Source organism: Mycobacterium fragae (assembly GCF_002102185.1).
GTDB lineage: Bacteria > Actinomycetota > Actinomycetes > Mycobacteriales > Mycobacteriaceae > Mycobacterium > Mycobacterium fragae.
In genome coordinates, this window is the sequence record NZ_LQOW01000028.1 from 170,118 (window position 1) to 285,081 (window position 114,964).

At 65.6% G+C, this 114,964-nt stretch carries 106 protein-coding genes, 2 pseudogenes and 1 riboswitch (2 of these 109 only partly in view); of the genes and pseudogenes, 61 read left to right on the plus strand and 47 right to left on the minus strand.

Translation table 11 applies throughout. From position 1 onward, the window contains the following. The 5 genes from AWC06_RS17595 to AWC06_RS17615 form a co-directional block, all read right to left on the minus strand. Window positions 1-73: the start of a class I SAM-dependent methyltransferase gene (locus AWC06_RS17595; protein WP_085199438.1), read on the minus strand. It extends 725 nt beyond the left edge of the window; the window shows 73 of its 798 coding nt (coding positions 1-73); its start codon is at window positions 71-73; its stop codon lies beyond the left edge, outside the window. A gap of 100 nt (window positions 74-173) precedes the next feature. Further along, the gene (locus AWC06_RS17600; protein ID WP_085199287.1) at window positions 174-953 is read right to left on the minus strand and encodes an alpha/beta hydrolase family protein; all 780 of its coding nucleotides are present in this window, start codon (window positions 951-953) and stop codon (window positions 174-176) included. A gap of 151 nt (window positions 954-1,104) precedes the next feature. After that, window positions 1,105-13,788, minus strand: a complete 12,684-nt coding sequence (locus AWC06_RS17605) for a non-ribosomal peptide synthetase (protein ID WP_085199288.1) — start codon at window positions 13,786-13,788, stop codon at window positions 1,105-1,107. Between the two features lie 563 nt (window positions 13,789-14,351). Continuing rightward, the gene (locus AWC06_RS17610) at window positions 14,352-15,752 is read right to left on the minus strand and encodes an FAD-dependent oxidoreductase (RefSeq protein ID WP_085199439.1); all 1,401 of its coding nucleotides are present in this window, start codon (window positions 15,750-15,752) and stop codon (window positions 14,352-14,354) included. 160 nt (window positions 15,753-15,912) lie between these two features. Further along, the gene (locus tag AWC06_RS17615; protein ID WP_085199289.1) at window positions 15,913-16,743 is read right to left on the minus strand and encodes a helix-turn-helix domain-containing protein; all 831 of its coding nucleotides are present in this window, start codon (window positions 16,741-16,743) and stop codon (window positions 15,913-15,915) included. A gap of 134 nt (window positions 16,744-16,877) precedes the next feature. On the opposite strand from AWC06_RS17615, the gene AWC06_RS17620 reads away from it, so the two are divergent. Genes AWC06_RS17620 through AWC06_RS17630 form a run of 3 tightly spaced genes read left to right on the plus strand, consistent with a single transcriptional unit; the run spans window position 16,878 to window position 19,149 of the window. Continuing rightward, window positions 16,878-17,921, plus strand: coding sequence for a zinc-binding dehydrogenase (locus AWC06_RS17620; protein ID WP_085199440.1), 1,044 nt, complete (start codon window positions 16,878-16,880; stop codon window positions 17,919-17,921). Continuing rightward, complete coding sequence (locus tag AWC06_RS17625; protein WP_085199290.1) at window positions 17,918-18,334, plus strand: nuclear transport factor 2 family protein; 417 nt, start codon at window positions 17,918-17,920, stop codon at window positions 18,332-18,334. Before AWC06_RS17620 ends, AWC06_RS17625 begins: the two co-directional genes overlap by 4 nt. Further along, a complete protein-coding gene (locus AWC06_RS17630; protein ID WP_085199291.1) occupies window positions 18,331-19,149 on the plus strand; it encodes an SDR family NAD(P)-dependent oxidoreductase in 819 nt (272 codons plus the stop codon). The genes AWC06_RS17625 and AWC06_RS17630 overlap by 4 nt, the downstream gene beginning before the upstream one ends. 31 nt (window positions 19,150-19,180) lie before the next feature. Here AWC06_RS17630 and AWC06_RS17635 read toward each other — a convergent pair whose 3' ends face one another. From AWC06_RS17635 to AWC06_RS17645, 3 genes are all read right to left on the minus strand, one after another. Then, window positions 19,181-19,756, minus strand: coding sequence for a carboxymuconolactone decarboxylase family protein (locus tag AWC06_RS17635; RefSeq protein WP_085199292.1), 576 nt, complete (start codon window positions 19,754-19,756; stop codon window positions 19,181-19,183). Further along, window positions 19,753-20,070 carry a hypothetical protein gene (locus AWC06_RS17640; protein ID WP_085199293.1) on the minus strand — a complete coding sequence of 106 codons (318 nt, stop codon included), beginning with the start codon at window positions 20,068-20,070 and terminating at the stop codon, window positions 19,753-19,755. Before AWC06_RS17640 ends, AWC06_RS17635 begins: the two co-directional genes overlap by 4 nt. Window positions 20,071-20,217: 147 nt before the next feature. Continuing rightward, complete coding sequence (locus tag AWC06_RS17645; protein ID WP_085199294.1) at window positions 20,218-20,586, minus strand: nuclear transport factor 2 family protein; 369 nt, start codon at window positions 20,584-20,586, stop codon at window positions 20,218-20,220. Between the two features lie 53 nt (window positions 20,587-20,639). On the opposite strand from AWC06_RS17645, the gene AWC06_RS17650 reads away from it, so the two are divergent. Next, window positions 20,640-21,425, plus strand: a complete 786-nt coding sequence (locus AWC06_RS17650) for an SDR family NAD(P)-dependent oxidoreductase (protein WP_085199441.1) — start codon at window positions 20,640-20,642, stop codon at window positions 21,423-21,425. 9 nt (window positions 21,426-21,434) lie between these two features. Here the strand turns inward: AWC06_RS17650 and AWC06_RS17655 are convergent, their stop codons facing one another. Both AWC06_RS17655 and AWC06_RS17660 read right to left on the minus strand, forming a co-directional pair. Beyond that, window positions 21,435-22,730, minus strand: a complete 1,296-nt coding sequence (locus tag AWC06_RS17655) for an acyl-CoA dehydrogenase family protein (RefSeq protein WP_085199442.1) — start codon at window positions 22,728-22,730, stop codon at window positions 21,435-21,437. Further along, window positions 22,727-23,503 carry an enoyl-CoA hydratase/isomerase family protein gene (locus AWC06_RS17660; protein WP_085199295.1) on the minus strand — a complete coding sequence of 259 codons (777 nt, stop codon included), beginning with the start codon at window positions 23,501-23,503 and terminating at the stop codon, window positions 22,727-22,729. The genes AWC06_RS17655 and AWC06_RS17660 overlap by 4 nt, the downstream gene beginning before the upstream one ends. Window positions 23,504-23,549: 46 nt before the next feature. Here AWC06_RS17660 and AWC06_RS17665 point away from each other — a divergent pair, with 46 nt between their 5' ends. Genes AWC06_RS17665 through AWC06_RS17680 form a run of 4 tightly spaced genes read left to right on the plus strand, consistent with a single transcriptional unit; the run spans window position 23,550 to window position 28,072 of the window. Further along, window positions 23,550-25,250 (plus strand): AMP-binding protein, encoded by a 1,701-nt coding sequence (locus tag AWC06_RS17665; RefSeq protein ID WP_085199443.1) that lies wholly within the window; start codon window positions 23,550-23,552, stop codon window positions 25,248-25,250. Then, window positions 25,247-26,869, plus strand: coding sequence for an AMP-binding protein (locus AWC06_RS17670; protein WP_085199296.1), 1,623 nt, complete (start codon window positions 25,247-25,249; stop codon window positions 26,867-26,869). The genes AWC06_RS17665 and AWC06_RS17670 overlap by 4 nt, the downstream gene beginning before the upstream one ends. 13 nt (window positions 26,870-26,882) lie before the next feature. Continuing rightward, window positions 26,883-27,602, plus strand: coding sequence for an enoyl-CoA hydratase/isomerase family protein (locus tag AWC06_RS17675; RefSeq protein WP_085199297.1), 720 nt, complete (start codon window positions 26,883-26,885; stop codon window positions 27,600-27,602). After that, window positions 27,599-28,072 carry an SRPBCC family protein gene (locus AWC06_RS17680; protein ID WP_085199298.1) on the plus strand — a complete coding sequence of 158 codons (474 nt, stop codon included), beginning with the start codon at window positions 27,599-27,601 and terminating at the stop codon, window positions 28,070-28,072. Before AWC06_RS17675 ends, AWC06_RS17680 begins: the two co-directional genes overlap by 4 nt. 11 nt (window positions 28,073-28,083) lie before the next feature. Here the strand turns inward: AWC06_RS17680 and AWC06_RS17685 are convergent, their stop codons facing one another. The 6 genes from AWC06_RS17685 to AWC06_RS17710 are packed head-to-tail and all read right to left on the minus strand — an operon-like array spanning window position 28,084 to window position 35,705. Continuing rightward, a complete protein-coding gene (locus tag AWC06_RS17685) occupies window positions 28,084-29,451 on the minus strand; it encodes an HNH endonuclease signature motif containing protein (RefSeq protein ID WP_085199299.1) in 1,368 nt (455 codons plus the stop codon). A gap of 54 nt (window positions 29,452-29,505) precedes the next feature. Continuing rightward, window positions 29,506-31,050 (minus strand): AMP-binding protein, encoded by a 1,545-nt coding sequence (locus tag AWC06_RS17690; protein ID WP_085199300.1) that lies wholly within the window; start codon window positions 31,048-31,050, stop codon window positions 29,506-29,508. Next, window positions 31,035-31,808, minus strand: coding sequence for an SDR family NAD(P)-dependent oxidoreductase (locus AWC06_RS17695; RefSeq protein WP_085199301.1), 774 nt, complete (start codon window positions 31,806-31,808; stop codon window positions 31,035-31,037). Before AWC06_RS17695 ends, AWC06_RS17690 begins: the two co-directional genes overlap by 16 nt. 1 nt (window position 31,809) lies before the next feature. Then, window positions 31,810-33,363: an AMP-binding protein gene (locus AWC06_RS17700; RefSeq protein WP_227371011.1), complete on the minus strand. Its 1,554-nt coding sequence runs from the start codon at window positions 33,361-33,363 to the stop codon at window positions 31,810-31,812. 10 nt (window positions 33,364-33,373) lie between these two features. Beyond that, a complete protein-coding gene (locus tag AWC06_RS17705) occupies window positions 33,374-34,114 on the minus strand; it encodes a GntR family transcriptional regulator (RefSeq protein ID WP_085199445.1) in 741 nt (246 codons plus the stop codon). Then, window positions 34,107-35,705 (minus strand): SMP-30/gluconolactonase/LRE family protein, encoded by a 1,599-nt coding sequence (locus AWC06_RS17710; RefSeq protein WP_085199302.1) that lies wholly within the window; start codon window positions 35,703-35,705, stop codon window positions 34,107-34,109. Before AWC06_RS17710 ends, AWC06_RS17705 begins: the two co-directional genes overlap by 8 nt. A gap of 154 nt (window positions 35,706-35,859) precedes the next feature. Here AWC06_RS17710 and AWC06_RS17715 point away from each other — a divergent pair, with 154 nt between their 5' ends. The 8 genes from AWC06_RS17715 to AWC06_RS17750 all read left to right on the plus strand — a co-directional run bounded on the left by AWC06_RS17715 (window position 35,860) and on the right by AWC06_RS17750 (window position 47,392). After that, window positions 35,860-36,714 carry an SDR family NAD(P)-dependent oxidoreductase gene (locus AWC06_RS17715; protein WP_085199303.1) on the plus strand — a complete coding sequence of 285 codons (855 nt, stop codon included), beginning with the start codon at window positions 35,860-35,862 and terminating at the stop codon, window positions 36,712-36,714. Beyond that, window positions 36,711-38,081, plus strand: a complete 1,371-nt coding sequence (locus tag AWC06_RS17720; protein ID WP_085199304.1) for an aromatic ring-hydroxylating oxygenase subunit alpha — start codon at window positions 36,711-36,713, stop codon at window positions 38,079-38,081. The genes AWC06_RS17715 and AWC06_RS17720 overlap by 4 nt, the downstream gene beginning before the upstream one ends. Then, a complete protein-coding gene (locus AWC06_RS17725; RefSeq protein ID WP_085199305.1) occupies window positions 38,078-39,919 on the plus strand; it encodes a flavin-containing monooxygenase in 1,842 nt (613 codons plus the stop codon). Before AWC06_RS17720 ends, AWC06_RS17725 begins: the two co-directional genes overlap by 4 nt. Next, window positions 39,920-40,849: an SDR family NAD(P)-dependent oxidoreductase gene (locus AWC06_RS17730; RefSeq protein WP_085199306.1), complete on the plus strand. Its 930-nt coding sequence runs from the start codon at window positions 39,920-39,922 to the stop codon at window positions 40,847-40,849. It abuts the gene before it with no gap. Further along, window positions 40,842-42,020, plus strand: a complete 1,179-nt coding sequence (locus tag AWC06_RS17735) for a CaiB/BaiF CoA transferase family protein (protein ID WP_085199307.1) — start codon at window positions 40,842-40,844, stop codon at window positions 42,018-42,020. The genes AWC06_RS17730 and AWC06_RS17735 overlap by 8 nt, the downstream gene beginning before the upstream one ends. Window positions 42,021-42,022: 2 nt before the next feature. Further along, window positions 42,023-43,729, plus strand: a complete 1,707-nt coding sequence (locus tag AWC06_RS17740) for a thiamine pyrophosphate-binding protein (RefSeq protein ID WP_085199308.1) — start codon at window positions 42,023-42,025, stop codon at window positions 43,727-43,729. 14 nt (window positions 43,730-43,743) lie between these two features. Next, window positions 43,744-45,183, plus strand: coding sequence for an aldehyde dehydrogenase family protein (locus AWC06_RS17745; RefSeq protein WP_085199309.1), 1,440 nt, complete (start codon window positions 43,744-43,746; stop codon window positions 45,181-45,183). Window positions 45,184-45,325: 142 nt separating this feature from the next. Continuing rightward, window positions 45,326-47,392: an acyltransferase family protein gene (locus tag AWC06_RS17750; RefSeq protein WP_085199310.1), complete on the plus strand. Its 2,067-nt coding sequence runs from the start codon at window positions 45,326-45,328 to the stop codon at window positions 47,390-47,392. Window positions 47,393-47,398: 6 nt separating this feature from the next. Here the strand turns inward: AWC06_RS17750 and AWC06_RS17755 are convergent, their stop codons facing one another. Continuing rightward, complete coding sequence (locus tag AWC06_RS17755) at window positions 47,399-48,064, minus strand: O-methyltransferase (protein ID WP_085199311.1); 666 nt, start codon at window positions 48,062-48,064, stop codon at window positions 47,399-47,401. Between the two features lie 141 nt (window positions 48,065-48,205). Further along, window positions 48,206-48,379, plus strand: a riboswitch (M-box (ykoK) riboswitch). 344 nt (window positions 48,380-48,723) lie between these two features. Between AWC06_RS17755 and AWC06_RS17765 the strand changes: the two genes are divergently transcribed. The 3 genes from AWC06_RS17765 (at window position 48,724) to AWC06_RS17775 (ending at window position 52,663) form a co-directional block, all read left to right on the plus strand. Continuing rightward, on the plus strand, window positions 48,724-49,023 hold the full coding sequence (locus tag AWC06_RS17765) for a hypothetical protein (RefSeq protein ID WP_139820106.1): 300 nt from the start codon (window positions 48,724-48,726) through the stop codon (window positions 49,021-49,023). A 97-nt stretch (window positions 49,024-49,120) separates the two neighbouring features. Continuing rightward, window positions 49,121-50,890 carry an NRAMP family divalent metal transporter gene (locus AWC06_RS17770; RefSeq protein ID WP_085199313.1) on the plus strand — a complete coding sequence of 590 codons (1,770 nt, stop codon included), beginning with the start codon at window positions 49,121-49,123 and terminating at the stop codon, window positions 50,888-50,890. 36 nt (window positions 50,891-50,926) lie between these two features. Continuing rightward, window positions 50,927-52,663, plus strand: a complete 1,737-nt coding sequence (locus AWC06_RS17775; RefSeq protein ID WP_085199314.1) for an NRAMP family divalent metal transporter — start codon at window positions 50,927-50,929, stop codon at window positions 52,661-52,663. On the opposite strand, the gene AWC06_RS17780 is transcribed toward AWC06_RS17775, so the two are convergent. Further along, window positions 52,656-53,600 carry an NADP-dependent oxidoreductase gene (locus AWC06_RS17780; protein ID WP_085199315.1) on the minus strand — a complete coding sequence of 315 codons (945 nt, stop codon included), beginning with the start codon at window positions 53,598-53,600 and terminating at the stop codon, window positions 52,656-52,658. The genes AWC06_RS17775 and AWC06_RS17780 overlap by 8 nt on opposite strands. Before the next feature lie 149 nt (window positions 53,601-53,749). Between AWC06_RS17780 and AWC06_RS17785 the strand changes: the two genes are divergently transcribed. Beyond that, window positions 53,750-54,997 carry a lipase family protein gene (locus AWC06_RS17785; RefSeq protein ID WP_227371015.1) on the plus strand — a complete coding sequence of 416 codons (1,248 nt, stop codon included), beginning with the start codon at window positions 53,750-53,752 and terminating at the stop codon, window positions 54,995-54,997. A 30-nt stretch (window positions 54,998-55,027) separates the two neighbouring features. Here AWC06_RS17785 and AWC06_RS17790 read toward each other — a convergent pair whose 3' ends face one another. Beyond that, window positions 55,028-55,783, minus strand: a complete 756-nt coding sequence (locus tag AWC06_RS17790) for a L,D-transpeptidase (protein WP_085199447.1) — start codon at window positions 55,781-55,783, stop codon at window positions 55,028-55,030. 234 nt (window positions 55,784-56,017) lie between these two features. On the opposite strand from AWC06_RS17790, the gene AWC06_RS17795 reads away from it, so the two are divergent. From AWC06_RS17795 to AWC06_RS17805, 3 genes are read left to right on the plus strand one after another with little or no spacing between them, the layout of a single operon-like run. Continuing rightward, entirely contained in the window at window positions 56,018-56,668 is a 651-nt protein-coding gene (locus AWC06_RS17795) for a cysteine hydrolase family protein (protein WP_085199316.1), read from the plus strand. Beyond that, the gene (locus AWC06_RS17800) at window positions 56,665-57,438 is read left to right on the plus strand and encodes a CoA transferase subunit A (RefSeq protein WP_085199448.1); all 774 of its coding nucleotides are present in this window, start codon (window positions 56,665-56,667) and stop codon (window positions 57,436-57,438) included. The genes AWC06_RS17795 and AWC06_RS17800 overlap by 4 nt, the downstream gene beginning before the upstream one ends. After that, on the plus strand, window positions 57,435-58,061 hold the full coding sequence (locus AWC06_RS17805; RefSeq protein ID WP_085199317.1) for a 3-oxoacid CoA-transferase subunit B: 627 nt from the start codon (window positions 57,435-57,437) through the stop codon (window positions 58,059-58,061). Before AWC06_RS17800 ends, AWC06_RS17805 begins: the two co-directional genes overlap by 4 nt. Before the next feature lie 110 nt (window positions 58,062-58,171). On the opposite strand, the gene AWC06_RS17810 is transcribed toward AWC06_RS17805, so the two are convergent. Next, window positions 58,172-60,319 carry an elongation factor G-like protein EF-G2 gene (locus tag AWC06_RS17810; protein ID WP_085199318.1) on the minus strand — a complete coding sequence of 716 codons (2,148 nt, stop codon included), beginning with the start codon at window positions 60,317-60,319 and terminating at the stop codon, window positions 58,172-58,174. Window positions 60,320-60,509: 190 nt separating this feature from the next. On the opposite strand from AWC06_RS17810, the gene AWC06_RS17815 reads away from it, so the two are divergent. After that, complete coding sequence (locus tag AWC06_RS17815; RefSeq protein WP_085199319.1) at window positions 60,510-61,379, plus strand: slipin family protein; 870 nt, start codon at window positions 60,510-60,512, stop codon at window positions 61,377-61,379. Window positions 61,380-61,401: 22 nt separating this feature from the next. Here AWC06_RS17815 and AWC06_RS17820 read toward each other — a convergent pair whose 3' ends face one another. Next, entirely contained in the window at window positions 61,402-61,809 is a 408-nt protein-coding gene (locus AWC06_RS17820) for a TIGR03668 family PPOX class F420-dependent oxidoreductase (RefSeq protein ID WP_085199320.1), read from the minus strand. 29 nt (window positions 61,810-61,838) lie between these two features. Beyond that, window positions 61,839-62,600 (minus strand): SDR family NAD(P)-dependent oxidoreductase, encoded by a 762-nt coding sequence (locus AWC06_RS17825; RefSeq protein ID WP_085199321.1) that lies wholly within the window; start codon window positions 62,598-62,600, stop codon window positions 61,839-61,841. Window positions 62,601-62,640: 40 nt separating this feature from the next. Between AWC06_RS17825 and AWC06_RS17830 the strand changes: the two genes are divergently transcribed. The 5 genes from AWC06_RS17830 (at window position 62,641) to AWC06_RS17850 (ending at window position 68,228) form a co-directional block, all read left to right on the plus strand. Then, window positions 62,641-63,102, plus strand: a complete 462-nt coding sequence (locus AWC06_RS17830) for a nuclear transport factor 2 family protein (protein ID WP_085199322.1) — start codon at window positions 62,641-62,643, stop codon at window positions 63,100-63,102. A gap of 137 nt (window positions 63,103-63,239) precedes the next feature. Beyond that, window positions 63,240-64,298, plus strand: a complete 1,059-nt coding sequence (locus AWC06_RS17835; RefSeq protein ID WP_085199323.1) for a S1C family serine protease — start codon at window positions 63,240-63,242, stop codon at window positions 64,296-64,298. A gap of 93 nt (window positions 64,299-64,391) precedes the next feature. Next, window positions 64,392-66,161, plus strand: coding sequence for a maltose alpha-D-glucosyltransferase (gene treS / locus AWC06_RS17840; protein WP_264479957.1), 1,770 nt, complete (start codon window positions 64,392-64,394; stop codon window positions 66,159-66,161). Beyond that, the gene (locus tag AWC06_RS17845; RefSeq protein WP_085199325.1) at window positions 66,158-67,468 is read left to right on the plus strand and encodes a maltokinase N-terminal cap-like domain-containing protein; all 1,311 of its coding nucleotides are present in this window, start codon (window positions 66,158-66,160) and stop codon (window positions 67,466-67,468) included. The genes treS and AWC06_RS17845 overlap by 4 nt, the downstream gene beginning before the upstream one ends. A 61-nt stretch (window positions 67,469-67,529) precedes the next feature. After that, window positions 67,530-68,228, plus strand: a complete 699-nt coding sequence (locus AWC06_RS17850; protein ID WP_085199326.1) for a YoaK family protein — start codon at window positions 67,530-67,532, stop codon at window positions 68,226-68,228. A gap of 50 nt (window positions 68,229-68,278) precedes the next feature. Here AWC06_RS17850 and ag85C read toward each other — a convergent pair whose 3' ends face one another. From ag85C to AWC06_RS23320, 3 genes are all read right to left on the minus strand, one after another. Further along, the gene (gene ag85C / locus AWC06_RS17855; RefSeq protein WP_085199327.1) at window positions 68,279-69,271 is read right to left on the minus strand and encodes a diacylglycerol acyltransferase/mycolyltransferase Ag85C; all 993 of its coding nucleotides are present in this window, start codon (window positions 69,269-69,271) and stop codon (window positions 68,279-68,281) included. Between the two features lie 187 nt (window positions 69,272-69,458). Continuing rightward, window positions 69,459-69,953 carry a metallophosphoesterase family protein gene (locus AWC06_RS17860; protein WP_085199328.1) on the minus strand — a complete coding sequence of 165 codons (495 nt, stop codon included), beginning with the start codon at window positions 69,951-69,953 and terminating at the stop codon, window positions 69,459-69,461. A gap of 4 nt (window positions 69,954-69,957) precedes the next feature. After that, window positions 69,958-70,131: a hypothetical protein gene (locus tag AWC06_RS23320; RefSeq protein ID WP_169715372.1), complete on the minus strand. Its 174-nt coding sequence runs from the start codon at window positions 70,129-70,131 to the stop codon at window positions 69,958-69,960. Window positions 70,132-70,219: 88 nt separating this feature from the next. Here AWC06_RS23320 and AWC06_RS17865 point away from each other — a divergent pair, with 88 nt between their 5' ends. Next, window positions 70,220-70,675: a MaoC family dehydratase gene (locus tag AWC06_RS17865; protein WP_085199449.1), complete on the plus strand. Its 456-nt coding sequence runs from the start codon at window positions 70,220-70,222 to the stop codon at window positions 70,673-70,675. Between the two features lie 4 nt (window positions 70,676-70,679). Further along, a complete protein-coding gene (locus AWC06_RS17870; protein ID WP_085199329.1) occupies window positions 70,680-71,582 on the plus strand; it encodes an alpha/beta fold hydrolase in 903 nt (300 codons plus the stop codon). A gap of 8 nt (window positions 71,583-71,590) precedes the next feature. Here AWC06_RS17870 and AWC06_RS17875 read toward each other — a convergent pair whose 3' ends face one another. Then, complete coding sequence (locus AWC06_RS17875) at window positions 71,591-72,058, minus strand: SRPBCC family protein (RefSeq protein WP_085199330.1); 468 nt, start codon at window positions 72,056-72,058, stop codon at window positions 71,591-71,593. A gap of 74 nt (window positions 72,059-72,132) precedes the next feature. On the opposite strand from AWC06_RS17875, the gene AWC06_RS17880 reads away from it, so the two are divergent. From AWC06_RS17880 to AWC06_RS17890, 3 genes are all read left to right on the plus strand, one after another. Further along, window positions 72,133-72,738, plus strand: a complete 606-nt coding sequence (locus AWC06_RS17880) for a GNAT family N-acetyltransferase (RefSeq protein WP_085199450.1) — start codon at window positions 72,133-72,135, stop codon at window positions 72,736-72,738. A 47-nt stretch (window positions 72,739-72,785) separates the two neighbouring features. Further along, window positions 72,786-73,538: an SDR family NAD(P)-dependent oxidoreductase gene (locus tag AWC06_RS17885; RefSeq protein ID WP_085199331.1), complete on the plus strand. Its 753-nt coding sequence runs from the start codon at window positions 72,786-72,788 to the stop codon at window positions 73,536-73,538. Window positions 73,539-73,674: 136 nt separating this feature from the next. Further along, on the plus strand, window positions 73,675-73,998 hold the full coding sequence (locus AWC06_RS17890; RefSeq protein ID WP_211281988.1) for a hypothetical protein: 324 nt from the start codon (window positions 73,675-73,677) through the stop codon (window positions 73,996-73,998). Window positions 73,999-74,002: 4 nt separating this feature from the next. Here AWC06_RS17890 and AWC06_RS17895 read toward each other — a convergent pair whose 3' ends face one another. The 3 genes from AWC06_RS17895 to AWC06_RS17905 are packed head-to-tail and all read right to left on the minus strand — an operon-like array spanning window position 74,003 to window position 76,435. Beyond that, window positions 74,003-75,070 carry a glycoside hydrolase family 183 protein gene (locus AWC06_RS17895; RefSeq protein ID WP_085199333.1) on the minus strand — a complete coding sequence of 356 codons (1,068 nt, stop codon included), beginning with the start codon at window positions 75,068-75,070 and terminating at the stop codon, window positions 74,003-74,005. Next, window positions 75,058-75,738 (minus strand): DUF427 domain-containing protein, encoded by a 681-nt coding sequence (locus tag AWC06_RS17900; RefSeq protein ID WP_085199334.1) that lies wholly within the window; start codon window positions 75,736-75,738, stop codon window positions 75,058-75,060. The genes AWC06_RS17895 and AWC06_RS17900 overlap by 13 nt, the downstream gene beginning before the upstream one ends. Before the next feature lie 22 nt (window positions 75,739-75,760). Next, window positions 75,761-76,435 (minus strand): TetR family transcriptional regulator, encoded by a 675-nt coding sequence (locus AWC06_RS17905; protein ID WP_085199335.1) that lies wholly within the window; start codon window positions 76,433-76,435, stop codon window positions 75,761-75,763. A gap of 69 nt (window positions 76,436-76,504) precedes the next feature. Here AWC06_RS17905 and AWC06_RS17910 point away from each other — a divergent pair, with 69 nt between their 5' ends. The 3 genes from AWC06_RS17910 to AWC06_RS17920 all read left to right on the plus strand — a co-directional run bounded on the left by AWC06_RS17910 (window position 76,505) and on the right by AWC06_RS17920 (window position 79,670). Continuing rightward, on the plus strand, window positions 76,505-77,572 hold the full coding sequence (locus AWC06_RS17910) for a ferredoxin reductase (RefSeq protein ID WP_085199336.1): 1,068 nt from the start codon (window positions 76,505-76,507) through the stop codon (window positions 77,570-77,572). Window positions 77,573-77,584: 12 nt separating this feature from the next. Further along, on the plus strand, window positions 77,585-78,685 hold the full coding sequence (locus AWC06_RS17915; RefSeq protein WP_085199337.1) for a fatty acid desaturase family protein: 1,101 nt from the start codon (window positions 77,585-77,587) through the stop codon (window positions 78,683-78,685). Between the two features lie 100 nt (window positions 78,686-78,785). Further along, window positions 78,786-79,670, plus strand: a complete 885-nt coding sequence (locus AWC06_RS17920) for an alpha/beta fold hydrolase (protein ID WP_085199338.1) — start codon at window positions 78,786-78,788, stop codon at window positions 79,668-79,670. A gap of 13 nt (window positions 79,671-79,683) precedes the next feature. On the opposite strand, the gene AWC06_RS17925 is transcribed toward AWC06_RS17920, so the two are convergent. Together AWC06_RS17925 and AWC06_RS17930 are read right to left on the minus strand one after the other, a co-directional pair. Further along, window positions 79,684-79,896: a TOBE domain-containing protein gene (locus AWC06_RS17925; RefSeq protein WP_085199339.1), complete on the minus strand. Its 213-nt coding sequence runs from the start codon at window positions 79,894-79,896 to the stop codon at window positions 79,684-79,686. A gap of 68 nt (window positions 79,897-79,964) precedes the next feature. After that, a complete protein-coding gene (locus AWC06_RS17930) occupies window positions 79,965-80,579 on the minus strand; it encodes a TetR/AcrR family transcriptional regulator (RefSeq protein ID WP_139820107.1) in 615 nt (204 codons plus the stop codon). A 126-nt stretch (window positions 80,580-80,705) separates the two neighbouring features. Here AWC06_RS17930 and AWC06_RS17935 point away from each other — a divergent pair, with 126 nt between their 5' ends. Both AWC06_RS17935 and AWC06_RS17940 read left to right on the plus strand, forming a co-directional pair. Beyond that, on the plus strand, window positions 80,706-82,025 hold the full coding sequence (locus AWC06_RS17935) for a cytochrome P450 (protein ID WP_372458036.1): 1,320 nt from the start codon (window positions 80,706-80,708) through the stop codon (window positions 82,023-82,025). Between the two features lie 11 nt (window positions 82,026-82,036). Beyond that, entirely contained in the window at window positions 82,037-82,501 is a 465-nt protein-coding gene (locus tag AWC06_RS17940; RefSeq protein WP_227371010.1) for a PaaI family thioesterase, read from the plus strand. On the opposite strand, the gene AWC06_RS17945 is transcribed toward AWC06_RS17940, so the two are convergent. From AWC06_RS17945 to AWC06_RS17960, 4 genes are all read right to left on the minus strand, one after another. After that, window positions 82,498-83,328: a class I SAM-dependent methyltransferase gene (locus tag AWC06_RS17945; protein ID WP_085199453.1), complete on the minus strand. Its 831-nt coding sequence runs from the start codon at window positions 83,326-83,328 to the stop codon at window positions 82,498-82,500. The genes AWC06_RS17940 and AWC06_RS17945 overlap by 4 nt on opposite strands. A 96-nt stretch (window positions 83,329-83,424) precedes the next feature. Further along, entirely contained in the window at window positions 83,425-83,838 is a 414-nt protein-coding gene (locus AWC06_RS17950) for a DUF6632 domain-containing protein (protein ID WP_085199341.1), read from the minus strand. Next, the gene (locus tag AWC06_RS17955) at window positions 83,835-84,737 is read right to left on the minus strand and encodes an alpha/beta fold hydrolase (RefSeq protein WP_085199342.1); all 903 of its coding nucleotides are present in this window, start codon (window positions 84,735-84,737) and stop codon (window positions 83,835-83,837) included. Before AWC06_RS17955 ends, AWC06_RS17950 begins: the two co-directional genes overlap by 4 nt. 9 nt (window positions 84,738-84,746) lie before the next feature. Continuing rightward, entirely contained in the window at window positions 84,747-86,303 is a 1,557-nt protein-coding gene (locus tag AWC06_RS17960; RefSeq protein ID WP_085199343.1) for an MFS transporter, read from the minus strand. Window positions 86,304-86,382: 79 nt separating this feature from the next. Between AWC06_RS17960 and AWC06_RS17965 the strand changes: the two genes are divergently transcribed. Beyond that, window positions 86,383-87,054: a winged helix-turn-helix transcriptional regulator gene (locus AWC06_RS17965; protein ID WP_085199344.1), complete on the plus strand. Its 672-nt coding sequence runs from the start codon at window positions 86,383-86,385 to the stop codon at window positions 87,052-87,054. Between the two features lie 3 nt (window positions 87,055-87,057). On the opposite strand, the gene msrA is transcribed toward AWC06_RS17965, so the two are convergent. Beyond that, window positions 87,058-87,573 (minus strand): peptide-methionine (S)-S-oxide reductase MsrA, encoded by a 516-nt coding sequence (gene msrA / locus AWC06_RS17970; RefSeq protein WP_085199345.1) that lies wholly within the window; start codon window positions 87,571-87,573, stop codon window positions 87,058-87,060. A 63-nt stretch (window positions 87,574-87,636) separates the two neighbouring features. On the opposite strand from msrA, the gene AWC06_RS17975 reads away from it, so the two are divergent. From AWC06_RS17975 to AWC06_RS17990, 4 genes are read left to right on the plus strand one after another with little or no spacing between them, the layout of a single operon-like run. Continuing rightward, complete coding sequence (locus tag AWC06_RS17975; RefSeq protein ID WP_139820108.1) at window positions 87,637-88,143, plus strand: nuclear transport factor 2 family protein; 507 nt, start codon at window positions 87,637-87,639, stop codon at window positions 88,141-88,143. Then, window positions 88,140-89,162, plus strand: coding sequence for an NAD-dependent epimerase/dehydratase family protein (locus AWC06_RS17980; RefSeq protein ID WP_085199347.1), 1,023 nt, complete (start codon window positions 88,140-88,142; stop codon window positions 89,160-89,162). The genes AWC06_RS17975 and AWC06_RS17980 overlap by 4 nt, the downstream gene beginning before the upstream one ends. 11 nt (window positions 89,163-89,173) lie before the next feature. Then, window positions 89,174-89,989, plus strand: coding sequence for a class I SAM-dependent methyltransferase (locus AWC06_RS17985; protein ID WP_085199454.1), 816 nt, complete (start codon window positions 89,174-89,176; stop codon window positions 89,987-89,989). Window positions 89,990-90,012: 23 nt separating this feature from the next. Continuing rightward, window positions 90,013-90,390 (plus strand): DUF427 domain-containing protein, encoded by a 378-nt coding sequence (locus tag AWC06_RS17990; protein WP_085199348.1) that lies wholly within the window; start codon window positions 90,013-90,015, stop codon window positions 90,388-90,390. On the opposite strand, the gene AWC06_RS17995 is transcribed toward AWC06_RS17990, so the two are convergent. Then, the gene (locus AWC06_RS17995; RefSeq protein WP_085199455.1) at window positions 90,387-90,737 is read right to left on the minus strand and encodes a nuclear transport factor 2 family protein; all 351 of its coding nucleotides are present in this window, start codon (window positions 90,735-90,737) and stop codon (window positions 90,387-90,389) included. The two genes, AWC06_RS17990 and AWC06_RS17995, sit on opposite strands and share 4 nt — an antisense overlap. A 161-nt stretch (window positions 90,738-90,898) precedes the next feature. On the opposite strand from AWC06_RS17995, the pseudogene AWC06_RS18000 reads away from it, so the two are divergent. The 12 genes and pseudogenes from AWC06_RS18000 to AWC06_RS18055 all read left to right on the plus strand — a co-directional run bounded on the left by AWC06_RS18000 (window position 90,899) and on the right by AWC06_RS18055 (window position 102,044). Then, window positions 90,899-91,200, plus strand: a pseudogene (locus AWC06_RS18000) (hypothetical protein). 1 nt (window position 91,201) lies between these two features. Next, window positions 91,202-92,581 carry an IS607 family element RNA-guided endonuclease TnpB gene (tnpB, locus tag AWC06_RS18005; protein ID WP_085199349.1) on the plus strand — a complete coding sequence of 460 codons (1,380 nt, stop codon included), beginning with the start codon at window positions 91,202-91,204 and terminating at the stop codon, window positions 92,579-92,581. A 38-nt stretch (window positions 92,582-92,619) separates the two neighbouring features. Beyond that, entirely contained in the window at window positions 92,620-93,534 is a 915-nt protein-coding gene (locus AWC06_RS18010; protein WP_085199350.1) for a DNA-3-methyladenine glycosylase family protein, read from the plus strand. 46 nt (window positions 93,535-93,580) lie between these two features. Next, entirely contained in the window at window positions 93,581-94,129 is a 549-nt protein-coding gene (locus AWC06_RS18015) for a Dps family protein (protein WP_085199351.1), read from the plus strand. A gap of 45 nt (window positions 94,130-94,174) precedes the next feature. Then, window positions 94,175-95,161, plus strand: a complete 987-nt coding sequence (locus AWC06_RS18020) for a pirin family protein (RefSeq protein ID WP_085199352.1) — start codon at window positions 94,175-94,177, stop codon at window positions 95,159-95,161. Between the two features lie 19 nt (window positions 95,162-95,180). Next, complete coding sequence (locus AWC06_RS18025) at window positions 95,181-95,804, plus strand: TetR/AcrR family transcriptional regulator (RefSeq protein WP_085199353.1); 624 nt, start codon at window positions 95,181-95,183, stop codon at window positions 95,802-95,804. A 55-nt stretch (window positions 95,805-95,859) separates the two neighbouring features. Continuing rightward, window positions 95,860-96,807, plus strand: coding sequence for a class I SAM-dependent methyltransferase (locus tag AWC06_RS18030; RefSeq protein WP_085199456.1), 948 nt, complete (start codon window positions 95,860-95,862; stop codon window positions 96,805-96,807). 21 nt (window positions 96,808-96,828) lie between these two features. Continuing rightward, a complete protein-coding gene (locus AWC06_RS18035; RefSeq protein WP_085199354.1) occupies window positions 96,829-97,767 on the plus strand; it encodes a class I SAM-dependent methyltransferase in 939 nt (312 codons plus the stop codon). Further along, entirely contained in the window at window positions 97,764-98,690 is a 927-nt protein-coding gene (locus tag AWC06_RS18040; protein WP_085199355.1) for an SAM-dependent methyltransferase, read from the plus strand. The genes AWC06_RS18035 and AWC06_RS18040 overlap by 4 nt, the downstream gene beginning before the upstream one ends. Before the next feature lie 77 nt (window positions 98,691-98,767). Further along, entirely contained in the window at window positions 98,768-100,183 is a 1,416-nt protein-coding gene (locus AWC06_RS18045) for an aldehyde dehydrogenase family protein (protein WP_085199356.1), read from the plus strand. Between the two features lie 18 nt (window positions 100,184-100,201). Further along, the gene (locus tag AWC06_RS18050) at window positions 100,202-101,065 is read left to right on the plus strand and encodes an SDR family oxidoreductase (protein WP_085199357.1); all 864 of its coding nucleotides are present in this window, start codon (window positions 100,202-100,204) and stop codon (window positions 101,063-101,065) included. Between the two features lie 10 nt (window positions 101,066-101,075). Continuing rightward, window positions 101,076-102,044, plus strand: a complete 969-nt coding sequence (locus tag AWC06_RS18055) for an NADPH:quinone oxidoreductase family protein (protein WP_085199358.1) — start codon at window positions 101,076-101,078, stop codon at window positions 102,042-102,044. Here AWC06_RS18055 and AWC06_RS18060 read toward each other — a convergent pair. Next, window positions 102,041-103,057, minus strand: coding sequence for a sigma-70 family RNA polymerase sigma factor (locus tag AWC06_RS18060; protein ID WP_085199457.1), 1,017 nt, complete (start codon window positions 103,055-103,057; stop codon window positions 102,041-102,043). The two genes, AWC06_RS18055 and AWC06_RS18060, sit on opposite strands and share 4 nt — an antisense overlap. A gap of 147 nt (window positions 103,058-103,204) precedes the next feature. Here AWC06_RS18060 and AWC06_RS18065 point away from each other — a divergent pair, with 147 nt between their 5' ends. Next, the gene (locus AWC06_RS18065; protein WP_085199359.1) at window positions 103,205-103,783 is read left to right on the plus strand and encodes a dihydrofolate reductase family protein; all 579 of its coding nucleotides are present in this window, start codon (window positions 103,205-103,207) and stop codon (window positions 103,781-103,783) included. Between the two features lie 156 nt (window positions 103,784-103,939). On the opposite strand, the gene AWC06_RS18070 is transcribed toward AWC06_RS18065, so the two are convergent. After that, window positions 103,940-104,515, minus strand: a complete 576-nt coding sequence (locus AWC06_RS18070; protein ID WP_169715373.1) for a hypothetical protein — start codon at window positions 104,513-104,515, stop codon at window positions 103,940-103,942. Between the two features lie 455 nt (window positions 104,516-104,970). After that, window positions 104,971-105,663, minus strand: coding sequence for a hypothetical protein (locus AWC06_RS18075; protein WP_085199361.1), 693 nt, complete (start codon window positions 105,661-105,663; stop codon window positions 104,971-104,973). Between the two features lie 167 nt (window positions 105,664-105,830). Between AWC06_RS18075 and AWC06_RS24010 the strand changes: the two genes are divergently transcribed. Then, window positions 105,831-106,490 (plus strand): 8-oxoguanine DNA glycosylase OGG fold protein, encoded by a 660-nt coding sequence (locus AWC06_RS24010; protein ID WP_425320177.1) that lies wholly within the window; start codon window positions 105,831-105,833, stop codon window positions 106,488-106,490. A gap of 19 nt (window positions 106,491-106,509) precedes the next feature. Here AWC06_RS24010 and AWC06_RS23325 read toward each other — a convergent pair whose 3' ends face one another. From AWC06_RS23325 to AWC06_RS18110, 6 genes and pseudogenes are all read right to left on the minus strand, one after another. Next, complete coding sequence (locus AWC06_RS23325; RefSeq protein WP_169715374.1) at window positions 106,510-106,665, minus strand: hypothetical protein; 156 nt, start codon at window positions 106,663-106,665, stop codon at window positions 106,510-106,512. Between the two features lie 221 nt (window positions 106,666-106,886). Further along, window positions 106,887-107,307: pseudogene (locus tag AWC06_RS23905) on the minus strand (recombinase family protein); the annotation flags it as partial. A 338-nt stretch (window positions 107,308-107,645) separates the two neighbouring features. Next, window positions 107,646-109,175: a protein kinase domain-containing protein gene (locus AWC06_RS18095; protein ID WP_085199363.1), complete on the minus strand. Its 1,530-nt coding sequence runs from the start codon at window positions 109,173-109,175 to the stop codon at window positions 107,646-107,648. Window positions 109,176-109,459: 284 nt separating this feature from the next. Continuing rightward, window positions 109,460-110,314, minus strand: a complete 855-nt coding sequence (locus tag AWC06_RS18100) for a hypothetical protein (protein WP_085199364.1) — start codon at window positions 110,312-110,314, stop codon at window positions 109,460-109,462. A 223-nt stretch (window positions 110,315-110,537) separates the two neighbouring features. Next, a complete protein-coding gene (locus tag AWC06_RS18105) occupies window positions 110,538-111,359 on the minus strand; it encodes a tyrosine-protein phosphatase (RefSeq protein WP_085199365.1) in 822 nt (273 codons plus the stop codon). A gap of 1 nt (window position 111,360) precedes the next feature. After that, window positions 111,361-112,572, minus strand: a complete 1,212-nt coding sequence (locus AWC06_RS18110; RefSeq protein WP_169715377.1) for an acyl-CoA dehydrogenase family protein — start codon at window positions 112,570-112,572, stop codon at window positions 111,361-111,363. 66 nt (window positions 112,573-112,638) lie between these two features. On the opposite strand from AWC06_RS18110, the gene AWC06_RS18115 reads away from it, so the two are divergent. Then, the gene (locus tag AWC06_RS18115) at window positions 112,639-113,103 is read left to right on the plus strand and encodes a nuclear transport factor 2 family protein (protein ID WP_085199459.1); all 465 of its coding nucleotides are present in this window, start codon (window positions 112,639-112,641) and stop codon (window positions 113,101-113,103) included. A gap of 3 nt (window positions 113,104-113,106) precedes the next feature. Here the strand turns inward: AWC06_RS18115 and AWC06_RS18120 are convergent, their stop codons facing one another. After that, window positions 113,107-113,793 carry a sensor domain-containing protein gene (locus AWC06_RS18120; protein WP_372458026.1) on the minus strand — a complete coding sequence of 229 codons (687 nt, stop codon included), beginning with the start codon at window positions 113,791-113,793 and terminating at the stop codon, window positions 113,107-113,109. Between the two features lie 65 nt (window positions 113,794-113,858). On the opposite strand from AWC06_RS18120, the gene AWC06_RS18125 reads away from it, so the two are divergent. Both AWC06_RS18125 and AWC06_RS18130 read left to right on the plus strand, forming a co-directional pair. Then, window positions 113,859-114,947 carry a Re/Si-specific NAD(P)(+) transhydrogenase subunit alpha gene (locus tag AWC06_RS18125; RefSeq protein WP_085199366.1) on the plus strand — a complete coding sequence of 363 codons (1,089 nt, stop codon included), beginning with the start codon at window positions 113,859-113,861 and terminating at the stop codon, window positions 114,945-114,947. Beyond that, window positions 114,948-114,964, plus strand: partial view of an NAD(P) transhydrogenase subunit alpha part 2 gene (locus AWC06_RS18130; protein ID WP_085199367.1) — the 5' portion only. Its footprint extends 313 nt past the window's final position; 17 of the gene's 330 nt are visible here — the first part of the coding sequence; the start codon lies at window positions 114,948-114,950; its stop codon lies off the right edge, out of view.

Sequence of the window (114,964 nt, forward strand, 5' to 3'; positions counted from 1 at the left end):
CCAGCCAGGAGGCATCAGGCCCGCCCCGGGGCATGCTCGCAATGTCGCGAGGCGGCCTATCGATATGGGCCATCATCGTCCGGTCCGCCTTGATGTTTACCGGCGCCCCATCGAATGGTGCGACCGCGGCAAGGTATTTGAGATTGTGTCAATTTCCCTACAGCTCCTTCGATTCAGCGCGCCAAATCCAAGACCGCTGTGCGGCAGGCCGCCCACGCGGGAGACGTCACATCGATGAGTGAGTAGTGGTCAGCGCCGGGGATCACCAGCAGCCGCGCGTCGTCGCCGGCACGTCGAGCCGTGGCGACGAAGCGCTGCGACTGGCTAAGTGGAACGTCGTCGTCGACGGTGCCGTGCACGCACATCGAGGGAATGCCCATCGGAACCAGGGCGCTAGGACAAGCCAGCGAGCGCGTGTCGGGGTCGTCCGCCCAGGCACCCAGGAAGCTCCGGATGGCATTGGAACCCAGGCCCTCCTTGAGCGCGAATACGAGGTCCAAGACTCCCGCCTGACTGACGAAGCCGCTCAACGGTACGACGGGCGAGGCTCCGGGAGCGTCGACGGGCAGCGACCCTCGACCGGCCAGCCAGCCAGCCAACTGACCCCCCGCGGAATGGCCGATTGCGACCACCCGCGATAGGTCGAGGCGTCCGGCGGCCAAGGTCTGACCGGTGGTGGCGAGCAAGTCCACGGCGGCGGCAACATCCAGACAGGTGGCCGGCCAACCACCGCTTCCATGGTCGGGGTCGGTGCCTACCCTGCGGTATTCGACGTTCCAGGAAGCCAAACCGTGCCGGGCCAGATCCTCGGCCAGATCGGAGGCCAGGTTGGCATGGTAGGTCGTTCGCCAGAACCCGCCGTGGATGACCACCGCGACGGGCCAGGGGCTTGGGCCGGCGGGAAGGCTGAGAACGCCGTACTGGCTGGGATGGGTGCCGTAGCGCACTAACATCACGCGGGCTCACAATCGACCATGTATCCCGGCCGAGCCGCAGGAGGGTGGCGGGCAAGCCGCGGACCCACGACAGCTCCCGAGCAGAAGCTGCGGTAGGCGAGTGTCTCGGCGGGCTGTGTTCCCTCGCCTAGCCGGAATCCAGCTAGCCCTATGATCGCCGGCAACTCTGATCCAGTTGATCGATCAGGTAGCCGACCCCGGCGGTGCCCCCGGTGCCCCGGCTGTCCCCAATGAAGCGGCGAACTACGTCCAGGTGGACCAGCCGCCAGCGCGTGAGGCCGGCGATGAATACGTCGAGCTGCGCGCCTAGTTGGAGTTTCTGCCGGCGGTTGATGCTGTCGCCGTGGCGCCGGTCGGCAACGATCTCGAGCAGCGCCGCCACGGGAGCGTGGCGAACCCCCTCCAGCAAGATCGCGAACTGGTGCGACTGTGCCGCGCTCACTCCCTGTAACTTCGGCCGGAACTTGTGGAAGTCATCCACCGCAAGATGTTGTAGGGCGCTCTGTGTCGTTAACGTCAGTTCAAGTACGGCGTTGGCGCGCTTCAAGCGATCGATCGCCCTGTCGAAGTCCGCCAGACGCGCAGACTCCAGCGCGAGCTCGAGGTCGGCGAGGATCTGCGAAACCCACAGTTCCGAGGTTTGGTGGATGACCAGGAAGTATCGCTCGTCGCTCCAAGCGGAACGGTCGCCGTCGGCGAACAAAGGCTGCACGGCGCCGAGCAGCTCGTCGAGATGCAGGTAGTCCGCGTAGCGGAGCCGCTTGGACGCGGGCTTTCGCTCGGCGTCGATGTCGTTGGCATGGTCACTAAGCTGCGCCGGCGCGGTATCTGAAGGAGTCAACCAGCCTGCACCGTGTCGCACATGCGCGCAGATACCGCCAAGGGCGTCACACCACAACCGGCTAATCCGGGTGACCTGCGCGCGATCAAGCGCCGATGGCGCCCACGTCCACATGGCGTGCAGTTGTGGACCGTCGGCGGCGTCGACGGTGACAGCGTTGACGGCCGCGGTATGCACCAGCGGCATAGGGGGACCGGCGTTGCCGCTATCGGTGAACAACGAACCCCAATAGCCGATCCGCCACACATCACCATCGGCCGAAGGACCCTGCACCGGTACACCCAGGCGGCCCAGATAGTTGAACCCGATCGGCGGGTCAGATCCGGCCAGGTCTACATCGGTGCTCAGATAGCGCAGCACGCCGTAGGTCAGGGGATGCGGAAGAGCACGAAGTTGCTCTTTGGCGTCCTTGATCACCGCCCCCAGCGCCGGCTCGCCGGCCACCACCTGCGGCCAAGACAGCACACCCACAGTCAACGACACCGGGAATTTAGCCGTAAACCACCCCACGGTGCGCGACAAGTCAACATCGGGGGCCAGCTCTTCGTGGCGCCCATGGCCCTCCACGTCAATACCGATCGGCGCGCCGCCGTTGCCCAAAAATTCCGTCAACGCCAAGGCCAGCGCGATCAACAGGATCTCCTGCACCCCGCCATCAAACGCCGCGGGCACCTCACCTAGGAGCACGCGGGTGGTCTCGACCTCCAGCGACACCTCCATGTGCCCGGCAGTGGCATAGGTATCCACCGCAGGCTGCACCGCGGGCAGCGCGGCAGGGATCGCCCCCACCTTCCTCCAGGCGTCCGCTTGGGCGACGACTTCTGGGCGGCGGGCGTGCTCAGCCAGCAGCGACGCCCACCGGGCAAACGACGTACCCGTCGCCGGCAGGGCTATCGGCTGCCCCAGACGGTGTTGGGCGTAGGCGGTGTTGAGGTCATCCAGCAAAATCCGCCACGACACCACGTCGACGGCCAGATGATTTGCGATCAGCACCAACTGGCCGGTCGAGGCAACCCAGAGCGCGCTGAGCATCACCCCGGCGGCCGGATTCAACCGAGATTGCGCCTTCGCCAGCGCCTCATCGGATAACACGTCCACTGAGTCCAGGCAAGTGCTCGCATCCACCGACCCCGCCTCAGGCACGTGTAGCGACCAACCCCCGGCGCCGTCGTCGTCGACGCGGAGCCGCAGCATGGCGTGCCGATCCAGCAAGGCCTGCACCATGAGCACCACGTCGGTCTCGGTGACCCCTGCGGGAGCCTGCAACATCGCCATCAGATTGAACTGCTCAACCGGGCCGTGAACACTTTGCAGCCAGCGCATGATCGGGGTCGCCAGCACATCGCCAACGCCGTCATCGATCGAGCCACCCGCGCCGTCGCCCACTGTGACCGCCCGCGCCAGCCCGGCGACGGTCTGCTCGACGAAAATATCGCGGGGCCTGCACATCAGGCCGGCGGCCCGGGTCCGCGCCACGACCTGCATCGCCGATAGTGAGTCCCCGCCGAGGTCGAAGAATGAGTCGTCGGCGCCGACGTGGTCCAGGCCGAGGATTTGGGCGTAGATGCTGGCCAGGATTTCTTCGATGGGGGTGGCTGGGGCTCGGTAGTGGGTGGTGGTGTAGTCGGGTGGGGGTAGGGCGCGGGTGTCGAGTTTGCCGTTGACGGTCAGTGGTAGGGCTTCTAATGCCACGATGGCGGCGGGGATCATGTAGGCCGGCAGCCGCTCGGCTAGTTGGGTGCGCGCTTGGGCGGGGTCGGCGCTGCCGGTGATGTAGCCGACCAGTCGTTTGTCGCCGGGGCGGTCTTCGCGGGTGATCGCTGCGGCTTGCTCGACTCCGTCGAGGGCGGTGAGGGCGGCGCGGACTTCACCGCATTCGATGCGATAGCCGCGGATTTTGACCTGCTCGTCGGCGCGTCCCACATACCGCAGTTGGCCATCGGCGGCCCAGCGCACCAGGTCTCCGGTGCGATACATCCGTGTTCCGGGCGCCGCGAATGGGCAGGCCACAAACCGCGATGCGGTCAACCCGGTGCGCCGCCAATATCCGTAGCTGATTCCGGGGCCGGCCACATACAATTCGCCGGTCACACCGATTGGCGCCGGGTGTAGCCACTCATCGAGCACCAGCAGCGCGGCCTGCGATACCGGCGAGCCGATCGGTGGTGGCCCCGAATCGGTTGTGAGGGGCGCGGTTAAGGTCACACACATGGTGGTTTCGGTGGGGCCGTAGCCGTTGATTACCACCTGCTCGGGCGCCCAGCGGTCCACTACCTGGGCCGGGCAGGGTTCGCCGCCGAGCACCAGGGTCAGCGATTGCAGTCCCTGCGGTGATAACGCTGCTGCCGCGGTGGGGGTTTGGGTTAACACGGTGACGTGTTCGCCGGCGAGTACATCATGAAAATCGTTGGGGGAGCGGGTTATCGAGTCGGGTATCACTACTAGCCGCCCACCATGAAGCAGTGCGCCCCAGATTTCCCACACCGAGACGTCGAAGGCATGCGAATGGCATTGCGCCCATACCTGCCCCGGCCCGGCTGGCAGGTCGGTGTCTGAGGCCAGCAGTTGGGTGATGTTGTGGTGGGTGGCGGCCACGCCTTTGGGGGTTCCGGTGGTGCCCGAGGTGTAGATCAGGTGGGCGATATCGTCGGGATCCGGGGTCGCCGGTAGTGCGGTGCTGGGTTGGTTGGCGAGGGCGGGGTCGTTGACGTCGATGACCGCCACATCCAATCCGTTGAGCCGCCCGGCTAGATCGGCGGTGGTGAGCACGGCCAGCGGTGTGGCGTCGGCGAGCATGAACTCGATGCGCGCCCGCGGATGCTCGGTATCGATGGGCAGATAGGCCGCCCCGGTTTTCAGCACCGCGGTGATCGCGGCGATCGCCTCGGCTGAGCGCTCCATCAGCAACCCCACCACAGCGCCGGGACCCACACCGCGCCCGGCCAACAGGTGGGCCAACCGGTTGGCGGCCTCATCGAGCTGGCGGTAACTCCACGAACACCCCTGGCATACCAGCGCCACCGCATCCGGGCTGCGGGCCACCTGCTGGGCGAACAACACCGGAATCGAGGCCGGGGTGGGTGCGGGCTGGGTCAACACCGCCCGGTTGCCGATGCGATCCAACCGGGCATGCTCGGCCTCATCGAGCAGATCCACCGACGACAACGAGCGCCCCGCATCGGCGGTCATCGCCATCAACACCCGCTGCAAGCGCTCGATGAGCGCCTCGATGCTGGCGGTATCGAAAACGTCGGTGCGAAATTCCACCGCCCCGCCAATCCCGGCGGGCTCACCGGCCTCGGTGAAGCGTTCACCCAACGAAAACGCCACATCCATGCGCGCGCTGTGGGTGTCCAACGGTATCGAGGTGACCTCAAGGCCTTCCAACACCAAACCAGCGGCCGGATCGGTGTGCCCCGCGAAATTCTGCCAGGCCAACATCACCTGAATCAGGGGATGATGCATCAACGACCTAGCCGGATTGAGCCGCTCCACCAACACTTCAAAAGGCACGTGTTGGTGTTCGAACGCCTCCAAACTGCGCGCCCGAACCTGGGCCAACAACTCCGTGAAGCTGGGATCACCCGTCAGATCGACACGCAACACCAAGGTGTTGACAAAAAAGCCCACCAACTCATCCAGGGCGGGATCACCACGACCAGCGACCACGAACCCCACCGCCACATCGGGGCTGGCGCTGATCTTGGACAACAACACCGCAAGGCCGGCCTGAACCACCATGAAACTGGTCGCGTTGTGCTCGCGAGCCACCCGGGCAACCTGCTGCTGCAGCCCCGCCGACCACTGCACCACCACACTGGCGCCGCGCTGATCAGCAACCGGCGGATAAGGCCGATCGGTGGGCAGCTCGACACGTTCCGGCATCCCGGCCAGGGTCCGCTGCCAAAACCCCAATTCACCAGCGATCGCACTATCGGGATCCGACTCGGCCCCCAACCACTCCCGCTGCCACAGCGCATAATCGGCATACTGCACCGCCAACGGCGCCCACCCCGGCCCCCGACCCGCGCACCGACTGGCATAGGCCACGCTCAAATCAGCGGTCAGCGGCCGTAGTGACCAGCCGTCCGCAGCGATATGGTGCAACACAATCACCAGCACGTGCTGTTGATCAGCAACACCGAAAAGCCGTGCCCGTAACGGAATCTCGGCCGCCAAATCAAACGGGGAGCACGCCGCTGCGTTGATAGCCGCATCTAGTTGAGTTGTCGACCACCCGGTGGCATCAACAACGTCCCACCCGAAATCAGCGCGCTCAACTGGGATCACCACCTGCTGGGGTGTTCCCTCGACCGTGGGGAACACTGTGCGCAGGCTCTCATGACGGCCCACCACATCGGCCAGCGCCGCACCCAACGCATCAACATCAAGCCCACCACTTAACCGCAACGCCGCCGCGACGTTGTAGACCGGTGAGGGCCCCTGCAATTGGTCGATAAACCACAACCGGTTTTGAGCAAACGACAACGGAACCACCGCGGGCCGCTCAACCGCCGCCAACCGCGGAAGCCGACTCGAACCCACACCGATACGGGGCGCCAGCCGGGCAACCGTGGGCGCGTCGAACACGGTGCGTACCGAAAGATCGGCATCCAGTGCGGTATTGATCGCGGCGATCAGCCGCATCGCCGATAGTGAGTCCCCGCCGAGGTCGAAGAATGAGTCGTCGGCGCCGACGTGGTCCAGGCCGAGGATTTGGGCGTAGATGCTGGCCAGGATTTCTTCGATGGGGGTGGCTGGGGCTCGGTAGTGGGTGGTGGTGTAGTCGGGTGGGGGTAGGGCGCGGGTGTCGAGTTTGCCGTTGACGGTCAGTGGTAGGGCTTCTAATGCCACGATGGCGGCGGGGATCATGTAGGCCGGCAGCCGCTCGGCTAGTTGGGTGCGCGCTTGGGCGGGGTCGGCGCTGCCGGTGATGTAGCCGACCAGTCGTTTGTCGCCGGGGCGGTCTTCGCGGGTGATCGCTGCGGCTTGCTCGACTCCGTCGAGGGCGGTGAGGGCGGCGCGGACTTCACCGCATTCGATGCGATAGCCGCGGATTTTGACCTGCTCGTCGGCGCGTCCCACATACCGCAGTTGGCCATCGGCGGCCCAGCGCACCAGGTCTCCGGTGCGATACATCCGTGTTCCGGGCGCCGCGAATGGGCAGGCCACAAACCGCGATGCGGTCAACCCGGTGCGCCGCCAATATCCGTAGCTGATTCCGGGGCCGGCCACATACAATTCGCCGGTCACACCGATTGGCGCCGGGTGTAGCCACTCATCGAGCACCAGCAGCGCGGCCTGCGATACCGGCGAGCCGATCGGTGGTGGCCCCGAATCGGTTGTGAGGGGCGCGGTTAAGGTCACACACATGGTGGTTTCGGTGGGGCCGTAGCCGTTGATTACCACCTGCTCGGGCGCCCAGCGGTCCACTACCTGGGCCGGGCAGGGTTCGCCGCCGAGCACCAGGGTCAGCGATTGCAGTCCCTGCGGTGATAACGCTGCTGCCGCGGTGGGGGTTTGGGTTAACACGGTGACGTGTTCGCCGGCGAGTACATCATGAAAATCGTTGGGGGAGCGGGTTATCGAGTCGGGTATCACTACTAGCCGCCCACCATGAAGCAGTGCGCCCCAGATTTCCCACACCGAGACGTCGAAGGCATGCGAATGGCATTGCGCCCATACCTGCCCCGGCCCGGCTGGCAGGTCGGTGTCTGAGGCCAGCAGTTGGGTGATGTTGTGGTGGGTGGCGGCCACGCCTTTGGGGGTTCCGGTGGTGCCCGAGGTGTAGATCAGGTGGGCGATATCGTCGGGATCCGGGGTCGCCGGTAGTGCGGTGCTGGGTTGGTTGGCGAGGGCGGGGTCGTTGACGTCGATGACCGCCACATCCAATCCGTTGAGCCGCCCGGCTAGATCGGCGGTGGTGAGCACGGCCAGCGGTGTGGCGTCGGCGAGCATGAACTCGATGCGCGCCCGCGGATGCTCGGTATCGATGGGCAGATAGGCCGCCCCGGTTTTCAGCACCGCGGTGATCGCGGCGATCGCCTCGGCTGAGCGCTCCATCAGCAACCCCACCACAGCGCCGGGACCCACACCGCGCCCGGCCAACAGGTGGGCCAACCGGTTGGCGGCCTCATCGAGCTGGCGGTAACTCCACGAACACCCCTGGCATACCAGCGCCACCGCATCCGGGCTGCGGGCCACCTGCTGGGCGAACAACACCGGAATCGAGGCCGGGGTGGGTGCGGGCTGGGTCAACACCGCCCGGTTGCCGATGCGATCCAACCGGGCATGCTCGGCCTCATCGAGCAGATCCACCGACGACAACGAGCGCCCCGCATCGGCGGTCATCGCCATCAACACCCGCTGCAAGCGCTCGATGAGCGCCTCGATGCTGGCGGTATCGAAAACGTCGGTGCGAAATTCCACCGCCCCGCCAATCCCGGCGGGCTCACCGGCCTCGGTGAAGCGTTCACCCAACGAAAACGCCACATCCATGCGCGCGCTGTGGGTGTCCAACGGTATCGAGGTGACCTCAAGGCCTTCCAACACCAAACCAGCGGCCGGATCGGTGTGCCCCGCGAAATTCTGCCAGGCCAACATCACCTGAATCAGGGGATGATGCATCAACGACCTAGCCGGATTGAGCCGCTCCACCAACACTTCAAAAGGCACGTGTTGGTGTTCGAACGCCTCCAAACTGCGCGCCCGAACCTGGGCCAACAACTCCGTGAAGCTGGGATCACCCGTCAGATCGACACGCAACACCAAGGTGTTGACAAAAAAGCCCACCAACTCATCCAGGGCGGGATCACCACGACCAGCGACCACGAACCCCACCGCCACATCGGGGCTGGCGCTGATCTTGGACAACAACACCGCAAGGCCGGCCTGAACCACCATGAAACTGGTCGCGTTGTGCTCGCGAGCCACCCGGGCAACCTGCTGCTGCAGCCCCGCCGACCACTGCACCACCACACTGGCGCCGCGCTGATCAGCAACCGGCGGATAAGGCCGATCGGTGGGCAGCTCGACACGTTCCGGCATCCCGGCCAGGGTCCGCTGCCAAAACCCCAATTCACCAGCGATCGCACTATCGGGATCCGACTCGGCCCCCAACCACTCCCGCTGCCACAGCGCATAATCGGCATACTGCACCGCCAACGGCGCCCACCCCGGCCCCCGACCCGCGCACCGCGCCCGATACGCCTGGCCCACGTCTCTGACCATGGGAGCCGGTGACCACCCATCAAAAGCTATGTGGTGCAACACAATCCCTACCACATGCTGCTCGGGTCCCACCGAATAAATCTGCGCGCGAATCGGGATTTCGGCCGCCAAATCAAATCGATACCGCGCGAGTGCCACCAACTCGGCGGCTACATCTTGCTCCGGCAACGACACCACCGTCGCCCCTCCGCGCCGCCACATCCCCGACTGGGCCGGCAACACTTCCTGAAACGGCACACCGTCGATGTCGGGAAATATGGTGCGCAGCGATTCGTGGCGAGCCACGACATCATCGAGGGCGGCGTCCAGCGCGTCGATATCCAGCGCCCCGTTGATCCGAAACGCGGTCGGCATGTTGTAGGTCGCAACGCCGCCCTCGAATTGGCTGAGGAACCACAACCGCTGCTGGGCATACGACAACGGGACTCGTTCCGGGCGCGGCATCACCCGCAGCGGCGGGCGGGCCGGGCCGCCACGATGACGGTGCAGATACTCGGCGAGACCCCCGACGGTAGACGCGTCAAACAGATACCGCACCGGCACTTCCCGGCCCAAGCCCAACTGCAGTCGCGCGCTCACCCGGGTGGCGATCAGTGAATCGCCACCTAGGGCAAAGAAGTCGTCATCAAGCCCGATTCTGTCTAGGCCCAGCACCTCGGTGAACACCTGGGCGACGATCTTTTCCGTCTGCGTCTGCGGCGCCCGGAAGGGTGTGCCGGCAAACACCGGTGCGGGCAGCGCCTTTCGGTCGATCTTGCCCGAGGAGGTCAATGGGAACTGCTCGAGCACCACAATGTGGGCGGGCACCATGTAATCGGGCAGCCGCGCGCTCAATTGCTGCCGGACCGCGCTGAGCTTGGTGTTGGTCTGGGGGTCATTGGCATTGGTGCTGCGGTGGCGGGCCCCGGCGGGGGCCAGATAAAGGTCGGTCAGCGGCGGGGTGTGCTGGGGATCGGTGGGGGCCAGGAAGACGGCATCGAGCGTGCCGGGTTGGGCGCCCCAAGTGACCGCGACGTGGTATCCGGTGGTTTTACCGAGGCGGTGCAGTTGTTCGGGGGTCGCGGTTTCGGATACCGCGGCGGCGCTGGCTTGGGCCTGTGCCTCGGCCAGGGGCAGGCCGGCGGCGATGGCTTGTTCGAGGTGGACGTCGGTGATCAGTCCGGCGCGGGGGATCTCGGTGATGCGCACGACGGTGGGACGTTGAGAGATCAACCGGGTGTGCAGCTCGTCCAGGCCCGCACATTGGGTCCACGCCCAGGTGGGTGCGCTGGCCAGTGAGCGTATCGGTGTAGGGATTTTATAGACAATGACGTCGTAGCGGTAGCGGTTGAGTTCGTTGTCGGCCAATCCGCGTTTGACTTCGATGTCGAGTCCAGCTACCGACACATGGTCAAGGGCCCAGGCAGTGAAAAACTCTGGCGCCAGCAGCAATTCGGGTTCGCTGACCAAGGCGCGATAGACGCGTTGGCGGATTTCGGCCGTCTCGGTGGTGGTGGTGCGGGCGAGCGCGACGGCGGTTTGGAACGCGCCCTGCAGGGTGTGGTTGCGCACATCGCCGATGAATAATCTCCCGCCAGGGACCAGCAGATGCAAGGCATTGTCGATGACCTCAGCCAGGTACCGCGCGTTGGGGAAGTACTGGATAACCGAGTTGAGAATGATGGTGTCGAAGTAGCCCTCCGGCAGTGAGTCGGTGACGTGGGCGGGTTGGGTCAGCAGCTGGACCCGATCACGCCACGGGATCTGCGACTGCTCCAGCGAACCGGCGAGGTTGTCGATAGCCAGTGCTGACATGTCGGTGCCGACATAGTGCTCACACCGCGGGGCGATCTGTGACAACACCAGCCCCGACCCCGCACCTATCTCCAACACGCGCCGCGGCTGCAGGGCCATGATCCGATCCACCGTGGCCGAACGCCACTCCATCATCTCCTCGAGCGGAATCGGATCATCGGTGTAGCTGCTGTTCCAGCCCCGAAAATCCATGCCGAACTCTGGCACCGCGACCTCTGCGCCGTACAGCTCGTCGTACATGTGTTGCCACTGTTCGACCACTTCAGCGTCGCGGTCAGCGGCGGTCGTGTGTTCGAGGGTGATGTAAGCGATCAGGCGATAGCCGGTGGTGCTGGGGCGCGCGGTGGCGACGGCCTGAGTGACCTGCGGGCAGGCCAGCAGGGTGTTTTCGATTTCGCCGAGTTCGATGCGCTGTCCGCGCAGTTTGATCTGGGTGTCGCCGCGGCCCAGGTAATCCAGCGTGCCGGCTGGGGTCCAGCGCACCAGGTCGCCGGTGCGGTACATGCGCGCCCCCGCGCTCCCGTAGGGGTCGGCCACGAACCGTTCGGCGGTCAACTCCGCGCGGCCGACATAGCCGTGCGCTAGTGCGGCCCCGGCAAGATACAGTTCACCGACCACGCCGATCGGGGCCGGGTTCAGCCGCGAATCGAGCACCAGCGCGCACACTCCCGGAATCGGGGCGCCGATGCTGGCCAGCTGCCCCGCCGACAGCGGTGCAGTGCAGGTGGCGCAGATGGTGGTCTCGGTGGGGCCGTAGCCGTTGAACATTCGCCGGCCCGGCGCCCAGTCGGCTACCAATTCCTGCGGACAGGCCTCCCCGGTCGTGATCAGCGTGTCCAGCCCGTCCAACCGGGCCCGATCCAGCGACGACAGCACTGTCGGGGTCAGCACCGCCGCGCTGACCTGCTGGTCCTGCAGCAACGCGGTTAACGCCTCCCCGGCATACACGTGCCGCGGCGAGACCACCAACGTCGCGCCCGACCCGACCGCCCATAACCAGTCGAAGATCGACGCATCAAACATCGGCGAGGCGACCATCAGCACGCGCGCATCCGCGCCCACCCCACACACCGCGCATTGCGCCGCGGCTAGCCCCAGCAGACCGGCGTGGCTGACCGCCACCCCCTTGGGGGCACCGGTAGATCCCGAGGTGAACATCACATAGGCCGTGTTATTCGCGTCCAGCGCCGCCAGGCGGTCGGCGTCGGTGATCGCCTCCGCGCAGCGATCCGACACGTCCAGACCGTCGATGCGCAGCACTTTGCGCGCCCCGGCCACGGTGTCGGCACCACAGGTCACCACACACACCGCCGCCACCGCGTCCAACACCATGGCGATCCGCTCTACCGGATGGGCCCGATCCACCGGCACATACACCCCGCCAGCCTTCACCACGGCCCACCACGCCACCACCAGCTCGACACAGCGATCCATCGCCACGCCCACCGCACGCTCTGGACCCACCCCGGCCTCGATGAGCACCCGCGCCAACCGCGTCGACCACTCATCCAGCTCGCGATACGACAACTTCCGGACGCCGTCGACCACGGCCACCGCGTCCGCATCGGTCGACGCCGTCGCAGCCAACAACTGCGGTGCCACCCCCACCGGGGCCCCTACACCAGCACCAGACCACTCCGACAGCACCAGATCACGCTCAGCGCGATCGAGCAACGACACCTCTCCTACCACCAGTGACGCATCTGCCACCAATAGGCGATCGAAGAGTAATTCCAGACGGGTTATGTGCCGGTCGATGTCGTCGGCCGTGTACCGGTCCGGATTCCAGGTGAATTGAATTCGCGGCGTGCCGTCACCCAGCTGCGGATAGATGTTTACTGCAAAGTCTTGTATGGGGTAGGTCGTCAACACGTTCGGTGTCGTTTCCGAAGGCCCAAAACGAACCGGGGTGGCGAAGTGGAGTACGTTGATCGCCGGGCCGAACTCGACGTTCATGTCGAGATGTGTCGCATCGGCAATGAGGTCCGGCCAGCGCCGGAACTGCTGATGCCGCAGCGCAGCGACCACGGCCTCGGCGACCCGATCGGTCAGTGCACCAATCGTGTCTCTGTCATCGACGGAGATGAGCAGCGGCACCAGGTTCGACACCATGCCCGCACATTTCTTCAGCGGCGCCGCCGTGCGCGCCGAAACTGGTAGCGACATCGAGACGTTCTGGCGCCCTGTGGTTTTCGCGATGAACACCGCCATTGTCGCGACAAACCTTGCGACATCTAACTGGGGCTGCCCGTTCTGCGTGAGTCGATGCGTGCACGCCAACTCGCGCACCACCGGGTGGCGGGGTGCCACTGACCTTCGCGTTCCGCCCAGGTCGGTGATGTCCAGGGGTCCGGTCAGGACCGTCTTCCAATACTCGGCATCGGCATGACTGCGTGAAGACTGCTGATACTTATCGTCTGCGTCACGGATCAGGGCAAACTCGGAGAAGTCGACTTCGCAGGTGGCGGGAGGGACTGATCCGGAGTAGACGGCCGCGATGTGCCGGATCAAGTTGTAGGCGCCATACCCGTCTAAGAGGACGTGGTGTGTACGCAGGTAGAAGTACGACAGGTTGTCGGTGATCCGGAGCAGCGCGAAGTTGGTGAGTCGGTCACGGACCAGGTCGATGGGGTGGCGGTAGTCGTTGTTCATCCAGCTGGTAGCAGCGGCTACCGGGTCACGCTCGGCACGCAGATCGATAGTGCGCAGGGTCTTGGGAAACGAGCGGTCGACTATGAAGACCGGTTCGCCGTCATCGAGGGATAGCCGCGCACATGGTGTGCCGAACCGCGTTGCCGCCGCTTCGCACGCAACCATGAGCCGCTCGGCGTCGACATCGTGATCGATCGCGAAAAACGCGGCGAAGTTGTAAGGGACTTCGGGCTGGAGTTGTTGGGCGGCCCATATTGACCGCTGTGCGGCGGTTAACGATCCCAGCCTGTCTGGTTGCGTGCCGTAGTTGAGCATGATGACGGCGAACTCCCTATTTAGGGCCGGGATGCCCTGGAGATTGCAGTCGCTTTACTCCCAGGCTGGTGCCGGGGCGATCGCTGGATAAACGGCTGGCCGAGACGAACTCACGGCGCGGCCCGGCGCGCGGTCCAACGCCTGGGTCTGGCTTTGGTGCGATAAGACGATCGTTTGCATTGCCGAACTCGGTAAACGACGCGTAGTCATCGAGCAGTCGTGTCAGAAAGCAGCTGTTGACCTCTTGCTGCGCGTGGCGGTGTGGTGGCAATGCCCCCTGCACGCCGACGATGGCACTTCCTTCCCCCATCATCTAGACACGACCACCGGTGCCCGTCAGTTCAATCGAATGGCCACACCGCCCGATGGCCCGGTCCTTCGGCATCACAGCCTCTTGGCGACTCAGCTCTCGGCTACGGCCGCGCTCTACGCCGGACCTGCGCCCATATAAGGCCCTCGCCATCCCATTCGGATCGATTTCCAGTCGATGGATGCGTGTGCAGCGGCATCGGGCTACGTTCCCGCAGCTGTGCCTTCAGAGAAGGTTCAGACGTCGTGGCACATCATCGCCCGTGTAACTCGGGGTCGGGTTCCGCCCGTAGTGTCGGCGCACGCATGGCCATTCTGGGTCGGCGGTTGGCTACGACTAGCCGCATCAGGAACGAGGGCCGCAGCAGCCGGGCTGGTGGGTCAACAAAGTGCATCACACGAAGGAGCGCTTCGGCGACCACCGGATCGTTCGCGGCGGCCGCCTGCGCCTTGTCCATCGGCCAGCTCATCAAATGCCTTAGCGCCCAACGCCACCCACCTTGCTGGGACACGGTGAAATCGGTGAGTCGGTTCCCGTGCCAAACAGGGGCGATCTGCTGGGCAGTGGCCTTGAAAAATCGCCGGCTCAAGTCGCCGTCGCGATCGGCCAAGCAGTTTCGTAGCGCAACGGCCTGCAGCGCGGCCATGGTCATGCCTTGCATGTAGACCGGATTGAAGCTGCAGATTGCGTCGCCTATCACCAGTAGCCCGGCTGGGAATCGGCCCATCTTGTCATAGCGTCTCCACGTGCTGGCCGGGTAACGCTGGGCAGACACCGCCCCGAGCGGCTCGGCAGCCCGCAACGCAGCGATCAGAAGAGGCGGCGCGAATTGCGCGGCGCACTCGATAATGCCGGCCAGGTCATCGGGCAGTTGGTAGCCGCCCACGCCGAACAAGGTCACGATCCAGGTGCCGTGCTCGTAGGCCACAGCCACCACCCCGACTGGTCGTTCGGGCGTCGGGCCGACCGAGAAGCCCAATTTCTCGCCTACCATGCCCACGGGGATCCGCAAAAATTGACTGGCGTAGCTCAGCTGCACCGGGTAGCGCTGCTCGACCGGCCGCGGGTAGCCGAGGGTGTCGAGGAAGGCCGGCATGCGTGCGGAACGGCCCGTCGCATCGACCACCAGGTCGGCATCGAGCGTGGTTTCTTCACCTGTATCGCGGCTGGCCACCCGGGCACCGGTGACCCGATGGGCCCGCTCGGCGATCGGCTCGACGACATCATGGCCCTCCAGGATTCTCACATTCTCAAGGGCACGAACGCGCCGCCTGACATGAGACTCCAAAAATGGTCTGCTGGGTTGATAGATGACCAGCGACGCCGGGTCGGCAAATCCGCCTAAGTGGTCAAGCTCATGGCGGCCCAACCGGACATACATACGCGAGGGCTCATTGTCGAGGACGTTCGCGCCCGCGGTGACGAGTTCATCGAGCAGGCCGGGAAATAGCTCGCCCAGGGTCGTCGAGCCTTTACTCAGCAGCGCATGAAAATGCCGTCCCTGCGGGACACCCCGACGCTGCTCCGCACCGTCCGGCAGTTGGTCGCGCTCCACGAGGGTGACCGCCTCGTAAAACTCCGACAGCACCCGAGCAGCCAACAGGCCGGCCATACTCGCACCGCAGACAATGGCTCGCTGTCCGAGCTTGGTCATCGGCACTCCCCTCAAAAGAAACCCGATGACGGTGCCGGCCACAACGGCCGCCATTGTGTTATCACGATCCACAGCAGCCGCCGGTTCATACACCGTCAAGCCCGGCGACTATGCAAGCGACTTCGGAGATTCTCTTCTGCAGTTAGCCGCCGATCCTGGGTCAGGCGCCACCGATCGCAGTCGTCACCCGCACGATGCGCCGCCCGATCGAGTCGATCCGTTTGCGCGTCAAGGCCTGCAGCGGATGGACGGCCACGATCATCGCCACCCGGCCGCGGTGGTCGAACACCGGGGCGGCGATGGTGGCCACCGGCTGCGCTCGTCGCGGGGCAGCGTCATCGGAGAGGAAACCGATCGTGGTGAATTCGACCAACAGCTGATCGGTGATCTCCCGGACGTGCGCGGGCAGCCCGTCGCTGGGCAGCGTCCCAACCACCTGGGCTGCCTGGGTCAGTGCCGGCGTCGTGCAGTCCACATCGAATCCGCGGTCGCGGGTGCGCGACAACACGTCTTCGAGGCGCCGCGCCAGCGCGGAGTTTGTCGCCGTGCCGCGCTCAATCCACGCCCGCTGCTCCTCGTCGGTGTCCCACGCCGCGAACGCGACCCCGAACGGCGGGGCGTAGCGGATCCGATCGCCGGGTGCGCCGCCGGGCTGGCGTCCGCCATCCTCGAATGCGGTGATCACCAGCGAATCGCCGAACCGCTCCACGACCGAAGCGGCGTAGCCGAATTCGTGCGCCAGCTCCAGGGCGGCTGTCCGGGCGGCGTGCGCCAGTGGGCGTGCCGTATCCATCCGTGCGGCCACCACCGCCAGGGCCGGACCCAGCGAATACGTCTTGTCGACGGGATCGCGGCTGGCCCAGCCGCGATCGCACAGCGTGGCCAGGATGGCGTGTGTGGTGGCCTGGGTAAGGCCGAGTTCGCGCACCACGTCGGAGAACCTGAGCGGGTCGGTACCGCGCCGGGCGAGCAACTCGACGACGTCCAACACACGAGTGGTCGGGGCCGACGGGGGAATGGCTTGACTTCCTCTCGACGCGCTTTCTACTGTGAACCTCAAATTATCGAGATGCTATCTCGAATAATCGAGGATAGCCGAAGCCGGAGGATGTGCCAGTGCGGGCGGTGGTGTTGCGCGACGGGCAACTTGCGCTCAGAGAGATCGCCGACCCGGTTCCCGGCCAGGGCGAGTTGCTGCTGCGAACACTGAGCACCGCGATCTGCGCCTCCGATGTGCACTTCATGGATCACCCCGAGATGGGTGTCAACGACCCGACCGGTCGCTCGCTCTACGACGCCAACCGCGGCATCGTGCTCGGCCACGAGTTCGTCGGCGAAGTCGTCGGACACGGACCCGGTTGCACGGAGCAGTTCCCGGTCGGCACCCGCGTGACGTCCATCCCCATCCGTCTGGTCAACGGAGGTGCCGGCGGGGTGCGGATCATCGGCCAGCACCCGGAAGCGCAGGGCAGCTTCGGTGAACTGGTGGTCGTCGCCGAGGCATTGGCTAAAGCGGTCGACGGCGACGCCCCGAATGACGCCGTCGCCCTGGCCGATGCGTTCGCGGTCGGCGAGTTCTACGTGCGAGCGGCGCGGATGGAGCCGGGCGAGGTGCCGGTCGTCATCGGTGCCGGGGCGATCGGGTTGTCTGCCGTCGCCGCACTGGCCGGCCGGGGCGTCGAGCCGATCATCGTGTCGGACTACAAATCCGACCGGCGCGACCTGGCCCGCGACAGCTTCGGGGCACACATCACGGTGGACCCATCCGACAAGTCACCGTTCGACGTGTGGCGCGAGGTGCGGGCGGAGCGGGGGCTGTGGGGTGCACTCGTCGTCTTCGAATGCGTCGGCGCCGCAGGGCTGATCCAGAAGATCGTGGAGTCGGTCGACATCGGCACCCGGATCTATTGCGCCGGCGGGTGGTATACGGGCGATTCGCTGAGCGTCACCGACGCGACCCGTCAGGGTGTCACCATCCAGTTCGGCGGCGGCCCTCACCCACAAGACTGGTACGGCACCCTTGATGCCATCGCCTCCGGGCGCCTGGATCCGCTACCGAGCGTCGGGACCGTCATCGGCCTCGACGAGGTGCCCCATGCGATGGAGCTGGCCCGAACATCCGGCGGCCCACCGCGAATCGTCGTCCACCCGAACGGAGACAACCCGTGACCGACCGAGAGGATCGCCAGGACATCACCGAGGTCCTGCTGCGCTACGCCACCGGGATCGATCGGCGCGACTGGGCGCTGTTCCGCAATGTTTTCACCGACGACTGCGAACTCGACTACGGCGAAATCGGCGTGTGGAAGGGGGTCGACGCGGTTACCGAGTTCATGCAACAGGCGCATGCGTTGGCCGGTCACACCATGCACCGCCTAACCAATCAGGTGATCACGCTCGACGGTGATGAGGCGCAGGCGCGCACCTACGTCGACGCGCTGATCATGGTGGGCGACAACAAGTCCGGCGTGAACGGCATCGGCTACTACGACGACGACCTGGTCCGCACAGATGACGGATGGCGCATCGCCAGACGCCGTTTCACTGCGGTACGAGTCGCGACGGTCGGCGAGCCGACATGACGTTCGCCGCCAAGTACGGCCCGTGGGCTCTCGTGGCCGGCGCGTCCGAGGGTGTCGGGGCCGCGTTCGCCGAGGGGATCGCCGAGCGCGGGGTCAATGTCGTGCTGGTGGCGCGTCGCCAAACCGTTCTCGACCAGGTGGCCGCCGGGATCAGCGCACGCACCGGAGTCGAAACCCGCACGCTGCCAGTCGATCTGGCCAAGCCGGACGCCGCATCAGCGGTCGCCGCCGGCACCGCTGACCTCGAGATCGGGTTTCTGGTCTGCTGCGCCGGAGCCGATCCCAACTTCGAGCCTTTTCTCGCGAACCCGATCGCAACCGCCGAAGCGATGGTGCAGCGCAACTGCATGGTGCCGATGCAGCTCTGCCATCACTTCGCCCCGGCGATGGTCGACCGGCACCGCGGCGGGATCGTCCTCTTCGGCTCGGGCGCAGGGCTTGCCGGCGGACCCAACATGGTGGCCTACGGCGCCACCAAGGCGTTCGACATGGTGTTCGCCGAAGCGCTGTGGAGCGAGTTGCACGACAAGGGCGTCGACGTACTCGGTCTCGTCCTCGGCAAGACCGACACCCCGGCGTTGCGCCGACTCGAGCACACCCGCGGACTGATCGCCTCCGAAGACGAGGCGCCACCGGATGCCGCCAGCGTCGAGCAGGTCATCGCCGAGGCGTTCGACAACCTCACCAACGGGCCGACAGTGATGGTGGGCGACATGATGCGCGCCGCCGCGCAGGTGTTGGGATCGATGACCCGCAACGAGGCCGTCAACCTGATGATCCGAGCCGGCGCCGCGGTTATGGGCAGCGACAACTGACGTAGACAAGCGAGGTCGATGCCTCGCACGTTTATCGATATCCCCGTTTCAAGAGGTGTCGGGCGCCGGCGTTCATCGCTTCGGGGCTTGCGACATCGAAGCCGAATGCGTTGGCGAGCCGGTCGGTGATGTTGAAGGCGAGGGATACCGCCAAGGCGTCCTTGATTTGTTGGGGGGACACCGAGGCGGCCAGGGCGGCTCGGATGTCGTCCGCGTCGATGCTTTGCTCTCGAGTGAGTTTGCCGAGCATGCGCAGGGTTGCACGGAGCGGCTCACTGATCGGCGCGGTCTCCAAATCGCTCAGTGTGGCGGCGACCGTCGTGTTGTCGCCGTACCATATTGCCGCGGTGGCCGAGTGGGCTGAGACGCAGAACGGGCACTCGTTGGCCTTTGAGACGTAGGCAGCCATTAGCTCGCGATCACCGATTGACCAATCCGATTGGCCGCGCATCGCTTCGTGGGTGAGAGGCCCGCCCCGGTAGAAGTCAGGGCGGTAGAGCGCGAGCTTGACCGCGTCGACGACGGGATGGCCGGAAAACACCCGGATGAGCGCCATCACTGCCTTCGTGTGCAGACGGTGACCGCGGTCGAGGATTTCGAGCCTCATTGCGCGAGCCGCTTCTTCGTTGCACTGGCCAGGGCTGCCAGTGCGTCGGCGTACTGACGGCTCGCCTGGCCGATGGCGGCGCATATCACGATCTCGAAGATCTGGTCCTCGCCGAGGCCTACTGCCCGGACAGCGGCGATGTCCTCGTCGGTCACCTTGTATGCGTAATTGGCCACCTTCTCGATCAACGTGCGGGCTGGTTCGCTCAGGCCGGCATTCTCGAACGCGGCACGACGCAGCTCGGGTGCCGCCTTCCCATCTCCCTCGAGCACGCGGTCGACGAGCTCGCGATGCAGCTGGGCTATCTCGGGCATTTGTCCAGAATTCTCCTATTCGTACGAGGTGACACGACACTGACCACTAACTCCTACTAGGACGACGATCGGCGCCCCCGCAATACGACATCGCGGCAGCGAGTTGACTCAGCGCGTCGGTTGCCGACGGCGAAAAGGTGTCGAGCCTCAGGCGCCCAGCTGCTTGATGAACACGCTGACACGGTTGATCAGGCCGTCGTCGTTCTGCTCGAACACCAGGCATTCGGGGTACTCGGTCGGGACGCCGTCGATGTTGAAGGTTTCGCTCAGCTCGACATAGGACACCCGATCGGAGACGTGCGAAACCCGTCGCACATTCAACCGGTAGCCCTCGAGCTTGGCAAAAACCCCGCGCAGGAACTTCAGATACCGCTGCTTGCCCTCGACGACGTCGCAGTACGGACCGTCCCGGATCAAGTCCTCATCGGCGACGGTGGCCGCCAGCCCGTCCCAATCGTTCGTCCCCAGGCACGCCAGGTAGCGCTCGACCACGCCGGTCTCAACCGTTTGACCCATGCCGTCGTACCCTAACGGCATTCTCGCGGATGCTGAAGAGGAGGCGAGGCCGGTTGTCTGGAGCCTGCGACGGCAAGGCTGCTCTGGTGACGGGCGCCAGCCGGGGACTGGGAAAGGCCATTGCACAGCGCCTGGCCGCCGAGGGCGCGACGGTCGGCATCACCGCCCGCACCCTGGAACCTGATCCGAAATATCAGGGCTCGCTTCAAGAAACGCTCGACGAGATCACGGCCGCTGGCGGGTCGGCGACCGCCATTCAGGCCGATCTGTCGAAACCGGAGGATAGGTCACGGCTCTTCGAGGAGATGGTCGAACGCGTCGGCGCCCCAGACATTTTGGTCAACAATGCCGCGGTGACGTTTCTGCGTCCGCTCGACGGGTTCCCGGAACGGCGCGCGCGCCTGATGATCGAACTGAATGTGTTGGCACCGATGCATCTGACCCAGCTGGCTATTCCCGTCATGCGCGACCGCGGCCGCGGCTGGGTGCTCAACGTAACGTCGTTGGCCGGTGATCTGCCGGAGGGGCCGCCGTTTTCCGAGTTCGACCGCACGGCCGGGTTCGGGGTGTACGGCACCGTGAAGGCGGCGCTGAATCGGGTGACGAAAAGCCTTGCCGCCGAACTCTATGACGACAACATCGCCGTCAATGCCGCCGCCCCGTCCAACCCGGTGGCTACCCCGGGCGCCGGGTTGCTCGACCTGGCGAAGATCGACACCGAGGACATCGAGCTCATCACCCAGACGGCGTTGACGCTGTGCACATGCGACCCGAAGACGATGACCGGGCGGATCGCGCACACGCAGCCGTTCCTCCGCGAAATCGGCTGGCTGCGTTGATCGAATCCGCTAGCCGCGCGGGATGCCGGCGAGCTTGGCGGCGAACTTGGCCTCGGCCGCTTGGCGCAGCCGCAGCAGGTGCTCGGACGGGAACAGGTCGGGTGCGGGTTTGCGGTCTTTGAGCAGCAGACGGGCCAGTGTGACCTTGTGCACCTCGGTCGGCCCGTCGGCCAGCCCCAGCACAAACGACTCCACCAGGTGCTGGACGAACGGCATCTCGTGGGTGGTGCCCAACGATCCGTGCAGCTGCAACGCACGGGCCGAGACGTCGTGCAATACCTTCTGCATCATCGCCTTGACCGCGGAGATGTCGGCGCGCACCGCCTTGTAGTCGTTGTGCTGGTCGATCTTCCACGCCGTCTGCAAAGTGAGCAGCCGGAACGCTTCGATCTCCATCCACGAGTCGGCGATCATCTCCTGGACGAGCTGCTTGTCGCCGAGCATTTCGCCCTGGGTGCGCCGGGAAACCGCACGCTCGCAAAGCATGTCGAATATCCGCCGCACCAGGCCGACGGTGCGCATCGCGTGATGGATGCGGCCGCCGCCCAGCCGAGTCTGGGCGACGACGAACGCGCCGCCCCGCGGGCCGAGCATGTGATCGTCGGGAACCCGGACGTTGTCGTAGCGCACGTAGCCCTCACGTCCGCCGCCGAGCGGCTGATAACCGAGTCCGACGTTGCGCAACACGTTGATCCCCGGGGTCTCGGCCGGCACCACGAACATCGAATGCCGCTGGTATGGCGGCGCGTCGGGATCCGTCACGGCCATCACGATCAGAAACGACGCCATCGAAGCGAACGATGAGAACCACTTCTCGCCGTTGATCACCCAATGGTCACCGTCGGGCACCGCCGTGGTGGTGAACACTTTCGGGTCGGCGCCGCCCTGCGGCTCGGTCATCGAGAAGCACGACACGATCTGGTTGTCCAGCAGCGGTTCCAGATACCGCTGCTTGAGTTCCGGTGTGCCGTAGTGGGCGAGGATTTCGCTGTTGCCGGAGTCGGGCGCCTGCGACCCGAACACGATCGGCGCGCATTCCGACCGGCCGAGGATTTCGTTGAGCAGCGCCAGTTTGACCTGACCGTATCCCGGCCCGCCCAGGTGCGGGCCCAGATGGGTGGCCCACAGCCCGCGCTCCTTGACGATCTTCTGCAGCGGCGGGATCAGCGCCTGACGCACCGGGTCGTTGAGATCATGGGATTCCTTGACAATCAGGTCGATTGGCTCGCACTCCGAGCGCACGAACTCGTCAACCCAGTCCAATTGCGCGGCCCATTCAGGGTCGGTCGAGAAGTCCCATGTCATGATGACCACCTCTGCCGGCGAGCGGCGGCTTCCTCGGTGGCATGGCTGAGCACCTGATTGCGGTTCTCGAGTTCAAGGGCCGATGGAAGCCCGGCCGCATCCGTATTCACCTGCAGTGCACGCTTGGTCAATTGCACCCCGAGCGGGGCGAGTTCGGCTATGCCGGCGGCTATTTCGAGTGCACGCTCCAGCAGCTTCTCGGGCTCGACGAGCTCGCTTACCAGCCCGCGGCGGTCGGCTTCCTCGGCCGAGACCGTGCGGCCGGTGAGCATCCAGTCGGCGGCGACACTGGCTCCGACGATGCGGGGCAACAAGTAGCTCATCCCCATCTCGGCGCCGGAGAGGCCAAGCAGGATTGCCGCGTTGCCGAATGTCGCTGCAGTGGAGCAGATTCTGATATCGGCGGCCAAGCACATCGCTAGGCCGCCGCCGACGCAGGGGCCGTTGACCGCGGCGATCACCGGCTGCGGGGTATCGCGAATCACTTGTGGCAGCGCGGCCATCGACTCCTGGAAGCGCAGCCGGTCGATTGCGGGAGCCGACGCCTCCGGTACTCCCGGGCCGAAGCCACGCATGTCGATGCCAGAGCAAAAACCGCGGCCTTCGCCGGTCAACACGATGGCATTGACCGAGCCGTCCGCGGCCAGCTCGGCGAACGTCTGCTTGAGTTCGCCGACCATGGCCTCGTTGATCGCGTTGAGCCGGTCGGGCCGGTTGAGCCGCAGCACCGCCACTCCGGCGCGTGGCGTCTGCACGCTCAACGTCTCCGCCACCGCTCATCGACCCCTTCGTCGGCGTTCGAATGAGATGCTAGCCGTCATGGCGACCAACACCGATCGGTACCGCGCCGCGCGTGATCAGGTGTTGGCCATGGCCGGTGGTGACGAACCCGCCGAAACATTCTGTTGGCCGCACGTCACCGGCGCCTTCAATTGGGCCACCGACTGGTTCGACGTCATTGCTCGCGACCCCTCGTCCGCTGGCCGCCCCGCGCTGTGGATCGCCGACGCGGACGGCGGCGAGCAGATCGTCAGCTTCGCGCAGATGGCCGACCGATCCGACCGGGTAGCGGCCTGGCTGCAGCAACTCGGCGTCGCCAAGGGCGACCGGGTGCTGCTGATGCTGGATAACCAGGTCGAGCTGTGGGAGTCGACGCTCGCCGTGGCGAAGCTCGGCGCGGTGATCATGCCCGCCACCACCGCCCTTGGCCCATCGGACCTGGCCGACCGCGTTGCTCGCGGCGGAGCGCGGGCGGTGGTCGCCAACGCCGCCGACACCGCCAAGTTCGACGGCGTCGACGGAGACCATCTCCGGATCGTGGTGGGCGACACCACCGCGGGCTGGCATTGCTATGCCGACGCTCGCGACGTCGCCGCCGGCGGCGCGTTCGGCGCCCGAACCGCCGTCGACGATCCGATGCTGATCTACTTCACGTCCGGCACCACCCGCAAACCCAAGCTCGTGGCGCATTCGCAGGTCAGCTATCCGGTGGGGCACCTTTCGACGATGGCCTGGCTCGGCGTGCGACCCGGTGACGTGCACTTGGCGATCAGCTCACCGGGGTGGGCCAAGCATGCCTGGAGTTGTCTGTTCGCGCCCTGGATCGCCGAGGCGACGATCTTCGCCTACAACTACCGCCGGTTGGACGCCGCGGCCCTGCTGAGTCAGATCCGCCGCGCCCGGGTGAGCACGTTCTGCGCGCCGCCAACGCTGTGGCGCATGCTCATTCAAACCGAGCTCGGTGTCAGACCCGAGGCGCTGCGGGAGGTCGTCGCCGCCGGTGAACCGCTCAACCCCGACGTCATCACCCGGGTGGAACAAGCGTGGGGGCTGACGATCCGCGACGGCTACGGGCAGACCGAGACCACGCTGTTGATCGGCAACCTGCCCGGGCGCCCGATCAAGCCCGGCTCGATGGGCCGTCCACTGCCAGGAGTGCCCGTCGTGCTGATCGACCCGGTCAGCGGCCAACCCGCCGACGAGGGCGAGATCTGCCTGGACCTGAGCGCCGATCCGGTGAACCTGATGACCGGCTACGTGGGCGACCCGGAACGTAACGCCGCCGCGATGACCGGTGGCTACTACCACACCGGCGACATCGCGCGCCGCGACGCCGACGGGTCGATCACCTACATCGGCCGCACCGACGACGTCTTCAAGTCGTCGGGCTACAAGGTGTCGCCGTTCGAGCTGGAGAGCGTGCTGATCGAGCATCCCGCGATCGTGGAAGCCGCGGTCGTGCCGCAACCAGACGCAACCCGGCTGGCAACTCCCAAGGCGTACATAGCGCTGGCCGCCGACTGGCCGGCGAGCCCCGATACCGCGCGAGCGATCATGGAGTACGTGCGCGACCGGGTCGCGCCGCACCTGCGGGTGCGACGCGTCGAGTTCTACGAACTGCCGAAGACCATCTCGGGGAAGATCCGGCGCGTCGAGCTGCGCCGCCGCGAAGACGACGCACATGCTGCCGGCACGCCGATCACCACCGAATACCGCTACGAAGACCTGGTTGCGCGATGAAATCCTATGACGCCGGTCCGAGCAGCCCGCCGATCCTCGAGGAAACGATCGGGGAGAACCTCGAGCGCATTGTGGCGACGAACCCGGACGTCGAGGCGCTGGTCGAGGTTGCCGGCGACCGTCGCTGGACCTACACCGAACTCAACGCCGAGATCGATGTGATAGCACGCGGTTTGATGTCCCTCGGCGTGCAGCGTGGTGATCTGGTCGGCATCTGGTCGCCGAACTGCGCCGAGTGGGTCATCGTGCAATACGCCACAGCGAAGATCGGCGCCATTCTGGTCAACATCAATCCCGCCTACCGCACCCACGAACTCGGTTATGTGTTGAGCCAGTCCGGTATTCGGACACTTATCTCCGCGGTGACCTTCAAGAGCTCGGACTACCGAGACATGGTCGAGCAGGTGCGCCCGGACACCGATGAGCTGCGTGACATCGTGTTCCTGGGCACCGAGGACTGGGCGGGCGTCCGCGATCGCGCCGAGCGGGTTTCGACCGGCGAGCTTCGCCGTCGGATGGCCGCCCTGCACAACCGCGATCCCATCAACATCCAATACACTTCGGGGACAACAGGTTTCCCCAAGGGCGCGACGCTGTCGCATCGCAATATCCTCAACAACGGGTTCTTCACCGCCCAGCTACTCAACCTGGGCCCGTGGGATCGGGTGTGCATCCCGGTGCCGTTCTACCACTGCTTCGGGATGGTGCTCGGCAACATCGGTTGCACCACCCACGGGGCGACGGTGGTCATACCGGCGCCGGGGTTCGATCCCGGGTGCACGCTGGCCGCGATCGAGAAGGAACGCTGCACCGGCGTCTATGGTGTACCGACCATGTTCATCGCGATGCTCGGGCATCGCGACTTCACCGCAACCGACCTATCGTCGCTGCGCACCGGCATCATGGCCGGGTCGGTGTGCCCGGTCGAGGTGATGAAACGCTGTGTGGCCGAGATGAACATGACCGAGGTCGCCATCGCGTACGGCATGACCGAGACTTCGCCGGTCTCCTGCCAGACCCTCATCGACGACGACTTGGAACGGCGAACGGCAACCATCGGTCGGGCGCACCCCCATGTGGAGGTCAAGGTCGTCGACCCCGGCACCGGCGAGGTCGTCGAGCGGGGCCAAGCCGGTGAGTTCTGCGCCCGCGGCTACTCGGTCATGCTGGGCTACTGGCGCGACGAGGCCAAGACCCGCGAAGCGATCGACGCCGACGGGTGGATGCACACCGGCGACCTGGCGGTCATGCGTGAGGACGGCTACTGCAACATCGTCGGGCGGCTGAAGGACGTGGTGATTCGCGGCGGCGAGAACGTGTATCCCACCGAGGTCGAGGAATTCCTTCGCACCCATCCGGACATCGAAGACGCGCAGGTCGTCGGGGTGCCCGACGCGAAATACGGTGAGGAGATCTGTGCGTGGGTCCGGATGAAGCCGGGACGGCGCCCGCTCGACGCCGAGGCCCTGCGCGCCTTCGCCAGCGGAAAGCTGGCGCACTACAAGATCCCCCGCTATGTGCACGTCGTGGACGAGTTTCCGATGACCATCACCGGAAAGGTTCGCAAAGTCGACATGCGCGAGGAAAGCGCCCGATTGTTCGGACCCCCGGTGACGTGAAAAGCTACCTGCCGTGACGGAAGTGGAAGTGGCCGACAGCGTGACGACGGTTCGATTCGACCATCCACCGGTGAACGCACTCGACCTGGGCTTGCTTGACGCCGTCGTGGAGACGATGCGCGGCGTCGAGGGTCCGGTCGTCATCACCGGTGCCGGCAAGTGTTTCTCGGCCGGCGTCGACCTGCGCGCCATCATCGACGGCGGACCCGAATACACCGAGCGCTTCGTAGCCGCGTTGTCGGAGGCCTTCCTGGCGGTCTTCGAGCACCCGGCGCCGGTGGTCGCTGCGATCAACGGTCATGCCATCGCCGGCGGGTGCGTCTTCGCCATGTGCGCCGATCTGCGGTTGATGTCCGCCGGGACGATCGGCCTCACCGAGCTCGCCGTCGGGGTTCCGTTCCCGGTGGCCGCACTGGAGATATGCCGTTACGCGATGGGCACGTCGGCGGCCCGGGCAGCGTTGCAGGCCAATACCATTGACGTCGAGTCCGCGAAGGCCCGGGGATGGGTCGACGAGGTGGTGCCGAGCAGCGATCTGCTGGCCCGGGCGACTGCGATCGCTCGTGAGCTCGGTGAGCACGCTCCGAACGCATACGCCGCCACCAAGGAGCAACTGCATCGGCCGACCCGCGCTGCGATCGATGCGGGCGCGAAAACCGACGAGAGTGTGCGGGCCAGTTGGATGTCTGACGAAACACGCATCCGCATCGGCGCATTCCTCGACGCATTGTGAGCTGGTGGATCACGCACACCGAGCGGACACTGTCCGAGGAGATACCGGCGGCGCCAGACGAGGTGCGCGACTTCTACGTTGATCTGGACAACATCAAAGCCGTGCATCCGCTGGTCGTTTCGGTGCGAACCATCTCGCGCACCGAAACCCCGGAGGGTCACCAGCAGACCTATCGGGTACGCGACCGCATACCGCTGGGGAGGTTGACGCTAAGGGTCAGCTATTGGGCTCGGGTCCGGGTTCCGCTGGACGGCGGCGTGATCACCGAGGCGCGTCAGTTCCCGCGCGTCCGGCTGAATGGCGCTGTGACATTCCAACCAATCGACGCCGGCACTCGTATCGTCGAACGGCTGCGTATCGCGGCGCCCCGTCCGCTGGCCGCAATGACCACGCGGGAAGCGGTCAACGCCCACATCGTGATGTTGTCCGGGATTCGCAGTCACTTCCAATCACGGCGACGTCCGGGATAGGTCCGTCGAAGTCACGGGTCGGGGTCGCCGCGGAGGAGCTCCTCCGGGTCATGGGCATGGTTGATTTGGGGTGGGCCGCTGCCGTCGGTCCACCCAAGCCGCCCGTTGTCGGTGACCTCGGTGCGAAGCTCGCCGCGGCTGGCCACGCCGTGGTCACCGCCGCAAGCGAAGTGCAGCTTGTCGGCGTCGGTGCGGCCGCCGTGGGCCCAGTCTGGTGAATGATGAACCTCGCACCGATAGCCCGGTTCCAGACAGTTCGGGCGGGTGCAGCCGCGGTCACGGGCGTAGCAGATCAGCCTTTGGTCGGCGGCGGCGACGCGTTTCTGCCGACCAAGATACAGTGGCCGCTTGATGTGGTCGTCGAACACAGCTAGGTAGTGAATTCCCTTGGCGGCCATGCGGATCAGATCCCGCATCGGCAGCCGGGAGCCACCGCCCGTTAGCGCAGGCGCGGGCATCGGGACCGACGGGTCGGCCACGGCATGGGCGGCGCGGTCGAGTTCGGCCAATGTGGTGGTGGCGATCACGGTGACCGGGTAGCCGCGGTGCACACCGAGGTCACCGGATGCGATAGCCGTTTCCAGGCCGAGTTTAAAGGCGTCGTGGCATCGCTGGGCGGGGCTGCGGTCATCGCGCGCCTCGGGATCTTGATCCTTGGGTTGGTGACGACCCGGGCGCACCGCGGCCTCGATGGCCTCCAGATAGGCGCGGGCTTCCGGATCGAGCAATCCAGATAGCCGCGACATGCCGTCCGGTCCCTGCGCGCCGAGATAGAGTCCGCGTCGACGAGCCCGGTCGTCGTCGGTGAAGTTGCCATCCGGGTTGAGATAGTCGGCGATGCGTTGACCCAGCTTGGTGACAATGCCGGCGTCGACTTTGGTCGCTTCGTGGACGAGTCTGCGCTCAGCCTCGGCCGTGTCGGTGGGAGAGACGCAGGCAGGCAGCACGTCGACCGCCCTACACACCGCGCGGATGTGGTCCTCGCCGACGGCGCCGGCCTGCACCGCAGCCGCCAACTCCGGTAACTCCGGTGGCACTGGTGGCCCGGTCAGCGTGCGGCGCGGCCGAATACGAGCAGCGAGTTTGAATCGGCGGGTGATTTCGCGCGGAGTGATCCGCAGCCGCGACCACAGCGAGGCGCGCACTTGTGCCGTGCAGTCGGCCTCGTCGGGTGGATCGGCGATCTCGCCGAAGAATCGATACATCAGTCCGCGGTTGGTTCGCTCCTGGGTCTCCAGCCGCTCGGCGACATCGACACGAAAGCTGTTGCCCACCACGTCCGAAGACGTTTCGCGCAGCACATCGTGGGCAGCATCGACCGCGTCGAGAGCGGCGGAAATTCGCTCCCGTGCCTGCTCGGCGCTCAGTGCTGAACCCATGCCTCGACGCTAAGGAGCACTGATGACAAATCCCGGTCCGCCAAGACCGTCACGTCAAAGCTGTGGATGAAAACCCAACTGTGGATAACCCGGCCCCAACGAGCTACTCTCCGCGACCCCTCCCAATTGCCGCCGCAATTCTCGCTTGAGCACCTTGCCGTAGCTGTTCTTCGGTAGCTGGTCCACGAACAGGTAGCGCTTCGGTCGTTTGAATCGGGCGATGCGTTGCAGCAGATGCGCATCAAGTTCGCCGGCCTCGACAGCGCCGACGACGAATGCGACCACGACCTCACCCCACTCGTCGTCCGGCGCGCCGACCACACACGCTTCCGACACGCCCGGATGCTCGAGCAGCGCCTCCTCGACCTCCCGCGGATAGATGTTGCTGCCCCCGCTGATCACGACGTCCTTCGAGCGGTCACGCAACGTCAAGTAGCCGCGCTCATCGAACGAACCCAGGTCCCCAGTGTGCAGCCAGCCATCGCGCAGCGCCTCGGCCGTGGCGCCTGGATTGCGCCAATAGCCGCACATGACAACGTCACCGCGGCAGACGATCTCACCTGTTTCGCCGGCCGCCGCCGGCGTGCCGTCAGCGCGCAGCACGGCGACTTCGACACCCGAGCGCGGATAGCCGACCGACCCGAGGATCGCGTCGTCGGCCGCCTCGTGGTCCGCGCGGGGTAACCCGGTAATGGTCATCGGTGACTCGCCCTGGCCGTAGATCTGCGCGAAGATCGGTCCGAATGCCGCCAGCGCCTTCTTGATGCTCTGCACATACATCGGGCCGCCGCCGTAGACGATCGTCCGCAGCTGGCGCGGGCGCGCGCGGCCTGTTCCCACTAGCCGTTGCACCATCGTCGGCGCCAGAAAGGCGCTGCAACCGGAATGATGCTCACACAGGTCCAGGAATTCGTCCGGATCGAACCCGCCGCTGGCCGGCACCACCTGGCGGGCGCCGCGCAGCACATAGGCCGGGATGTACAGACCCGAGCCGTGTGACATCGGCGCGGCATGCACCAGGCTGCACTGTTCGTCGGGTGAGTCGATGTCGGCGAGATGGGCGACGGTCATCGCGGTCAGGTTGCGATGCGTGAGCATGGCGCCTTTGGCCCGGCCAGTCGTACCGCTGGTGTAGAACAGCCAGGCCAGCGCCGACGGGTCGGTGCACGACGGCGCTGCGGGCGCAGCGGCCAGCCGGCGCGAATAACCTTCTGCTCCAAGCGTTTCGACCGGAGATTCGCTGACCGTCACCAAGCCGGAGGCGATGTTCGCCGATGCGAAAACCTGAGAAACGTCCGCATCGGCGAGGATCTGCGCCATCTCACGGGGATGCAGCTTGAAATTGATCGGAACCGCGACGCACTCGGCGGCCCAAATCCCGAACAGCAGTTCCACGATCTCCGGGCGATTCTCGCTCGCCACCGCGACCCGCGCGCCGGGCGGGCATTGTTGCCTGATCGAGCCGGCCAACCGCAGCGCGCGCTCCCGCAGCTCCCGCCATGTGCAGACCAGGCGTTCACCGTGATACACCGCGCCTCGATCGGGGAAACGCCGCGCGGCCTGGTCCAGCACCGCGAACAAGTTCACCGGGCGATCCACTGTGACGTCAGCGCGAAATCCGATAGGTACTTCGTCGAACTCCAGCCGCCGTCCACCACGATGGTCTGTCCGTTGATGAAACTGCCGCCGGGCGAGCACAAGAACGCGACGGTGTTCGCCACATCGTCAACCGTGCCCAGCCGCTGATGCGGTGTCATCTCCGTGTTCATTCGGCGGAAGCGCTCGTCCTGCAAACGCTCTTCGGTCATCGCCGTCTGGATCACACCGGGCGCCACGGCATTACAACGAATTCCCTGTGTCCCGTACTGGCACGCGATGTGGGTGGTCAGTGCTGTCAGCCCACCCTTGGCCGCCGAGTAGGCGCCGCCGCGCAGACCGCCGACGACCGCGAACGTCGAGGTGATGTTGATGATGGCCGAGCCTGGGCGCATGTGCGGCAGCACGTCACGCGCCAGCCGGAAGGGCGCCCGCAACATCACATTCAGGAAGTAGTCCAGTGTCTCGTCGTCGGTTCTGTGCAGCGGCTTGGGATTTCCTACCCCGGCGTTGTTGATCAGAAAGTCGATCCGGCCCCAACGCTCGACGGCGGCATCCACGATGCGCTGAGGCGCGTCCACGGTGGTGAGATCGGCCGCCACGGTGACGACACGGTCGGGATCGCCGATGGCCGCGGCCAATTCGGCCAGCCTGTCTTCGTTTCGGCCGGTGGCCAGGACGGCCATGCCTTGGTCGGCGAGCTTGGTCGCGCATCCCGAGCCGATTCCGCCCGTCGCGCCGGTTACGATCGCTACCTGCATCTCATCCGCCCGCCTTCATCAGGGACGCTCTGATCCGATCCTTCAACACCTTGCCGGCGTCATTGCGCGGCAAATCTTCCCAAATCACCACCTGCTCAGGAGCTTTGAACCGCGCGACGCCCTGATCCTCCAGAAAGCTGCGCAGGCTCGCGACATCGGGCCCGGGCCGCTCCGTCGGAACGATGACTGCGCAAGCGCGCTCTCCGGTGCGGTCGTCGGGCAGGCCGACGATGGCGATCTCCGCGATGCCGGGATGGTCGATGAGGATGTCCTCCACCTCTTTGGGCGCGATGTTCTCGCCGCTGCGAATGATGACGTCCTTTGTGCGTCCGGTGACGACCAGGTAGTCGTCATCGACCCAGCGGGCGAGATCGCCGGTGCGGAAATAACCATCCGCATCGAACGCCTGCGCCTCGTCCTCGGGATGCAGGTAGCCGACCAGCATCTGCGGGCCGCGCGCGCAAATCTCCCCGTCGTCGAGTTTGATCTCTGCGAACCCGGCGCGGCCGTCGGTGTCGGCAGCGCGGTCGGCGTCCAAGGGCGACCCGACCGTGGTAACGGGAACCTCCGTCGAGCCGTACACCCGGGTGACCGCGGCGCGCTCGAAATAAGAGGCCGCCCTGCGGATCAGCGACGGCGACACCGATGCGCCACCGCAGATGAACAGCTTCAACTCCGGAAGCCGGGTCCCGGCTCGCTCCGAAGCGGCGAGCAACTGCTCCAAAAAAGGTGTCGCCCCGGCCAGGTGGGTGCAGTGCTCTGCCTGCATGAGCTTGACCGCCTCATCGCCATCCCAGCGATCCATCAGCACCGCAGTCGTGCCCAGCAGCAGGGGACATTCGAACGCGTAGATGGAGCCGCCGATGTGCGCGATCGGCGAGGGCACCAGGAACCTGTCGCCGGGCTGCACCTGCCAGTACTCGCGGATCTGGCAGATCAGCGCGTGAATCGAGTTATGGCTGTGCAGAACGCCTTTCGGATGACCGCTGGTCCCCGACGTATACAGGATCATTCGCACCGCGTCGGGGTCGAGGGACGGCAGCTCGACATCTCGCGCATGTTCTGCAGCCAGCGCTGTGCCCCCACGGACGACGACAACCTCGGGCGGCGAAGCCATTTGGCTGCTCACCCGATTCAGCATCGCCACATAGTCATGGCGGCCGAAGACTGCCGGCACAAAGATCATCCGACTGTCCGCGTCCTGCAGAATGAACAGCAGTTCGCGGTCCCGCAGCGACGGCAGGATGGGGTTGACCACCATCCCGGCCAACGTCGCCGCCAGGTAGATGACCGCAGCCTCATGCCAGTTGGGCAACATAAACGACACCACACTGCCGATCGGCACGCGGGCCAACATGTCCTGCGCCAGCGCCGTCGACTGCTCATAAAGATGTCGGCAGTCCAGGCGATAGTCGCCGTCGATCACCACGACCCGTTGCGGTGTGCGCTGCGCCGCCTCGGCCAGCGAATCAGCCAGGGTGCCATTCACCCACCAGCCGCGCGCATAGGCATCGGCGGCGCGCGCGTCGTCCCGGCGGGCCCGTCGTCGCCCCACGCGCCCGAATCTAGCCGCGCACACGCCGCATCGTCATCGAGTGACGGAACCGGGAGGCGGGATGGGTGTTGATCGTCAGCTGGGCGACTTCGCCGTCCGACGTGGTGTAGGTGCGGTGCACTTCCAGCGCCGGCGATCCCGCCTCGACGCTCAGTTCGCCGGCCAGCTCTTCCGAAATCAGCACCGCGGCGATCTCCTGGCGCACCTCGGTGATGCTCAACCCGAAGAGGTCTTCGATCAGCGGGAAGATCGGGCCGGTATGGCGCTGCAGCAGCCGGCCCACCGCGGCGAAGGCCCGGTTGATGTAGTACTCCGTCCGGCAGACCGGGACGTCGGTGCCCTCAATCCGCCGGAAGCCACGGACGGCCAACCACTCTTCGCCACGGCTCAGCCCAGTCCGTGTGGCCAGGTCGTCATCGATCAGCACCATCTTGGTGGACTCGATCGCGAACTGCGCACCGGTCGCGAAGGCCAGCAGGTCGTTGATCGAGACGACGTCCTGCATGTAGGAGTCCGAGGACGGCCGCGGAACGACCAACGTGCCCGCCCGCGGCCGCGAGGCGACGAGGTTGTCGTCGCGCAGGCGTCGCAGCGCTTCGCGCACGGTGTAGCGGCTCACCGAAAACCGTTCGCACAGTTGGTGTTCGGTGGGCAGTTGCGAGCCCACCGGGTACACCCCGTCGACGATTTCTTTCCGGAGTGTGCGCGCGACCTGAAGATAGCGGTGGTCGGCCGGTCGGGCGTCAGCCATGAGGATCTTCTCGCCGCAGCGCGAGCACACTGCCGTCCGCATCGGCGGAAACATAGATTGTCCCGTCGGGCCCTGCCGCGATGCCGGCGAACGGCCCTTGCGGTCCGGAGAACGGCGGCATTCCTTTGAGCGGTTTGGGCACCACCCCGGGCGGTGCGCCGACCGGCAGGTCGGCGGCAACAGTGCGCCGCGTTGCATTCTCCAAATCAAATGCGATCAACGCCTTGGCGTCGGCGTCGACGACATACAACTCCCGACCCCGCACCAAAATGCCTTGCGGCCGCCGCAAATCGTCCAACACCGTTTGCGTGCCTGATCCGTTCAGCTTGACCACCCGGCCGCCTTCAGCTTCCGATACCAGGCAGGCACCGTCGGGGGCGATCGCGACTCCGATCGGATCACGCAAGCCGGAAGCGAGCACCGCGACGTGGCCGGGCCTGACGGACAGCACCCGCCCGGTGCCGAGTTCGGCGACCACGGCGGCATCCCCTGCCAGCGCCACGCCGTAAAGCCGATCGAATCCGTCTGCGAGCACTTCGCTTTCGCTGGCGGTGGGACGGTAGCGCGATACCTGGCCGCCTGAGGTGGTCACGACGAACTCGCCCAGCCCGGCCGCAGCCACGCCGCGGATAAAACCCGGATAGCCGGGGCTGAACAGCATGCCCACTGTCCGCAACGTGCGATCGGGAAGCAAAACATAGAAGTAGGTGCCGTCGGCGACGTAGAGGTTGCCGTCGGCGCCTATCGCCAGATCCAGCGGCCAGTTCAGCCCGCCCGGCAACACCGTCCGCGTCTTGCCGATGTCGAGGATCTCGGTGATCTCGCCGGTGAAATTCGAGACGAACAGCCGATCGCCGACGAATGTCGAGTTGTCCAGCCCCGGATTCACGTCGGCGAGTACCGTCTGCTCCCCGGTACGCGGATCGATGCGCAACACTTGGCCGCTGTGCACCTGGGTCGACACAATCCGGCCCGCGGAATCGAATTTCACCGAGTCAGGAACGCCGAGCCCGGAAGCAACCCGCTGCGGCTCACCGCCGTCGAGGTCGATCCGCCAGATCTCGTTGGCCCCCATCACCGGGAAGTACAACAAGCCGTCGGGGCCCACCTCCATCGCATTGGGGGACGGCACGTTGTCCAGCAGCAGCCGTGGCGCGCCGCCGTTCAGGTCGAGTTCGAGAAGGCGGCCGCCCTCCCGGCATTCGCCGATGAACAGCCGGCCCCGGTGGACCGTGATGCCGTTGGCCGACGGGAGATCGTCGCGCAACACCCGGGCGTGGCCGTCGGTGCCCAGTAGGCTCACCCGGCCGTCCATGACTTCGGTGGCGTAGAGGTTTCCGCGCGGGTCGAAGGCGACGTCGTCGGGCGCGATGATGTCACCGCCCTTTGCGCTGATGGTCTGCAGCTCGCCGGTCTCGACGTCCAGGGCGCTGATCTGGCTGCCGGTCACCTGCGCTATGTAGACCCGGCCGTCGGGACCGGTGCGCAGGCCGTTGGCGCCGAACAGCCGGCTCGGCGGCGTGAGCCGCTCCAGACGCCAGCCATCGGCGACGCTGGGCTCGGCGCTCGCCGAGAAGCGGCCTTGCTGCATCCGATTACCTCCGCGATTCAGCCGGTCACGTTAGCAACCAAGCGTGGTCCAGACAATAGGGAAAACCTCCCCGAAAAGCAGCCCTTGACGCCTAGCCATTTGCAGAGAATCATATTCTCGATTATGCGCACCAGACTGTCTTGTCCAGACAAATATGACCGGTGATAACTTGCTGAGCCTCCACGGCCGGGTGGTGGTGGTGGCCGGGGCCGGGGGCGGCGGCATCGGCACGACCGTGACGCGGATGGTCGCCGAGGCGGGCGCGACGGCGATTGCGGTTAGCCGGTGCCAGGACAACCTCGACCGTCATATCGGGCCGCTGATCGCCGACGGACTGTCGGTGGTCCCGGTGGCCGCCGACGTCGCCACCGATGACGGCGTGGCAGCCGCCCTGGACGGCGCCCGGCACGCGGACGGCGAGCTGCACGGCCTGGTGAACATCGCCGGCGGCGCCGCACCGTCGACCTGGATGCCGTCGACCCGGGTCACCCGCACCGACTGGCGCGAGCTGTTCACCCACAACTTGGAAACCGCGTTTTTCATGAGCCAGGCCATGGCCGCCGAGTTGAAGGCGCGAAAACGTGCGGGGGCAATCGTTTCACTGTCCTCGATCAGCGGCATGAACACCGCGCCGTTTCACATCGCCTACGGCACGGCCAAGGCCGCGGTCGTGGCGATGACCCGAACGATGGCCGTTGAATTGGCGCTGGACGGCATCCGGGTCAACGCCGTCGCTCCCGGAATCACCGAGACGCCGGCTTCGCAGACGTACGTCGACGAGGATCTCGAGCGTGACCGGCTCGCCATCGCGATGGGACGCCGCGGACGTCCCGAGGAGATCGCCGGCGCCATCCTGTTCTTGCTGTCGGACCTGTCCAGCTATATCACCGGCCAAACACTCCTGGTGGACGGTGGCCTCGACCTCAAGTGGACGCATCTGGACGCCGACAACACTTCACTGTTTCTCAAGGATGACTCCTTCCGAGCGGCGCTAAGGAGCATGAAATGACCGACCTTTCGGAGCTTTCCGAGCTTTCCGAGCCGGTGACAATCGGTGTCGAGGCGTATCTCTCCGAGGCGTATGCCCGCGCCGAGCGTGACAAGCTGTGGCGAAAGGTATGGCAACAGGTCGGGCGGGTGGAAGACCTGCCGAAGATCGGCAGCTACCTCACCTACGACATCCTCGACGACTCGATTGTGGTGGTGCGAAACGGTCCGGACACGCTGAAGGCTCACCACAACGTCTGCATGCACCGCGGCCGCCGGCTGGTCGACATCCCGGAGCGCACGAAAAGCGCCTGCGGACACAAGAAATCGTTCGTGTGCGGATTTCACGGGTGGACATACGACCTGGACGGTCGCTGCACCCACATTCCCGAGCAGCAGGACTGGCAGGACGCGCTGACGGCCGAGAACACCCACCTGGCCGGCGTCAACGTCGACACCTGGGGCGGCTGGGTCTGGATCAACATGGATCCGAACTGCGGGCCGCTGCGGGACTATCTCGAGCCCGCCGCCACCATGCTCGATCCGTTCGGCCTGCAGAACATGCGTTGCAAATGGCGCAGATGGCTGCATTTCCAATGCAATTGGAAGGTTGCGATGGAGGCTTTCAATGAGACCTACCACGTCGCCACCACCCACCCGCAGTTCAACAAGTTCAGCAGCTTCCGCGGCTGGGCCAAGGCACAAGGAAAACACAGCAACATCGGTTACGACGCGCCGAAGGATCTGGAGGAGACGAAGTCCAAGATCCGGCTCGGCGGTGGCACCGACCCGCGCGTCTCGACCGCGCAGATGCAGGTCTACACGCTGGAGGAGACCAACGCCACCACAACGAAGACACTGGTGGACGCGGCACGGCGGCTGGTCGACGAACTGCCGGAAGACACTCCCGCCGACCAGGTGCTCGACCATTGGCTGTCCGCTGCGCGGCGTGACGACGCTGCCCGCGGCGTGATTTGGCCGAGCATCGATCCCGAGCATCTGGCCAAAAGCGGTACCGCCTGGCAGATCTTCCCGAACTTCCAGATCGGGCAGGGTCTGACGACCGCGCTCTGTTACAGCGCCCGGCCCAACGGCTACGACCCCAACAGCTGCATATTTGAAGCGTCGTGCTACGAGCTCTACCCCGAAGGTGAAGAGCCGCACACCGAATGGGTGTACGCACCACCCGATGACCCCGGTTGGCGCACGGTGTTCCCGCAGGACTTCTCCAACATGGCCGCGGTACAGCAGGGAATGAAATCCGTTGGCTTCAAAGGCACCAAACCCAACCCGTACATGGAGCGCAGCACCGCCAACCTGCACCGCAACCTGGCCGCGTACATGGGCACCGGCGCACCGCGTGAGCTCTCCAAGGAGAACGGTCGATGACCGAATGTGAACAACCGACGCAGACGCCCGACGACATCGACATCGATGCACTGCGCGAAAAGTACATATTCGAACGCGAGAAGCGCCTGCGTCCCGAGGGCTCGAAGCAGTACTTGGAACTCACGGACGACTTCGCGGAATTCGCCGAGGTCGATCCCCACACGCCGGTGACGCCGCGCACCCCGATTTCAGAAGACATCGAGGTGGCGGTGCTCGGCGGCGGCATCACCGGGCTGCTGGCCGGCGCGTACCTCAAGAATGCAGGCGTCGACGACGTACACATCATCGAGATGGGCGGGGACTTCGGCGGGGTCTGGTACTGGAACCGCTTTCCGGGAATCCAGTGCGACAACGACTCTTACTGCTACATACCGATGCTGGAAGAACTCGATTACATGCCGTCGAAGAAGTTCGCCGACGGCCCCGAGATCTATGAGCACTGCCGGCGCATCGCAAAGCATTTCGGGCTCTACGACGGCGCGATCCTCTCCACCCAGGTTCGCGCGCTGCGGTGGGATGAGACCGTCAAGCGCTGGCGGTTGAGCACCAATCGCGGTGACGACATTCGTGCCCGGTTCGTGGTGATGGCACAGGGCTCGTTCAACCGGCCGAAGCTGCCCGGAATCCCCGGGATCAAGGACTTCAAAGGACACATGTTCCATTCCGCCCGCTGGGATTACGACTACACGGGTGGGGATTCGGGCGGCGGACTCCACAAGCTGCATGACAAGCGTGTCGCGCTTGTCGGTACCGGAGCGACCGGCGTGCAGCTGGTTCCGCACCTGGGCCGAGACGCCAAGCACCTCTACGTCTTTCAGCGGACCCCCTCATCGGTGGACGTGCGAGGCAACGAGCCGACCGACCCGCAGTGGACCGCTTCCCTGCGGCCCGGCTGGCAGGAGGAACGCAAGCGCAACTTTCACCGCTGGTCGCCCTTGGGCGACGGGGTGGTGTTCGACGAGCCCGATCTGGTCTGCGATTTCTGGACTGAGCTGGGGCGCAACCTGACCGCGCGGGTCGCGGCCGCGGACGATCCCGCATCACTGACCATCGAGCAGATCATGGCGATCCGCGAAGAAGAGGACTACAAGGTGATGGAGCGGCTGCGGCGCCGCGTCGAGGAGCTTGTCGAGGACCCAGCGACCGCGGAAGCGCTCAAACCGTACTACCGGTTCATGTGCAAGCGACCCTGCAGCAACGACGAATACCTGCCGACGTTCAATCGCCCGAACGTCACGCTAGTCGACGTGTCGGAATCCAAAGGCGTGGAACGGCTCACGGAGAACGGGATCATTGCCAACGGCATTGAGTATGAAGTCGACTGCGTCATCTTCGCCAGCGGTTTCGAGATCACCACTGATATCAGCCGTCGGTACGCGGTCGACGTGATCGAAGGCCGCGACGGCGTGTCGCTCTTCGATCACTGGCGCGACAGCTACAAGTCACTCCACGGGATGACCAGCCGGGGCTTCCCCAACCAGTTCTTCACCGGCTTCATCCAGGGCGGCGTGGCAGGCAACACCACCGCGATGCTCGAGCAGCAAGCCGAACACATCGCCTACATCATCTCCGAAGCAATAGCGCGCCGCGCGACGACCGTGGAGCCCAGCCAGGAAGCTCAAGACAACTGGGTCAGGACAATCGGTGAACTCGCGTTCGACAACTCGCAACTACTGGCTTGCACCCCCGGCTATTACAACAACGAGGGCGGCGGCGGCGGAGAAGGCTTCCGTTCGGCACTCGGCGAGCCATACGGTCCCGGGTTCTACGTCTTTGACGACCTGCTGAAGGAATGGCGCGCCAAGGGCGACCTCGACGGCCTCGAGCTCGGAACCTGAATGCCTGAACTGAGGTTCGATGATCGCGTCGCCGTCGTGACCGGCGCCGGCAGGGGCCTGGGCCGCGCCTACGCGCTGCTGCTCGCCGCCAGGGGGGCGAAGGTCGTCGTCAACGATCCCGGTGGCGGCCTCACCGGCGACGGCGTCGACCCTGACCCCGCGGCACAAGTGGTCCACGAGATCACCGCGGCCGGCGGTGAAGCCGTCGCATGTACCGAATCGGTGGCGACTGCCGCGGGCGGCAGGGCGATCATCGACTCGGCGCTCGACCACTACGGCCGGATCGACGTCCTGATCCACAACGCCGGCACCGTGCGGCGCGGCTCGCTCAAGGAGATGAGCTACGAGGACTTCGATGCGGTCGTGGATGTGCACCTCCGCGGCGCCTTCCATGTTGTGCGCCCTGCGTTTCCGCTGATGTGTCAGGCCCGTTACGGCCGCATCGTGCTGACCTCGTCGATCGGTGGGCTGTATGGAAACCACGGCGTCGCAAACTATGCCGCTGCCAAGGCGGGCGTGATCGGGCTGTCCAATGTCGTGGCGCTCGAGGGCGCGGCCGACGACGTGAAATGCAACACCATTGTCCCGGCCGCCGAGACGAGAATGGCTGAGGGCATCGACACGTCGGCCTACCCGCCCTGGGGGCCCGAGTTGGTCGCACCGGTGGTCGGCTGGCTCTCACACGAATCCTGTTCAATCACCGGCGAGATGCTGACCGCCATCGCCGGGCGGGTGGCCAGAGTCGCCGTCGCCGAGGCGCCCGGCGTGTACCGCCCTTCGTGGTCGATCGAGGACGTCGGCGCACAATTGGACGCCGTCCGTAATATGGGCTCCCCGTCGATCTTTCCGGTCGTTCCCGACGGTCACGCCGAGCACATCCGCTACAGCTTCGAGGTGGCACGACGCACCCAGGCGGCCAGCCATGGATAGCCAGAGCAACGGGAAGGGCCCGCTGGCAGGTGTACGCGTGGTCGATCTGACCGCGATGGTGATGGGGTCGTACTGCACCCAGATCATGGCCGACATGGGTGCGGAGGTCATCAAGGTCGAGTCACCCGATGGGGACAACACCCGCTACATCTCGGTCGGGCCCGCGCCGGGCATGGGCGGTGTGTTCGTCAATGTCAACCGCGGCAAGCGCAGCGTGGTACTGGACCTGCGGTCAGAACCCGGCAAAACCGCCTTGCGCGCGCTCATCGAAAAAGCCGACGTCTTCATCCACTCGATGCGAGCCAAGGCGATCGCGCGGCTCGGATTCAGCTACGACGAGGTCGCCGGCATCAACCCGGCGATCGTCTACACGAATTGCTACGGATACGGCCGGCGCGGACCGGACCGGGATCTGCCCGCCTACGACGACACGATCCAGGCGGAATGCGGGCTACCGGCGATCCAGGAACAGCTGACCGGTGAAGCCACCTTCGTCGGAACCATCATGGCCGACAAGGTCGCCGGGCTGACGGCGCTGTACGCCACGATGATGGCGTTGTTCCACCGCCAGCGCACCGGCGATGGGCAAGAGGTGGAGGTCAGCATGTTCGAGGCGATGGCGTCGTTCATGCTCGTCGAGCATGCCAACGGCGCCATGTTCGACCCTCCCCTCGGCCCGGCGGTCTATCCCCGCGCGGTGGCACCCAACCGCCGGCCTTATCGCACCAGTGACGGCTACATCGCCGCGCTGATCTACAACGACAAGCAATGGTCGGCCTTCATCGACGCCGTGCGACCGCCCTGGGCCGGCGATCTGTACGCCACGCTCGAGCGTCGCGCGCGCCAGATCGACAAGGTGTACGCCTTGCTAGCGGAAACGTTTAAGGAGCGGACGACCGAGGAATGGCTGACGCTTTTCCGCGAGCTCGAAATACCCGCCGCGCCGCTTCGCACACCCGACGCGCTGTTCGACAATCCGCACCTGAACGCGGTGGGCTTCTTCGAAACTGTGGACACCCCCCGTGGCCCTGTGCGATTTCCCGGTGTGCCGACGTGGTTTTCGCGGACCCCGGGCCGTGTCGCCGGACCCGCCCCGGAGTTGGGCGCCGACACGGCCGACGTCCTCGACGAGATCAGCGCGAGCGCTCGCGCCCCAGAAAAGGAGTACTGACCGTGGGTGTGCCTGTGTACCAACGGATTCTCGACCTCTTCGAGACCGAGGGCGTCAACACATTGTTCGGCATCCCGGATCCGAACTTCGTCCACATGTTCGTCGAAGCGGAACGCCGTGGCTGGACCGTGGTTTCGCCGCATCACGAAGAGAGCGCCGGCTTCATGGCCGAGGCCGTCTCGCGTATGACGGGCAAACCCGGCCTGTGCATCGGCACACTCGGCCCGGGCGTCGCGAACCTGGCTGGGGCGATGATGTGCGCCAAGGTGGAGAATTCCCCGGTGGTGTATCTGGGCGGTCAGCGGGCACGCATCACCGAACGGCGGGTGCGCCGCGGGCGGATCCAATTCGTCCGTCAGGAAGGTCTTTTCGCGCCGTCGGTGAAATACAGCGCGTCAATCGAATACGCTGACCAGACCGACGAGATCGTCCACGAGGCGCTTCGCCGTGCGATGTCCGGCACGCCCGGCCCGGCGTATATCGAGTATCCGGCGCATGTGCTCCTCGAAGAACTCGACGTGCCGGACCCCTTGCCGCCCAGCGCCTATCGGCTCGTCAACCAGACCGCGGGCGCATTGGAGGTGGCCGAGGCCGCGACCTTGATCCGCCAGGCCGAGAGTCCGATCCTGCTGGTCGGCCACGGCGTGCACACGTCGCGCACCGCAGAATCGGTCAAGGCGCTCGCCGACCTGATGGCATGCCCGGTGATCCAGACGTCGGGCGGCACGTCGTTCATCGCGGGACTCGAGGATCGCACGTTCCCTTACGGCTTTTCACCCGCTGCGGTCGAGGCGGTGGTCACATCGGACCTGTGCGTCGCGCTCGGCACCGAGCTCGGCGAGCCGGTGCACTACGGCAAGACCCGCCACTGGGCGGACAACAACGCGACGCGCAAATGGATTTACGTCGAGCAAGATCCGACGGCGATCGGCGTGAACCGCCCGGTCGACGTGGCGCTGGTCGGCGACCTGCGCGGTGTCGTGCCGCAATTGGTGGACGCCCTCCGAGAACATCCGAGACAACCCTCCGAGAATCTCGAACGCTGGATCAAACAAGATGCGGACAAACTCGCCGAGTCGGCCGACAGCGCGCCGAGCGGCAAGACGCCCATCCATCCCGCCCGGTTCGTCGTCGAGGCGACCAAAGCCTTTCCGAGCGACGGCATCATGGTCCGCGACGGCGGAGCGACCGTGATCTTCCAGTGGACCTACTCGCAGGCCAAGCCGCACGACGTGCTCTGGAACCAGAACTTCGGCCACCTCGGCACCGGGCTGCCCTACGCGGTGGGCGCTTCGGTGGCCGACGGCGCGAAGCGACCGGTCATGCTGGTGACCAGTGACTCGTCGTTCCTGTTCCACATCGCCGAACTCGAGACCGCCGCGCGTCTCAAACTGCCGCTGGTGTGCGTCGTGGGCGTCGACCACCAGTGGGGCCTCGAAGTCGGCGTCTACAAGCGCACCTTCGAGCAGCCGTCCCCGCAGCCCGGCGTGCACTGGAGCAAACACGTGCGCTTCGACAAGATCGCCGAAGGCCTGGACTGCCACGGCGAATACGTCGAGAAGGAAGAGGAGATCGGCCCCGCGATCAAGCGGGCCTATGCCAGCGGCAGAACCGCCGTCGTGCACGTCTGCATCGACCCGAAGGCGAACTCCGAGGAGATGCCGAACTACGCAGAATTTCGAACCTGGTACGCCGAGGGCACACAGTAGAGGAGGCTGACTCTATGCGCGAATACACGAAGTTCTACATCAACGGCCAGTGGGTCGATCCGGTCGAGCCCAAGACCCTGGACGTCGACAACCCCGCCACCGAGCAAGTCTCCGGCAAGATTTCGCTGGGCTCCGCCGCAGACGTCGACAAGGCGGTCGATGCGGCGCGCAAGGCCTTCACCAGCTGGTCGCAAAGCAGCCGGGAGGAGCGCCTGGACCTGTTGCAGGCGATCCTCGCGGAATATCAAAAGCGGGCCGACGATCTCGCCGCGGCGGTGAGCGAGGAGATGGGTGCGCCGGCCTCGCTGGCCTCGGGCCCGCAGGTCCAACTGGGCCTCGGTCACCTCGTGACGGCCATCGACGTGCTGAAGAATTACCAGTTCGAGGAACAGCACGGGGCGACGCTGGTGGTCAAGGAGCCGGTCGGTGTTTGCGGCCTGATCACGCCATGGAACTGGCCGCTGAACCAGATCGCCGTCAAGGTGTACCCGGCGTTGGCGACGGGCTGCACGATGATCCTGAAACCCTCCGAGGTTGCGCCGTACTCGGGCTACATCTTTACCGAGATCATGGACGCGGCTGGTGTACCGGCCGGCGTCTACAACCTGGTCAACGGTGATGGCGCCGGGGTGGGCGTGGCCCTTGCCAGCCATCCCGACATCGACATGGTCTCGTTCACCGGTTCGACCCGCGCAGGTGTGGACGTGGCCAAGAATGCCGCGCCGACGGTGAAGCGGGTGACTCAGGAGCTCGGCGGCAAGAGCCCGAATATCGTCCTCGACGACGCCGAATTCGTGACCAGCGTCCGCAGCGGTGTGGTCAACATGATGCTCAACTCCGGGCAGAGCTGTAATGCGCCGTCGCGCATGCTCGTACCGAACTCGCGGATGGACGAAGCGATCGCCATCGCGCGCGAGGCCGCCGAGCAGGTGGCCGTCGGTGACCCCAGCAATAGCCACGCGATCGGCCCGGTGGCGTCCAAGGCGCAGTTCGACAAGGTTCAGCGCCTGATAAAGCAGGGCCTCGACGAGGGCGCGACCGTCGTCGTCGGCGGCCCGGGGCGGCCGGACGGACTGGAAAAGGGTTACTACGTCAAGCCCACGGTGTTCGCCGGGGTCAGCAATGACATGACGATCGCCCGCGAGGAAATCTTCGGGCCGGTGCTGTGCATGCTCGGTTACGACGACATCGATCAGGCCATCGAGCTCGCCAACGACACCGACTACGGCCTGGCCGGCTATGTCTCGGGAGCCGACCTGGACAAGGCCCGCGCGGTGGCGCGCAAGATCCGTGCCGGCTGGGTGACGATCAACCACGCCTTCGACATGAACGCGCCGTTCGGTGGTTACAAGCACAGCGGCAACGGGCGCGAATGGAGCGAATTCGGCTTCGACGAGTACCTGGAGATCAAGAGCACGCTGGGCTACGCGCCCGAAAAGGCTACCGCCTCATAAGCGCTCGGACCATGCGTGTCGTCCCCGTTGTGCGGCTTATCCGCACCTAAACTGACGATGTTCCGGCAGGGAGGGGCATCGACGTATCGGCGACAACGACGGCACCGGCCAGGCAAGCGGTCCGGGTGCGATAAAGGTCAGCATGGGACCGGCCGGGGTCTACTCCGCGCCGGTTCGCTTTGTGCGCCGACGCCGATGGATCGCCCCGACCGCGACTGCGCGGACTAGCCACCGCACCCGATACCGTTCCGGCATTCCGGCGCTGGACGGCGTGCGCGCACTGGCGGTCGCGCTGGTGCTCGCCGACCACGGCGGCATTCCCGGCATGTCCGGCGGATTCCTCGGTGTGGACGTGTTTTTCGTGCTCAGCGGTTTCCTGATCACCTCGCTGCTGCTTGACGAACTGGGACACAGCGGGCGTATCGACTTGGGCGGCTTCTGGATTCGACGCGCCCGGCGGCTGCTACCCGCCTTGGTGTTGATGGTGCTGATCGTCGCGGTTGGGCGACGCGTCTTTGCGCCGGAGGCGGTTGCCGGGCTGCGCGACGACGCCGTCGCCACCTTCTTCTGGATGGCCAACTGGATGTTCGTCGCGGACAAGACCGACTATTTCAGCCAGGGTGCGCCGCCGTCGCCGCTGCAGCACGCGTGGTCGCTCGGCGTGGAGGAGCAGTACTACATCGTGTGGCCGCTGCTGCTGATCGCGGTGGCGGTGACGCTGGCGGCGCGTGCGCGACGCCGCGGCAGGTGGGCGACGCTGGGCGGGGTCCGGCTGGCCGTTGTCGTGCTGGCCACGCTGGGCGCGCTGGTGTCGGCCGCGGCGGCGATCGTGTTTGCCTCCGATGCCACCCGTGACCGGGTCTACTTCGGCACCGATACCCGGGCACAGGCGCTGCTGGTCGGCGCTGCGGCGTCGGCTTTGTTGGTGGGCGACTGGCCGGCGCTGAACCGCGGCTGGTCGCTGATTCGCTCTCGGTGGGGCCGCTGGACAGCTCGACTGCTGCCGGTGATCGGCCTGGCAGGTGTGGCCGCGGCCGCCCACTACGCGACCGGCAGCGCTCGCGAGTTCCGCAGCGGTTTGCTGATCGCGGTGGCAGTCGCGGCCGTGATGGTCATCGCGCCGGTGGCGCTGGAGCAGCGCGGGCCGGTCGCCGTCGTGCTGGCCTGGCGCCCGCTGGTGTGGCTGGGCACCATCTCCTACGGCATCTATCTCTGGCACTGGCCGATCTTTCTGGTGCTCAACGGCGAGCGGACCGGCTGGACCGGGCTGTTGTTGTTCGGCGTGCGCTGCGCCGCCACGTTGGCGGTGTCGGCGGCGTCGTGGTGGTTGATCGAGCAACCGGTCCGCAAGTGGCGGCCGGTGCTGGTGCCGCTGCTGCCGTTGGCCGGGGCCACCGCTGCGACCGCGGCCGCGGTGACGATGTTGATCGTCCCGGTCGGTCCGGTCGGGGCTTCCGATGCGAGCCTGCCGCCGGGCATCTCGTCGGTCGCTGTGGTTTCGCCGTCACCGCCGGGCGAACCCCAGCCCGCGCGGGCGATCGCGCAGCGAGATCCACACCGGCCGTTCACCGTTTCGGTGTTCGGCGATTCGATCGGCTGGACGTTGATGCATTATCTGCCCTCGACACCCGGGTTTCATTTCGTCGACCACACCGTCATCGGTTGCAGCCTCGTGCGCGGCGGCCCCTACCGGTATTTCGGCCAAACCCTGGACCAGAAAACCGAATGCGAGTCGTGGCCGGGCAGATGGACTTCCGCGATCGCGGGGGACCGGCCGGACGCCATCCTGCTGATCGTCGGCCGCTGGGAAACCGTCGACCGGGTCAACGAGGGCCGGTGGACCCATATCGGGGAGCCCGCGTTCGACGCCTATCTGGCCGGCGAATTGCGGCGCGCGGTGGATATCCTCAGCGCCAGCGGTGCTCCGTTGACCGTTGCCAACCTGCCCTATAGCCGGCGCGGCGAACGCCCGGACGGCAGCTTGTATCCGGAGGATCAACCCGACCGGGTGAACCAGTGGAATGCTTTGCTGCGCAGGACGATTGCGCAGCGCGCCGGTGTGGGGATGCTGGACCTGAACAAGAAGTTGTGCCCGGAAGGCGCGTACACCGCCAAAGTGGACGGCATCCAGGTGCGCAGCGACGGCGTACATCTCACCGCCGAAGGCGTGAGGTGGCTGACGCCGTGGCTCGAGGAGTCGCTGAGGTAGCGCGGGCTAGGCACCGACCCGACAGCTGATCTCCATGCTGTCGCTGTCCCTGGCAAGGAAGTTGACGCTCACGTAGCCGTTCTCGTCGGCTCGGACGTAGTCGAGGTAGGGCTGGGTGTCCGCCATCTCGGTGTTGTCGGCGACGACGAGGGCTCCGGTTGACAGCCGCGGTTCGAGGAGCTTGATCACCGGCAGGTACAGCTCCTTCCAGCCGTCCAGCAGCACGAAATCGACCGGCACCTCCAGGTCGGCAAGCGTGGAAAGCGCGTCTCCTTCCAGCACGGTGATCAGGTCGTCCAATCCGGTCTCGGTGAACGTGCGCTTGGCAGCGGCTATCTTGTCCGCGCTGAGCTCGGTGGTCACCACTCGTCCAGTGCCGTTGTCGCGCACCGCCGCCGCGAGATGAATAGCCGAAATACCAAAGGACATACCGAATTCCACGATGGTCGTCGGGCGGGCGGCCCGCACGAACGAGTACAGCAGCCGGCCCGCCTGCGGCGTCACCGGTATGTAGAAAGCGCTCATCGCGTCGGCGCGCTCCTGCGCGCTGGCCGAGGACAAGCGATGCAACTCGCCTTGCTTCTCGCGCAACAGTGGCATCTGTTCGTGCGCTTCGGTGTACATGCGGTCGAGGGCCGCCACTACTCGGCGGTCCAGCAATGTGATGGGCATGCCCGCGAGCCTAGGCGCTCCGACGGGCGTGGTCCGCCTGACGACTGCCGATCCGGTGCGACGCTGTGAATTCGCTGTGCGGTGCGACCTTTTTGGAAAGAACGTTTGACGTGCTCGGCTTCCGGTGCCACGATGGACCGGCAAGCACCTCGGTAGGTGAGGCGTCTGCACGGATACAGGCCACTGACCCCGAACGTCGAGAGACGCCCCGGGTCAGGACAGCTCTTCCCGGCCTAAGGGTTGAGCCCAAGTGGCTTCCGGATGAAGGTCCGGATACGCCGTGCAGTGCCGAAGCTCCGACGAGAGGGGTGCGTGTCCGTCGGCTTGCCGTCGGGCGGCAAATCCCCTCCTGTGCGTGCACTGTGGTGACACCCCCGTGTGTCCTGGCCGTGAGGAGGTGAGGGCGAGATGAGTCCGAGCGATAGTCCTTATCCGAGTTCAATATTCGTTTCGTCCCGATCCGGTCACGGCATTCTTTCTGCCGCCTGAGCCTTTCTAGGACGCTGTTTCGGTTGAGCCTGCGCGCACTCGGCGCGCAGGGTGATGAAGCGCGCCCAGATTCGCACTGCGGTGGTGATGCCTGGTGCCAGTTGGTCGGGCTCCCAGCAGGAGACGATCATGGAATTCCTTGTTACCCAGGCGAATCAAGGGAGCAGCTAATGGCAACACCCAACCCCGAGCGTCAGATCCACCGGGCATGCGGAGATGTCCGGGCGGCCCTTATGGGCGCACTGGAGCTGCTCTCGGAGAGCACCGTTCCCCGCGCCGGCAGCGATGACATGTTTCGCGCGTTCAGCGACTTAGGGCACGTCCAGCGCCAAGTCGCAGTGGCGCTGCATGCCACCAACCTGCTCGACCAGATGGTGGGCACCCCAACCGAACACCGTCCGCCCTGGTCGTACTACCGCAGCAGGATCGGCAAAAAGCTGGTCGCCGCCCCCGCGAGCACCTGTAACTGACTATCACACAGACCGTTTCGACCGTTCGACGGCCGGCGATGCCGCGCGCGCGTCGACTGCCGACTGACCCCACCCCCTTCCAGAGAGCGAGAGGCCGATGACTTCCATCTCCACTGAGACGACCGTCGAAGTGCTGCCGAGGAGCAGCACCGCGCTCGACACCGGCCCGCAGGCCGTCCCCAATGGGTCAGCGGTACTGGATTCGGCGCATGTCGGCGACATCGTCGGCGCGTTCGGTCGTATCCGGCGCGATGCCACGAGCACGAATCGCAGCTTGTGGCAGCGACTTCGGATGCTGATGGTCATCACGGGGCCCGGACTGATCGTCATGTTCGGCGACAACGACGCCGGTGGTGTGGCGACCTACACGCAGGCCGGGCAGAACTATGGGATGAACCTGCTGTGGACGTTGGCGCTGCTTGTCCCGGTGCTCTATGTGAACCAGGAGATGGTGCTTCGGTTGGGGGCGGTCACCCGGGTCGGCCACGCGCGGTTGATCTTCGAACGGTTCGGCAAGTTCTGGGGTGCATTCAGCGTCGGTGACCTGCTGCTGCTCAACGCGTTGACGATCGTCACCGAATTCATCGGCGTGTCGCTGGCGCTCGGATTCCTGGGCTGCCCGAAGACCATCGCGATACCGGCCGCGGCCGTATTGCTGTTCGCGGCGGTCGCCGGTGGCTCGTTCCGCCGTTGGGAGCAACTGATGTTCGTACTGATTGCCGTCAACATCGCGATCATCCCGCTTGCGCTGTCGGTGCATCCGACCGTCAGCGGCAGCGTACGCGGACTGATCCCCCAGCTCCCGGGCGAACCCAACTCCGTCGTGTTGATGGTCATCATGGCGATTGTGGGCACCACGGTTGCGCCGTGGCAGTTGTTCTTCCAGCAGTCCAACGTCGTCGACAAGCGCATCACACCGCGCTGGATCCCTTACGGGCGGGCCGATTTGGTGATCGGCATCGTCGCTGTGATGGGCGGGGCGATTGCGCTGATGGCGACCACCGCGTTCGGTCTCGGCGGTACCAGCGCCGCCGGCAACTTCACCGACGCCGGAGCCGTCGCGCTCCACCTGTCGGATCACGCCGGGCGCGGCATCGGCGTGTTGTTCGCAATCATCCTGTTGGACGCATCACTGATCGGCGCCAACTGCGTGGGGCTGGCCACCACCTACGCGCTCGGTGACGCCATGGGCAAGCCGCATTCGCTGCATTGGAAGATCACGCAGGCGCCGCTGTTCTACGGCAGCTACGCCGCGCTGCTGGCGGTATCGGCTGCGGTCGCGTTCAGCCCTGACCACGTCCTCGGGCTGATCACCCAAGGCGTGCAGGCTCTCGCCGGCGTGCTATTGCCCTCGGCCACGGTGTTTTTGGTCCTGTTGTGCAACGACCGTGCGGTGATGGGGCCGTGGGCGAACAGCTTCCGGCAAAACGCGGTGGCGTCGATGATCGTCTGGTCGCTGGTGGTGTTGTCACTGATGTTGACGACGGTGACGTTCTTCCCCCACTTGTCCACCGCGACGCTGGTGAGCGGTCTCGCGGTCGGCGGCGTGATCGGCGTGCTCGGTGCTGCGGCCGTCTTCGCGGTCGGTTGGTACACCGAGCGACGCAACGCGGAAAACACCGTGCCGTTCGGTGCGCTGGACCTCGACCAGGTGGAAGAACTGGAAGAACTGCCGAAGCTGACCCGCAGGGAACTCAGAGCGTTTCGTAATGAGGTCCGGGCACGGTGGACGACTCCCGCACTGGCGACGCTGGACCGGCCGGTTATGTCACCGCTGCGCCGGATGGGGCTGTTCACATTGCGCGGCTACCTCGTCGTTGCTTGCGTGATGGTCGTGGTCAAGATCGTCCAGGCCGGCCTCGGATAACCGTCGTCTGACCTTGGTTCAGGAGGGGACAAACCGATGACTCTCATCACTGCCGAGATCCGCGTGGACGCGCCGCCGATCACCGACACGTCCGGGGCGGCGTTGGATTCGGCGCACGTCGGCGACATCGTCGGCGCCTTCGGCCGCATCACTCGGGACACCGTCGGGACGGGTGGCAGCCGCTGGCAACGACTACGGATGCTGCTTGTCATCTGCGGGCCCGGAATGATCGTGATGATCGGCGACAACGATGCCGGTGGTGTGGCGACCTACGCACAGGCCGGGCAGAACTATGGGATGAACCTGCTCTGGACGCTGGTACTGATGATCCCGGTGCTCTATGTGAACCAGGAGATGGTGCTGCGGTTGGGGGCGGTCACGCGGGTGGGTCACGCGAGGCTGATTTTTGAACGGTTCGGCAAGTTCTGGGGCGCGTTCAGCATCGGCGACCTCGTGATTCTCAACGTGCTGACGATTGTCACCGAATTCATCGGGGTTTCGATGGCGCTCGGATTTCTGGGCTGCCCCAAAGCAATCGCGATCCCGGTGGCCGCGGTGTTGCTGTTCGCGGTGGTGGCCGGTGGCTCGTTCCGTCGTTGGGAGCGGCTGATGTTCGTGCTGATCGCGGCGAACGTGGCGGTGATCCCGGTGGTGTTGTCGGTGCACCCCACCGTGCGCGAAAGTGTCCACGGCCTGGTGCCGTCGATGCCGGGCGAACCCGACTCCATCGTGCTGATGGTCATCATGGCGATCGTCGGCACCACGGTGGCGCCGTGGCAGCTGTTCTTCCAGCAGTCCAGCGTGGTCGATAAACGAATCACGCCACGCTGGATCCCCTACGGTCGAGTTGATCTGGCCATGGGCATCGTCGGGGTCATGTCCGGGGCGGTCGCGCTGATGGCAGCCACCGCGTTCGGGCTCGGCGGTACCCCCGACGCAGGCAACTTCATCGACGCCGGGGCGGTTACGTCCCAGCTGTCGCACCACGTCGGGCACACGGTCGGAGTGCTGTTCGCCATCATCCTGCTGGACGCGTCGCTGATTGGTGCGAACACCATCGGGCTGTCGACGACCTACGCGCTCGGTGATGCTGTGGGTAGGCCACATTCGTTGCATTGGAAGATCAGTGAGGCCCCACTGTTCTACGGCAGCTACGCCGCGCTGCTCGCGGTGTCGGGCGCGGTCGCGTTCAGCCCCGATCACGTCCTGGGTGTGATCACCCAAGGAGTACAGGCCCTGGCCGGTGTCCTGCTGCCGTCGGCGACGGTGTTTCTGGTCCTGCTGTGCAACGACCGGCCCGTGCTGGGTCCCTGGGTGAACAGCTTCCGCCAGAACGCTTTCGCATGGATGATCGTTTGGTCACTGGTGGTGCTGTCGCTGATGTTGACGGCGGTGACATTCTTCCCCAAGCTGCCCACGGTAACTCTGGAGAGCGGTCTCGTCATCGGTGCCATGCTCGGCATTGTCGGCGCCGCCATCGTCTTCGCAATCGGTTGGTTTGCCGACCGACGCGAGTCGGAAGACACCGTGCCTTTCGGTGCGCTGGATCTCGACCAAGTAGAAGAGCTCGACCAGCTGACGAAATTGACTCGGGCCGAACGCAAAGCATTCCGCGACAAGGTCCGCGCAAGTTGGACCACGCCTCCATTAGCGACCCTGGAACGGCCCGTTATGTCGCCTGTCCGCCGTGTCGGGCTGTTCACTCTGCGTGCTTATCTGGTTCTTGCCGGCGTTTTGGTCGTGGTCAGGATCGTCCAAGCCGGCGTCAACTGACCGAACCCGGCAACAGAACGATCTTGCCGTGGGTGTGCCGGTGCTCGAGCTCTTCGAAAGCATCCGCGACGTGGTCTAGGGGATAGCGGGCGGCGATGTCGAAATCGATTGCCCCGGTGGCGACCAGGTCCGCCATTTCCGACAGCACGGCCGTGGTCGAGGCGTCGGTGCTGCCTTCGGTCTTGGCTCCGACCTCGCCGGCCTTCTCGAACGAGATGATCGTCTCGATCCGCTGCGGCGCCACCCCGAGGTCGACGGCGAGCTGGACGTAGTCCGGGCCGAACAGGTCGATGAACGCGTCGATTCCGTCCGGTGCGGCTTCCCGCAGTCTGGCGGCCAGACCGTCGCCGTACTTCACCGGAACCACGCCATGCGCGCGCAGCCAGTCAGCGTTGCCGGCCGACGCGATGCCCAGCACTCGCGCCTTGCGCAAGGTCAACAGTTGCACGACGAGGCTGCCCACCCCTCCGGCCGCCGCTGAGACCGCGACCGTCTCACCCGGCTGAGGGTCGACCGCGCGCACCGCGGCGTATGCCGTACACCCTGCGACGTAGAGGGAGCCCGCAGCTTCCCAACTCAGCTGCGGCGGTTTGTGAATCAGCTGGTCCTGTGGGACGACCGTGTGCGAGGCGTGGCTGGATCGGCGGAGGCTGAATCCGAGCACCTCGTCGCCGACCGAGAAGCCGGTCACCCCGGGTCCGACCGCGACGACGACACCGGCCAGGTCACTGCCCTCACCGGAAGGAAAGGTCGCGGGAAAGATCTCATCCAGCGCGCCGACCCGAATCGCCGCCTCACCGGGGTTGATCCCGGCGGCGCGGACCTCGACCAGCACCTCGCCGTCGCCCGGCACCGGCATATCGATGTCCGCCACGTACAACACTTCGCGCCCGCCGTAGTGGTCGAACCGCACCGCGCGCGCTTTCGTCGCTGTCATGTTGATTTCCCTTTCGTTGCGGTCACCGAGCCGTCACCCATCCCTACCAGGATGCGCCACCACGCTGTTACTCTCCATCGGTGCACTGCGGCCGATCGTTACCGATCGTCGCTGCCGCACTGCTGTTGCTAAGCGCCGCAACGCATCTCGTGCCGGTGGCCTACGCCGAGGGCCCCGGCTTCGAATCCGAGGGTGATCAAAGCCGATACGAGGAGTTCTACACGCCGCCCGATCCGCTACCGGCGGGGGCACCCGGCGACGTGCTGCGCACCGAGCCGGAGCGGCTGGTCCTCGAGCCGTCGGGGCAGCTGGGAGCCTTCGTGGCCCGCGGCACCAGGATCATGTATCGCAGCACCGACGCCCGCGGAAAACCCAATGCCATCACAGGCACCTACTTCGAGCCGGACAATCCCTGGCCGGGAAACGGGCCCCGCCCGTTGATCGCCTATGCCCCGGGCACCCAGGGGCAGGGCGATCAGTGCGCGCCGTCACGGATGTTCGACCAGGGCATTCACTGGTCGCCCTGGCTGGACATCATGTTCAACTACGAAGAACTGTTCGTGGCAACGATGGTGGCTCGCGGCTTCGCCATCGTGATGACCGACTACGAGGGACTCGGCACTCCCGGGGTGCACACCTACGTCAGCCGGGTCGCCGAGGGGCAGGGCTTGTTGGACGCGGCGCGCGCGGCGATGCGGCTGCCGGGCACCTCGCTGGACCCCCGTGGGCCAGTGGCGTTCTGGGGTTACTCGCAGGGTGGTGGGGCGGCCGCCTCGGCGGCCGAGCTGGCGTCGGCATACGCGCCCGACCTGCACGTGGTGGGCACGTACGCCGGTGCGCCGCCGGCCGATCTGATGGAGCTGTTCCCATACGCCGACGGCAGCGCGCTGGTCGGCGTGGTCGGCTACGCGCTGAACTCGGTGATGGCGACCTATCCGGAGTTCGAGGACGCGATCCGCGCAACGCTGACACCGCGAGGCATCGATCTTTTGGCCAAGGTGCGCCATCAGTGTGTGGGCGAAACCGTGATCAAGTTCATGTTCCGCCACCTACAGCCCTACTTCAACGAGGACATCTACCAGCTGGTTCGACGTGAGCCGTTCAAAACGCTCTTCGAGTTGCAGCGGATCGGCCGCTACCGGCCGAACGCACCGGTGCTGATCAACAGCAACCGCTACGACCCGTTGGTGCCGTGGACGGCGGCCAACCAGCTCGGCCGCGACTGGTGCGCGCAGGGCGCGGACGTGGAATTCCGGACCAACGAGGAGCCGCCGTTCCTCAACAAACTGGTGATCAACCACGCGCTGCCGATGTTGGTGGACGGCGAGCCGGCGATGCAGTGGATCGCCGCCCGGTTCAATGGCCTGCCCACCACACCCAACTGTGGACAGTTTTAATCGATCCGGCGAAAGCGCTAGCCGCGCAGGCTATGCCACCACATTGATCGGATCACCGATGTGGACGGTGTTGAAATACCATTCGGCGTTGTCCGGGCTGAGGTTGATGCAGCCGTGGCTGACATTCGCATAGCCCTGTGAATCCACTGACCAGGGAGCCGAATGCACGTACACACCGCTCCCGGTGACCCGTACCGCCCACGAAGCGATGATGTCGTATCCTTCCGGCGAGCTCAGCGGGATCCCGATCGTCCGCGAATCCATGCGGACAGTGCGCTCTTTGGACAGCGCGGTGAAGTTGCCCATCGGCGTGGGGCGGGACGGTTTACCCATCGACGCCGGCATCGTGCGCAGCACCTCGTCGCCGACACTGACCGTGAACGTGTGCTGGGAGATGCTGGCCACAGCCACTACCTGGTCGCCGGTATCGAACCCGGTTGAGAGAGCGTGGACTTGGACTTTCACGTGGCTGTGGGCGGGCCAATACTGGTTGGGCTGCCACTGCACGACGTTGTTGTCCGTCCAGGTGAACCGCCCGGTGGTGTGGCTGGGCGAGGTGATCTTGATCGTCCGCTCGGCCGCCGGGCGGTCGATGACCGGCCCGGTGAACGTGACGATCACCGGATGCGCCACACCGACTACTGCGCCGTTCGCCGGTTGAATCGATGCGACGCCGGGCGTGGTGGGTTGCGGAGCGATCGCCGCCACGCTCGGGGCGCCCGACCCCGCCATGGCCAGCACGGCAACTGCTGCCGTGAGCCACATATATCGAATCGCTCTACGCACGGTGTCCACCCTTCGCGATGCTGCAATGCGATTGCACTGCATGCCGTTGACTCAATATTTACCCTATTCGTGGCTCAGCAAACCTATTATGGGACAGACGAGTCGAGATCTCGTGCGCCCACGCCGCATCACTTGTGCTGGTCGACGCGATAAAGCAGGCCAGCGACGTGATGTAGAATTCGTCGGGCTGTTTCCGAGTTGGCAAGCGCCGCTGGCTGTGTTACACCGAACGCTATGAGCGACCCGTACACGCGTCCGCTACCGGGCTCGGCGGCGCTTGTCCTGATCGACGTGCAACGCGACTTCTACGCCGATGACGCCCCGCTGCCCATCGACGGCACGAGTGCGGCGATCCCGGCAATGGCCCAGTTGGCGACGGCGTTTCGGAAGCGCGCTCGGCCGATCGTGCACGTAGTCCGGCTTTACCGCCCGGACGGGTCGAATGCCGACCTGGTGCGAAAGCGGTCGATCGAACAGGGCGCGCGGATTGCGGTCCCGGGCAGCGTGGGCTCGCAGATCGCAACGGAGTTGTTGCCCAACCATGTTGAGCTGGATCACGAACTACTGCTCGGCGGCGAGCTCCAGCAGATCGGGCCGCTGGAACACGTGATGTACAAGCCGCGGTGGGGCGCCTTCTACCAGACCAAGCTCGAACGCCACATCCGCGACACCGGCAGCGACACACTGGTTTTCGCCGGTTGCAACTATCCCAACTGTCCCCGGACGTCCATCTATGAGGCTTCTGAGCGCGACTTCCGAATCATGCTGGTATCAAACGCGATATCCGGTTTTGACGACCGCGGCATCGAGGAATGTCGTCGGATAGGCGTCGATGTTCGAGACCTCTCGGCGGCGCTGGTGTGGCTGGATCAGGACCCGCCGTGACCTTGAACAAGCTGGTGGGCTCGGCCGCCGAGGCAGTCGCCGATGTCTTCGACGGCGCCAGTCTGGCCGTCGGCGGCTTCGGCCTGGCCGGTATCCCATGGTTTCTCATCGAGGCACTTCTGCAGCAGGGCGCGGGGGATTTGACCATCGTGTCCAACAACTGTGGCGTGGATGGTGCCGGACTGGGTCGGCTGCTGGAGGCGCATCGGATCAGCCGGGTCATCGCGTCATATGTAGGGGAGAACAAAGAATTCGCGCGGCAATACCTGGCAGGCGAGTTGACGGTGGAGCTCACTCCACAGGGCACGCTCGCGGAACGCTTGCGCGCCGGCGGCAGTGGAATCGGCGCCTTCTTCACCCCCACCGGCGTCGGCACCGCGGTTGCCGACGGTGGTCTGCCCTGGCGGCACTACCCGGACGGTAGCGTCGAATTGGCGTCGCCGCCAAAGGAAGTACGCGACTTCGGTGGCCGCCAGATGGTGCTCGAGGAGGCGATCGTCACCGACTACGCGCTTATCCGTGCGGCAGTCGCCGACAAGGCCGGCAACTGCCGGTTCCACGCCGCAGCCCGCAATTTCAACCCGCCCGCCGCGATGGCCGGGCGAATCACCGCGGTCGAGGCTGAGCGGGTCGTCGAGGTCGGTCAACTTCACCCCGACGACGTGCACCTGCCGGGCATCTTCGTGCAACGGGTCGTTGCGTTGACCCCAGAACAAGCCGCGCGCAAGGACATTGAGAAGCGTACTACCCGCCAGGCCCAGGCGCCGTGAGCTGGTCCCGCGACCAGATGGCCGCCCGGGCAGCCCGTGAGCTGCGCCCCGGCGAATACGTCAACCTCGGCATCGGGCTGCCCACCCTGATCGCCGACCACATCCCCGAAGGGTGCGATATCACCTTGCACGCCGAGAACGGGATCCTCGGGGTGGGCCCGTTCCCGCACCCGGACGACGTCGACCCGGACTTGATCAACGCCGGGAAGCAAACTGTGTCAGTGCTTGCCGGTGCGTCGTTCTTCGATTCCGCGACCAGCTTCGCGATGATTCGCGGCGGTCACGTCGATGTCGCCGTCCTGGGCGCCATGCAGGTCGGGGTGAACGGCGACCTGGCCAACTGGGCGGTGCCGGGGTCGATGGTGAAAGGCATGGGCGGCGCAATGGATCTCGTCGCCGGCGTCGGTCGGGTGATCGTCCTGACCGATCATGTGACCAGAAACGGCGCGGCCAAGCTGGTGACCGCATGCGATCTGCCGTTGACCGGGCGGGGCGTGGTCAGCCGGGTCATCACCGATCTCGCCGTGCTCGACGTGTCGGGTGCCGGCTTCACGGTGGTAGAGCTGGCGCCGGGCGTCGAGTATGCCGACGTGGTCGCCAAGACGGCCGCGCCGGTGTTTTAATGCCCAACGTTGCGCCACAACGGATTCGAGCGTAACGCCACGGCGGAAAATCATTCGATCCGCCGCCCTGGCGTTACAGTCGGCGGGCCCGAGGCGGCCGCGCCGGTGTTTTAACTGGCCGTTTTCACCCGGGCGGCAGCCGATTCCGGCATCGGTTCGTAGCGGACGAACGAGCGGGTGAAGGAAGCCGCGCCATGCGAGAGCGAACGCAAGTCGATCGCGTAGCGGGTCAACTCGACCTGCGGCACCTCGGCTCGAACAACGGTGCGGTCATTGCCGGCGGTGTCGGTGCCCAGAACCCGGCCCCGGCGCCCGGACAGATCGCTCATCACGGCGCCGACGAGATCGTCGGGCACCAACACCGAGATCTCGTCGATCGGCTCGAGCAGGATCACCTTGGTCGCGGCGGCGGCTTCCTTCAGCGCCAGCTGACCGGCCATCTGAAAGGCGAAGTCCGACGAGTCGACGCTGTGCGCCTTGCCGTCGAGCAACGTGACCCGGATGTCGACCACCGGATATCCGGCGTGCACCCCCTTTTCCATCTGCGCGCGCACGCCCTTCTCCACGCTCGGGATGAACTGGCGCGGCACCGCGCCGCCGACCACCTTGTCGACGAACTCGAAGCCCGAGCCCTCCGGCAGTGGTTCCACCTCGACGTCGCACACCGCGTACTGACCGTGGCCGCCGGACTGCTTGACGTGCCGGCCATGGCCTTTCGCTTTGCCGCCGAAGGTTTCCCGCAGGGGCACCCGTAGCGGCACCGTGTCCACGGTGACGCCGTAGCGGTTGGCCAGCCCGTCAAGCACGACGCCGGCGTGCGCCTCGCCCATGCACCACAGCACGACCTGATGCGTTTCCTGGTTCTGCTCGATGCGCAGGGTCGGATCCTCGGCGGCCAACCGTCCCAAGCCGACCGACAGCTTGTCCTCATCGGTCTTGGCGTGCGCCTGGACCGCCACCGGCAGCAGCGGCTCCGGCATGGTCCATGGTTTGAGCACCAGCGGTTCGGCCTTGTCCGAGAGGGTATCTCCGGTTTCCGCCCGGCTCAGCTTCCCGATCGCGCACATGTCGCCGGCCAGCACGATGGGCGCGGGCCGCTGCTGCTTGCCGAGCGGGAACGACAAGGCGCCGACACGTTCGTCCTCGTCGTGGTCTTCGTGGCTGGTGAGGGTACCCGAGCCGTTGCCGAAGAACGACGCGAAATGGCCCGACACATGCACCGTCGTGTCGGGCCTGATGGTCCCGGAGAACACCCGGACCAGACTCACCCTGCCGACGTAGGGGTCCGACGTCGTCTTCACCACCTCGGCGAGCAGGGGCGCATCGGGATCGCAGCTCAGCTGGGCGTGCGAGGCGCCCTGCGGCGTAAAGACCTCCGGCAGTGGGTGTTCCAGCGGAGACGGGAATCCGCGGGTCGCGATCTCCAGCAATTCCAGGGTGCCGACGCCGGTGGTGCTGCACACCGGGATCACCGGGAAGAACGAGCCCCGGGCGACCGCCTTCTCCAGATCCTCGATCAGCACCGACTCGTCGATCGTCTCGCCGCCGAGGTAGCGCTCCATCAGCGATTCGTCCTCGGACTCCTCGATGATCCCTTCGATCAGCGCGCCGCGGTGCTCTTCGATCTGGTCGGCGTACGACGGGTCCGGCGGATGAGTGGTTCGTTTGCTGCCGTCGTACTCGTAATGCGTCTGCGACAGCAACCCGATCAGACCGTTGCCGGCGGGCACGTACAGCGGTAATACCTTGTCGCCGAAGGCAGTTTGTGCCGCAGACAGCGCATTCTGGTAGTTGGCCCTGGCGTGGTCGAGTTTGGTGATCACCACAGCCCGTGGCATGCCGACCTGGTCGCATTCCTGCCACAGGGACTTGGTCGGCTCGTCGACGTCCTCGTTGGCGGCGATCACGAAAAGCGCGCAGTCAGCGGCGCGCAGACCGGCCCGCAGTTCGCCGACGAAGTCCGCGTAGCCGGGGGTGTCGATGAGATTGAGCTTGATGCCGCCGTGCGACAGGGAGGCCAGGGCAAGCCCGACCGACCGTTGTAGCCGGATCTCGGCGTCGTCGTGGTCGCAGACCGTGGTGCCGTCGGCGATGGTGCCGGGTCTGGACAACACACCGGAGGCAACCAGAAGTGCCTCGACCAGAGTTGTTTTTCCGCCGCCCGACGGTCCCACCAGCACCACATTGCGGACGGCGCCCGGACTGTCCGCGGTGGGAGCGGCCCCCGCGCTTTGGGATGCATTCGCCTTGTCTGCCATGACGTGTCTCTCCTCTTACCCGCATCGCTTCGCTTATTCGTGGGTCCCCAGCCCGTCGGAACTAGTAAGTCACCTTTCTCCTTCACACCCACGCAGCACAAGACCGAGTGGCCGCGAGATGAACGTGTTGAGACGTGCAAACGTCGGTGGGACAATCGACCGTGAACTGCATGGGCGGGAATTGCGGACAATGACGGTCGTAATCTTCTCGTTGGGCGCGGCGTTCGGCGTAGGCGCGCTGTGGTTGGCGAGCAACTTTCGCGTCGTCAGGCAGTACGAACGCGGCGTCGTGTTTCGTTTCGGGCGTGTGCAGAGCCGCGTCCGCGGGCCGGGACTGACCTGGCTGGTTCCGATAGCGGACCGCCTCGAAAAGGTGAACATGCAGATCATCACCATGCCTGTGCCCGCCCAGGACGGCATTACCCGCGACAACGTGACAGTCCGGGTGGACGCCGTTATTTATTTCAACGTCTCGGATCCGGTGAGGGCGGCCGTCGACGTGCAGGACTACATATCCGCCATCGGGCAGGTCGCGCAGACGTCGCTGCGGTCGATCATCGGCAAAAGCAACCTGGACGACCTGTTGTCCAACCGTGAGGGTCTCAATCAAGGGCTGGAAGTGATGATCGACAGCCCGGCGCTGGGCTGGGGCATTCACATCGACCGTGTCGAGATCAAAGATGTGGTGCTCCCCGATTCGATGAAGCGGTCGATGTCACGCCAAGCCGAGGCCGAGCGTGAGCGACGCGCTCGGGTGATCACCGCGGACGGCGAACTACAGGCATCGCAGAAACTCGCCCAGGCGGCGCAGGTCATGGCTGAACACCCGGCCGCGCTGGAATTGCGGCTGTTGGAAACCGTGGTCGAGGTCGCGGCGGAGAAGAACTCCACGCTGGTACTGCCGTTCCCGGTCGAACTGCTGAGGTTCTTGGAACGGGTGATGCCCGAAGGACCGGAAGGATCACACGGACGGGGCGAGGTTGCTGCCGCACCTTCCGGGTCAGTGGCTCCCAACGGCATCAGCGCGGAGCTGGTCCCACCACAGCCCCCGCCGTCCTGACGTCGGCGCACGAAACCCGCAGTCAGGCATGCCAGCCGCTCCAATGGCGCACTGCCACGGTGATCACTGGGCCGTTCAACGGAACCGATTGGTACTGAGGGTATTTCGCGCGCAACAGGTCATAGCCGTCCCGCACCGCGTCACCGTCGTGATGTATCGCAGCGATCCCGTCGACCCGGACCCACCACAACTGCGTCCAGTCGTCGGCGTAGTGGTCGACCAGCACGCTGACCCGCGGGTTGTGTTCGATATTGGTCAGCCTGCGCAGCCGGTGCGTGGCCTTGGGCTTCGCATCGACCGCGGTGTAGACCACCTCGTCGCGCAGCGCGAATACCACCGGGACCAGGTGGGGCCCGTCCTCGGGCCCGACCGTGCCCAGGCGGGCAACGGGGGCCGCCGCGAAGCTGGCCTTGGGGTCGAAGTCGACCACGATGCCAGCCTAGGGACTTAGGTAATGGCTTACGTAATAGCAAGGCCGCCGTCGACGACGATCGTCTGCCCGGTGACATATCCGCCGGCCCCGGAGGCCAGCCACACGGCGGTGGCGGCGAGTTCCCGCGCGTCGCCGGGGCGCCCCAGCAGCACCCGATGCGCCTGGCTCTCGATGTAGCCCGGTGGGTACTGATTGGTCATCTCCGTCAGGAAGAATCCGGGCGTGAGGGCGTTGACGCGGATTCCCTTGCGCGAGCCCCACTGTTGGGCGAGGTCGCGGGTGAGGCCCATGATCGCCGCCTTGCTCGCGGAGTAGGCCGCCTGCGGCAGGTTGGCGGTGGTGATACCCAGCACGCTGGAAATGTTGATGATCGAACTGCCCGGTTGCATGACCCGCGCGCAGGCCTGCGCCATCCAGTAGGTGCCGTTGAGGTTAACGTCGATCACTGCGCGGAACTGCTCGGGTGTTTCCCGGATCGCCGGCTGGATGGTCCCCACTCCGGCGTTGTTGATCAGGATGTCGACCCGGCCGAACGTCTGCAGCGCCGAATCAACCAGCGCCTGGCATTGCTCGGGCACGCTGATGTCGGTGGCCACCGGCAGAGCTTTGCGACCGGTGGCTTCGACGAGCGCGGCGGTCTCGGCCAGCTTGTCGACTCGGCGGGCGCCTAGCACGACGTCGGCACCGGCCTCGGCGAACCCCTGCGCGAACGACACCCCGAGTCCCGACGACGCGCCGGTCACGACCACGACCTTGTCGTCGAGTCTGAATGAATCGAGCACGCCCACGCGGTAACGGTAACTAGCCCGGCGGCGTTACGTTGACGTCATGTCGGCCGAGACGCAGATCGCCAACCTTCTCTACCGCTATGCGGAATGCATGGACAGCGGCGACCTCGCCGGGGCGGCATCGCTCTTCGAGCACGCCCGCCTGCGGGTCGGCGGCGGCGCTGACGGCATGATCGACGCCGCCGGCATGCTGGCGTTCTGGCAGGCAGCCGTGGTGCTCTACCCGGACGGCACGCCGCGTACCAAGCACGTCGTCACCAACCCGATCATCGAGGTCGACGACGACGCGGGCACGGCCAGCTGCCGCTCCTACTACACGGTGATCCAGCAGACCGACGACTTCCCGCTGCAGACGATCGTCACCGGCCGCTATCACGACCGCTTCGAGCGGGTCGACGGCCGCTGGCGGTACTGTTTCCGCGACTACACGCTGATCGACATGGTGGGCGACGTCAGCCATCACCTCAAACATCCCATTACGCCGGTCGCCCGCAACGCCTGAAGCTGCACCATTTGTCGCGACAATGCGGCGGTTACCCCCTAGTGTCGAACTGGCAAATTTTGCCCCCGCGGTACGAATGCTGCGAGAATTCGGGCAAACCCGGGCGATCGCGCCCGACCTACACAGGAGGTAAGGGGATGAGCGGATCGCACCGCCGCCGGCCACGGTGGTCGTCGCTGCTGAGCCTGATGGCAGTGGTGGGCCTGGGTCTGGCCACGGTGCCGGCGCACGCGTCACCGTTGACGCCGCAGCCACAGGTGCCCGCGCCGCCGGCCGACCCGTTGTCGGCGGTCTCGCAGGTGGGCCCGGAGGTCGTCGACATCGACACCCAGCTGGGCTACCAGAGCGCGACCGGTGCCGGAACCGGCATCGTGATCAACCCCAACGGTGCAGTGCTCACCAACAACCACGTCATCGCCGGCGCCACCAACATCACCGCCAGGTCGATCGTCAACGGTCAGACCTTCCCCGTGACGGTGGTCGGCTACGACCGCAGCCATGACATCGCGGTGCTGCAGCTCGGCGGCGCTGGCGGACTGCCGACGGCCAACATCGGCAACTCCTCTGCGGTCGCGGTCGGTGACCCGATCGTCGCTCTGGGCAATGCCGGCGGCGTCGGTGGAACACCCAGCGCGGTGGCAGGGAAGGTCGTCGCGCTGAACCAGACCGTGTCGGCGTCGGACGCGCTGACCGGCAGCACCGAGACGCTGCACGGACTGATCCAGGTCGACGCGGCAATACGTCCCGGCGACTCGGGCGGACCGACGGTCAACACCGCCAACCAGGTGATCGGTCTCAACACCGCCGCGTCGGAGAACTTCCGGCTCGGCGGCGGGCAGGGTTTCGCGATCCCCATCAACGACGCCATGGCCATCGCCGGGCAGATCCAATCCGGCGCCGCGTCGTCGACCGTGCACATCGGACCCACGGGGTTCCTCGGTGTCGGGGTGAACGACGCCCGTAACGGCGCGGGTGCAGCGGTCCAGCGGGTGGTGGCGAACGGGCCCGCCGACCGGGCGGGCATCACCTCCGGCGACGTGATCACGTCCGTCGACGGTGCTCCCGTCAACAGTGCGACCGCGCTGACGAACATTCTCGACCAGCGCCACCCCGGCGACAACGTGGCGCTCGGGTTGCAAACCGGCGGCGCGACGAAAACAATCAATGTGACCCTGGCGGATGGGCCGCCCGGCTGATCTGCTCTCCGCAGCTCAACCGGCTGCGCCCAATTAGATTGGCGTGCATAGGGTTTTCGATGCCACGCCTCGGGTACGTGTAACATCGTGGACTTGACGAGGGACAGAGAAGACACCGTCGAGCACAATCCGGCCGGGGGAAGTCGTGTCGAAGCCGGCGTAGTCGAGCATCCCAGCGCCGACGATTTCGCCGACGCACGCGCTCTGCCCGCCGATCCGACGTGGTTCAAACGCGCGGTCTTCTATGAGGTTCTGGTCCGGGCGTTTTATGACTCGAATGCCGACGGATTCGGTGACTTGCGGGGGCTGACCGAGCGCATCGACTTCGTGCAATGGCTGGGCGTCGACTGCATCTGGCTGCCACCGTTTTACGACTCGCCGCTCCGCGACGGCGGGTACGACATCCGTGACTTCTACAAGGTGCTTCCGGAGTTCGGCACCGTCGACGATTTCGTTGCGCTGCTCGACGCCGCCCACCGGCGCGGCATCCGGGTGATCACCGACCTGGTGATGAACCACACCTCGGAGTCGCATCCCTGGTTTCAGGAGTCTCGCCGCGATCCGGACGGACCCTATGGTGACTACTACGTGTGGAGCGACACCAGCGAGCGCTACACCGACGCGCGGGTCATCTTCGTCGACACCGAGGAGTCGAACTGGACCTTCGATCCAGTCCGCCGCCAGTTCTACTGGCACCGGTTCTTCTCCCATCAGCCCGACCTGAATTACGACAACCCCGCGGTGCAAGAGGCGATGATCGACGTCATCCGCTTCTGGCTCGACCTCGGTATCGACGGATTCCGGTTGGACGCCGTGCCGTACCTGTTCGAGCGGGAGGGCACCAACTGCGAGAACCTGCCCGAGACGCACGCCTTTCTCAAGCGGGTGCGCAAGGTCGTCGACGACGAATTCCCCGGGCGGGTATTGCTGGCCGAGGCCAACCAGTGGCCCAGTGACGTCGTCGAATACTTCGGGGACCCCAGCACCGGCGGCGACGAATGCCACATGGCGTTTCACTTCCCGTTGATGCCCCGCATCTTCATGGCGGTCCGCCGCGAGTCTCGGTTTCCGATATCGGAGATCCTGGCGCAGACGCCGCCGATCCCCGACTTGGCGCAATGGGGCATCTTCCTGCGCAACCACGACGAGTTGACGCTGGAAATGGTCACCGACGACGAGCGTGACTACATGTACTCCGAGTACGCCAAGGATCCGCGGATGAAGGCCAACGTCGGCATCCGCCGGCGGTTGGCTCCCCTGCTGGAAAACGACCGCAACCAGATCGAGCTGTTCACCGCGCTGCTGCTGTCGCTGCCCGGCTCACCGGTGTTGTACTACGGCGACGAAATCGGCATGGGCGATGTCATCTGGCTGGGGGACCGCGACGGCGTGCGCACCCCGATGCAGTGGACACCGGACCGCAACGCCGGGTTCTCCACCGCCAACCCGGGCCGGCTCTACCTGCCGCCCTCCCAGGACCCGGTCTACGGCTACCAGGCGGTCAACGTGGAGGCGCAACGCGACACGTCGACGTCGCTGCTGAACTGGACGCGCACCATGCTGGCGGTGCGGCGCAGGCACGACGCGTTCGCAATCGGTACGTTCGAAGAAATGGGCGGGTCTAACCCCTCCGTATTGGCTTACGTGCGCCAAGCCGACGACGACGTCGTGCTTTGCGTCAACAACCTGTCGCGTTTCCCGCAGCCCATCGAACTGAACCTGCAGCAGTGGAGCGGCTACACGCCGGTAGAACTGACCGGGCAGGTGCATTTCCCGCATATCGGACAGCTGCCCTATCTGCTGACACTGCCAGGCCACGGTTTCTACTGGTTCGAGCTGGCCGAGTCAGAGGAGACGCAATGAATCTGCCGTGGTCAGAGTGGCTTCCGCAGCAGCGCTGGTATGCCGGGCGTGATCGGGAGCTCGCCGGCGCGGAGCCTGGCCGCATCATCGGACTGCGCGACGATCTCGACCTGGCCCTGGTCGACGTCACCTACACCGACGGTTCGGCGGAGCGCTACCAGGTGCTTGTCAGCTGGGACATCGCGCCGATCGCCGAGTACAGCACGGTCGCCACGATCGGCTCAGACAACGACCGCACCGCCTATGACGCGCTGTATGACCCGGCCGCGACCCAATTCCTGCTGTCGCTGATCGACGAGTCCGCGGTGCGTTCCGATGTGAGGTTCGCCAAGGAGCCCGACGTCACGCTGCCGGTGCAGGCGCCCCCGCGGGTCTCGGATGCCGAGCAGAGCAATACCAGCGTGATCTTCGACCGGGATGCCATTCTCAAGGTGTTCCGCCGCGTCAGCCCCGGCGTCAACCCCGACATCGAACTGAACCGGGTGCTCGGCCGTGCCGGCAACCCGCATGTGGCACGGTTGCTCGGCAGCTACGAGCTGACCGCGGCGGGCGACCCCTGGCCGCTCGGCATGGCGACCGAGTATGCCGCGAACGCAGCCGAAGGCTGGGCGATGGCAACCGCCAGCGTCCGCGATCTGTTCGCCGAGGGCGACCTGTACGCCTACGAAGTGGGCGGCGACTTCGCCGGTGAGTCCAACCGGCTCGGTGAAGCCGTCGCATCTGTGCATGCCACGTTGGCCGAAACCCTCGGCACGTCGCAGGCGCCATTCCCGGTCGACGTCATGCTGGCCCGGCTGTCGTCGACCGCCGCGGCCGTCCCCGAGCTCAGCCCGCATGTGGCGACGATCGAGCAGCGATTCCAAAAACTGGCCGAGCAGACGATCACCGTGCAGCGGGTACACGGCGACCTGCATCTGGGCCAGGTGCTGCGCACTCCTGAGGCGTGGCTGCTGATCGACTTCGAAGGTGAGCCGGGCGCGCCGCTGGAACAGCGGCGCGCGCCGGACTCCCCGTTGCGTGACGTGGCCGGCATACTGCGGTCCTACGAGTACGCTGCCTACGGGCCACTGGTTGACCAGTCCACGGACAAGCAACTGGCCGCGCGGGCCCGGGAATGGGTGCAGCGCAACCAGTCTGCGTTTTGTGATGGTTACGCCGCGGCCTCCGGTGTCGACCCGCGTGATTCGGCGTTGCTGCTGGCGGCGTATGAATTGGACAAGGCGGTCTATGAGACCGGGTACGAGTCGCGGCACCGGCCCGGATGGCTGCCGATTCCGCTGCGGTCGATCGCCCGGTTGACGGCTTGATCCGGCGTTGCTGCGGCTTGCTCACGCTGCAAGCGCCGCAGCCGTCTGGAAATATGGCCTCATGCTGCGTGACATTTTCGGCCCGGAGGCCAGGCTGTCGTGGGTCTTGGCCGCGCTGGCTGGATTGGTGGGCGCAGCGGCGTTCACACACTCCGCTGGATATTTCGTGACCTTCATGACCGGAAACACCGAGCGGGCGATTCTGGGTTTCTTCCGCGACGAGCGCTGGCTGGCAGTGTCGGCGGCGTTGCTGCTTGTGTCCTTCGTCGCAGGTGTGGTGGTCGCGTCGCTGTGCCGGCGGTATCTCTGGGTGGATCATCCGCACGGTCCCACGGTGTTGACGACACTGTCCCTATTGATCGCGACCGCAACCGACATCGCGGTGCGCGGGTGGTCAGGCCAGGTGTCTTTTGTGCCAATCCTGTTCGTCGCGTTCGGTATCGGCGCGTTGAACACCTCGTTCGTCAAAGACGGCGAGGTATCGATACCCCTTAGCTATGTGACCGGGACGCTGGTGAAGCTGGGCCAGGGTATCGAGCGTCACATCAGCGGCGGCGATGCTACGGGGTGGCTCGGATATTTCCTGTTATATGCCAGCTTCGCCGCTGGCGCGGCTGCGGGTGGATGTATCAGCTTGGTGTTCAGCGGATCTGAGATGCTCGCGGTCGCCACCGTCGTGTGCGCGCTGACGACCGGCTATACCTACTTCCACGCCGACCGGCGGCGCGCAGTCGAGCTAGCCAACGGTCGCCAGAAATAACATCGGCAGCAGCGCCGGGGGTACGCTGCTGCCGATGCCTCGGGGGTGAGTCAGGTGGCGTTTTGCCCGGCGCTCAGCGACCGCTGGATGTCGGGCTTCATGGCTACCAGCTGCTGGTTCCAGTAGCCCCAGTCGTGCGTGCCGTTGGGCGGGAAGTTGAATGTGCCGTTTCTGCCGCCCGCGGCCACATAGTTGTCCCGGAAGGTTTCGTTGGTGCGCAGCGTGAAGCTCTCCAGGAACTTGGCCGGCATGCTGTCACCGCCGATGTCGGTCGGCGTGCCGTTACCGCAGTAGACCCACAGGCGAGTGTTGTTCTGCACCAACCGAGGAAGCTGGACCATCGGGTCGTTGCGTTTCCACGCCGGATCACTCGTCGGGCCCCACATGTTGGTGGCGTTGTAACCGCCCGCGTCGTTCATCGCCATACCGATCATCGTCGGCCACCAGCCCTCAGACGGGTTCAAGAAGCCCGAAAGCGATGCGGCGTAAGGGAATTGCTGCGGGTAGTACGAGGCGAGGATCAACGCGGACCCGCCCGACATCGACAGACCGACGGCCGCGTTGCCGGTCGGCGAGATACCCCGGTTGGCCTGCAGGTACTGCGGCAGCTCGCGGGTCATGAAGGTTTCCCATTTGTAGCTCTGGCAACCGGTTTTGCCGCAAGCCGGCTGGTACCAGTCGGTGTAGAAGCTGGATTGCCCGCCGACCGGCATGATCACCGACAGGCCCGACTGGTAATACTCCTCGAACGCCGGAGTGTTGATGTCCCAGCCGTTGTAGTCGTCCTGAGCGCGCAGCCCGTCGAGCAGGTAGACCGCATGCGGGCCGCCGCCCTGGAATTGCACCTTGATGTTGCGGCCCATCGCCGCCGATGGCACCTGCAGGTACTCGACCGGCAGGCCCGGCTTGGAGAACGCCCCTACGGTCGCCGAGCCGCCGACAGCGCCGACCAGACCGGGCAGCAGGGCCGCCCCGATGGCCGCGATCGTCAGCCGACGCGGCAAACGTGCCGCCGCGCCACGCAACTTCTCAACGAACTTCATAGCTCCTACCCACCCCAACTTTCATCTGCCGCGTTTACTGCGGTCGAATGGCTGTCCGTCGCAGTCAAACACAGCACGGCCGGCTCGGCGGTTTACCGCCGCGGGGTGTGACGTCGCGGTTGGCTAACGATTGAGCCTCGGCGCGGACAAATTGATAACGATTCGAATTCGACAGGCGCGCTGCTACTTACACGACGTCGTGCAGCACCACATCTATCAGCACGCCGTCGTCGACGGTCGCGGTCATGTAGGTGCAGGACGGTTGGCGGCGCCGATCCGTCGGCGATCCCGGGTTCAACAGCCGCAGGCCGGTAGATGTCGTCGTGTCCCACGGGATATGACTGTGGCCGAACACCAGCACGTCGGTGTCGGGGTAGCGCCGCGACATCCGCGCCTCGCGGCCACTTGCGGCGCCGGTCTCATGGACAACGGTGAAATGCAACCTCTCCAGCAGCACGTCGGCACGCTCGGGCAGCCGTGACCGCAGCACGGGTCCGTCGTTGTTGCCCCAGCACGCCACCAGCCGGGCGGCCTTTGCGCTGAGCGTGTCGAGCAGCTCGGGAGCCACCCAGTCGCCGGCATGCAGAACCACATCGGCCCTGGCCACCTCCGCCCATACCTGCGCGGGCAGATCTGGTGCGCGTCGTGGAACATGCGTATCGGCGAGCAGCAGCAGCCTCATCCGGTCAGTTGCGTTCGCTGCGGGCTTCCGCTCCGGTCTCCCCGACGTCGAGGGCGTCATCTGGACCCGTCTGCCCGACGTAGGTCCCGTCGTCCTCGCCTTCGCGGGCACGTGATCGTGCCTCGTGGGTTTCCGCCTCGACGTCAGCTTCGTTCTTATGGCCCTTCGGTTCGGCCATGTCCGGCTCCTTCCGGTGCCTGTGCGTGTCGCGCCTGCATACCCGAATGCGAATCCTGGCGAAACATGCGGTGTGGCACGATGCTCGCATGCGCACCTTCGAGTCAGTCGCCGACCTCGCTGCGGCCCAGGGTCAAACCATCGGGGAGAGCTCCTGGGTGACCATCACCCAGGAAGACGTCAACAAATTCGCCGACGCGACCGGGGATCACCAATGGATCCACGTCGATCCGGAACGGGCCGCGAAGGGCCCATTCGGCAAGACGATCGCGCACGGCTTCATGACGCTGTCGCTGCTGCCGCGGTTGATGCACGAGATGTACACCGTCAACGGGATCAAGCTCGCCGTCAACTACGGCCTGAACAAGGTCCGCTTCCCGGCACCGGTGCCGGTCGGCTCGAAAGTTCGGGCCAAAAGCTCGTTGGTCGGAGTCGAAGACCTGGGCAACGGCGCGGTGCAAGCGACGGTGTCGAGCACCGTGGAGATCGAAGGCTCGCCCAAGCCGGCATGCGTGGCGGAGAGCATCGTCCGCTACATCTCATAGCGTCGTGGACGCTGAATTAGCGCGCTGGCTGGCCGCCGGCCAGTACTTCGACTACCTCGGCTTCGGCATCTTCTACCGTGTGGCGGGCGGCGGCCCTCCGCTACTGCTCATCCACGGTTACCCGTTCAATTCCTATGACTGGGCGTTGATCTGGCCGGAACTGACGCAACGGTTCACCGTCATCGCGCCGGACATGATCGGCATGGGATTCTCCGACAAACCCGTGGCTTACGAATACTCGGTGGCCGACCACGCCGACATGCACGAAGCGCTGTTGGCTCACCTGAACATCGGCAATGCGCACGTCCTGGCCCATGACATCGGTGATTCCGTGGGCCAGGAACTGCTGGCTCGTCACGAGTTCGGTCAGCAGGCCTACGGCGCACTGCGGATCGACTCGATCACCTGGCTCAACGGTGGGATGTTCATCGAGTCCTACACGCCCCGGGCCGCGCAGAAGCTGATGTCTCGTACTCCGTTGGGCGACATCTTCAGTCGTGTGCAGGGCAGTGCGCTATCCCGTCGGCTGCTCGAACCGACGCTGCGCGAGATGTTCGGCCCGAACACCAAGCCGACGCACCAAATGATGGACGTGTTCAATCAGATCTTGGACTACAACGACGGGCGACGGGTGCTGCACAAGGTCGGCCGCTTCATCAACGACCGCTATACCCACCGCAACCGGTGGGTGCGCGCCATGCGGCAGACCGCCGTTCCGATGCGATTGATCGACGGACCCGTCGACCCCAACTCCGGTGCTCACATGGCGCGCCGCTACAGCGAAGTGATACCCGAACCCGATGTCGTGATGCTCGCCGACGACATCGGGCACTGGCCACAGCTCGAAGCGCCCGACGCGGTGCTGACACACTTTCTCGCCCACATCGACCGCGTCATCGGCGGTTGACGCGGCTCTCAGGCGTAGCGATCCCGCAACTTGGCCAGCGTCGCCTCGATGCCCGCGGCGTTGCGTTTGGTGAAACCGAACCGCTGGTAGAAGTGCAGCCGGTCCTTCAGCGGTCCGGTGTCACGGTAGTCGAACGTCTCGGTGACCCGGGTGACCGTCGGTGAGACGGCGGCGAACTCCCAGCGCCAGTGATGCCCGGCCGGGTGGCACCATTCGACAAGTGCGTCCGGCTTGACCGCGGTCACGGTACTTGTCAAACGGTACGGCAGACCGAAGACACGCATCTTGGTCGAGAATCTGGCGCCGGGACTGAGGTGATCGGGTCCCGCGATGAAGGCGGCGACGGTTCCCGACCCGTCCAACTCGTGGTGGCGGCGCGGATCGGTAACCAGCGCGAACAATTCCGCGGCGGAAGCGTGGACCTCGACAGTGCGGCTGACCTGATTGGGGCCGGTATCGACAGGCGTGACGGTCATGATGTGCTCGCCTCAGACGCTACATCCAACCGGTGGCCGTGGCGAGTGGCAGGCGCGCGACTTAGATTGACATGGTGACCATCGCCGCACGCCCGGCAGGAAAAGCCGACATCGCCACGCTGTCACATGTGCTGGGCCGCGCGTTTTATGACGATCCGGTGACCACGTGGATGTTGCCCGACGAGAAGACCCGGCCGGCGCGGTTGCCACGGTTGTTCGCGGCGCTGACCCGTCACCATCACCTCGCCGGCGGTGGCGTCGAAGTGGCTTGCGACGGGCCGGGTATCGGCGCCGCGGCGCTATGGGATCCGCCGAACCGATGGAAACAATCCGCGCGTGAGCAACTGGCCATGCTGCCGTCGATCATCCGCACCTTCGGCTATCGGTCGCCCGCTGCGCGTGACGTCGTCGAATTGATGAAGCGCCACCATCCCGACGAACCGCATTGGTATCTGGCCGTCATCGGCAGCGACACCACCGTCCGCGGTCGAGGCTTTGGGCAGGCGCTGATGCGTTCCCGGCTGGATCGATGCGACGCCGAGCACTGTCCGGCCTATCTCGAATCGAGCAAACCCGAAAACGTGCCGTATTACGAACGCTTCGGCTTCACCGTCACCGGTGAGATCGCGCTCCCCGATGGCGGGCCCAAGCTGTGGCCGATGTGGCGGCATCCCAGGTAGCCGGCAAAACCCGCAGCTAGCAGCGCTAATCGCGATACCGTTGGCCGGTGCGATTCCACCGGAAGACCGCGGTCATCACCGGAGGTGCGGTCGGCTTAGGGCGTGCCTTCGCGCGGGGACTGACCGGTGAGGGCGCCAAGGTCGCGATCCTCGACATCGACGCCGAGATGGCGGATCGCACTGCCGCCGAGCTGACCGCGCAAGGCGCCCAGGCGATTGCGGTGGCTTGTGATGTCGCTGACGAGCAGCAGGTCGACACCGCCGTCGGGATCGCGATCGAGAACTTCGGTGGCATCGACATCCTGATCAACAATGCCGGCCGTCACCTGACGAAGTACAACCAGCCCTTCGGGATGCTCTCTCGCGCCGACATCCGGGGCCTGTTCGACGTGAACGTCATCGGTGTCATCAATTGCACTCTGGCATGCCGCGATTCGATGCGCGAGCGCGGTGGCGGCGTGGTGCTGAACATCTCCTCGATGGCCGGCTTCATGAACATCAGCCCGTACGGGGTATCCAAACTCGCGGTACGCGGTTTGACCGTCGCGTTCGCGTCCGAACTGTCGGCCGACCGGATTCGGGTCAACGGCATCGCCCCCGGCTTGATGAACACCGAGAACGCGCTTGCCGACTTGCCGAGTGCGCTCGTCGACGACATTGTCCGCGAGCGGCAGCTGGTACACCGGCTCGGCACCATGGACGACGTGGTGTCGGCGATGCTGTACCTCTGCTCGGACGAGGCGTCGTTCATCACCGGGGAAACCCTCAAGGTCAGCGGCGGCTACCCGCTGAATTTCTAGCCTCGGTTGGCTCGACTGTGCGTACAGGGCGGCGACACGCCGGCAGCCTCCGCCTACGGCGCACACTCGAAACCCCTGAACGCACACTCGATGCGCAGCCGTCAGCGTTTAGCGACCAAACTCGACGGGCAACCGATTGTCCATGGCTGATGTCCCCGAAGAAGGCGGCCCTGGCGACACCCTGAACCCGGCTGAGTCCACCGACTCCGACGAACTGCGCAACGACGACGGCGACATCGTCGTCGATCCGCCGGATGGCTGGAGCGAAGCCGACAGGTTCGGGGTGACCGGAAGCGAAGAGGAAGAGGGCGAATCGCTCGACGACAGGCTGGCCGCCGAGGAACCCGATGTGCTCGGCGACGCGGTCCCTGAGGAGGAACGCCCAAGCCGCGTGCACCGCGGTCAAGTGGACGGAACTCCAGAGGACGGCGACTCGCTGTACGACGTCGTCGACGAGTAAAGGCTCAGAGGTTCACGGTGTCAGGTTTGGCGCGACCCGAACGCGTCGTGTCACGCAGCGTCGCCCGGAACTGCATCACCCGGTAAGGCCAGCCCCGCGCGGTGTTCCACTGCGAGACCACCAGGCCGACGCCACCGGCGCGGTCCAGCCGTGAGCCCGGAAGGACGTAGCCGCCGTAGAGCTGGGCGACCCGGTTGTTGGCGTGATCTTCGGCCTCCCACGCCGACCCGACGACCGGCAACTGCAGCGGCGCATCGTGTATATCGGTGGGGGACTTGACGATCCGGTATCCCAATGCATATTTCGACGACAGGAACCCGCCCAGGATCCACTTCCCCTCCGCCAGCCGCCGCAATGACAGCTCACCCCAGGATTCGCCGGCCGGAGTGATCGGGCTGGGTTCGTTATCCCACGACCAGCGACCGTCGACATAGCCCCACCCGGAGTACTCACGCACATCGCCGATGTGCTCCGGGCGGACGCGCTTGAGGATGATCCCCTTGTCGCGCTGAAAACCGGTGGAGACGACATAAACCCAGCCGTCGACCGGGTCGTAATCCCATGACCAGCATTGGGCGTGACCGTCATGCAGTCCGGCCGAGAATTTCGCCTTCTCGCCCAGATACCGCCACGAGACACCGTTGTCGTCCGATCGCCAGATCTCGGTCCAGACGACGTTGCCGAAACCCCGGTTGACGATCGCGTGCAGATAGATCGCGTCGCCTACCCGTAGCAAGTCCGACGGGATCACCGTGCTGATGCCGCGGCGCACCCGCCCCGGCGCGACATTGCGATGCGTATAGCGCCACAGCTGGCCGGCGTAGTCGGGATCGGGACCGCCTGCACGCTGATAGACGATCGGGTGGCTGGCGTCACCGTCGCCGATCAGGATCACCGGTGAGCGCCAGTCGCCGCGGCCAACCTCGTTGCCGGAGAAGGTATCTCCGAACACCGACACGAGTGTGCCGTTGGGTGCGGTTATCGACGCTCCAAGGTCGGCGCAGGTCACCCCCCACCGGTCGGTGATCCCGGGCCCGGTGATGTCGGCCAGCTTGCCGGTCAGTCCGACCACGGCGTGACCGGACGTGGCTCGCGCTGGCCGTCGACGATCACGTCTACCCGCTCGTTGAAAAACGCGACACGGTCGGTGACCGGGTCGGCCTCGCGCAGCGGGTCTTGATAGGTCCAGGCCACATCTGCTGGGCCATCGGGTACCGAGAAGTACGACGCCCGGCCCTTGTAGGCGCAGTAGCTGACCGTGTCGCTGGGTTCGAGGTCGACGACGACATCAGCGCGCGGCAGGTAGTAGCGAACCGGCAGCAGCGTCTCGAACAACAGCACCGGGCGGGACGACTCGGCCAACAGCCGGCCGTTCCACTCCAGCCGGACGTGCCGGGTGCTGGCCAGTATGTCGATGCGTTTGAACGGGTCATGTGGATGCGCGACGATCGGCTCGTCTTCTTCGCGCCACTCGAACGCGTTGAAGTCGAGGATCAGGTAGCCGGCCAGATCAGGGTCGTTGCTTCGCCATGCCGCGCCCTCGTCGTCCGCCTGCCCGACGAGATCGGATTCCGGCACCGCGTACGTCGGGACCACCCGGCCCGGCTCCCACACCAGCCAAGCGCTGCGCGTGTCGGCGACGAGGTGGCCGGCCCGGTAGACCCGAAGGTGCTTGTCGGTGGGTTCGTAGCGCAGCGACGGCAGCGCGCTGCCGAGCAGATCCCGCATTTTGATGGCCATTGCACCATCATCGCCCCGGCGATCACAGGCTGCTGCGCCAGCCGTTGACACCGATCACGATCATCCGCAACTGCTTGACCGCGGTGCGCCGGATCTCTTCGAGCGCTTCGGCGCTTTGGGCGTCTTCGATCGCCTCGGCGATGACGATCATCGAGTTGACGAACAGGGTCGCCAGCACGTTGAGGTCGTCGGTGCTCCAGGCGTTCAGGCCCGGGAACCGGGCCAGGTCGGTCGCCAGCTCCGAGGTAAGCAGGCGAAACTCGGTGCGAATCGCATAGCGCAACACAGTGACGCCGCTGGAGCGCTCCCGGCCGATGAAGCGCCAGTGCTCCCGTCGTTCGGTGATGCTGGCGAGCACGATCTCCACCGACGACTCGATCACCCGATTCGGGTCGAGCTTGCCGCTGCGGGCGCCGCGCAGCATGTCGCGCAAGGTTCGAAACGACTCGTCGATCAGGACCAGCCCGAGGGCCTCCATCGACTCGAAGTGACGGTAGAACGCCGCCGGCACAATCCCGGCCTCCCGGGTGACCTCACGCAAGCTCAGGCCGCTGAAACTGCGGTCGTCGAGCAGCTTGAGTGCGGCAGCGACGATGGCCCGTCGGGTCGCCTCCTTGCGCTCCTCGCGAGACGGGCTCTCGCGGGTACGGCCGTGGCCCGACCGGCGCGATCGTGAGCTAGGCGTACGACTGTTCACTGTGTGAACCCTACCACAGACCTGCGGAAATCCTTGACGAACAGCGTCTGCGTCACGCACGGTGTACATATGTTCACTGGAATGGCCACTCAGACTTTGAAGAAGCGGGTGCTGGGTTCCGACCTGGTCGACCTGCTCACCGGCCCGCATGGCGTCGACCGGTACACCGAGCTGCTGGCGCCCACCTGGACGCTCGGGGAGCCCCGCGCGAAGGTGATCGACGTGCGCCGGACCACCCCGCGCAGCGTCACCCTCGTGCTGGCGCCCAACGACGCATTCGGCGACACCGTGCGGGCCGGCCAGTACGTCAACCTCACCGTCGAGATCGACGGCCGCCGGCATACCCGCTGCTATTCACCGGCCAATGCCGAGGGCGCCGCGTACCTCGAGCTGACGATCGGGCATCACGACGGGGGGCTGATCTCGACCTTCCTGTATGAACGTGCGCGACGCGGGATGGTGGTCGGCCTGGCCGGCGTGGGCGGCGACTTCACGCTGCCGACCCCGCGGCCCCGGCGGATTCTGTTCGTCTCCGGTGGCAGCGGCATCACGCCCGTGATGGCGATGCTGCGCACGCTGGTCGCCGAAGGCCACCCCGGCGAAATCGCGTTCGTGCACTACGCACGCAACCCGGCCGAGGCCTGCTACCGCGACCAGCTCGCCCAGCTGCCGGGTGTGCGGGTGCTGCACGGCTACACCCGAGCCGGTGGCGGCGACCTCGCAGGCCGCTTCGGGGCGGAACACCTGGCCGCGGCCATGCCGTCACCGGATGCCGTATTCGTCTGTGGTCCACCGGCATTGGTCGACGCCGTCCGTGAGCACTGTTCCAATGTCTACACCGAAAGCTTCGTGGCGCCGACGCTCGATCTGCCCGCGGAATCGTCCGGCGGCCGAATAACCTTCGCGGACAGCGGTATCGACGTCGTCGACGATGGCCGCCCGCTGCTCGAGCAGGCCGAATCCGCGGGCCTCAGGCCGGAAAGCGGATGCCGGATGGGCATCTGTCATACCTGCACGCGCCGCAAAACCTGCGGTGTCGTGCGCAACCTGACCACTGGCGCGGTGTCGACCGGGCCCGACGAGGACGTACAGATCTGCGTATCCGTGCCCGTCGGCGACGTCGACATCGCCCTCTAGGGAGGAGCTAGCATGTCGCAGCCGCAAATCACAACGACTCCAGAGCAGGCCGAGGCGTTCGGCCGTGAACTCGACGCCATCAAGGAACGCGTGATGGCAGACCTCGGCGAAGAGGATGCCCAGTACATCCGCCGCGTCATCAAGGCGCAGCGCACGCTCGAAGTCGGCGGGCGCGCACTGCTGTTCGCCGGAATCTTGCCGCCGGCCTGGCTGGCCGGTACCGCGATGTTGGCGGTATCGAAGATCCTCGACAACATGGAGATCGGCCACAACGTCATGCACGGCCAATACGACTGGATGCGAGACCCGGCGATCTCAGGGCGCACCTTCGAATGGGACACCGCCTGCCCCGCCGACCAATGGCGGCACTCGCACAACTACATGCATCACACCCACACCAACATCGTGGGGATGGACCGCGACATCGGTTACGGGATCCTGCGGATGAGCGAGGACCAGCCCTGGGGGCGGTACTTCCTGGGCAACCCGATCTATGCATTCCTGCTGATGGTGCTGTTCCAATACGGCGTCGCGCTGCACGAACTGGAAACCGAACGCATCCGGGCCGGCGAGATCCGGCTGGCCGACAAACGCGAGATCCTGCAAGGCATTTGGCGCAAAACCCGTCGGCAAATGCTGAAGGACTACGTCGCATTCCCGTTGCTGGCAGGGCCATTCGCCCCGCTGGTGTTCGCCGGCAACATGTCGGCGAACCTCGTCCGCAACATCTGGTCCTACATGATCATCTTCTGCGGCCACTTCCCCGACGGCACACAGGAATTCACCGTCGAGGAGACCCAGAACGAGTCACGCGGCATGTGGTACTTCCGCCAGATTCTGGGGTCGGCCAACCTGACCGGTGGCAAGCTCTTCCACTTGCTGTCCGGCAACCTGTCGCACCAGATCGAGCATCACCTGTTTCCGGACATGCCCGCCCGCCGTTACGCGGAAATCGCACCCGCGGTGCGCGAGATCTGCCGGCGCTACGGCATCCCGTACAACTCGGGCCCGCTGCCCCGACAATTCGCGACCGTGGTGCGCAAGATCGTCAAACTGGCCTTACCGCCGAAGAAGTCGAGCGATGCCGAGGAGCCGGAGCTGGTCGCCGCGTGAGGGCGTCGTTGCACTGAAATTGCGCTCAGGGTCGTAATTTTCGCGAAATCACGACCCTACACGCAATCTCGACGAGCGTGACGGCCTAGGCTATCGGCTCATGGTTGATATGCCCGCCTTGGATGGCGTCGAGCACAAGTTCATCGACCTGGGCGAAGGTGTCACGATCCACGTCGCCGATGCCGGACCCGCAGACGGGCCGGCGGTGATGCTGGTGCACGGCTTCCCGCAGAACTGGTGGGAATGGCATGCGTTGATCGGACCGCTGGCCGCCGACGGCTACCGGGTGCTCTGTCCCGACCTGCGCGGGGCGGGCTGGAGCTCGGCGCCCCGCTCGCGCTATCTCAAGAACGACATGGCCGACGACCTGGCCGCCGTCCTGGACCGGCTCGACGTCGGACCGGTGAAGCTGGTCGCCCACGACTGGGGCGGGCCGGTCGCGTTCATCATGATGCTGCGCCACCCCGAGAAGGTCAGCGGATTCTTCGGAGTCAACACCGTGGCGCCCTGGGTCAACCGCGACCTGAACATGGTCCGGCACATGTGGCGGTTCTGGTATCAAATCCCGATCATGCTTCCGGTGCTCGGTCCCCGCATGATCTCCGATCCCAATGCCCGTTTTCCCCGGATGCTCATGTCGTGGGTCGGCGCCGGATTCACGCCGTCGGACGACGACGTCCACATGTATGGCGCGTGCATGCGTCAACCCGGGCATGCGGTCGCCGGGTCGCGCTGGTACCGCACATTCCAGACCATCGAGATGCTGCGTTGGCTGCGCGGCGAATTCGATGACGCTCGCGTCGACGTGCCGGTGCGCTGGCTGCATGGCATGGGTGACCCGGTGATCACGCCGAGCCTGCTGCGCGGATACGGCAATCGGGCAAGCGATTTCGAGATCGAGTACGTCGACGGGGTCGGCCACTGGATCGTCGAAGAGCGCCCCGATCTGGTGCTGGACCGGCTGCGCGCCTTCCTCAAGCTCTGAGCAGCATCGGCGTTCAGTCGACGCCGATGGTCACCTCTGTCGCCTTGATGAACACTGTCGCCGGCTGACCGACCTTGAGATCGAGATTTTGCGCCGCCTCCTTGGTGATCGAGGACGTCACCACCTGGTCGCTGCCGTCGAGGCGGACCTTGACGGTGGCCATGACACTGCCCAGGTCGACCTCGTCGATAGTCCCTCTGAGCTGATTTCTCGTCGATAACCGCATGGCATTCCTCCAAGATCGTCCGACGTCTTCGACGAGCGTATGCGTGCGGGACTGCCGGCGCTGACCTTTCAGTGCCGATGCCCGAGCAGTGCCACCGAGGCGTCCACGGCGGGTTCGACGATCTCCCGCACGTCCCGCCCGTCTTCGACGGCGAGCGCGGTCAATTCGCGTAGGCCCGCCACCAGGATCACCGCCAGTGGCCGGGTCAACGGCGGCAGGCCCACCTGCTGGAATCCGGCACTGCCGCTCAGGTCGATCAGCAGACTGGTCAACAGCTGCAGGTCTTGGCGCTGGTGCCGACGTGCGGCGGCGTCCAGAGACGGCAGCTCGCGGATCCAGCTCAACGTGATGGCGGGTCGGGACTCGATGTGGCCGACGAAGGCCTCGACGGCCTGACGAATCTGAAGCTGCCAGTCCGCATCCGGTTCCACCGCCGCGCGGATTTTGGCGGCCAGTTTCTCGACGTCCGCATGCAGCAGCTCGTGGAAGCATTGCTCTTTGCTCGGGAAATGGCCGTAGAACGTGCGCTTAGATGTGCGCGCGTGACGGACGATGTCCGCGACGGTGGTGGCGCGGTATCCCCGCTCGCCGATCGAGGTGGCGAGGCCGTCGAGCAGCCGGCGGCGGAACGGGTCGATATCGACCGCGTCGACCGAAGACGCATCGCCAGCGACGGTTGTCACCAAGCGCCTCCTTCCGACGGGATAGAACCCTTGCCAGCGCTTGGTACCAAAGAGTACCGTACCGGGATAGGCAATGGTACTGCGCGGTACCACATCGATGTTGGGAGTGCATTTTCCGTGAGCGCCATCGACACCCAAGCCGACACTGCGCCACTCGCCGTCAACCTGCCCCCGGTGGTGCGAATTCCGAAGCCGCTTCTGGGTCTCACCTTCTTCGTTTCGCGACGTTGGACCACCCAGCGGCTGGCGCGCCGGTATGGCAGCGCCTTCGCCGTCACCCTTCCGGTGTGGGGACGGACTGTGGTGGTCGCCGACCCGCAGCTGGCCAAGCAGGTTTTCACCACCAGCCCAGAGGATCTCGGCAACATCAAGCCGAACCTGAGCCGGCTGTTCGGGTCCGGCTCGGTGTTTGCGCTCGACGGCGACGACCACCGGCGTCGGCGGCGATTGCTGGCCCCGCCGTTTCACGGCAAGAGCATCAAGAACTACGAGCACATCATCGAAGAGGAGACGCTGAGGGAGATCGCCGGCTGGCAGGAGGGCGTGCCGTTCGCGACGATGCCGTCGATGATGCGGATCACGCTCAATGCCATCCTGCGGGCCATCTTCGGTGCCGAAGGTGGCGAGCTCGATCAGCTGCGCCGGCTCATTCCGCCGTGGGTCACGCTGGGCTCCCGATTGGCCGCGCTGCCCAAACCGTCCCGCACCTACGGCCGCTACACCCCGTGGGGGCGGATGCAAGTGTGGCGGCGTCGCTACGACAGCATCGTCGACAAGCTGGTCGAGAACGAGCTGGCGGATCCCAACTTCGAGGATCGGGCCGACGTGCTGGCGCTGATGCTGCGCAGCACCTACGAGGACGGTTCGGCCATGTCCCGCAAGGACATCGGTGACGAGCTGCTGACCCTGCTGGCCGCCGGGCATGAGACCACCGCGGCCACTTTGGGCTGGGCGTTCGAACGGATCAGCCGGCATCCTGATGTGCTCGATGCGCTGGTCGCCGAGGCCGACACGGATGACAACGAGCTGCGCCAGGCCGCGATTCTGGAAGTGCAGCGGGCCAGGACGGTCATCGACTTCGCCGGTCGTCACGTCGAAGTACCGGTTTTCAAACTGGGTGAATGGGCCATTCCACGCGGATATTCGATCATCGTCAGCATCGCGCAAATGCACGCCGACGCTCAGGCGTTTCCCGACCCCGACCGCTTCGACCCGCAGCGCTTCATCGGCGCCAAACCGTCGACGTTCTCGTGGATTCCATTCGGAGGTGGCGCCCGGCGATGTGTGGGGGCCGTGTTCGCCAATATGGAGATGGACGTGGTGTTGCGAACAGTGTTGCGCCACTTCACCATCGAGACCACCACGGCTGCTGACGAGAAATGGCACTCCCGCGGTGTCGCCTTCACTCCGAAGGACGGCGGCAAGATCGTGGTGCATCGCCGCTAAGATCGGCGGTCATGACTGCCCCAAGCGGAGACCAACTCGTCGAGATGATGAACGGCGCCATGGCGTCCACCATCCCGATCGCAGGAAAGATGGGTGTCAAAGTCGTCGAGGCGCGGCCCGGTTTCGCCGCGACGACTGTGCCGGCCGAAGGCAACGGGAACCACTTCGGGGTCATCTATGCCGGTGTGCTGTTCACGGTCGCCGAAGTTCTCGGCGGCATCATTCCGCTGATCACGTTCGATAGAGCCAAGTACTTCCCGTTGGTCAAAAAGCTCGACATCGATTTCGTCGCGATGGCCAAATCCGACGTGCGTGCAGAAGCCAGCCTCGAGGAGGACACGATCGCGCGGGTCGAAGCCGAAGCCGCCCAACGGGGTAAGGCCGACTTCACGCTGGAGGCCGTAGTGACCGACAGCGACGGTCAGACGGTCGCCACCACCCGCGGCTTGTACCAGTTACGCGCTATCGGCAGCTAACGACCGCCGCTCACCGGTGTGGTTGCTCGTGCGATGCCCTGAATAGCTCGCAGCCGTCCGTCGGTGAGGGCTCGGGTGAGGTTCTTGGCTTTCTGCTCAAAGTTTGTGACGAAAGCGTGCAGGCCGAGGGGGGTGGGAGGCAGGGTGAGCAGCGTTTGCATCGTCGCGCTCGCCTGATCGGTGAGATCGTTCCAATGCTCGACGGTGAATCCCGAGGATTCGATGAGAGCGCGCAACCGGTCGGCGGTGACCAGGTGGCTGATGCCGGGTTGGTCGGCCCATGGCAGCGGATAGTCGAGTTCCCCGTCCTCGCCCGCGGTGATGTCCCATATGGCCAGCCGGCCGCCGTGGCCGAGTACCCGGCGGGCTTCCTGGTACAGACGAGACTTGTCCGCCACGTTCATCTGCACGTGTTGGCTGAAGACGACCTGGAAGGTGGCGTCGGCGAATGGCAGTTCGGTGACGTCTGCCTGGCGAACCGAAATCTGATTGTCCAACGAGACAAGCCGGTTGAGCCAATCGGCCGTTTCACAGTAGTCCTCGGTCAGATCGACAGCGGTGACCCGGCAGTGGCAGTGGTCGGCGACGTAGCGGGCGGTGCCGCCAATCCCGGTGCCGGCGTCGAGCACTTCGTGCTCTGGGGTGATTCCGAGCAGGTCGACCAGTTGGCTGGTGGCGATGCGACCCATCGTGTGGAAGTCCTCGAGCAGCCAGAGGTCCGCTGGCGGAAGGTGGTCGAGGTCCTTTCCGGCGTCAATGAGCGCCTGCTCGATGTTGCGCCGGGATAGGCCGGTCGAGTACTGCGTCTGGATCTGGGTGTTGTTCATTTCTACTTCTTTCGGGTTGAAAATCCGTGAGCGGTTCGGCGAGAACACGATTCGAGCGCGTGTCGTCGGCCCGCAAAGGTAGCGGCGAGGGGAAGGCTAAGCGGGAGTTACAGGTTGGCGCGATTCGACGGCGCGTGGCATGAGAAACCCAAGTACAACCGCGACGACCAGCAGCGCGGGCACATCGCCCGTAAGGTGGCCGCGCTCAGCGGAATCACCAATCGCTTGGGCCGCCATGATCCCGGCATGGACCACGCTCGAGACCACTGTGAACCAGATCAAGCTGCGGTGAGCCAGCGGATTGCGCGCCGCGATCAGCAGGAATACGCCGAGGGTGGCATAGATACCGATAATCATCGCGAGGTAGTGCGAGGATCCGTGCCCCCAGCTCCAACCCGACGGCCAGATGATGGTCTGCGGGTAGATCCCGAAGATGAAGATCAGGCCGATGACCACGAGCGCGATGCGCAGCGCAGTCAATGAACGCGTGTCGTTCTTTTCCGCCATCATGCACCACTTCCTTGTTGAAGTTTAGCGAGATCGCCCAGTATCCGGGCCATTTCGCTGGGGCGTTCCAAAGCCGAGAAGTGGCCGCAGCCGGGCAGAGTGATCCGTTGCGCCTGCGGCAGGAGGCCCGCGACGTACTCCCGTTCCGACGGGTGCGACCAGTCGTGTTCGCTGTAGATCAGCGTGACCGGCACGGGCACTTCCGCGTAGCGACGTCGTGCGTCGACGAATCCTTTGAGGCTGCGCATGATCGCGCGGACAACCCTTGGGTAGCCCTTCCGCCCGCCGCTGCGGCGAAGCTCGACGACAAACTCGGTCGGCAGCTTGCTCGGGTCCACGAAGCCGCCGCGCATCACTCGCAGCAGCAGCGGTCGGACTTCCATTCTGGCGAAGACCGCCCCGGAACCCGGCAACCGGGTGGATGTCCCGATAAGCCGGGCGAGCCAATTGCCGCGCTCGAGTCCGCCTTTATAGTCGTAGCTGTTGAACGCGACAACGCGGGTTATCCTCTCCTTCAGGTCAATCGACGCGGACAGCGCGATGGCGGCCCCCATCGATTCACCGGCCAGTGTGACGCCGTACAAGTCGAGGCCGGCAACGAACTCGACCACCGCGGCGCGCAGATCGGGCTCCTCGTATTTGGCGTCGGCCACGATGTCGGACCATCCCATGCCGGGCAGGTCCACCGCGTAGATGGTGTACGAGTCCCACAGCAGTGGAATGACTCGCTGGAAGTAGTCGAGTTGTGTGCGCACGGTATGCAGCAGCACCAGCGGGGGGCCGCTGCCGACGGTGAGGTAGCGCAGCCGCGACCCGTCGGATCGGGTGAAGTATGCGACCTCACCGCGTCCGCCGGTCCACGTGTTCGTATAGGCGGTGTCGGGAATCTCGTTGTGTTGCACAATTTTTCCTTACGCGACCGCAGGCGCCGATTCGGCCTGCTCGGTGATCTCAGTTGCGGCTCGGCGCGCCCGTGCGGGCAGCAATCCCGCGACGACGACCGCCGCGGCCAGCGCAATAGCGGCGCACACCAGTGAGCCGACCCGCATGCCGTCCAGGAAGGCGTGGTTGACGGCAGCGCGGACGCCGGCGGCCTGCTCCGCGGGCAAGTGCCCAATGACGTTGTAAGCGGCGGCCATCGAGTGTTCCATCGTGGACCGGATGTGGCCGGGAAGCGCCGCCAGCGCGTCCGCGGAACCGATACGACCGGAGTACACCGACGCGAACACACTGCCGACGATCGCGACGCCGAGAGTGCCGCCCAATTCGCGCGTGGTGTCGTTGACCGCGGAGCCCACTCCGGCCTTGTCGGCGGACAGCGACCCCATGATCGCCTCGGTGGCCGGCGCGAACGTCAGGCCGAGGCCGCCACCCAGCAGCACCATCTGTGCGGCGATCTCGACGTAGGGCGTTGCGGCATCGGCGGTGGACGCCCATGCCAGCCCGGCCGCGAAAACAGCCAGGCCCGCGGCGACGACCGCCGTGGTGCCGATCCACTCCACAATCCGTGGGCCAAGCGCACTGGCGACTGCGATCGACACGGCGACCGGCAGCAACCGCACACCGGTCTCGAATGCGCTGTAGCTCTTGATGAATTGGAAGTACTGCGTGATGACGAAGATGAATCCGAACAGGGTGAGAAAGCCTGCGGTGACTGCGAGGCTGCCGCCGGAGAATCGGCGGTTCGCGAACACCGACACATCGAGCATGGGGTGCGAGCTGCGCCGCTCCCATAATGCAAAAGCGGCGAGGACAACCGTGGCGACTGCGAAGCCGGTCGCGGCCCGCGGGCTGGTCCAGCCCCAGTTGGGCGCCTCGATGACGGTATAGACCAGCGCGGTCACTCCGATGGCCGACAGGATCAGCCCGGGGATGTCGACCTTCGGAGCGGCCGGATCGCGCGAGGTCGGTACGAAAAGGATGCCCCCGACGATGGCCGCCGCTGCGACCGGCACGTTCACCAGGAAGATCGATCCCCAGGAGAAGTGCTCGAGCAGCCAGCCGCCGGTCATCGGTCCGGCCGCGACGCCGACACCAACCATCGCCGCCCACACGCCGATGGCCTTGGCCCGCGTGACGGGGTCGGTGAAGATGTTGGTGATCAGGCCCAACGTGGTCGGAAAGATCACTGCGGCACCGACGCCCATCGCGGCGCGCGCCGCGATCAGGGCGTTGGCCGAATCCACCTGTGCCGCAACGGCAGAGGTGATGGCAAACAGGGCGAGTCCGGCGCTGAGCCAGCCCCGCCTGCCGTACCGGTCGCTGAGGCTGCCGACCGACAGCAGCAGCCCGGACATGACAAGGGTGTAAGCGTCGACGATCCACTGCAGTTGCGCGGTGTCGGCGTTCAGTTGCCGCGACAGCGTGGGCAGGGCGACGTTGACGATGGTGGCGTCCACGCTGATCACGAAAACGCTCAAACAGATGACGGCAAGAGCGACGACGGGGTGGCGGTGAGAAGTAATCATGGACGCGACACTAAACCAAAGAGACAAACAAATCAAGTAGAAAGTTGAAAAACAAGTGCATGCAGGTTATGCTGGTGATATGCCTGCCAGGAACTACAACCAGAACTGCCCCGTCGCGCGCGGGCTGGACGTCCTCGGCGAGCGGTGGACGTTGCTGATCCTGCGCGAGCTTCTCGGCGGTCCGCGCCGTTATGGTGACCTGCGCGCGGCCCTTCCCGGCATCGCCACGAACCTGCTCGCCGATCGATTGCGGGATCTCGAAGACACCGGGCTGGTCGACCGGACGGAGCTGCCGCCGCCCATCGCCCGCACCGTCTACGCGCTCAGCGAGCAGGGCTGGCGCAAGGTACCGCCGGTGATCAGGGAAGTCGCCACGTTCGGACTAGACCTGCTGGAACCCAGCGACAGCGCGCTCACGCCGTTGAACGGCTTCCTCGCCGGAATTCTGCTGGGCATTGACCCCGCCCGCGTCGGCGAACTGTTTGCGACCTACCGGATCGAAATTGACGGTCGCCGTTTCGAATTCGCGGTTGCGGGCGGAAGCTTGGCAGCCCCGCACGGCCCGCCGGCGGTCACGGTGACCGCGAGCGCGGCCGATCTGATCACCGCTCGCCTCGGAGGCACCGCCGCTGAACGCAAAGCTGCGCTGCGCCGGTGGAAGTTCGACGGTGCCGCCGGCGACGTCGAAGCGATGCGTGCGGCATTCCAGCTGTCGGCAGATCCCGGCCTGGCAGTCGCCAACCGGTCCTAGCCGCTAGCGGTCGGCAGCCGCGCGCCGCGGCAGCTTCCAGTTGGGCCGCACGTAATGGCAGGTGTACCCGTTGGGGTAGCGCTCCAGGTAGTCCTGGTGCTCGGGCTCGGCCTCCCAGAAGTCTGCGGCAGGGCTGACCTCGGTCACCACCTTGCCGGGCCACAGGCCGGAGGCCTCAACGTCGGCGATTGTCTCCAACGCGATCCGCTTCTGCTCCTCGTCGAGGTAGAAGATCGCGGAGCGGTAGCTGGTCCCGACGTCGTTGCCTTGCCGGTTCTTCGTGGTCGGATCGTGGATCTGGAAAAAGAACTCCAGCAGCGTGCGGTAATCGGTTTGCGCCGGGTCGTAGACGATCTCGATGGCCTCGGCGTGCCCAGGGTGGTTGCGGTAGGTGGCGTTGGCGTTCTCGCCGCCGGTGTAACCGACCCTGGTCGACACCACTCCGGGCTGCTTGCGGATCAGGTCCTGCATGCCCCAAAAGCAGCCACCGGCCAGGATCGCCTTGCTGTAGTTCGCCATTAGTCAATTATGGCGTTCGGATGTGGGCTTGTGTCACTCAATAGAACGTGTTCTAGTTTTGGGGTGACGAGCCCCGCGTTCAGCCGAAGCGAATTGGCTGCCGCGTTCGAGAGTTTCGAGCAGACGGTGGCCCGCGCCGCCGAGACCAGGGACTGGGACACCTGGGTGCAGCAGTACACGCCGGGCGTCGACTACATCGAGCATGCGGCCGGCACCATGAAGGGCCGCGACGAGGTGCGCGCCTGGATCCGCAAGACGATGACGACGTTTCCCGGCAGCCACATGACCGCGTTTCCGTCGCTGTGGAAGGTTATCGACGAGCCCACAGCGCGGATCATCTGCGAACTGGACAACCCAATGGTCGACCCGGGCGACGGCACCATCATCAGCGCGACGAACATCTCGATCATCACCTACGCGGGCGACGGGCTGTGGTGCCGGCAAGAGGACATCTACAACCCGCTGCGCTTCGCCCGCGCGGCGATGAAGTGGTGCAAGAAGGCCGAGGCGCTGGGCACACTCGACGACGACGCCGCCCGCTGGATGCACCAATACGGAGGATCAACATGAGCGCACCCAAGCTGGTCATCGGTGCCAACGGCTTTTTGGGCTCGCATGTCACCCGCCAACTCGTCGCCGCGGGCGCCGACGTGCGGGCCATGGTGCGCCCGACCGCCAACACACGCAGCATCGACGATCTGGACGTCACCCGCTTCGACGGCGACGTCTTTGACACCGCCACCGTGCGCCGGGCGATGGCCGGTTGCGATGACGTGTACTACTGCGTGGTCGACACCCGGGCGTGGCTGCAAGACCCCGCGCCGCTTTTTCGGACCAACGTCGACGGACTGCGCAACGTCCTCGAGGTCGCCAAGAACGCCGAGCTGCGCCGGTTCGTCTTCACCAGCACCTACGCGACCGTGGGTCGGCGGCATGGCCACGTCGCGACCGAAGACGACCCGATCGACCGCCGTCGGCTCACTCCGTATGTCGAATCGAGGGTTCAGGCCGAGGACATGGTGCTGCGCTACGCGACGGAAGCCGGCCTGCCCGCCGTCGCGCTGTGCGTTTCGACGACCTACGGCAGCGGCGACTGGGGCCGCACCCCGCACGGCGCCTTCATCGCGGGCGCGGTGTTCGGCAAGCTTCCGTTCCTGATGAACGGCATCCAGCTGGAAGTCGTCGGCGTCGACGACGCGGCCAGGGCGCTGCTGCTGGCGGCCGAGCACGGCCGTAACGGGGAGCGCTACCTCATCTCGGAGCGAATGATGCCGCTGAAGGAGGTCGTGAAGATCGCGGCTGACGAAGTCGGTGTGCCGCCGCCGCGGCGATCGATCTCGGTGCCGGTGCTTTACGCACTCGGCGCGCTGGGCAGCCTGCGGGCGCGGCTGACCGGAAAAGACGCGGAACTCAGCCTCGCCTCGGTGCGGATGATGCGTGCCGAAGCCGAGGTCGACCACGGCAAGGCCACCCGCGAACTCGGTTGGAAGCCAAGGCCGGTCGAGGAATCCATCCGGGAGGCCGCGCGGTTCTGGGCCGAACTCAAGAACGCCAAGGGGAAGAGCGCGCCCGCCGGTGAACCGGCGTGACGACCGAACGGATCCATGTCGACCTGAGCGGGGCGCCGCAAACCATGCTGGCGACCCTGTACGCCAAGGCGCTGGACGCCGATTTCGAAACCCCGGTACTGAACGACCGGTACGCCAAACAGATCGTCGAGCGGATCGACTACGACTGGAAGCGGACCACGATCACGGCGCGCCGTGCGCCGTCGGTGACCACCCGCACGGCACACTTCGACATCTGGGCCCGCCAGTTTCTCGCCGTGCACCCGGCGGCCCTGGTCCTGCACCTGGGCTGTGGGCTGGACAGCCGCTTCTTCCGGCTGCAGCCCGCTGCGGGCGTCGATTGGTATGACATCGACTATCCCGACGTCATCGCGTTGCGCAAACAATTGCTGCCGACCCGCGACAACAATCATCTGGTCGCCGCGTCGGTCACCGATCCGGCCTGGCTGGCCGGGATCCCCGACGATCGCCCCGTGCTGATGATCGGCGAAGGCCTGACGATGTACCTCACCGAGCAGGACGGCATCGCGCTGCTGCGCCGAGTGGTGGAGCGTTTCAGCTCCGGCGAATTGCAGTTCGACGCATTCAATGGGCTCGGGATCAAGTCGCAGTGGCTCAACACCGTGGTACGCCGATCGGGATCCCGGTTGCAGTGGGGCATCAACGGGCCCGACGAGATCCTTGCGGCGGTGCCCGGGCTACGCCTGCTGGCCTGGCAGCGATGGTTCGAGTCGGAAACGTTCGCCCTGTTGCCGCGCTCCGCCCGGCTGCTGGGCAAGGCGATGTCGCTGGTTTCACCCGTAGCCAGCATGTCGCAGTACCACCGCTACGCATTCGGGAATCTTTAGCGCCTGCGGCTGTTGCAGTTGCAATGAGCAAGCCAGTTCTGGAACCCAGCACCGAACATCCGATCACCATCACCCCGACCCAGGGCCGGGTCGTGGTGCGGGTCAACGGCGAGGTCGTCGCCGAGACACGCGCCGCGCTGCAGTTGCAAGAATCGACTCTGCCTGCGGTGCAATACATTCCATTCGACGATGTGGTGCAAGGCCTGTTGAGCCGCACCGACACCAGCAGCTACTGCCCGTATAAGGGCGAAGCCAGCTATTACAGCGTGACCACCGCCGCCGGCGAGACCGTCGAGGACGCGATCTGGACCTACGAGCAGCCGTATCCCGCGGTCGCCGCGATCGGCGGCCACGTCGCGTTCTACCCCAACAAAGCCGAAATCAGCATCGAGCCCGACTAGGCCGGGCCGAACACCTGCTCCGCGAGTCGGGTGTCGCTGTATTCCCGCACCGACACGATCAGCCCGTCGCGGGTGTCGACGATGAACGCGTAGGGGCTGTCATAGCGCACGCCGTTGACTGTCGTCCCGTCGGCCTGCGCCTCGACCACCACACTCTCGCCGTCGTTGAAACATCGGATGAGCTCGAGGCTGATCTCAACCCGGCTTCTGCGCCGCTCGACCTCTCGCCGCAGCCCCGCCTTGTCGACCGAATTGCGGGTCGTGTTGTTCCAGTAGGTGAAGTCGTCGCTCAGCAGCCCGAAACACTCGTCGACATCTCCGCCTTCACTGAGGCATTGCAGGAACATCCACGCCAGCTCGGCCTGTGGGTCATCGAAGGGCGTGGTAGACACATCGCCATCCTTTCGTGGAAGACAGATGGCGGTCAATGATCCGCCGGCCGGGGGTTGCCAGCTGTTGCGTTTTGAGTGGTCGGTGTTTGTCGGTGGTGTGCTGTAGGAACAGGTGTATGAATCTCGCGACGTGGGCTGAGCGCGACGGTGTTGCGCGGGTGAGTGCGTATGGCTGGTTTCGCTCGGGCGGTTGCCTGTTGCGGCGCAACGAGCAGGTGGGCTGATTCCGGTGAATGATGTGGCAGGGGCCCGGGAGTTGGTTGTGGTCGTCTCAGCCGAGGTCGACGACGACCTGGTGGGGGATATGACCGAGATCCTCACCGGCATGTGCGCTCGCCTCTGCGGCAAGCGCGCTGCTGCCAACCGGGCAAAGTGTGCCATCACCGCTGCCGCTGCTGATGAGTGCGAGGCGGCTTGAGGTGGCGAAGTTCGAGATTCCCGACGGATGCTGTGTACAGGCATTCAAGTTCACGCTCGACCCGACAGAGGACCAGGCTCGCGCGTTGGCGCGACATTTCGGCGCCCGCCGTAAGGCGTTCAACTGGGCCGTCGCCACGCTCAAGGCCGATCTGTCGGCGTACCGCAACGGTGGTCTAGAGACGGAGAAACCCTCGCTGCGGGTGCTGCGGAAGCGCTGGAATCAGGCTAAAGACGAGGTGTGTGTCAACGCTGAGACCGGGCAGGTGTGGTGGCCGGAATGCTCGAAGGAGGCCTACGCCGATGGGATCGGCGGCGCGGTGGAGGCGTATTGGAACTGGCAGAGCTCGCGCGCGGGCACGCGGGCCGGGAAACGCGTCGGGTTCCCGCGGTTTAAGAAAAAGGGTCGCGACGCCGATCGAGTGTCGTTTACGACCGGCGCGATGCGCGTGGAGCCCGACCGCCGGCACTTGACGCTTCCGGTGATCGGCTGTGTGCGTACCCACGAGAACACCCGCCGCATTGAACGGCTCATCGCGAAAGGGCGGGCGCGGGTGCTGGCCATCAGCGTGCGCCGCAACGGTAGCCGGCTGGATGCGAGCGTGCGGGTGCTGGTGCAACGCCCCCAACAACCCCATGTCGCCCGTCCAGATTCGCGGGTCGGTGTCGACGTCGGTGTGCGGCGCCTGGCCACCGTCGCCTACGCTGACGGGAATGTCATTGAGCAGGTGGCGAATCCACGACCGCTCGACGCGGCGCTCAAAGAGTTGCGGCATGTCAGTCGTGCCCGGTCACGCTGCACGAAAGGTTCGCGCCAGTATCGTGAGCGCACTATTGAACTGTCCCGGCTGCATCGCCGGGTCAACGATGTCCGTAGCCACCATTTGCACGTCCTCACAACGAGATTGGCCAAAACTCACGGCCGCATCGTTGTCGAAGGCCTGGACGCGGCGGGAATGGCGCGGCAGAAGGGCCTGCCGGGCGCCCGCGCCAGACGCCGCGGACTATCTGACGCTGCGTTAGGCACCCCGCGCCGGCACCTGTCCTACAAGACCGGCTGGTACGGATCACAGATCGTGGTCGCCGACCGCTGGTTTCCGTCATCGAAAACCTGTCATGAATGTGGGCATGTTCAAGACATCGGGTGGGACGAACACTGGCAATGCACCGGTTGTTCGCTCACCCACCAACGTGATGACAACGCCGCGATCAACCTCGCACGCTACGAGGAAACCCTTAGCGTCGTCGGCCCAGTTGGGGCCGCCGTCAAGCGTGGAGCCGACCATAAGACCCGGCCGAGCCGGGCGGGTGGCGATGAAGCGCGGAAGGGACGCAGCCGCAAGGCTGCTGAACAACCCCGAGATGGGGTGCGAGTCGCGTGACCACTAAAGATCACTCACTCGCAACGGAGACTTAGCGGATGGTCAAGAGCGCTCGCACCGTCACGTTCGCCGGTGTGGTCAGCCCCGCGCTCACTCTTTGGCCGCTACGCCGAGGTCCGCGTGATCCCTGTTTCCAGGTCGACGACGACGGCGCCATCTGGCGGACCAGCCTGTTGGGCAGCGGGCCCGTGACGGCGCGGATCCGTCGCGCGGCCCGCAACGCCGTCGATTGCAGCGCATGGGGCGGCGGAGCCGAGGAGTTCCTCGACGCCCTGCCGGCGATGCTGGGCGCCGAAGACGACGCATCGGATTTCCTGCCGTCCCAGCCGACCGTCGCCGCCGCGCACCGGCGCGTCCCGCACCTGCGATTGGGCCGCACCGGGCAGGTGCTGGAAGCGCTCATCCCGGCGGTGCTCGAGCAGCGGGTACCGGGTGCGGACTCGTTCCGCTCCTGGCGAGTGCTGGTGAGCAAATTCGGCACGCCGCCGCCCGGACCCGCGCCGGCCCGGATGCGGGTGCCGCCGTCGGCCGACGCGTGGCGGCGCATTCCGTCGTGGGAGTTCCACCGTGCCAACGTCGACCCCGGCCGGGCCCGCACGATCGTCGGGTGCTCACAGCGCGCGTCCGCACTGGAACGCCTGACGTCATTGCCGGCCGCGAAGGCTCGCGACGCGCTGACGTCGCTGCCGGGAGTCGGCGCGTGGACCGCGGCCGAGACCGCGCAGCGGGCATTCGGTGATCCCGACGCCCTGTCGGTCGGGGACTACCACATCCCCAAGATGATCGGCTGGACGTTGCTGGGCCGCCCGATCGTGGACGCCGACATGATCGAACTGCTGGAACCCATGCGCCCGCACCGCCACCGGGTGGTCCGCCTGCTCGAGGTCAGCGGACTGGCCTACGAGCCGCGCCGCGGCGCACGGCTGCCGGTCCAAGACATCCGCGCCCTGTGATGCCGTGCACGGTTACCCCGCGCGGTCATCGGGTATGAGACCAGCCATGACTCAGTTCACGATCCCCGGTATGACCGAAAAGCAGGCGCTCAAAGTCGGCGGGCTGTTGCAAAAGCAGCTGAGCACCTACAACGATCTGCATTTGACGCTCAAGCACATCCACTGGAATGTGGTTGGCCCCAACTTCATCGGCGTGCACGAGATGATCGACCCGCAGGTGGAATTGGTGCGTGGCTACGCCGACGAGGTGGCCGAGCGGATCGCGACCCTTGGCGGCTCGCCGCAAGGTACGCCGGGCGCGATCCTCAAGGACCGCACGTGGGACGACTACTCGGTGGGCCGCGACACCGTCCAGGCACATCTGGCCGCACTGGATCTGGTCTACAACGGCGTTATCGAGGACACCCGCAAGGCCATCGAGGAAACCGAGGAGCTCGATCCGGTCACCCAGGACATCCTGATCGACCAGGCCGCGGAGCTGGAGAAGTTCCAGTGGTTTGTCCGTGCTCACCTGGAGAACGCCGGCGGCAAGCTGGCCCACGAGGGATCTTCCACCGAACGAGCAGCGGCCAAGACGGCCCGCCGCAAGGGCTGAAACTCGCCCAGGGAATAATCGGACCGCAGTCCGGTTATAGCGGGTATGCCTGCTATAACTGCAAACACCTTGGCTCTGCCGCGGGTGTCGCCGCCCGGCCCCGCCGACACCGAGCGCCCGGTCCGCTCGATCACGACCGGGCCGCGTGGCTTCGAGGGCGAGGGATTTCCCGTCGTCCGGGCGTTCGCCGGAGTCAGCGCCGCCGCGCTGGATCCGTTTGTGCACATGGACCAGATGGGTGAGGTGGAATACCAGCCCGGCGAGCCGCGAGGCACCGACTGGCATCCACACCGCGGGTTCGAAACGGTCACCTACATGATCGATGGCCAGTTCGCCCACCAGGATTCGCACGGCGGCGGTGGCCTCATCACCGACGGCGCCACCCAGTGGATGACGGCCGGCTCAGGCATCCTGCACATCGAAACGCCACCTGCCGAGCTGGTGGACAGCGGCGGCGTCTTCCACGGCGTCCAACTCTGGGTGAACCTGCCGAAGAAGGACAAGTTCGCCGCACCGCGATATCAGGCCATCGAGGGCGGCGACGTCAAGCTGCTCTCTTCCGACGACGGCGGCGCCCTGGTCCGCGTCATCGCCGGGGACATCGACGGTCACCGCGGGCCGGGCGTGACGCACACGCCGATCACGATGGTCCACGCCACGATCGAGCCCGGCGCGCGGCTGAACCTCCCGTGGAACCGCAGCCACAACGCGTTGGTCTACGTGCTGTCCGGACGGGGAGCGGTCGGGCCCGTCGGGCACCCCATTCACCAGGGCCAGCTGGCGGTTCTCGGGCCCGGCGACCGGGTCACCGTGGCCGCCGAGCCATCACAGGAGTCGCGGCGTCCGGCGCTGGAGGTGCTCATCCTGGGTGGCGAGCCCATTCGGGAACCGGTATTCCACTACGGGCCGTTCGTGATGAACACCAAGGGCGAGTTGATCCAGGCGCTCGAGGACTACCAGGCCGGCAAATTCGGCCATGTTCCACCTGATGCGCTGATGCCGCATAGGCACGGCCGGCGGCCTGAAATGTGACCTATGGCACAATTTATGGGTGCCGCATCCTGCTAGTCGGGGACCTGGGCGGCCCCCTGCAGCGAAGGCGGCCGAGACCCGTCGACGCATCTTGAGCGCCGCTCGCGAAGTGTTCAGCGAACGCGGCTACGACGCAGCCACGTTTCAGGCGATCGCGATCCGGGCCGACCTGACGCGCCCCGCGATCAATCACTACTTCTCCAACAAGCGGGCGCTCTACTGGGAGGTGGTGCAGGAGACCAACAACGTGGTCGTCACCGCCAGCATCGAGCGTGCCCGGCGCGAGACGACGCTGCTGGATCGGCTGTCAGCGTTCATCGCGGCGGCGATTGCCGCCGACGCCGCAAACCGGCCGGCGGCCGCCTTTTTGATCACCGCAATGTTGGAGTCGCAGCGCAAGCCCGACCTGAGTCGTCCGGAATCCGACCCGGTTCGCGGCACCCGGGATTTTGTGTCGTGGGCGATCAACGACGCGATCACCCGTGGCGAGCTGGCCGGCGACACCGACGCCGTGGCACTGACCGAGACGCTTGTCGCCGTGCTGTTGGGAATCGGCTTCTACGCCGGTTTTGTCGGCAGCCGCCAGGAGCTCGAAACCGTCACCGACCAATTGCAGCGTTTGCTGGCCAGAAGCCTGCAGTGATGTAGCGCACAGCACCATATAGGTTGCCTAACTATTAGGTAACATGGTGCGCGCCATGACTGATCTGTACGAAGTTGACTCGGTTCGAACCGAGGGCGACAGCTGGGAGATCACCGAAAGCGTCGGCGCCACCGCTTTGAGTGTCGCGGCGGCACGCGCCGTGGAGACCGCGACGGCTGATCCACTGATCCGAGACGAATTCGCCCACCTGTTGGTGTCGTCGGCCGGGCCTGCGTGGGCGCAGCTGGCCAGCCCCGATCTGGACTGGATCGGCGAAGACGAGCACGGACGACGAGCGCACCGGGTGGCCTGCGATTACCAGGCCGTGCGCACCCATTTCTTCGACGAGTATTTCCGGGAAGCGGCCGAGGCCGGCATTCGGCAAGTGGTGATCCTGGCCGCTGGGCTGGATTCGCGCGCCTACCGGTTGGACTGGCCGGCAGGCACCGCGGTTTACGAGATCGACCAGCCCAAAGTCCTGGAGTACAAGACCGGGACCCTCGAATCGGCCGGTGCGTCCCCGAAGGCGACGCGGCGCGCAGTGCCGGTGGACCTGCGTGACGACTGGGCCGCCGCGCTGACGGCCGCGGGTTTCGACCGCAGTCAGCCGACCGCCTGGCTGGCCGAGGGACTGCTGCCCTACCTGCCCGCCGAAGCTCAGGACCGGCTCTTCGCGATCCTCACCGCGCTGAGCGCGCCGGGCAGCCAGGTCGCCGTCGAGGCGTTCACCCTGGGTTCGGGCGACAACGAGCGGCGCCGGGCAGCGCGGCGCGCCCGCTGGGCGCGGATGCGTCGGGGCCTCGGCCTGGATATCAACGTCGAGATCCTGACCTACCGCGAAGCCGACCGCGCCGATGCCGCGTCGTTGCTGTCGGGCCACGGCTGGCAGGTGCAGGCGGTGAACAACGTCGACGAAATGGCCCGGCATGGCCGGCCGATACCCGAAGACCTGGCCGACGAGGCCGTCAGCAGCGACCTGCTACGAGCGCGGCTCGTCCCCTGATCAACCCGAAAGGGCTAGCACATGAGCACACTGCGCACCCACGACGACACTTGGGACATCGCCACGAGTGTCGGTACCACCGCGGTGATGGTCGCCGCGGCCCGAGCCATCGAAACCGACAGCCCAAGCCCGCTGATCCGCGACCCCTACGCGAGGCTGCTGGTGACCGAGGCCGGCACCGGCGTGTGGGAGACCATGCTCGACGACGCCATGGTCGCCAAGGTCGAGTCCTTCGACCCGGAAACCGCCGCGGTATTCCACCACATGCGCGGCTACCAGGCGGTGCGGACACATTTCTTCGACGCGTATTTCGCCGATGCAGTGGCCGCCGGGATCCGGCAGGTGGTGATCCTGGCATCCGGTCTCGACTCGCGCGCCTACCGGCTGGGCTGGCCCGCCGGGACCACGGTGTACGAGATCGACCAGCCCAAGGTGCTCGCGTACAAGTCCGCGACCTTGGCGGCCCACGACGTGACGCCGTCGGCCGACCGGCGCGAGGTGCCGATCGACCTGCGCCAGGACTGGCCGGCCGCGCTGTGCGCCGAGGGATTCGACCACACGGCGCCGACGGCATGGCTGGCCGAGGGGTTGCTGATGTATCTGCCGGCCGACGGCCAGGACCGGCTTTTCGCGCAGATCACCGAGTTGAGCGCGCCGGGTAGCCGCATCGCGGTGGAAACCGCGGCGAGCCATGCCGACGAGCGACGTCAGGAGATGCGGGATCGATTCCAGCGCGTGGCCGATGAGCTCGGCTTCGAGCGGACCGTCGACGTGCAGGACCTGATCTACCACGACGAGGACCGCGCGGCCGTCGCCGATTGGCTGAGCGAGCACGGTTGGCGGGCGACGGCGCAGAATTCCGGCGACGAGATGCGGCGGCTTGGCCGCTGGGTCGAGGGTGTGCCGATGGCCGACGACAAGGACGCGTTCGCCCAATTCGTCACCGCGGAGCGCTCATGAGCACCGCTCGTACCGAGGGCGACACCTGGGACATCGCCACCAGTGTCGGCGCGACTGCCGTCATGGTGGCCTCCGCGCGCGCGGCCGAGACGGCCGGCGAGCAGCCGCTGATCCGCGACGAGTTCGCGCAGATCCTGATCGACGGCCCGGAATTGGCCGAATTGGTCGCCAAGATGTCGACGACGTACACCGCCGATCCCGAGCTGGTGGCCCTGCATCAGCACATGATCAACTACCAGGCCGCGCGCACGCACTTCTTCGATGCCTACTTCACCGCGGCGGCCGCCGCCGGCATCCGTCAGCACGTCATCCTGGCCGCCGGGCTGGACTCGCGGGCATATCGGCTGGACTGGCCGGCCGGGACGGTCGTCTACGAGGTCGACCAGCCCAAGGTGCTGGAGTACAAGGCCGCGACGTTGGCTGCTCACGGCGCGCGGCCATCGGCCGAGCGCCGTGAGGTGCCGGCCGACCTGCGATATGACTGGCCGAAAACCTTGCGCGACAACGGATTCGATCCCGCAAAACGCACCGCGTGGCTCGCCGAGGGGCTGTTGATGTTCCTGCCGGGAGAGGCCGAGGAACGGCTGTTCGCCGATATCGACGCGCTCAGCGCGCCGGGCAGCCGGGCCTGCATCGAGGATTTCCGCTTCGACGACGCGGCTCGCGAAGCGTACGCGCAGCGCCGCGTGAAGACCGAGGAGCTGCGGCAGCGGCTCGGCGACGAGAACGTCTTCGACCCCGGCGACCTGTGGTACACGGATGACGAGCGCCGCGATCCGGCGGCCTGGTTCAAGGCGCGCCAGTGGCGCGTCGAGTCGCGGACCGGCCGTGATTACCTGACTCAGGTCGGTCGTTCGCTGCCGGAGCAACCCAATATTGCGGCGACGTTCACCGCTGTTTTCGTCTCTGCCGAGAAGCCGTAGCGGCTTCCCAGGCCGCCTGTTGCCCAACCGGGTGGTTGATTAGGATTGGGGCTTCCACCGGTCAGGAAGGGAAGCCCATGACCACCGAAGCCACAGCAAACACCACCTCCGACGCCGCGGCCCAGTCGGACATCCCGAAAATCGTCGCCCACCTGCGCGAGACGTTCTCGACCGGCAGAACCCGGAGTGTCGAATGGCGGCGAGCGCAGCTGCGCGCCATCGAAAGAATGATGGTCGAGAACGAGGCGGCGATCGCCGACGCGCTGGCAAAGGATCTGGACCGCAAGCCGTTCGAAGCGTGGTTGGCCGACGCCGCGGGCACCGCCAACGAGGCTCGGTATGCCGCCAAACACGTCAAGAAGTGGATGCGCCGCAAATACCGCTTGCTCGAGGCCGCGCAGCTGCCCGGCCGTGGCTGGATCGAGTACGAGCCCTACGGCACCGTGCTGATCATCGGCGCCTGGAACTACCCGTTCTACCTGACGCTTGGTCCCGCGGTCGGGGCAATCGCCGCCGGAAATGCGGTGGTGCTCAAGCCATCCGAGATTGCCCCGGCGTCGTCGGCGGTGATGGCCGATTTGGTGCCGCGCTACCTGGACCGTGATGCGATCGCGGTGGTGGAGGGTGACGGCATGGTCAGCCAGGAGCTGATCGCGCAGGGCTTCGACCGGGTGCTGTTCACCGGCGGCACCGAGATCGGCCGCAAGGTTTACGAGGGCGCGGCACCACACTTGACGCCGGTCACCCTCGAGCTCGGCGGCAAGAGCCCGGTGATCGTGGCGGAGGATGCCGACGTCGAGGTCGCAGCCAAGCGGATCGCCTGGATCAAACTGCTCAACGCCGGCCAGACCTGCGTGGCACCCGACTATGTGCTGGCCGACGCGAAGATTCGCGACGAGCTCGTCGACAAGATCGGCGAGGCCATCACTAAGTTCCGGTCCGATGACGAGCGGGCCGGGATGCGCATCGTCAACCAGCGCCAGTTCGATCGGCTGAAAGACTATCTGGCCAAGACCAAGGGCACGGTCGCGCTCGGTGGCAACTCCGACGCGTCGGCGCTGCGCATGGAGCCGACCGTGGTCGTCGACCCCGATCCGGACGAGCCGTTGATGAGCAACGAGATCTTCGGCCCGATCCTGCCGGTGATTTCGGTCCAATCCATCGACGAGGCAATACGTTTCGTCAACTCACGGCCCAAGCCGCTGTCGGCGTACCTGTTCACCAAGACACGCGCGGTGCGTGAACGGGTGATCAAAGAGGTGCCCGCGGGAGGCATGCTGGTCAACCACCTCGCGTTCCAGGTTTCGACTGCCAAGCTGCCGTTCGGAGGAGTCGGCTCGTCAGGGATGGGCGCCTACCACGGCCGCTTTGGTTTCGAGGAGTTCAGCCACCGCAAGTCAGTGTTGACCAAGCCCACCCGACCCGACTTATCGAAGTTCATCTACCCGCCGTATACAGAGAAGGCGCAGAAGTTGGCCCGCCGGCTGTTCTGACACCCAGAAAGGAAATTCATGCCTGGAGTACAGGATCGTGTCATCGTCGTCACCGGTGCCGGTGGGGGATTGGGCCGCGAGTATGCCCTGACCCTCGCCCGGGAAGGTGCCAGCGTCGTCGTCAACGACCTAGGTGGAGCCCGCGACGGTACCGGCGCCGGCCATTCGATGGCCGACCAGGTGGTCAACGAGATCAAGGATGCCGGCGGGCGCGCGGTCGCCAACTACGACAGCGTGGCTGAGGCCGAGGGCGCCGAGAACATCATCAAGACGGCCCTCGACGAGTTCGGCAAGGTCGACGGCGTGGTGAGCAACGCCGGGATCCTGCGCGACGGCACCTTCCACAAGATGAGCTTCGAGAACTGGGACGCCGTGCTGAAGGTGCATCTCTACGGCGGCTACAACGTCGTCCGCGCTGCCTGGCCGCACTTCCGTGAGCAGAGCTTCGGGCGGGTGGTTGTGGCCACTTCGACCAGCGGGCTGTTCGGCAACTTCGGCCAGGCCAACTACGGTGCGGCGAAGCTGGGCCTGGTCGGCATGATCAACACGTTGGCCCAGGAGGGCGCCAAGTACAACATCAAGACCAACGCGCTCGCACCGATCGCGGCCACCCGGATGACCGAGGACATCCTGCCGCCCGAGGTGCTGAAAAACCTGACCCCGGACTTCGTGGCGCCGGTCGTCGCCTACCTGTGCACCGAGGAGGTGCCCGACACCGGTTCGGTCTTCATCGTCGGCGGCGGCAAGGTGCAGCGCACCGCGCTTTTCCAGAACGAGGGAGTCACCTTCAGCAAGCCGCCGTCGGTGGACGAGGTGGCTGCGCACTGGGCAGAGATCGACGACTTGTCCGCCGCGAAACAGGCCAGCTTCTCGGTGCGGTGACCGCCGGCCCATGAAAGCCTGTGTGGTACAAGAACTCACAGGCCCGTCCGGTCTCGTCTACACCGACGTCGACGATGTCACCGGCGGCGAGGACACCGTGGTCATCGACGTCCGCGCCGCCGGGGTGTGCTTTCCGGACCTGCTGCTGAGCAAGGGCGAGTATCAGCTCAAGCTGCCACCGCCGTTCATCCCGGGGATGGAAGCCGCCGGCGTGGTGCGCTCCGCGCCGGAAGAGTCGGAATTCAAAGTGGGTGACCGGGTCTCGGCGTTCGGTGTGCTGGGCGGCTTCGCCGAACAAGTCATCGCGCCGGTGACGAACGTGACCCCCAGCCCCGCCGAGCTCGACGACGCCGAGGCGGTGTCGCTGCTGGTGAACTACAACACCATGTACTTCGCGCTGGCCCGCCGGGCGGCCATGCGCCCGGGCGACACCGTGCTGGTGCTTGGGTCAGCGGGCGGCGTGGGCACCGCAGCGATCCAGGTGGCCAGGGCGATGGGCGCCGGCATGGTCATCGCGATGGTGCACCGCACGGGCGCAACGGAATTCGTCGAGTCGCTGGGCGCCGACGTGGTGTTGCCGTTGACCGACGGCTGGGCTCAGCGGGTGCGTGACCACACCGACGGCCGGGGCGTGGACATCGTGGTCGACCCCGTCGGCGGGCCGGCTTTCGACGACGCCATTCGGGTGCTTGCGATCGACGGCAAGCTGCTGGTGATTGGATTCGCCGCGGGCGGCATCCCGACCGTCAAGGTCAACCGGCTGCTGTTGCGCAACATCAGCGTGGTCGGGGTGGCCTGGGGCGAGTACCTGAGCAAGGTCCCCGGGTCGGCGGCGCTGTTCGCGTGGGGGCTGGCGCAGCTGGTGTCGTTGGGGCTGAAACCGCCACCGCCGCAGCGTTATCCGCTCTCGGAGGGCCGCACCGCGCTGCAGGCCCTGGCCGACGGCGGGGTGCTGGGCAAGGTCGTCCTGGAACCCTAGCCAGAGCCTGGCGGCAGCGAGCGCGGTAGCCCGAAGAACGGGAGGACGCTGTTGTCGAAGCGAACCATGGCACTGATCCGGTCGCCGGTGAGGGTGAGGACATAAAGGCCGGTTCCGTGGCGGACGCCGGTGGGGGCGCGCAGGTAGGCCCCGAACGCCGGCTGGCCGTTGGCTCGCGTCGGGATCAGGTCGAACCTCCGGCCTGCGCGGAAGATGCTGGCGCAGAAGCGCGCCACGACGTCTCGGCCCTGGTATTCGAACGGCATCGGTGGCATCGACACGAAGACGTCCTCGGTCAGAAGCGTCACCAGCGCATCCAGGTTGGCGGATTCCCACGCGCGCACGAATTTCGCCACGATTGCCTCCTCTGTGGCTGAGTTGGCGGCGGGCGCGGGTTCGCGGCCCTCGGTCGTGGGCCGCCGATGCCGCATGCCGGCGCGTGCCCGTTTGAGGGCGCTCTTGACCGATTCGACGCTCGAGTCGAGCATGTCGGCCACCTCGGCGGTGTGGAAGCCGAGGACGTCGCGCAGGACGAGCGCGGCGAGCTGGCGAGGCGGCAAGGTTTGCAGGGCGGTCACGAAGGCCAGCGAGATGGCTTCTGCCTGCTCGTAACGCGCGTCCGGGCCGGGCGGCGCGTCGACGGCCCCCTCGAGCAGGGCATCGGGAAACGGTTCGAGCCAGACGATTTCGCCGAGCCGGCTCGGCTCGGGCGGTTCGACGTTGGGCACGTCCCACTCCTTGGCCGAGCGCCGACTGGCCGATCGGCGCGCGTTGAGGCAGCGGTTGGTCGCGATCCGGTAGAGCCAGGTGCGCAGCGACGCGCGTCCCTCGAAGCCGCCAAAGCCTTGCCATGCCGCCAGCAGTGTGTCTTGCAGGACGTCCTCGGCATCTTGGAATGATCCGAGCATCCGGTAGCAGTGCACCTGCAGCTCGCGGCGGTAAGGCTCAATCAGCTCCCGAAACGCTTCGCCGTCGCCCGCCCGTGCCCTGGACATCAGATCGCCGGCTACCACCCTGGCGTCACCTACTTCTGTGGCTTGTAGCACTTCCATGTTGGTTAGACACCGGCCGAACGGCAATCGGGGCGGTCCGCGACCGCCACCTTCTCGACGCCCGCGGTGTCTTCACAGTCGTAACCGAGCCAACCGAGGAGAACCACGATGGGAAAGATCATCATCAGCGAGAACGTCTCACTCGACGGAGTCGTGCAGGACCCGACTGGTGAGGAGGGCTTCGAGCGCGGGGGTTGGTTCTTTCGGGCGAGCGACGAGGACCGCGAAGCATGGGGCAAACTGATGCTCGAAGAGGCCCTGGGCGCCGATGCCCTGCTGCTTGGTCGGCGAAGCGACGAATGGTTCGCTGCGCGGTGGTTATCCCGCACGGGCCAGTGGGCCGACAGGTTGAACGGCCTGCCGAAGTACGTCGTATCCTCGACGCTCGACGAGCCGAAGTGGAGTAACGCGGCGATCCTCAGCGGCGACGCCGTGAACGAGGTCTCCAATCTGAAGCGCGAGTTGCACGGCGACATCGTCGTCTACGCCAGTATCCAGCTGGTTCACACGCTGATGGAGCACAACCTGGTCGATAGTCTGCGACTGACCGTGTTTCCGGTTGTGCTCGGTTCCGGGGAGCGATTGTTCGGCGACACGTGTGACGATAAACCTATGCGCCGCACCGACATTCGCACCATCGGCTCTGGCCTCGTCCGCCTCACCTACCAGCCGGTGCGAGAAACCTAGCCGAGCGCGCGGTCGCCGAGGTCGTCCTGGCACTGGAGCTCGCTATGGAACGTCTTCATCGTCCTCATCGCGGAGGAGCTTCTCGGGATGGTGGAAGCTAATGGTTCGGAATTGGCCGCGAAACTCTCAAATTCCGTTCAGGAGTCCGCTGAATGTCTATGGCAGCCCAATACGTTGTGTCCACGGGTCGCCCGTGTGGTCTTGTGTCGGACGCCAACTCACTGTGATCGACCGGTCCATCGTCTGGGCCGCAACGAACAGGTCCAGTTCCACCGTCTCGCGTCCGTCGATGTAATCGAATTGGTTCTCGCCGCCGCCGCCCATGCGAAAAACTCCGGCTGGCCGTCCGGCTGGCTCGCCAGTAACAGCCACTTGGTACTTGCGGGTGTTGGTGAGGTTGACTAAGCGGAAGTCCATGGAATTGCCGATGCGGCGGATGTCCCACGGGAACCGCTCAGCCTGTTCCGCCGCACCTTGCAGCAGCGCTGTGTGCGTCTCCTGGGCCGTCGCGAATCGCTTGGTGTCCTCGGCAATCTGCCGCTGAGCGGCTGCCGCACCCTGTGCGGCCTCCGTTGCCTTTGCTGCTTGCTCCGTGGCCGCCTTCTCGGCCTTCTTGGATCGCCGAGATGAACACCACCCCAGGGTGCCGAAGACGATTGCGACCGCAGTTGACAGGTAAGCCGGCACGTCGCCGTAATGCAGGGAACTCAGCCAGTCCATAAGGTCCGACATGAGGAGCTACGTTAGTCCGGCGGCTAGAGCCCGTAGACGCCTCGGGGATCACCGGCCCGCACCAGCCAGTCCTGTTCCTAGCACCGCTGCCGTAGGGCACCGTCGTGGACGGCCCGGCCTACCTGTAGTTCGCGGGCTCGCCGGACGGCCCGGACGAACAGCACCACACCTGCCGCGAGGAGTCCAAGCGAGGCGACGAGGACGGGGTGGGAGTAGACGACCGGCAGGCCGGCCGCGACGGCCGCGGCCCTCCGGCCCCAGCGGCTGCACGCCGCGACGACGAGGAGCAGCAGGACGGTGTCATCGGTTTCCGCTCTCTCGTTCCGGGCCGGTCCGCCCCGGCCTCCGGATTTGAGGTTAGGCCAGGCAAACGATAGCGAGGCGGCACGCTGCGAAAACGTTCGTCTTCGCAAAATGCTGCGCGGGTCGCGTCTGGCGGAGGGGCGGAGCGCTCCTCAGTCGAGTAGCCGCTCCGGTTGTCGGCTGCCCATCCTCTGCCACTTCGTGCCTCGTGCGTCGGTGAAGGTGAAGAACACGTATTCAGTCGGCTGCTGATCGCGCGGCACCGTCGCGAGGTGAAGTTGAAATGTCGCTTGGCCGGGCGCAAGGACAGGTATGAGGTCTGGCACGTGTCGATGAACGATGGTCGGCGTGGGCGAATAGAACGAACCATCCTCGGACTGTGCCCTGACCTCTGCGACGCTCGTGATCCACGGCATCTTTTCCTTTGTTTCAAGGTGCGATCCATCGGGGATGCGGACGTTGAAAATAGGCTCCTGGCTGCGATTGCGGATGACCACGTACCGATACTCGGGCTTCCCATCGGGGCGGACGGGAGCTTGATTGGCAGGTGGGACCATCTCGGCACGCGGGACGGACTCTACGATGATCAAGCGCGCCTGGTTTGCGAGCTGATCGCGCCGCTCACGCTGGTCACGTCTCCACTCATCGACGGCTAGTGCCAGGACGCCTAAGGTCGACAAGCTACCGAATGCTGCCAGGTACTCGGGGAGGCTGCCCATCAGGATTCGCCAGCCCTTGCTGTGCAGCATGGCGGCCTGTAAACAGACGATCACGAGGAGCGCCAGGGCTACGGCCGCGAACACGATGGCCAGCCAGCCGACGTTACGTTTCCACCGTTCCCTCACGCGGCGAAGCGTAAGTGGTATTGAGCCCTAGTTGGGGGGCAATAGATGATGTTGGACAGGTGGGCCGGCCGCTTCCAAATGGAATACCGCCGGGCCCCGCCCGGTGTTTGCAGACGCTCCCTCCCAGGACCATCCCAGCAAGGTGCAGAAATAGGTAACACATGAGTATGAGCGATCCAACACTGGGAATCACCTTCCCGGCGAGGAAGCTTCGATCCGCCACAACCCAACTATCGACGACCGTCAACCCGGCGGTGTGGTCAAGGTACTGCTCGATGTCAGACGTGCCTGTTCCCGCAGCGATTCACCGGTCCGACCTCGCGAGGCTCGCCGCGAAGACGGATTGGCAGAGCGACGATGACGTTCGAAAGTTGTTCGTGATGACGATGGCCTGGGGATCGGGCACGACGAACGGCCGCGGTCCGCGATACACCGAAGCGGCCCTCAGCAGTGCGGAAAAGCCAGCACTCGCCGCACTCCGCGAAGCGCGAAGTCGGCTCCGGTCTGGCGAGATTGCGGCCGCATACGACTGCGCCGACCGACTGGAAGGTGTCGGGCCGGCATTCCTTACGAAGTGGCTATGGGTTGTCGGCACGACGGTGAAGACTGACTGGACTCCGCTCATTCTCGACAGCCGCGTTTGGGGCGGACTTCGCGGGCTGAAGTGGGACAGTCGGAAAGCCGCTAAATCACGCCGGTGGGGAGACCGGTACGTGACGTACTTACAGGCATGCACAGCATGGGCTTCGCAGCTTGACAAGGTTCATGGTGGAACAACGCCCGAAGATATCGAGTACTCGTTGTTCATGTGGAACGAACCGATCTGAGTCCCACCCACCGCTAGCACTAATCTTTCATCGGCGAGAACCGCCGCACGTTACGGGTGAAATCGTCATTAGCGAAACCTGTTTGCAGCGGCAGACCCTCGCGGACAAACACACGACCGAACTTGCTGGTGTCCAGCATCGGTCCTACACCGAGTTCCTGCTGCGTGGTCGTCAATACCAGGACGCCCCAAACACTTTCGGCTTGTTCTCGGGTCGGGTCTGCCTGGACCAGGTACCCGCCGAGCGAGTCTTTTGACCGGCCGATGGCGGACCAGTTTGGGGATGTAAGACCGAAAGGTCGGCCTCGTGGAGCGGATCATGCGCGGCGGTGACGGCAAACAGCGAGTGGGAGCGAACAACTTCCCGCTCGAGCAAGCTCAAGCGGATGCACCAGCCAGCCCGGAGCTGACGGGCCTTGCGGTGCTCGCCCTCATGAGCGGCGACATTGCCCTTCATCCGTTGTGTAGAGACGGCCGTCTGCCGTTGAGAGGTCCACGGTGCCGGAAACGGTAGCCAGCTCCAAGTGCTTCTCATCGGCCAGTTCCATGAACGCTTCCAACTCGACGGGACGGCGGTGCAGCCGATCTAAGTCCCAGACCACTACCGCACGGGTCCGGCCGTCGCGGATGTCATCCAGCATCCGCTCGTAGGCCGGCCGACGCTTGCCCGACGTGGCAGAAGTGTCGTTATCAACGTATTCGACTGGCGTCCAGCCCTTTTCGGCGCATCGCTTCTAGCAGTCCTGGCGCTGCCGCTGAACACCGAGCTGTTCGCCCGACCTGTCTTCACTGATCCGGAGGTAGATTCCTGCATCCATGCGGTGAAGAGCACTCCAGCGGTTCGAGGTTGGCCGGTGTCCAGATGGGGTGGAGGCAGCCATTCGTATCGCCGTTGGCGCGTTTGCGGGTTTTCCAGCCGCCGGCTGAGATCAGCCGGTGATGCGGGGCGCAGGCCAGGGTGAGATTGTCAATGGGCCAGTTGCTCGTCCGGTTTGCCTTCGGTGCTCATCATGAAGGTAGGCTCTTCCCCGATCCGGTGGTGTTCACCGCTTGCCGTTGCCTTTCGTTGCGGCTAGCCGCAGCAACATATCCTATGCGTCGAGCACCGGCTCAACCAACCATGAACCGGTATCTTGTCTATTCCGTTGTCAGCCGGTCAGTAATTGGGTCCCACGCGCTGCGGGCAATAGGATTCCGCTGAGTAAAGCGCGAACGGGCCGGCATTATTGCCGCCATAAATCGTCGTGCTCGCAATCCATTCGTCTAGTACCGTGCTCCCGACAACGGCGTCGGGATGGCTGGCCACGTGGTCGCACACCGCGTGTCCTTTTTCGATCGCATATTCCGCGGCGTCAGCGGTCGGAATGCTTATCCCCATACCTCGCAGCAGGGCAAGGAACTTTTGATCGGCGGCCGAAAACTGCGCTGGCGCTGGCGCAACGCTGGACGGCGTCACAGTCGGCGCTGGCTGGGTCGTGGACGGGATAACAGACGGGGCCCGTGTCACGGTAGCCGTGACCGGTGGCGCTGCGGCTGCGGACGTTTGAGCCGTGCTGGTCGTCGGGGCCGTGTACGGCACTGGTCGTGCCGATTGCGCGCCGTAGAGCATGGCCGAAAACCACGCCACGGCACCAACAATTGAGCACAGCAGCACCACCAGGGCCGCCCACACCAGGCGTGCGGACCGCCTCTTTGTCGGCGCACCCGGTGGTGCCTCATCATCCGACGACGAACCGTGCTTGGCGGGTTTTCCATGCGGCTTGGGAACCGCTACTTGTGTCGGTGTCCCTGCCCGAGGCGCCTCAACCGAGATGCCCGCCTCGGTTGAGCGATCACTTTCCGGGTCGAAATGGGCTCGCTCACTGAGTTTGGCGGCGAACTCGCGGGATCGGTCGAACCGGTCACTTGGGTCTTTGGCCAACGCTTTTGACAACACCGGATCGAGATACGCCAATTCTGGCCGCCGATCGCTGAGCTTCGGTGGTGCGGCGTTCAGATGCTGGCTGATGACTGCGATAGGGTTGGAATGCTGATACGGGGGAGACCCGGTGAGAAGGTGAAAGGCAGTGGCGGCCAGCGCGTATTGGTCGGCGCGCCCGTCGATATCGGAGCCCATCAACTGCTCGGGCGCGGCATAGGACACCGTGCCGACCGTCATGTTGGTGGCGGTCAACCCACTGACGTCGGCCAGTTGGCGGGCTATCCCGAAGTCTGCCAACAGAACTCGCCGTTCACCGTCTTCTGGCTCGGTGAGCAAGATGTTAGCTGGTTTGACGTCGCGGTGCAGTAGCCCACGCTGGTTTGCATAGTCGAGGGCGCTGGCAACCGCGGTGACGATAGCGCACACGTCGTGTGCCGTCATCCCTTCCCAATACTGGGCTTTCATCAACTGCCCCGCGTCGGTGCCCGCGACGTAGTCCATCGCGATCCACAGTTGGCCGTCGAAGTCCCCTCGGTCGTGTACGCCGACGATGTGCGGATGAAAGAGCGTCGCGGCCAGGTCGGCTTCGCGGTTGAACCGGCTCCGGAAATCAGGGTCCGCCGAGACGTCGGCAGGCAACACCTTGAGCGCGTCGTGGCGAGGCAGTCTCGGGTGCTGGGCTAGGTAGACCTCTCCCATACCCCCGGACCCGAGCAGCCGAACGATCGTGTATCCGGCAAATACCTGACCGTGACCCAACGACATGAGCGAACCCTCGAACCACTACGGCCGACTACTCGTATGGCGAATACCCAGACTCAGGTGGTCGCCAACACTTGTGCTACACCGCCGTGGCCGTGACACGTACCCATTTGTCGATGGAAGCCTATGCGCTTGCGTGGTTATCCACATTGGGATTTGTGAAATTCCTGCCGGGGAGCGGCGCAGTTGTCTATGCACCAGCCTTAGCCGGTGACTGCCGGGTGCTGGTTGGTGCCGCCGCGGTGCGCTAGGGTTGCAATGTTGATAGAGCAGTGCATCGAATTCGGCTAGCTCGATGCGTACTGGACCATAGGCTCGGAATCCACTTGGCCGCTCGGTGAGATGATATTCAGCACCTCGGGCCGCACCTGATAGCGCGTTCCGTCGGTCGGGTTGGTGACGTCGAACCCACTGGATGTGCGGACCGCGTCGGCGAGCTCGATACTGGCGCCGTCGCTTTCGCGAACGCCGCGATAGTAATAATTTCCTGGTCCCGTTTCGCAGACCACGACCAAGGACTTGGTAGTGCGGGCCATCAGTGCGGGGGGAGTTCCCGGTTCACAGCGAGCGTAGGACTCCACAAAGCCCTGCCCATCGGTTCCCGGCAGGCTCGGCCGCGGACCGGTAGTCGACGGCTCGGTGGTTGTGGATGGGGCGCTGCCCATGTCTCTGTGTAGGAGGTTGGTAGCGGTGTCCATTTTGACATTAGCCGAGTTGAGCAGAGGGAGGCTGTCCTCAAGTTCACCCATATTGACTTTCTGGCTGCCCGCCACGCAGAAACGGCTGCCAGCATCGTAATCGCTGATGGCCCCCTGCAATTCTCTCGTCAGATCAGGATCGGGTGTCGGCATGTGCTGCTGAAGGTTGCTTGCGGCGTCCTGCAGTTGCTGGCAAGCAAAACCCAAGCCGGTTAGATCCTCGTTCTGGCCTGCCGTCGCTAAGCGGTGCCCCGCATCGGCAAGCTCTTGGAAGTACGGCTGGACGTGGCTGTACCAGATTTGTAGTTGTGCACTCAACGGCGGAGCCGTCGAGGTGCTGGTGTTCGTTGTGTTTCTGATCGGTGGGGGCGCCTGGTGCGACAGAACGCACCCGGCAGCGGCGAGTCCGATAGCCGCGACAGCGACCGTGTGCGTCGTGCGCATTCGCATTTCCCCCGTTGGCCCCCATCCCGCTAAGTGCCTGCTTCTACTCCATCTGCCGTCATTCTGACAGTCCCGATGGGGCCGACCTGCTCAATTGAGCAAAACGACGGAGAGATCATCGCCAGCAGCGGGCCCACAATAGGCAGCCGCTCAAGCTGCAGCTGTGGATAAATGGCGGACTGTGGATGGACCCGCGTAAGTCTGCCCATTATGGGCCCGAAACTCAGCCCAACAGTGCCGACCGCAGCCGGTCCACGTCGGCCTCGGTGATGCCTGCGCTGCGCAGATAGCCCTCGAGCGAACCGAACTTCTGGTCGATGGTCCGTCGCGCGGTGTCCAGGTACTCCTCGCGGACACCGAGGACCTCGTCGGACAGCCGCGCCTCGGTGAACGCCATCAACTCCGGCGTTACTTCGACGTCCGACCGCTGCTTCACCGCTTCCAGGATCCGGGCCCGCAGCTGGGGGACCGCATGGTTGCTGCCCAGGAAATCCACCACGATCGCATCGCGTTCGACGCCAGCGGCTTCCAGCACCATCGCCACCAAGAAGCCGGTGCGATCCTTGCCGGCGAAACAGTGGGCAAGCAGCGCGCGCCCGCCGGCCAGCAAGCTGACGACGCGGTGCAGCGCCTGCTGCGCTCCGTTGTAAGTGGGGAACCTGCTGTACTCGTCGATCATGTAGCGAGTGGATGCGTCGCTGACCGGTTCGTCGTCGGGTTTGTCTTCCAGCAACCGCCGGAATGCGTGCTCGTGCGGGGCTTCTCCGTCCGGGTCGCCCTGGTCAGGTCCGAGGTCGGGAATGGGCAACAGATGGATGTCGACGCCGTCGGGTACTCGGCCCGGGCCGTGACGCTGTACTTCGCGGCGCGACCGCAGGTCGGCCACATCGGTGATGCCCAGCCGGCGCAACTCGTCGCGGCCGTCGTCGTCGAGGTGGCTCAGTTCACCGGAGCGGAACAGCCGTCCGGGCCGCAGCACGCCGGTGCTGTCCGCGACGTCGCGAAAGTTCCACGCCCCCCGCAGATCCCGCACAACCGCCGCCATCTCAGGTGACCGCCGCGGCAAAGGCGCTTTTCTCCCCGCCGATCTCGGCGCGTGCGATCGTCCGCAAGTGCACCTCGTCGGGCCCATCGAAGATCCGCATCGCGCGATGCCAACTGTAGAGCCGGGCCAGCGGGGTGTCATCGCTGACGCCCGCCGCGCCGTGGACCTGGATGGCGCGGTCGATCACGTCGCAGGCGACCTGCGGGGCCACCGCCTTGATCTGCGAAACCAGCAAGTGGGCGGCCTTGTTGCCGTACTGGTCGATGGTCCACGCCGCCTTCTCGCAGAGCAGCCTGGCCTGGTCGATCTCATTGCGGGACTTGGCGATTGACTCTCGCACCACGCCCTGTTCGGCCAGCGGCTTGCCGAACGCCACCCGGTTGCTGGCACGGTTGACCATCAGCGCCAGCGCGCGTTCGGCCGCGCCCAGGGCGCGCATGCAGTGATGAATGCGACCGGGGCCCAGCCGGGCCTGGGCGATCGCAAAACCGGCGCCCTCTTCACCGAGCAGGTTGGTGACCGGCACCCGCACGTTGTCGTAGATCACCTCGCAGTGCCCATGTTGATCCTGCCAGCCGAACACCGGCGTGGAGCGCACGATCGTCACCCCAGCGGTGTCGACCGGGACCAGCACCATCGACTGCTGTTCGTGGCTGGCCGCGTCGGGGTTGGTGCGGCCCATCACGATGAGCACCTTGCAGCGCGGGTCCGCCGCGCCCGATGTCCACCATTTGCGGCCGTTGATGACGTAGTCGCCGCCGTCGCGGGCGATCGTGGTCTCGATGTTGCGGGCGTCGCTGCTGGCGACCGCAGGTTCGGTCATCGAGAATCCGCTGCGGATCTCGCCGTCGAGCAACGGTTGCAGCCACTGCTTGCGCTGCTCTTCGGTGCCGAACATGTGCAGGATCTCCATGTTGCCGGTGTCCGGCGCGGCGCAGTTGATCGCCTCCGGCGCGATCTCGACGCTCCAGCCGGTCAGCTCGGCCAGCGGCGCATAGTCCACATTGGTCAGACCCGACTCGGCGGGCAGGAACAGGTTCCACAGACCGCGCTCTTTCGCCTTGGTCTTCAGCTCCTCGACGATCGGCGGCACGGTGTGATCGTTTGGGCCGGCTTCGTGGCGGTAGCGGTCGTATTCGGCCTCCGCCGGGAACACGTATTCGGTCATGAAGTCGGACAGCCGTTTGTGGTAGTCGCTGGCTTTGGCCGACATCGCGAAGTCCATGACGGTCACGATATGCCACCGTCGGCAAGCCGACGCCGGGGGAGGATGGACGCCATGACCGACGACGTCATCCCTCCGCTTCCGCCCTTCACCCGCGAGACGGCGATGCAAAAGGTCCAGGCCGCCGAGGATGCCTGGAACAGCCGCGACCCCGAACGGGTCAGCCGGGCCTACACCGTCGACTCGCAATGGCGCAACCGCGACGAGCACATCGTCGGCCGCGAGCAGATCGTCGCCTTCCTGACCCGGAAATGGCAGCGCGAGCTCGACTATGTGCTGCGCAAGGGCCTGTGGAGTTTTCACGACAACCTGATCGCCGTCCGGTTCCAGTACGAATGCCATGACGCATCCGGCCAGTGGTGGCGCAGCTATGGCAACGAGTTGTGGGAGTTCACCGACGCCGGCCTGATGGCGCGACGGGAGGCCAGCATCAACGACGTCGCGATCGACGAGTCCGAGCGCCGTTACTTCGCACCCCGGACGCAGCAGGAGTACGGCCAGGACTTCCCGCTCTGGTGACGATCAAGCGGTGGAGTTGAGCAACTCCTCGATCTTCTTGAGCCGTTTGCTGGCAAGGGCCTTGTTGTCGATCGACCGATCCGCCGAGCATGTGACGATCTCGGAGGCCACGTTCGCCAGCGCGACGAGCGAGAAATCGCATATCCACCGCTCGCCGGCCAACTTCGTCGACCAGTGAGCGATGTCCGGTGAATCCGGGATCAACGGTGCCGGGTTCACCGTGTACCTCTTCTGGTCATCACCCCACGTCGTCACCGGACGTTGACACTCGTCGACCGTCTTGCGGACGGAGTCCAGGAACGCCGACGCATTGAAGTCGCTCGGGTAGGTTGCCGAGACCTCCAGCAGCTGATGTTGGTTCGGCCCGTCAATGTCGACCTGGGTGCGGGCCTCGCGTCCGGTGTAGTTCGTCGGGAACAGCGGGAAGCGACCGAAGCCGACCACCCCGTGGCATTCGGGTGGATCGGCTCCGATGAAGAGTGCGGACTGCAGGTCGTGCTCCGATAACGGCGCGCTCGCCAAGATGGATAGCGATGACGACGGCGTCAACAGCTGGTCGAGCTGCGCCGGCTGAATGGGACCGCCGGACGCGGTGCCGCGGTGTTGTTTCTCCGGGGTGCCTGCGATGACGTTGCTGCATCCGGCCAGGATGAGACACAGCGCCAGCAGCAGCGGCCTGACAACGATCACAGAGCAACGGTAGTCGGGCCACCGGTTAGGCTCGGCGAGGCACAGGCCGTTCAGGGGTAGGAGCCATGACAGATACGCAGACGACGGTGGGGGTGGTCGCCGAATCCGGCGACGACGAACGACGGGTCGCGCTGGTACCGAAGGCGGTCGGGCCGCTGGTCAAAAGCGGTGTGGCCGTCGTCGTCGAATCCGGCGCGGGCGAGCGCGCCCTGCTTCCCGACGAGCTCTACACCGAGGCGGGCGCAACGATCGGCGATGCGTGGGCGGCCGACATCGTCGTCAAGGTCGCGCCGCCGACCGCCGAGGAGGTGAGCCGGCTCCACAAGGGCCAGACCCTGATCGGTTTCCTGGCGCCCCGCGATGCCGACAATTCGATCGATGCGCTGAAGCAGGCCGGCGTGCAGGCGTTCGCGCTGGAGGCGATCCCGCGGATCTCCCGGGCGCAGGTGATGGACGCGTTGTCGTCGCAGGCCAACGTCGCCGGATACAAGGCGGTGCTGCTGGCGGCCTGCGAGTCGACCCGGTTCTTCCCGATGCTGACCACGGCGGCAGGCACAGTCAAACCGGCCACCGTGCTGGTGCTCGGCGTCGGGGTGGCGGGCCTGCAGGCGCTGGCCACGGCCAAACGGCTGGGCGCGCGCACATCGGGCTACGACGTGCGCCCCGAGGTGGCCGACCAGGTGCGGTCGGTCGGCGCGCAATGGCTGGACGTGGGCATCGACGCGTCGGGGGAGGGCGGGTACGCCCGCGAGCTCACCGACGAGGAACGCGCGCAGCAGCAGAAAGCCTTGGAAGAGGCGATCACCGGGTTCGACGTGGTGATCACCACCGCTCTGGTCCCGGGCAAACCCGCGCCGCGGCTGGTGACCGCCGCCGCGGTCGAGGGCATGAAGCCCGGCAGCGTGGTCGTCGACCTGGCCGGTGAAGCAGGCGGCAACTGTGAGCTGACCGAACCCGGGCGCACCGTCGTCAAACACGACGTCACCATCGCCGCGCCGCTGAACCTGCCCGCGACCATGCCCGAACACGCCAGTGAGCTCTACAGCAAGAACATCACGGCGCTGCTGGACTTGTTGATCACCGACGGCAAGCTGGCCCCGGATTTCGAGGACGAGGTTGTCGCGGCGGCGTGCGTGACAAGGGGAGAGGACTAGATGTACGACGAACTTCT

Excerpts from the sequence above, each read along its gene's own strand:
- AWC06_RS17600 (WP_085199287.1), bottom strand. The coding sequence starts at position 953 with ATGTTAGTGCGCTACGGCACCCATCCCAGCCAGTACGGCGTTCTCAGC.
- AWC06_RS17605 (WP_085199288.1), bottom strand. The coding sequence starts at position 13,788 with ATGCTCAACTACGGCACGCAACCAGACAGGCTGGGATCGTTAACCGCC.
- AWC06_RS17610 (WP_085199439.1), bottom strand. The coding sequence starts at position 15,752 with ATGACCAAGCTCGGACAGCGAGCCATTGTCTGCGGTGCGAGTATGGCC.
- AWC06_RS17630 (WP_085199291.1), top strand. The coding sequence starts at position 18,331 with ATGACGTTCGCCGCCAAGTACGGCCCGTGGGCTCTCGTGGCCGGCGCG.
- AWC06_RS17635 (WP_085199292.1), bottom strand. The coding sequence starts at position 19,756 with ATGAGGCTCGAAATCCTCGACCGCGGTCACCGTCTGCACACGAAGGCA.
- AWC06_RS17640 (WP_085199293.1), bottom strand. The coding sequence starts at position 20,070 with ATGCCCGAGATAGCCCAGCTGCATCGCGAGCTCGTCGACCGCGTGCTC.
- AWC06_RS17645 (WP_085199294.1), bottom strand. The coding sequence starts at position 20,586 with ATGGGTCAAACGGTTGAGACCGGCGTGGTCGAGCGCTACCTGGCGTGC.
- AWC06_RS17655 (WP_085199442.1), bottom strand. The coding sequence starts at position 22,730 with ATGACATGGGACTTCTCGACCGACCCTGAATGGGCCGCGCAATTGGAC.
- AWC06_RS17665 (WP_085199443.1), top strand. The coding sequence starts at position 23,550 with ATGGCGACCAACACCGATCGGTACCGCGCCGCGCGTGATCAGGTGTTG.
- AWC06_RS17670 (WP_085199296.1), top strand. The coding sequence starts at position 25,247 with ATGAAATCCTATGACGCCGGTCCGAGCAGCCCGCCGATCCTCGAGGAA.
- AWC06_RS17685 (WP_085199299.1), bottom strand. The coding sequence starts at position 29,451 with ATGGGTTCAGCACTGAGCGCCGAGCAGGCACGGGAGCGAATTTCCGCC.
- AWC06_RS17695 (WP_085199301.1), bottom strand. The coding sequence starts at position 31,808 with ATGCAGGTAGCGATCGTAACCGGCGCGACGGGCGGAATCGGCTCGGGA.
- AWC06_RS17705 (WP_085199445.1), bottom strand. The coding sequence starts at position 34,114 with ATGGCTGACGCCCGACCGGCCGACCACCGCTATCTTCAGGTCGCGCGC.
- AWC06_RS17710 (WP_085199302.1), bottom strand. The coding sequence starts at position 35,705 with ATGCAGCAAGGCCGCTTCTCGGCGAGCGCCGAGCCCAGCGTCGCCGAT.
- AWC06_RS17715 (WP_085199303.1), top strand. The coding sequence starts at position 35,860 with ATGACCGGTGATAACTTGCTGAGCCTCCACGGCCGGGTGGTGGTGGTG.
- AWC06_RS17720 (WP_085199304.1), top strand. The coding sequence starts at position 36,711 with ATGACCGACCTTTCGGAGCTTTCCGAGCTTTCCGAGCCGGTGACAATC.
- AWC06_RS17725 (WP_085199305.1), top strand. The coding sequence starts at position 38,078 with ATGACCGAATGTGAACAACCGACGCAGACGCCCGACGACATCGACATC.
- AWC06_RS17730 (WP_085199306.1), top strand. The coding sequence starts at position 39,920 with ATGCCTGAACTGAGGTTCGATGATCGCGTCGCCGTCGTGACCGGCGCC.
- AWC06_RS17735 (WP_085199307.1), top strand. The coding sequence starts at position 40,842 with ATGGATAGCCAGAGCAACGGGAAGGGCCCGCTGGCAGGTGTACGCGTG.
- AWC06_RS17745 (WP_085199309.1), top strand. The coding sequence starts at position 43,744 with ATGCGCGAATACACGAAGTTCTACATCAACGGCCAGTGGGTCGATCCG.
- AWC06_RS17750 (WP_085199310.1), top strand. The coding sequence starts at position 45,326 with ATGGGACCGGCCGGGGTCTACTCCGCGCCGGTTCGCTTTGTGCGCCGA.
- AWC06_RS17755 (WP_085199311.1), bottom strand. The coding sequence starts at position 48,064 with ATGCCCATCACATTGCTGGACCGCCGAGTAGTGGCGGCCCTCGACCGC.
- AWC06_RS17765 (WP_139820106.1), top strand. The coding sequence starts at position 48,724 with ATGGCAACACCCAACCCCGAGCGTCAGATCCACCGGGCATGCGGAGAT.
- AWC06_RS17770 (WP_085199313.1), top strand. The coding sequence starts at position 49,121 with ATGACTTCCATCTCCACTGAGACGACCGTCGAAGTGCTGCCGAGGAGC.
- AWC06_RS17775 (WP_085199314.1), top strand. The coding sequence starts at position 50,927 with ATGACTCTCATCACTGCCGAGATCCGCGTGGACGCGCCGCCGATCACC.
- AWC06_RS17780 (WP_085199315.1), bottom strand. The coding sequence starts at position 53,600 with ATGACAGCGACGAAAGCGCGCGCGGTGCGGTTCGACCACTACGGCGGG.
- AWC06_RS17795 (WP_085199316.1), top strand. The coding sequence starts at position 56,018 with ATGAGCGACCCGTACACGCGTCCGCTACCGGGCTCGGCGGCGCTTGTC.
- AWC06_RS17810 (WP_085199318.1), bottom strand. The coding sequence starts at position 60,319 with ATGGCAGACAAGGCGAATGCATCCCAAAGCGCGGGGGCCGCTCCCACC.
- AWC06_RS17815 (WP_085199319.1), top strand. The coding sequence starts at position 60,510 with ATGACGGTCGTAATCTTCTCGTTGGGCGCGGCGTTCGGCGTAGGCGCG.
- AWC06_RS17830 (WP_085199322.1), top strand. The coding sequence starts at position 62,641 with ATGTCGGCCGAGACGCAGATCGCCAACCTTCTCTACCGCTATGCGGAA.
- AWC06_RS17835 (WP_085199323.1), top strand. The coding sequence starts at position 63,240 with ATGAGCGGATCGCACCGCCGCCGGCCACGGTGGTCGTCGCTGCTGAGC.
- AWC06_RS17845 (WP_085199325.1), top strand. The coding sequence starts at position 66,158 with ATGAATCTGCCGTGGTCAGAGTGGCTTCCGCAGCAGCGCTGGTATGCC.
- AWC06_RS17850 (WP_085199326.1), top strand. The coding sequence starts at position 67,530 with ATGCTGCGTGACATTTTCGGCCCGGAGGCCAGGCTGTCGTGGGTCTTG.
- ag85C (WP_085199327.1), bottom strand. The coding sequence starts at position 69,271 with ATGAAGTTCGTTGAGAAGTTGCGTGGCGCGGCGGCACGTTTGCCGCGT.
- AWC06_RS17860 (WP_085199328.1), bottom strand. The coding sequence starts at position 69,953 with ATGAGGCTGCTGCTGCTCGCCGATACGCATGTTCCACGACGCGCACCA.
- AWC06_RS23320 (WP_169715372.1), bottom strand. The coding sequence starts at position 70,131 with ATGGCCGAACCGAAGGGCCATAAGAACGAAGCTGACGTCGAGGCGGAA.
- AWC06_RS17865 (WP_085199449.1), top strand. The coding sequence starts at position 70,220 with ATGCGCACCTTCGAGTCAGTCGCCGACCTCGCTGCGGCCCAGGGTCAA.
- AWC06_RS17875 (WP_085199330.1), bottom strand. The coding sequence starts at position 72,058 with ATGACCGTCACGCCTGTCGATACCGGCCCCAATCAGGTCAGCCGCACT.
- AWC06_RS17900 (WP_085199334.1), bottom strand. The coding sequence starts at position 75,738 with ATGGCCATCAAAATGCGGGATCTGCTCGGCAGCGCGCTGCCGTCGCTG.
- AWC06_RS17910 (WP_085199336.1), top strand. The coding sequence starts at position 76,505 with ATGTTCACTGGAATGGCCACTCAGACTTTGAAGAAGCGGGTGCTGGGT.
- AWC06_RS17915 (WP_085199337.1), top strand. The coding sequence starts at position 77,585 with ATGTCGCAGCCGCAAATCACAACGACTCCAGAGCAGGCCGAGGCGTTC.
- AWC06_RS17920 (WP_085199338.1), top strand. The coding sequence starts at position 78,786 with ATGGTTGATATGCCCGCCTTGGATGGCGTCGAGCACAAGTTCATCGAC.
- AWC06_RS17925 (WP_085199339.1), bottom strand. The coding sequence starts at position 79,896 with ATGCGGTTATCGACGAGAAATCAGCTCAGAGGGACTATCGACGAGGTC.
- AWC06_RS17940 (WP_227371010.1), top strand. The coding sequence starts at position 82,037 with ATGACTGCCCCAAGCGGAGACCAACTCGTCGAGATGATGAACGGCGCC.
- AWC06_RS17945 (WP_085199453.1), bottom strand. The coding sequence starts at position 83,328 with ATGAACAACACCCAGATCCAGACGCAGTACTCGACCGGCCTATCCCGG.
- AWC06_RS17950 (WP_085199341.1), bottom strand. The coding sequence starts at position 83,838 with ATGATGGCGGAAAAGAACGACACGCGTTCATTGACTGCGCTGCGCATC.
- AWC06_RS17960 (WP_085199343.1), bottom strand. The coding sequence starts at position 86,303 with ATGATTACTTCTCACCGCCACCCCGTCGTCGCTCTTGCCGTCATCTGT.
- AWC06_RS17965 (WP_085199344.1), top strand. The coding sequence starts at position 86,383 with ATGCCTGCCAGGAACTACAACCAGAACTGCCCCGTCGCGCGCGGGCTG.
- msrA (WP_085199345.1), bottom strand. The coding sequence starts at position 87,573 with ATGGCGAACTACAGCAAGGCGATCCTGGCCGGTGGCTGCTTTTGGGGC.
- AWC06_RS17980 (WP_085199347.1), top strand. The coding sequence starts at position 88,140 with ATGAGCGCACCCAAGCTGGTCATCGGTGCCAACGGCTTTTTGGGCTCG.
- AWC06_RS17990 (WP_085199348.1), top strand. The coding sequence starts at position 90,013 with ATGAGCAAGCCAGTTCTGGAACCCAGCACCGAACATCCGATCACCATC.
- AWC06_RS17995 (WP_085199455.1), bottom strand. The coding sequence starts at position 90,737 with ATGTTCCTGCAATGCCTCAGTGAAGGCGGAGATGTCGACGAGTGTTTC.
- AWC06_RS18010 (WP_085199350.1), top strand. The coding sequence starts at position 92,620 with ATGGTCAAGAGCGCTCGCACCGTCACGTTCGCCGGTGTGGTCAGCCCC.
- AWC06_RS18015 (WP_085199351.1), top strand. The coding sequence starts at position 93,581 with ATGACTCAGTTCACGATCCCCGGTATGACCGAAAAGCAGGCGCTCAAA.
- AWC06_RS18020 (WP_085199352.1), top strand. The coding sequence starts at position 94,175 with ATGCCTGCTATAACTGCAAACACCTTGGCTCTGCCGCGGGTGTCGCCG.
- AWC06_RS18030 (WP_085199456.1), top strand. The coding sequence starts at position 95,860 with ATGACTGATCTGTACGAAGTTGACTCGGTTCGAACCGAGGGCGACAGC.
- AWC06_RS18035 (WP_085199354.1), top strand. The coding sequence starts at position 96,829 with ATGAGCACACTGCGCACCCACGACGACACTTGGGACATCGCCACGAGT.
- AWC06_RS18040 (WP_085199355.1), top strand. The coding sequence starts at position 97,764 with ATGAGCACCGCTCGTACCGAGGGCGACACCTGGGACATCGCCACCAGT.
- AWC06_RS18045 (WP_085199356.1), top strand. The coding sequence starts at position 98,768 with ATGACCACCGAAGCCACAGCAAACACCACCTCCGACGCCGCGGCCCAG.
- AWC06_RS18050 (WP_085199357.1), top strand. The coding sequence starts at position 100,202 with ATGCCTGGAGTACAGGATCGTGTCATCGTCGTCACCGGTGCCGGTGGG.
- AWC06_RS18055 (WP_085199358.1), top strand. The coding sequence starts at position 101,076 with ATGAAAGCCTGTGTGGTACAAGAACTCACAGGCCCGTCCGGTCTCGTC.
- AWC06_RS18065 (WP_085199359.1), top strand. The coding sequence starts at position 103,205 with ATGGGAAAGATCATCATCAGCGAGAACGTCTCACTCGACGGAGTCGTG.
- AWC06_RS18070 (WP_169715373.1), bottom strand. The coding sequence starts at position 104,515 with ATGTCGGACCTTATGGACTGGCTGAGTTCCCTGCATTACGGCGACGTG.
- AWC06_RS24010 (WP_425320177.1), top strand. The coding sequence starts at position 105,831 with ATGAGCGATCCAACACTGGGAATCACCTTCCCGGCGAGGAAGCTTCGA.
- AWC06_RS18095 (WP_085199363.1), bottom strand. The coding sequence starts at position 109,175 with ATGTCGTTGGGTCACGGTCAGGTATTTGCCGGATACACGATCGTTCGG.
- AWC06_RS18100 (WP_085199364.1), bottom strand. The coding sequence starts at position 110,314 with ATGCGCACGACGCACACGGTCGCTGTCGCGGCTATCGGACTCGCCGCT.
- AWC06_RS18105 (WP_085199365.1), bottom strand. The coding sequence starts at position 111,359 with ATGGCGGCGGTTGTGCGGGATCTGCGGGGGGCGTGGAACTTTCGCGAC.
- AWC06_RS18110 (WP_169715377.1), bottom strand. The coding sequence starts at position 112,572 with ATGTCGGCCAAAGCCAGCGACTACCACAAACGGCTGTCCGACTTCATG.
- AWC06_RS18115 (WP_085199459.1), top strand. The coding sequence starts at position 112,639 with ATGACCGACGACGTCATCCCTCCGCTTCCGCCCTTCACCCGCGAGACG.
- AWC06_RS18125 (WP_085199366.1), top strand. The coding sequence starts at position 113,859 with ATGACAGATACGCAGACGACGGTGGGGGTGGTCGCCGAATCCGGCGAC.